The 115343-nt window shown below is 54.1% G+C and carries 102 protein-coding genes, 2 pseudogenes and 2 riboswitches (2 of these 106 only partly in view); of the genes and pseudogenes, 79 read left to right on the top strand and 25 right to left on the bottom strand.

What is annotated here, in order from left to right:
• The 3 genes from FHS19_RS04490 to FHS19_RS04500 all read left to right on the top strand — a co-directional run.
• Nucleotides 1-479, top strand: the 3' portion of a protein-coding gene (locus FHS19_RS04490; protein ID WP_183579177.1) for a carbohydrate ABC transporter permease. 400 nt of this gene lie to the left of the window's left edge; 479 of the gene's 879 nt are visible here — the last part of the coding sequence; the start codon falls outside the window, past its left edge; the stop codon is at nt 477-479.
• 99 nt (nt 480-578) lie between these two features.
• Nucleotides 579-2969 (top strand): helix-turn-helix domain-containing protein, encoded by a 2391-nt coding sequence (locus FHS19_RS04495; RefSeq protein WP_312887145.1) that lies wholly within the window; start codon nt 579-581, stop codon nt 2967-2969.
• 177 nt (nt 2970-3146) lie between these two features.
• On the top strand, nt 3147-5384 hold the full coding sequence (locus FHS19_RS04500; RefSeq protein WP_183579180.1) for a heavy metal translocating P-type ATPase: 2238 nt from the start codon (nt 3147-3149) through the stop codon (nt 5382-5384).
• 86 nt (nt 5385-5470) lie between these two features.
• Here the strand turns inward: FHS19_RS04500 and FHS19_RS04505 are convergent, their stop codons facing one another.
• Together FHS19_RS04505 and FHS19_RS04510 are read right to left on the bottom strand one after the other, a co-directional pair.
• Entirely contained in the window at nt 5471-6346 is an 876-nt protein-coding gene (locus FHS19_RS04505; protein ID WP_183579184.1) for a hypothetical protein, read from the bottom strand.
• Between the two features lie 174 nt (nt 6347-6520).
• Complete coding sequence (locus FHS19_RS04510; RefSeq protein ID WP_183579187.1) at nt 6521-6892, bottom strand: ArsR/SmtB family transcription factor; 372 nt, start codon at nt 6890-6892, stop codon at nt 6521-6523.
• Nucleotides 6893-7122: 230 nt separating this feature from the next.
• On the opposite strand from FHS19_RS04510, the gene FHS19_RS04515 reads away from it, so the two are divergent.
• Nucleotides 7123-7644: a PCYCGC motif-containing (lipo)protein gene (locus tag FHS19_RS04515; RefSeq protein WP_376771817.1), complete on the top strand. Its 522-nt coding sequence runs from the start codon at nt 7123-7125 to the stop codon at nt 7642-7644.
• Nucleotides 7645-7724: 80 nt separating this feature from the next.
• On the opposite strand, the gene FHS19_RS04520 is transcribed toward FHS19_RS04515, so the two are convergent.
• Nucleotides 7725-8714 carry an aldo/keto reductase gene (locus FHS19_RS04520; RefSeq protein WP_183579190.1) on the bottom strand — a complete coding sequence of 330 codons (990 nt, stop codon included), beginning with the start codon at nt 8712-8714 and terminating at the stop codon, nt 7725-7727.
• 159 nt (nt 8715-8873) lie between these two features.
• Between FHS19_RS04520 and FHS19_RS04525 the strand changes: the two genes are divergently transcribed.
• The gene (locus FHS19_RS04525; protein WP_183579193.1) at nt 8874-10316 is read left to right on the top strand and encodes a serine hydrolase domain-containing protein; all 1443 of its coding nucleotides are present in this window, start codon (nt 8874-8876) and stop codon (nt 10314-10316) included.
• Between the two features lie 50 nt (nt 10317-10366).
• Here FHS19_RS04525 and FHS19_RS04530 read toward each other — a convergent pair whose 3' ends face one another.
• Complete coding sequence (locus FHS19_RS04530) at nt 10367-11266, bottom strand: AraC family transcriptional regulator (protein WP_183579196.1); 900 nt, start codon at nt 11264-11266, stop codon at nt 10367-10369.
• A 139-nt stretch (nt 11267-11405) separates the two neighbouring features.
• On the opposite strand from FHS19_RS04530, the gene FHS19_RS04535 reads away from it, so the two are divergent.
• From FHS19_RS04535 to FHS19_RS04650, 24 genes are all read left to right on the top strand, one after another.
• On the top strand, nt 11406-12182 hold the full coding sequence (locus tag FHS19_RS04535; RefSeq protein WP_183579199.1) for a phytanoyl-CoA dioxygenase family protein: 777 nt from the start codon (nt 11406-11408) through the stop codon (nt 12180-12182).
• Between the two features lie 254 nt (nt 12183-12436).
• A complete protein-coding gene (locus FHS19_RS04540) occupies nt 12437-13588 on the top strand; it encodes a GntR family transcriptional regulator (RefSeq protein ID WP_183579202.1) in 1152 nt (383 codons plus the stop codon).
• Nucleotides 13589-13874: 286 nt separating this feature from the next.
• Nucleotides 13875-14786, top strand: coding sequence for an ABC transporter permease (locus tag FHS19_RS04545; RefSeq protein WP_089546755.1), 912 nt, complete (start codon nt 13875-13877; stop codon nt 14784-14786).
• Between the two features lie 13 nt (nt 14787-14799).
• The gene (locus tag FHS19_RS04550) at nt 14800-15696 is read left to right on the top strand and encodes a carbohydrate ABC transporter permease (protein ID WP_076167385.1); all 897 of its coding nucleotides are present in this window, start codon (nt 14800-14802) and stop codon (nt 15694-15696) included.
• A gap of 61 nt (nt 15697-15757) precedes the next feature.
• A complete protein-coding gene (locus FHS19_RS04555) occupies nt 15758-17416 on the top strand; it encodes an extracellular solute-binding protein (protein ID WP_183579206.1) in 1659 nt (552 codons plus the stop codon).
• A gap of 14 nt (nt 17417-17430) precedes the next feature.
• The gene (locus FHS19_RS04560; protein WP_183579209.1) at nt 17431-19629 is read left to right on the top strand and encodes a hypothetical protein; all 2199 of its coding nucleotides are present in this window, start codon (nt 17431-17433) and stop codon (nt 19627-19629) included.
• Between the two features lie 264 nt (nt 19630-19893).
• Nucleotides 19894-20241 carry a hypothetical protein gene (locus FHS19_RS04565; RefSeq protein ID WP_183579212.1) on the top strand — a complete coding sequence of 116 codons (348 nt, stop codon included), beginning with the start codon at nt 19894-19896 and terminating at the stop codon, nt 20239-20241.
• Between the two features lie 431 nt (nt 20242-20672).
• Nucleotides 20673-21167 (top strand): cation:proton antiporter regulatory subunit, encoded by a 495-nt coding sequence (locus FHS19_RS04570; protein WP_183579215.1) that lies wholly within the window; start codon nt 20673-20675, stop codon nt 21165-21167.
• Between the two features lie 4 nt (nt 21168-21171).
• The gene (locus FHS19_RS04575; RefSeq protein WP_183579218.1) at nt 21172-22398 is read left to right on the top strand and encodes a cation:proton antiporter; all 1227 of its coding nucleotides are present in this window, start codon (nt 21172-21174) and stop codon (nt 22396-22398) included.
• Nucleotides 22399-22533: 135 nt separating this feature from the next.
• The gene (locus FHS19_RS04580; protein ID WP_183579221.1) at nt 22534-23451 is read left to right on the top strand and encodes a YitT family protein; all 918 of its coding nucleotides are present in this window, start codon (nt 22534-22536) and stop codon (nt 23449-23451) included.
• A 415-nt stretch (nt 23452-23866) separates the two neighbouring features.
• Nucleotides 23867-24847, top strand: a complete 981-nt coding sequence (locus FHS19_RS04585) for a LacI family DNA-binding transcriptional regulator (RefSeq protein ID WP_183579224.1) — start codon at nt 23867-23869, stop codon at nt 24845-24847.
• Nucleotide 24848: 1 nt separating this feature from the next.
• On the top strand, nt 24849-25727 hold the full coding sequence (gene rbsK, locus FHS19_RS04590; protein ID WP_183579227.1) for a ribokinase: 879 nt from the start codon (nt 24849-24851) through the stop codon (nt 25725-25727).
• Nucleotides 25727-26125, top strand: coding sequence for a D-ribose pyranase (rbsD, locus tag FHS19_RS04595; protein WP_183579230.1), 399 nt, complete (start codon nt 25727-25729; stop codon nt 26123-26125). The genes rbsK and rbsD overlap by 1 nt, the downstream gene beginning before the upstream one ends.
• Nucleotides 26126-26140: 15 nt before the next feature.
• Nucleotides 26141-27622 carry a sugar ABC transporter ATP-binding protein gene (locus tag FHS19_RS04600; protein WP_183579233.1) on the top strand — a complete coding sequence of 494 codons (1482 nt, stop codon included), beginning with the start codon at nt 26141-26143 and terminating at the stop codon, nt 27620-27622.
• Between the two features lies 1 nt (nt 27623).
• The gene (gene rbsC, locus FHS19_RS04605; RefSeq protein WP_076167363.1) at nt 27624-28592 is read left to right on the top strand and encodes a ribose ABC transporter permease RbsC; all 969 of its coding nucleotides are present in this window, start codon (nt 27624-27626) and stop codon (nt 28590-28592) included.
• A gap of 16 nt (nt 28593-28608) precedes the next feature.
• Nucleotides 28609-29532 (top strand): ribose ABC transporter substrate-binding protein RbsB, encoded by a 924-nt coding sequence (gene rbsB / locus FHS19_RS04610; RefSeq protein ID WP_183579235.1) that lies wholly within the window; start codon nt 28609-28611, stop codon nt 29530-29532.
• A gap of 369 nt (nt 29533-29901) precedes the next feature.
• Nucleotides 29902-31152 carry a S8 family peptidase gene (locus FHS19_RS04615; protein WP_183579238.1) on the top strand — a complete coding sequence of 417 codons (1251 nt, stop codon included), beginning with the start codon at nt 29902-29904 and terminating at the stop codon, nt 31150-31152.
• A 250-nt stretch (nt 31153-31402) separates the two neighbouring features.
• Complete coding sequence (locus tag FHS19_RS04620) at nt 31403-31684, top strand: hypothetical protein (protein ID WP_183579241.1); 282 nt, start codon at nt 31403-31405, stop codon at nt 31682-31684.
• Between the two features lie 80 nt (nt 31685-31764).
• Nucleotides 31765-32274 (top strand): DUF4871 domain-containing protein, encoded by a 510-nt coding sequence (locus FHS19_RS04625; RefSeq protein ID WP_183579244.1) that lies wholly within the window; start codon nt 31765-31767, stop codon nt 32272-32274.
• Between the two features lie 191 nt (nt 32275-32465).
• Nucleotides 32466-32948, top strand: coding sequence for a DinB family protein (locus FHS19_RS04630; protein ID WP_183581436.1), 483 nt, complete (start codon nt 32466-32468; stop codon nt 32946-32948).
• Nucleotides 32949-33032: 84 nt separating this feature from the next.
• Nucleotides 33033-33329 (top strand): YciI family protein, encoded by a 297-nt coding sequence (locus FHS19_RS04635; RefSeq protein WP_183579247.1) that lies wholly within the window; start codon nt 33033-33035, stop codon nt 33327-33329.
• Nucleotides 33330-33588: 259 nt separating this feature from the next.
• Nucleotides 33589-34557 (top strand): acetylxylan esterase, encoded by a 969-nt coding sequence (locus FHS19_RS04640; protein ID WP_183579250.1) that lies wholly within the window; start codon nt 33589-33591, stop codon nt 34555-34557.
• 108 nt (nt 34558-34665) lie between these two features.
• Nucleotides 34666-35190: a cysteine hydrolase family protein gene (locus FHS19_RS04645; protein WP_183579253.1), complete on the top strand. Its 525-nt coding sequence runs from the start codon at nt 34666-34668 to the stop codon at nt 35188-35190.
• A 278-nt stretch (nt 35191-35468) separates the two neighbouring features.
• Nucleotides 35469-36287, top strand: coding sequence for a methyltransferase domain-containing protein (locus tag FHS19_RS04650; protein ID WP_183579255.1), 819 nt, complete (start codon nt 35469-35471; stop codon nt 36285-36287).
• On the opposite strand, the gene FHS19_RS04655 is transcribed toward FHS19_RS04650, so the two are convergent.
• A complete protein-coding gene (locus FHS19_RS04655) occupies nt 36277-36897 on the bottom strand; it encodes a TetR/AcrR family transcriptional regulator (protein WP_183579258.1) in 621 nt (206 codons plus the stop codon). The genes FHS19_RS04650 and FHS19_RS04655 overlap by 11 nt on opposite strands.
• Nucleotides 36898-37083: 186 nt before the next feature.
• Here FHS19_RS04655 and FHS19_RS04660 point away from each other — a divergent pair, with 186 nt between their 5' ends.
• The 5 genes from FHS19_RS04660 to FHS19_RS04680 all read left to right on the top strand — a co-directional run bounded on the left by FHS19_RS04660 (nt 37084) and on the right by FHS19_RS04680 (nt 42972).
• The gene (locus FHS19_RS04660; protein ID WP_183581438.1) at nt 37084-38289 is read left to right on the top strand and encodes a YhgE/Pip domain-containing protein; all 1206 of its coding nucleotides are present in this window, start codon (nt 37084-37086) and stop codon (nt 38287-38289) included.
• Between the two features lie 213 nt (nt 38290-38502).
• Nucleotides 38503-39423, top strand: coding sequence for a helix-turn-helix transcriptional regulator (locus tag FHS19_RS04665; RefSeq protein WP_183579261.1), 921 nt, complete (start codon nt 38503-38505; stop codon nt 39421-39423).
• A 143-nt stretch (nt 39424-39566) separates the two neighbouring features.
• Nucleotides 39567-41084: an MDR family MFS transporter gene (locus FHS19_RS04670; protein WP_246426495.1), complete on the top strand. Its 1518-nt coding sequence runs from the start codon at nt 39567-39569 to the stop codon at nt 41082-41084.
• Between the two features lie 176 nt (nt 41085-41260).
• Nucleotides 41261-42106, top strand: a complete 846-nt coding sequence (locus tag FHS19_RS04675) for a MerR family transcriptional regulator (protein ID WP_183579267.1) — start codon at nt 41261-41263, stop codon at nt 42104-42106.
• A 101-nt stretch (nt 42107-42207) separates the two neighbouring features.
• Nucleotides 42208-42972 carry an SDR family oxidoreductase gene (locus FHS19_RS04680; RefSeq protein WP_183579270.1) on the top strand — a complete coding sequence of 255 codons (765 nt, stop codon included), beginning with the start codon at nt 42208-42210 and terminating at the stop codon, nt 42970-42972.
• Nucleotides 42973-43101: 129 nt separating this feature from the next.
• Here FHS19_RS04680 and FHS19_RS04685 read toward each other — a convergent pair.
• From FHS19_RS04685 to FHS19_RS04695, 3 genes and pseudogenes are all read right to left on the bottom strand, one after another.
• Nucleotides 43102-43410: pseudogene (locus FHS19_RS04685) on the bottom strand (luciferase domain-containing protein); the annotation flags it as partial.
• Between the two features lie 42 nt (nt 43411-43452).
• Entirely contained in the window at nt 43453-44337 is an 885-nt protein-coding gene (locus tag FHS19_RS04690) for a haloalkane dehalogenase (protein WP_183579273.1), read from the bottom strand.
• Nucleotides 44338-44558: 221 nt separating this feature from the next.
• Nucleotides 44559-45608, bottom strand: coding sequence for a permease (locus tag FHS19_RS04695; protein WP_183579276.1), 1050 nt, complete (start codon nt 45606-45608; stop codon nt 44559-44561).
• A 293-nt stretch (nt 45609-45901) separates the two neighbouring features.
• Between FHS19_RS04695 and FHS19_RS04700 the strand changes: the two genes are divergently transcribed.
• The 10 genes from FHS19_RS04700 to FHS19_RS04745 all read left to right on the top strand — a co-directional run bounded on the left by FHS19_RS04700 (nt 45902) and on the right by FHS19_RS04745 (nt 61005).
• Nucleotides 45902-47635: a histidine kinase gene (locus FHS19_RS04700; RefSeq protein ID WP_183579279.1), complete on the top strand. Its 1734-nt coding sequence runs from the start codon at nt 45902-45904 to the stop codon at nt 47633-47635.
• A gap of 14 nt (nt 47636-47649) precedes the next feature.
• Nucleotides 47650-48984, top strand: coding sequence for a response regulator transcription factor (locus FHS19_RS04705; RefSeq protein ID WP_183579282.1), 1335 nt, complete (start codon nt 47650-47652; stop codon nt 48982-48984).
• 119 nt (nt 48985-49103) lie between these two features.
• Nucleotides 49104-50834, top strand: coding sequence for an extracellular solute-binding protein (locus tag FHS19_RS04710; RefSeq protein ID WP_183579285.1), 1731 nt, complete (start codon nt 49104-49106; stop codon nt 50832-50834).
• Nucleotides 50835-50944: 110 nt separating this feature from the next.
• A complete protein-coding gene (locus FHS19_RS04715; protein ID WP_183579288.1) occupies nt 50945-51835 on the top strand; it encodes an ABC transporter permease in 891 nt (296 codons plus the stop codon).
• A 14-nt stretch (nt 51836-51849) separates the two neighbouring features.
• The gene (locus tag FHS19_RS04720) at nt 51850-52737 is read left to right on the top strand and encodes a carbohydrate ABC transporter permease (protein WP_183579292.1); all 888 of its coding nucleotides are present in this window, start codon (nt 51850-51852) and stop codon (nt 52735-52737) included.
• 17 nt (nt 52738-52754) lie between these two features.
• Nucleotides 52755-54032: a Gfo/Idh/MocA family protein gene (locus FHS19_RS04725; RefSeq protein WP_183579296.1), complete on the top strand. Its 1278-nt coding sequence runs from the start codon at nt 52755-52757 to the stop codon at nt 54030-54032.
• Nucleotides 54033-54065: 33 nt separating this feature from the next.
• Nucleotides 54066-55814, top strand: coding sequence for a glycoside hydrolase family 35 protein (locus tag FHS19_RS04730; protein ID WP_183579299.1), 1749 nt, complete (start codon nt 54066-54068; stop codon nt 55812-55814).
• A 278-nt stretch (nt 55815-56092) separates the two neighbouring features.
• Complete coding sequence (locus FHS19_RS04735; RefSeq protein ID WP_183579302.1) at nt 56093-56842, top strand: hypothetical protein; 750 nt, start codon at nt 56093-56095, stop codon at nt 56840-56842.
• An 85-nt stretch (nt 56843-56927) separates the two neighbouring features.
• Nucleotides 56928-60113 carry an Ig-like domain-containing protein gene (locus FHS19_RS04740; protein ID WP_183579304.1) on the top strand — a complete coding sequence of 1062 codons (3186 nt, stop codon included), beginning with the start codon at nt 56928-56930 and terminating at the stop codon, nt 60111-60113.
• Nucleotides 60114-60186: 73 nt separating this feature from the next.
• A complete protein-coding gene (locus tag FHS19_RS04745; protein WP_183579308.1) occupies nt 60187-61005 on the top strand; it encodes an endonuclease/exonuclease/phosphatase family protein in 819 nt (272 codons plus the stop codon).
• 153 nt (nt 61006-61158) lie between these two features.
• Here the strand turns inward: FHS19_RS04745 and FHS19_RS04750 are convergent, their stop codons facing one another.
• The 3 genes from FHS19_RS04750 to FHS19_RS04760 all read right to left on the bottom strand — a co-directional run bounded on the left by FHS19_RS04750 (nt 61159) and on the right by FHS19_RS04760 (nt 64256).
• Complete coding sequence (locus tag FHS19_RS04750; RefSeq protein ID WP_183579311.1) at nt 61159-61983, bottom strand: carbohydrate ABC transporter permease; 825 nt, start codon at nt 61981-61983, stop codon at nt 61159-61161.
• 14 nt (nt 61984-61997) lie between these two features.
• Complete coding sequence (locus FHS19_RS04755) at nt 61998-62912, bottom strand: carbohydrate ABC transporter permease (RefSeq protein ID WP_246426496.1); 915 nt, start codon at nt 62910-62912, stop codon at nt 61998-62000.
• 84 nt (nt 62913-62996) lie between these two features.
• Nucleotides 62997-64256, bottom strand: a complete 1260-nt coding sequence (locus FHS19_RS04760) for an ABC transporter substrate-binding protein (protein ID WP_183579314.1) — start codon at nt 64254-64256, stop codon at nt 62997-62999.
• A 259-nt stretch (nt 64257-64515) separates the two neighbouring features.
• On the opposite strand from FHS19_RS04760, the gene FHS19_RS04765 reads away from it, so the two are divergent.
• The gene (locus FHS19_RS04765; RefSeq protein WP_312887167.1) at nt 64516-65358 is read left to right on the top strand and encodes a L,D-transpeptidase family protein; all 843 of its coding nucleotides are present in this window, start codon (nt 64516-64518) and stop codon (nt 65356-65358) included.
• A 149-nt stretch (nt 65359-65507) separates the two neighbouring features.
• On the top strand, nt 65508-66047 hold the full coding sequence (locus tag FHS19_RS04770; RefSeq protein WP_183579321.1) for a GrpB family protein: 540 nt from the start codon (nt 65508-65510) through the stop codon (nt 66045-66047).
• Nucleotides 66048-66059: 12 nt separating this feature from the next.
• Here FHS19_RS04770 and FHS19_RS35235 read toward each other — a convergent pair whose 3' ends face one another.
• Nucleotides 66060-66185 (bottom strand): hypothetical protein, encoded by a 126-nt coding sequence (locus FHS19_RS35235; RefSeq protein ID WP_281382366.1) that lies wholly within the window; start codon nt 66183-66185, stop codon nt 66060-66062.
• Between the two features lie 23 nt (nt 66186-66208).
• Entirely contained in the window at nt 66209-67621 is a 1413-nt protein-coding gene (locus FHS19_RS04775; protein WP_183579324.1) for an MFS transporter, read from the bottom strand.
• Between the two features lie 158 nt (nt 67622-67779).
• Here FHS19_RS04775 and FHS19_RS04780 point away from each other — a divergent pair, with 158 nt between their 5' ends.
• From FHS19_RS04780 to FHS19_RS04805, 6 genes are all read left to right on the top strand, one after another.
• Nucleotides 67780-68610, top strand: coding sequence for a helix-turn-helix transcriptional regulator (locus FHS19_RS04780; RefSeq protein WP_183579326.1), 831 nt, complete (start codon nt 67780-67782; stop codon nt 68608-68610).
• A 235-nt stretch (nt 68611-68845) separates the two neighbouring features.
• Complete coding sequence (locus tag FHS19_RS04785; protein ID WP_183579329.1) at nt 68846-69742, top strand: glycosyltransferase family 4 protein; 897 nt, start codon at nt 68846-68848, stop codon at nt 69740-69742.
• Nucleotides 69743-69757: 15 nt separating this feature from the next.
• The gene (locus FHS19_RS04790; protein WP_183579331.1) at nt 69758-70330 is read left to right on the top strand and encodes a class I SAM-dependent methyltransferase; all 573 of its coding nucleotides are present in this window, start codon (nt 69758-69760) and stop codon (nt 70328-70330) included.
• A 46-nt stretch (nt 70331-70376) separates the two neighbouring features.
• Nucleotides 70377-71492, top strand: a complete 1116-nt coding sequence (locus tag FHS19_RS04795) for a methyltransferase domain-containing protein (RefSeq protein ID WP_183579334.1) — start codon at nt 70377-70379, stop codon at nt 71490-71492.
• Between the two features lie 43 nt (nt 71493-71535).
• A complete protein-coding gene (locus FHS19_RS04800; RefSeq protein WP_183579339.1) occupies nt 71536-72234 on the top strand; it encodes a galactosyltransferase-related protein in 699 nt (232 codons plus the stop codon).
• Nucleotides 72235-72298: 64 nt separating this feature from the next.
• On the top strand, nt 72299-73054 hold the full coding sequence (locus tag FHS19_RS04805; protein WP_183579342.1) for a glycosyltransferase: 756 nt from the start codon (nt 72299-72301) through the stop codon (nt 73052-73054).
• A gap of 127 nt (nt 73055-73181) precedes the next feature.
• Here FHS19_RS04805 and FHS19_RS04810 read toward each other — a convergent pair whose 3' ends face one another.
• Nucleotides 73182-75806, bottom strand: coding sequence for a glycosyltransferase (locus FHS19_RS04810; protein WP_183579345.1), 2625 nt, complete (start codon nt 75804-75806; stop codon nt 73182-73184).
• Between the two features lie 213 nt (nt 75807-76019).
• Between FHS19_RS04810 and FHS19_RS04815 the strand changes: the two genes are divergently transcribed.
• Together FHS19_RS04815 and FHS19_RS04820 are read left to right on the top strand one after the other, a co-directional pair.
• Nucleotides 76020-76550, top strand: coding sequence for a hypothetical protein (locus tag FHS19_RS04815; RefSeq protein ID WP_183579348.1), 531 nt, complete (start codon nt 76020-76022; stop codon nt 76548-76550).
• Between the two features lie 27 nt (nt 76551-76577).
• A complete protein-coding gene (locus FHS19_RS04820) occupies nt 76578-76781 on the top strand; it encodes a hypothetical protein (RefSeq protein WP_183579352.1) in 204 nt (67 codons plus the stop codon).
• Here FHS19_RS04820 and FHS19_RS04825 read toward each other — a convergent pair.
• From FHS19_RS04825 to FHS19_RS04850, 6 genes are all read right to left on the bottom strand, one after another.
• On the bottom strand, nt 76755-78149 hold the full coding sequence (locus FHS19_RS04825) for a glycosyltransferase family 2 protein (protein ID WP_183579355.1): 1395 nt from the start codon (nt 78147-78149) through the stop codon (nt 76755-76757). The two genes, FHS19_RS04820 and FHS19_RS04825, sit on opposite strands and share 27 nt — an antisense overlap.
• A gap of 340 nt (nt 78150-78489) precedes the next feature.
• A complete protein-coding gene (gene queF / locus FHS19_RS04830; RefSeq protein WP_183579358.1) occupies nt 78490-78987 on the bottom strand; it encodes a preQ(1) synthase in 498 nt (165 codons plus the stop codon).
• Nucleotides 78988-79089: 102 nt separating this feature from the next.
• The gene (queE, locus tag FHS19_RS04835) at nt 79090-79815 is read right to left on the bottom strand and encodes a 7-carboxy-7-deazaguanine synthase QueE (protein WP_183581442.1); all 726 of its coding nucleotides are present in this window, start codon (nt 79813-79815) and stop codon (nt 79090-79092) included.
• A complete protein-coding gene (queD, locus tag FHS19_RS04840) occupies nt 79812-80297 on the bottom strand; it encodes a 6-carboxytetrahydropterin synthase QueD (protein WP_183579361.1) in 486 nt (161 codons plus the stop codon). The genes queE and queD overlap by 4 nt, the downstream gene beginning before the upstream one ends.
• The gene (queC, locus tag FHS19_RS04845) at nt 80294-80962 is read right to left on the bottom strand and encodes a 7-cyano-7-deazaguanine synthase QueC (protein ID WP_183579364.1); all 669 of its coding nucleotides are present in this window, start codon (nt 80960-80962) and stop codon (nt 80294-80296) included. Before queC ends, queD begins: the two co-directional genes overlap by 4 nt.
• Nucleotides 80963-81089: 127 nt before the next feature.
• Nucleotides 81090-81133: riboswitch (PreQ1 riboswitch) on the bottom strand.
• A gap of 52 nt (nt 81134-81185) precedes the next feature.
• Entirely contained in the window at nt 81186-82121 is a 936-nt protein-coding gene (locus FHS19_RS04850; protein WP_183579368.1) for an AraC family transcriptional regulator, read from the bottom strand.
• Nucleotides 82122-82238: 117 nt separating this feature from the next.
• Here FHS19_RS04850 and FHS19_RS04855 point away from each other — a divergent pair, with 117 nt between their 5' ends.
• The 10 genes from FHS19_RS04855 to FHS19_RS04900 all read left to right on the top strand — a co-directional run bounded on the left by FHS19_RS04855 (nt 82239) and on the right by FHS19_RS04900 (nt 95724).
• Entirely contained in the window at nt 82239-82985 is a 747-nt protein-coding gene (locus FHS19_RS04855; protein WP_183579372.1) for a sugar phosphate isomerase/epimerase family protein, read from the top strand.
• Nucleotides 82986-83028: 43 nt separating this feature from the next.
• Nucleotides 83029-84150, top strand: a complete 1122-nt coding sequence (locus FHS19_RS04860) for a Gfo/Idh/MocA family protein (RefSeq protein WP_183579375.1) — start codon at nt 83029-83031, stop codon at nt 84148-84150.
• A gap of 460 nt (nt 84151-84610) precedes the next feature.
• On the top strand, nt 84611-85306 hold the full coding sequence (locus FHS19_RS04865) for a 4'-phosphopantetheinyl transferase family protein (protein ID WP_183579377.1): 696 nt from the start codon (nt 84611-84613) through the stop codon (nt 85304-85306).
• Between the two features lie 108 nt (nt 85307-85414).
• Nucleotides 85415-85501: riboswitch (cyclic di-GMP riboswitch) on the top strand.
• A 179-nt stretch (nt 85502-85680) separates the two neighbouring features.
• Nucleotides 85681-87453, top strand: a complete 1773-nt coding sequence (locus tag FHS19_RS04870; protein ID WP_183579380.1) for a methyl-accepting chemotaxis protein — start codon at nt 85681-85683, stop codon at nt 87451-87453.
• Nucleotides 87454-87473: 20 nt separating this feature from the next.
• Complete coding sequence (locus FHS19_RS04875) at nt 87474-91181, top strand: non-ribosomal peptide synthetase family protein (RefSeq protein WP_183579383.1); 3708 nt, start codon at nt 87474-87476, stop codon at nt 91179-91181.
• Between the two features lie 721 nt (nt 91182-91902).
• The gene (locus FHS19_RS04880) at nt 91903-92415 is read left to right on the top strand and encodes a MerR family transcriptional regulator (RefSeq protein ID WP_183581443.1); all 513 of its coding nucleotides are present in this window, start codon (nt 91903-91905) and stop codon (nt 92413-92415) included.
• A 2-nt stretch (nt 92416-92417) separates the two neighbouring features.
• Nucleotides 92418-92858 carry an SRPBCC family protein gene (locus FHS19_RS04885; RefSeq protein WP_183579386.1) on the top strand — a complete coding sequence of 147 codons (441 nt, stop codon included), beginning with the start codon at nt 92418-92420 and terminating at the stop codon, nt 92856-92858.
• Between the two features lie 382 nt (nt 92859-93240).
• Nucleotides 93241-93963 (top strand): 5-oxoprolinase subunit PxpB, encoded by a 723-nt coding sequence (gene pxpB, locus FHS19_RS04890; protein ID WP_183579389.1) that lies wholly within the window; start codon nt 93241-93243, stop codon nt 93961-93963.
• The gene (locus tag FHS19_RS04895) at nt 93960-94976 is read left to right on the top strand and encodes a 5-oxoprolinase subunit C family protein (protein WP_183579392.1); all 1017 of its coding nucleotides are present in this window, start codon (nt 93960-93962) and stop codon (nt 94974-94976) included. Before pxpB ends, FHS19_RS04895 begins: the two co-directional genes overlap by 4 nt.
• A gap of 13 nt (nt 94977-94989) precedes the next feature.
• The gene (locus FHS19_RS04900; RefSeq protein ID WP_183581444.1) at nt 94990-95724 is read left to right on the top strand and encodes a LamB/YcsF family protein; all 735 of its coding nucleotides are present in this window, start codon (nt 94990-94992) and stop codon (nt 95722-95724) included.
• 43 nt (nt 95725-95767) lie between these two features.
• On the opposite strand, the gene FHS19_RS04905 is transcribed toward FHS19_RS04900, so the two are convergent.
• Nucleotides 95768-96691 carry a TetR/AcrR family transcriptional regulator gene (locus FHS19_RS04905; protein ID WP_183579395.1) on the bottom strand — a complete coding sequence of 308 codons (924 nt, stop codon included), beginning with the start codon at nt 96689-96691 and terminating at the stop codon, nt 95768-95770.
• Between the two features lie 156 nt (nt 96692-96847).
• Between FHS19_RS04905 and FHS19_RS04910 the strand changes: the two genes are divergently transcribed.
• From FHS19_RS04910 to FHS19_RS04950, 9 genes and pseudogenes are all read left to right on the top strand, one after another.
• Complete coding sequence (locus tag FHS19_RS04910; protein WP_183579398.1) at nt 96848-97576, top strand: MBL fold metallo-hydrolase; 729 nt, start codon at nt 96848-96850, stop codon at nt 97574-97576.
• Nucleotides 97576-98709: an AbrB family protein gene (locus FHS19_RS04915; protein ID WP_183579402.1), complete on the top strand. Its 1134-nt coding sequence runs from the start codon at nt 97576-97578 to the stop codon at nt 98707-98709. The genes FHS19_RS04910 and FHS19_RS04915 overlap by 1 nt, the downstream gene beginning before the upstream one ends.
• 211 nt (nt 98710-98920) lie before the next feature.
• Nucleotides 98921-99625, top strand: a complete 705-nt coding sequence (locus FHS19_RS04920) for a Crp/Fnr family transcriptional regulator (protein WP_183579405.1) — start codon at nt 98921-98923, stop codon at nt 99623-99625.
• Between the two features lie 49 nt (nt 99626-99674).
• A complete protein-coding gene (locus FHS19_RS04925; RefSeq protein ID WP_183579408.1) occupies nt 99675-100268 on the top strand; it encodes a peroxiredoxin family protein in 594 nt (197 codons plus the stop codon).
• A 171-nt stretch (nt 100269-100439) separates the two neighbouring features.
• Nucleotides 100440-100769, top strand: coding sequence for an ArsR/SmtB family transcription factor (locus FHS19_RS04930; protein WP_376771820.1), 330 nt, complete (start codon nt 100440-100442; stop codon nt 100767-100769).
• A gap of 100 nt (nt 100770-100869) precedes the next feature.
• Nucleotides 100870-101379 (top strand): SRPBCC family protein, encoded by a 510-nt coding sequence (locus FHS19_RS04935; RefSeq protein WP_183579414.1) that lies wholly within the window; start codon nt 100870-100872, stop codon nt 101377-101379.
• A 45-nt stretch (nt 101380-101424) separates the two neighbouring features.
• A complete protein-coding gene (locus tag FHS19_RS04940; protein WP_183579417.1) occupies nt 101425-101766 on the top strand; it encodes a DUF1801 domain-containing protein in 342 nt (113 codons plus the stop codon).
• 445 nt (nt 101767-102211) lie between these two features.
• Nucleotides 102212-102445, top strand: a pseudogene (locus FHS19_RS04945) (SDR family NAD(P)-dependent oxidoreductase); the annotation flags it as partial.
• Nucleotides 102446-102864: 419 nt separating this feature from the next.
• A complete protein-coding gene (locus FHS19_RS04950; RefSeq protein ID WP_183579420.1) occupies nt 102865-103650 on the top strand; it encodes an arylamine N-acetyltransferase family protein in 786 nt (261 codons plus the stop codon).
• A gap of 107 nt (nt 103651-103757) precedes the next feature.
• Here the strand turns inward: FHS19_RS04950 and FHS19_RS04955 are convergent, their stop codons facing one another.
• On the bottom strand, nt 103758-104552 hold the full coding sequence (locus tag FHS19_RS04955; protein WP_183579423.1) for an SDR family NAD(P)-dependent oxidoreductase: 795 nt from the start codon (nt 104550-104552) through the stop codon (nt 103758-103760).
• 340 nt (nt 104553-104892) lie between these two features.
• Between FHS19_RS04955 and FHS19_RS04960 the strand changes: the two genes are divergently transcribed.
• From FHS19_RS04960 to FHS19_RS04970, 3 genes are all read left to right on the top strand, one after another.
• The gene (locus FHS19_RS04960) at nt 104893-105810 is read left to right on the top strand and encodes a CPBP family intramembrane glutamic endopeptidase (RefSeq protein WP_183579426.1); all 918 of its coding nucleotides are present in this window, start codon (nt 104893-104895) and stop codon (nt 105808-105810) included.
• Between the two features lie 239 nt (nt 105811-106049).
• Nucleotides 106050-107444: an MATE family efflux transporter gene (locus FHS19_RS04965; protein ID WP_183579429.1), complete on the top strand. Its 1395-nt coding sequence runs from the start codon at nt 106050-106052 to the stop codon at nt 107442-107444.
• Nucleotides 107445-107499: 55 nt separating this feature from the next.
• On the top strand, nt 107500-108399 hold the full coding sequence (locus FHS19_RS04970; protein WP_183579432.1) for an NAD(P)/FAD-dependent oxidoreductase: 900 nt from the start codon (nt 107500-107502) through the stop codon (nt 108397-108399).
• A 105-nt stretch (nt 108400-108504) separates the two neighbouring features.
• Here FHS19_RS04970 and FHS19_RS04975 read toward each other — a convergent pair whose 3' ends face one another.
• On the bottom strand, nt 108505-108918 hold the full coding sequence (locus FHS19_RS04975) for a hypothetical protein (RefSeq protein WP_183579435.1): 414 nt from the start codon (nt 108916-108918) through the stop codon (nt 108505-108507).
• Nucleotides 108919-109539: 621 nt separating this feature from the next.
• Here FHS19_RS04975 and FHS19_RS04980 point away from each other — a divergent pair.
• The 3 genes from FHS19_RS04980 (at nt 109540) to cysI (ending at nt 114540) form a co-directional block, all read left to right on the top strand.
• The gene (locus FHS19_RS04980) at nt 109540-110688 is read left to right on the top strand and encodes a serine hydrolase domain-containing protein (protein ID WP_246426418.1); all 1149 of its coding nucleotides are present in this window, start codon (nt 109540-109542) and stop codon (nt 110686-110688) included.
• Between the two features lie 239 nt (nt 110689-110927).
• Nucleotides 110928-112778 (top strand): assimilatory sulfite reductase (NADPH) flavoprotein subunit, encoded by a 1851-nt coding sequence (locus tag FHS19_RS04985; protein ID WP_183579438.1) that lies wholly within the window; start codon nt 110928-110930, stop codon nt 112776-112778.
• Nucleotides 112779-112815: 37 nt separating this feature from the next.
• Nucleotides 112816-114540 (top strand): assimilatory sulfite reductase (NADPH) hemoprotein subunit, encoded by a 1725-nt coding sequence (gene cysI, locus FHS19_RS04990; protein WP_183579441.1) that lies wholly within the window; start codon nt 112816-112818, stop codon nt 114538-114540.
• A 107-nt stretch (nt 114541-114647) separates the two neighbouring features.
• Here the strand turns inward: cysI and FHS19_RS04995 are convergent, their stop codons facing one another.
• Complete coding sequence (locus FHS19_RS04995) at nt 114648-115184, bottom strand: phosphatase PAP2 family protein (RefSeq protein WP_246426419.1); 537 nt, start codon at nt 115182-115184, stop codon at nt 114648-114650.
• Nucleotides 115185-115241: 57 nt separating this feature from the next.
• Nucleotides 115242-115343: the 3' end of a DedA family protein gene (locus tag FHS19_RS05000; RefSeq protein ID WP_183579444.1), read on the bottom strand. The gene runs 516 nt beyond the window's last position; 102 of the gene's 618 nt are visible here — the last part of the coding sequence; its start codon lies off the right edge, out of view; its stop codon occupies nt 115242-115244.

A 115343-nucleotide genomic window follows, 5' to 3' on the forward strand; every position in this document is an offset into this window, starting at 1 on the left:
AGCTCGGCATGATGAATACGCCCTGGGCGCTGCTGATCCCGGGAGCGATCTCCACGTTTAACCTGATCATTATGCGGACGGCGTTCCAGGGCGTACCCGTGTCGCTCGAAGAATCGGCCAAAATCGACGGAGCCGGCGAGATGACCATTCTGTTCCGAATCGTCATTCCGCTGTCGATGCCGGTCATCGCGGTCATGATTCTTTGGTATGCGGTTGGGCACTGGAACTCGTATTTTTCGGCGCTGGTGTATTTGCGTGACCGGACCATGTACCCGCTGCAGCTGGTTTTGCGCGAAATTCTCATCGCCAATTCCACCGATTCCATGTCCACCGGCGTCGCTGCGGACGACAAGTATGCGATCGGCGAAACGATCAAATACGCGACCATCATCGTATCAACCCTGCCGATTATCTGCCTGTATCCGTTCCTGCAGAAGTATTTCGTCAAAGGGGTGCTGATCGGCGCCATCAAGGAATAAAAAACTGCCCGGAGCCCTGTCCCTTGCATTATAATGAACATACAAGTTTCATGGATGCGCATGTCGGTCGATACATGAACAAGGTAGGGGGAATGCTTGGTGAAACGGCTGCTTCGTCCGCTTGGAATCGGTCATCTGCGAAGCGTGTGGATGACGATGCTGATTTCCAATCTGGTTCTGCTGCTCATCCCGGTCTCGATGGGAGCCTTCTTGTACACCAAAGTCGAAGCAAGTTTGGAAAGCGGTGCCAACCGTTCCAATCAAGCGATGCTGGAGCAGCTCAAGCTGTCCCTGGACAGCAAATTAAGCGAAGTGGAAAAGCTGGCCCAGCAGATCATTTTCGATCCGAAGCTGGAGTATCTGCTCAAACTGGATCAGGATGCGGACGGTCCCGACCGGTACCAGTTCATCGAATTTATGCGGAACACGATGTCAAGACAGGGGAGCCTGACGAACTTTATCCTGGATTACTATGTCTATTTCCGCAACAGCGATCTGGTGCTGAGGCCCGGGCTTCTCACCGATTCGCACAAATTTTACGATATGTATTACAGCTATCAGGGCATGAGTTACGACCGCTGGCGGGAAAGCATGCTCACAAGCTTCCATACGATGGATTACCTTCCATCCGCCACGCTGCTGCGCACCGCCGAGTATGATCCGATGCAGAGCATTGAGAAAACGCCGCTGAACGTCATTACCTTCGCCCAGTCGCTTCCCGGGCGGGACCGGCGCGATATTACGGGGACCTTCGTCATTCTGATCGACGAGAGTCAGATTAAGGAAATGTTTGCCCAGATTGAATCCGCGAGCGACAGCTCGATCTACATCGTGAATTCGGACGGCCGCACGATCATGGCGACGGACCGCCAGCCGCTGCCGGGCGAATTATTGTCCCGGATCACCGGTACCGGCGGGTTGTTCAACCAAACGATTCATGGCGATCAGAAAATGGTATCGTATACCTCATCGGAAAAAGAAGGTTGGAAATACGTGCTCGTGACGCCCAAAAGCGTCTTCATGCAGCAGATCATTCTGATCAAGCAGTGGGCGCTGATCCTGTTCGCCCTTTATCTGGCCGTGGGGCTGACCGCATCCTTCATCTTCGCTTACCGAAATTACAGTCCGCTGCGCAAAACCGTCAATGCCATTCTCAGGGGCAATGAATGGAACGGCAGGCCGCAGGTCAACGAATACGAGCTGATTTTGCAGTCCATTGAAGGCTCCCTGCATACCGAAAAAAATTTACGCAGCCTGCTCGCCCAGCAGACGCCCGTCATCCGCTCCAACTTCCTGCTCCGCCTGCTCCGCGGGCAGAAGGATGTCGATGCGTCCCGGGAAGGCGGCCAGTCGCTGCGGTTTATGGATATTACGTTCGTCAGTGACGACTTCTCGGTTATTGTCGTCCAACTGGACAGCATTGCAAGGTTCAACGCGGAGCCGAGCGAGGAGCAGTGGGCGCTCGCCCGTTTTATCGTATCCAATATCGGCACGGATCTGATCGAGTACCCGCACAAGGCGTTTGCCGTTGAGCTGGACCGGGACCGGGTGGCGATCGTGTGCAATTTTGCCGCGGAACAAGCCGAGGGCGCCGAGAAGGTGACCCGTGAGCTGGCGACAGCACTCAAAAGCATGATCGAGGAACGCTTCAAGATCGATGTTACGGTGGCGGTGGGCCTGCCTCACAGCGGTGCGAAGAGCATCAGCGAGAGCTATGCGGAAGCGGCGTCCGCCTTGGAGTTCCGGATTGTTAAGGGCGGCGGGACGATCATTTATTTTCAGGATATTACGGATGTGCACTCCCACTATTACTACCCGGTCGATATTGAGGTACAGCTGATTAATTTCGTAAGAAGCGGCGACGCCGACCATGCCCTGCAGCTGCTGGACACGATTTATGCCATGAATTTCGAGTCGGGCAGCATTACGCCGGAATACGGGAAATGCCTGTTCTTTAACATCACCAGTACATATTTAAAAATTATGAACGCCACAGGGATGGACCAAAATGATATTCTCGGACCCGATATCGATCTGGTGAAGGACATCTTCTCGTATGAAACGGCCGAAGGGATGCACAAACGGATGAAACGGTTGTATGAAATCCTGGCGGAAAGCATGGTTGCCGACAAAAGCGGCCACAGCGCGCAGCTTCTGCAGGACATGGATCAGTTCGTGGATGAGCATTTCACCGATTCGAACATGGGGCTTGGCATGGTGGCGGATCACTTCGACATGACGCCGCAGTACGTCTCGACCTTTTACAAAAAACAGAGCGGGACCAATCTCAGCGACCGTATCGCCAAGAAACGGATTGAGCTTGCCAAACGCCATATGGCAGACAAGGAGTTCACAAACGCCCAAATCGCACAATTGGTCGGATATACGAGCGACGTTGTCTTTATCCGGGCTTTTAAAAAGATCGAGGGCGTCACGCCGGGGAAATACCGGGAGCTGATGATGTCCTGCGTCTCGGATGAGACCGGGTGAGCTGCAGGAGAAGGCAGGGGAACAGCCCTGCCTTTTTTTGTTTTGTTCGAAAAACGGGTGGAAAAGCCCAGAAAAGCTGGTTGACATTCTTATCCATCCCTGAATATAATGTGCTTAACAAGTTTATATATGAATATATGCTCATATTATAGACGGGATTGGATCGGAGGCATCTAAATGACTGAAGCCGTCTCTAAAGTAAAGCGCGAGCTGCTGCTCGAGGGCCTGGATTGTGCAAACTGTGCGATGAAGATCGAGGATGGGGTCCGGAAAATGGACGGGATTTCTTCCTGCTCCGTAAATTTCGTCAAGCAGACGCTGACTTTTGAATCCTCCGAAGATCAGGGCCCATTGATATCGGAGATTACGAAGAAAATCAAAAAATTAGAGCCGCATGTCAGTGTGCGTGAGTTGGTTCCGAAAGCGGCAGGAAATCATCATCCCCAAAGTTCTCGCGGCCATCATCATGATGGGCACGTGAATGATCACGTTCATTCCCACGAAGCGGGCGGTCATTCGGATGATCATGCCGACGGCCATAATCATGGACATTCGCATGATCACGGCAGCTCGGGCATTCGGGTCATGTCGATCCGGCTGGCTGCGGGGGCGGTGATCACGGCGGCCGCGATGCTGCTGCCGGTCACGGGGTGGGCAGAGCTCGCCATGTTTCTGGCGGCTTATCTCGTTACCGGAGGAGACATCGTCGTGCAGGCGCTCCGCAACATCGTCAGAGGGCAGGTGTTTGACGAGTACTTCCTGATGTCGGTCGCGACGATCGGGGCGTTCTGCGTAGGGCAGTATCCCGAAGGGGTGGCCGTCATGCTCTTTTACCAGATCGGCGAAATGTTTCAGGGCATTGCGGTCAACCGTTCGCGCAAATCCATCAGCGCCATGATGGATCTCCGGCCGGATTATGCGAATCTGAAGACAGGGGACGGAACGAAACAGGTGACGCCGGAGGAAGTCCGGGTCGGCGATACGATCGTCGTCAAACCGGGAGAGAAGATCCCGCTCGACGGTAAGGTGACCGCGGGCCGGTCGATGGCGGACACTTCAGCGCTGACCGGTGAGTCCGTGCCGCGTGAACTGGAAGCAGGCGATGAGGTGCTGAGCGGCTTCATCAACAAAAACGGCGTCCTTACGATCGAGGTGACCAAGATTTACGGCGAATCCACCGCGGCCAAAATTTTGGACCTCGTTCAAAACGCCAGCAGCAACAAGGCTCCCACCGAAAACTTCATCACGAAGTTCGCCCGTTTGTATACGCCGGTCGTCGTCATCGTCGCCCTGCTGCTTGCGCTCGTTCCACCGCTCGTGGTGAGCGGCGCGACGTTCTCCGACTGGATCTACCGGGCGCTGATCTTTCTCGTCATTTCGTGTCCCTGCGCGCTGGTCGTGTCGATTCCGCTCGGATTTTTCGGGGGGATCGGCGCCGCTTCGAAGGCGGGCATCCTGGTCAAGGGGAGCAATTACCTGGAAGCCTTAAATGATGTGAAATACGTCGTGTTCGACAAGACCGGGACGCTGACCAAAGGGACGTTCAAGGTGACCGAAACCCGCCCGGCCCACGACGGAATCAGCCCTGAACAACTATTGGAATATGCGGCCTTCGCCGAACTTCATTCCAGCCATCCCATTGCCGAATCGATCAGGGAGGCCTACGGGAAAGACATGGATGCGTCACGCATCCAGGACTACAACGAAGCGGCGGGACACGGCGTTCGCGTGAAATTGGACGGCGTGGATGTATTCGCCGGCAATGCAAAGCTGCTGAAAGAGGAAGGCATTGCGGCTCAGCAGCCGGATGCTCCGGGCACCGTCGTGTATGTGGCTGTAGACGGAAAGTACGCCGGATATCTGCTCATCTCGGATGAAGTGAAGGAGGATGCCGCGCAGGCGGTCGGCGCGCTTCAGAAGCGGGGTAAACAGACGGTAATGCTGACTGGCGATGCGCGCCCGGTGGCGGAGAAGGTCGGGAAGCTGCTTGGCGTCAGCGAGGTGCATGCCGAGCTTCTTCCCCAGGATAAGGTGGAGCATATGGAACGGCTGAGCCGGCTGAAGCAGCCCAAGGAGAAAATCGCTTTTGTCGGGGACGGCATGAACGATACGCCGGTGCTGGCGAGAGCCGATGTGGGAATCGCGATGGGCGGGCTTGGATCGGACGCGGCCATCGAGGCGGCGGATATCGTCATTATGACCGATGAGCCGTCCAAGATCGTCACCGCGCTCGGCATAGCAGGACGTACGCGCCAAATCGTATGGCAGAACATCTTTTTTGCGCTGGCGGTCAAAGGGATCTTCCTGCTGCTTGGAGCCTTCGGCATCGCAACGATGTGGGAAGCCGTCTTCTCCGATGTCGGCGTCACCTTGCTGGCTGTATTAAACGCGATGCGGGTGTTAAAGCTGAAATAGCTGAACGAATCCAGTTTCGTGGTATTGGACATAACGGGCGGTCCGCTGAAGTGCGGCACCGCCCGCTGCTGTTTGGGGAGCTCCTGCTAGTCCCCCGATATCCTTGTCACTTCTCCATAGCGCTGCAGCCTTCGCTCCACCTGTTTGGAGACCGCTTCCAGTGAACCTGGAATGTAGATATTTGAACCGCCGTTTCGCTTTTCTAACGCCTGGAGGGTTTCCTTTGGAATGAAGAACCGCTTTACGAAAAGGATGGAGCCCTCGTTTTCTTGCAAAAGGCGGAGTGAAGAGGAGGAGAATGGCTTCTGCTCAAGGGGGAGCATGATCACGGCTCTGCTATATTTACCGGACAGCTGTGCCGTATAAGCGTCCACCGCTCCCGCCAGAGCTTCAGGCTTCGCAGCCTGTATCCGCTCGGTGCGGAAGCCCAGCCTGCGGAGCTGATCGACCACCCGCTGATGGATATCGCCCGCTGCAATCACCTGTACTCCGCCTTGCGAAGCAAGTCCGGAAGGACGAAGCCGGGCAAGCTCGTTTAAAGTGGCCTCCGGTGTTACATATCTGCCTGTAAACAGCATGGTTCCGGACTTTGAAGAAAGCAGGAGGCGGCTTGCCGCAAATACGCCTGGGTTATTCTTGAAATCGGCCAGAATGACGACATCCGGGTTGTTATTTATGCTTCCGTCCGGCCATTGGGTTCTGGAAAACTGCACCGCGGCTTGTACGGGATCTTTTGCCAGCAGCATTGCCGATAAAAGGGATGGATCCAGGGTGGGACTTCGATCCGTTTGACCGTCTTGCCCGTTTACAACGATAGGCTGCAGAAAAAGATCATTGCCGAATAACGTGCCGGCACGTTGTGCATCAGCCGCTCCAGCGGGCGACACAAAGCACCAACCGGAGAAAACGGTTATCGAGAGGAAGAGGGACACGGAAAACAAGTTTCTGTTCATTCTGTTCATAAGGAGCTGCCTCCTGATCAATGGATTACTTGTTATCAGCATTGACCTTTTTCGGGGCCGGCAATCCTTGATTTTTCTCAGGAGGAAAAAGAGGTGGTGCGTCGGAGGTCCCGCATAAGCCAAAAAAAAGAAAAGATCCTTCTGCCTGAGGCAGAGGATCCTGGGTTAGAATGTTTATCCATGCTGGGTATGCTGCAGCGTCTGCAGGAAAATCTGTTCGATGTGGGTATCGTCAAGCGAGTAATAGGCTGTTTTGCCTTCCTTGCGGCGTTTGACGATCCGCAAATTGCGCAAATACCTCAGCTGGTGGGACACCGCGGATTGGCCCATGCCAAGCAGGGTGGTCAGGTCATGCACGCACAGCTCTCTTTGCAGCAGCGCGTCGATCAGCTTGACCCGCGTGGGATCACTGAAGGCTTTAAACCAATCGGCGACCTGCGAGGCAGCTTGATCATCGATCAGCGCTTCTTTGATTCTGCCCAATTCATTGTCTGAGCCCGTGCAGGTTGCGTCGCATTCCTGTGACGGATGGATGGACTGTTCCATGGTAATCACCTTTCTGTGAAAATCCGGAATAAAGGTTAGATACATGTATTATATCAAAACGCCGCCTTAAACGGAATAATTACTGTTAAGAAAATGTCCATGCCCGCAGCACAGGTCTGCCATGATCGGGCAGGCACGCGACCGTCTGCGAAGTTCGTCTGAAATGATATATCCGGCAAGCGGCATGGTATACTATGTAAAATGGACAACACCCAAAGGGGAGATACATAATGATGTACAGTAAAGCAAGGCTGTCTGTGCTCGGGATCGTCCTGGGCGGACTGCTGGTATCCGGCTGCTCGGATAAGGGCAGCCCGGAATCGGCGGAGCAGACGATGCAGCACGAGCACGGAGCGCATCAGCAGATGGCTGCAAACGGCGACCTTCAGGAGACGACCAGCGGGAAGGAGCAGCTTCCTTCATTTCTGCAGCCGGCAAGCGATACCGTCAGAACGGCCTATATGGCGGCAGCCGGTGTCAAAGAAGTGCTCAGCCAAATTCCATGTTACTGCGGCTGCGGGGAAAGTGCCGGACACAAGAGCAATTTGAACTGCTTTATTAAAGAAGTCAACCCGGACGGAAGCGTGGTATGGGACGATCACGGCACCCGCTGCGGCGTGTGTGTCGAGACGGCGCTTACGGCAGCTTCGCTAGCCAAAGAGGGCAAAAGCGTGAAGGAGATTCGCGGCATCATCGACCAGACGTATTCCAACGGGAAATACGCGGCGCCGACGCCAACGCCGGCAGTATAGATAACACCATCCCTTGGCGGGCGAACAGGTGAGCATGACAAAAAACAGTCCCGGCCGTGATATCGGCCGGGACTGTTTTTTTAATGAGGCTGTGATTCATCCGCAGAGCTGTGGATGTCACTTGCTTCCCGCTGCATTTCCGGCGTCCAAGACCAGTCGCTGATCTGCGCGGCATCCGTCACATGATGCACTTTGCTGGCTCCAATGATGGCCGCTGTGACCGCGGGCTGATTGAGCACCCACGACAGTGCGTATTGGGAAAGGCTGACCTCGTATTGATCGGCAAGCACCCCGTATTTTTTGACAAGCTTATAATTCCGCTCGGTAAAATACTGCTGCAGCGGCTTCTCACCGCTGGCGGCACGGCTCTCCGGCGGGGCATCTCCCGGCGCTTTGTATTTGCCGGAGAGCATCCCGCGGGCCATTGGACTGTATACCATGACGCCGACGTCCTCCGTGGCGCAGAACGGCAGAAGCTCCTGTTCGATTTCCCGGGAGAGCAGGTTGTACTGGGGCTGCACGGAAATGAACCTTTCGAGGATCATCCGTTCGCTGATCGCATGAGCTTTGGCAATCTGCCATGCGGCATAGTTGGAGCAGCCAATATACCTTACTTTTCCCTGACGAACGAGGTCGTCCAGAGCCCGCAGCGTTTCTTCCAGCGGCGTGTGCGGGTCGAAAATATGTACCTGGTACAGGTCGATATAATCCGTCTGAAGGCGGCGCAGCGACTTATCGACTTCGCGCAGAATATGGGTCCGCGACAATCCGCTGTCATTTTTCCCGAACCCCGACCGGATGCCCACTTTTGTAGCCAGAACCACCTGATCCCGTCTGCCCTTAAGGGCACGGCCGATAATCTCCTCGCTTTCGCCTGTCCCGTGCGGAACGTCGGCATCCTGCCCCTTGCCGTAATAGTTGGCGGTGTCGATAAAATGGATTCCCTGGTCGATCGCATGATCCAGGATCCGCACCGACGCTTCCTCATCGATCCATCTTCCAAAAGCCATCGTGCCCAGGCAAAGATTAGATACTTCCAAGCCTGTGCCGCCCAATCTGCGGTACTTCATGACGGTCAGCCTCCCATCTTGATTTGGTATCAGGCATTATAACAGCACAGCCGGACAGGGTCAACGCAGGGCTGTGCAGGAATCCGGTGTAAGCGGAAACAAAATGCTTGAAATTGCTATGTCGCTGCGGTACGTTTGTAACGAAAGGGGTGTGAAACCATGGAAAATACAAGCCTGCAATTACCAAGAAGCAGACCGGAAGCGCTGGGGATTCCCGGGGCGGCCATCCTTGATTTTCTGGACGAGGTACAGGCCAATGGCATGGAGCTGCACAGCTTTATGCTGCTTCGCCGCGGACAGGTGGCTGCGGAAGGCTGGTGGGGGCCCTATGCCCCGGAACTGCCGCACATGCTGTTTTCGTTAAGCAAGAGCTTTACTTCCACAGCCATCGGTCTCGCGGTACACGAGGGTCTGCTGTCTTTGGAAGACAAGGTCGTTGCGTTCTTCCCGGACGATCTGCCGGAGGAAGTCAGTCCGAATTTGGCCGCCATGAACATCCGGCACTTGCTGATGATGGGCACAGGAAACGACCAGGATACGATGGGGGCCATTGACCGCTGCACGGACGGGAATTGGGCCAAGGCGTTCCTGGCGGCTCCGGTGGAACATACGCCAGGCACCCATTTTGTGTACAACACGGGTGCAACTTATATGCTGTCGGCCATTCTGCAATCCGTGACCGGGCAGACGCTGCTTCAATTTTTGCAGAAGCGGCTGTTTGAGCCGCTGGGCATTCACAACCCCACCTGGGAGTCCTGTCCGCGGGGGATCAATACCGGGGGTTTCGGACTGAGCATCACGACGGAGGATATCGCCAAGTTCGGCCAGCTGTATTTGCAGCATGGAAAGTGGAACGGGGTACAGCTGATTCCGGAAGCGTGGGTGAAGGAGGCGACCTCCAAGCAGATTTCCAACGGGGACGGCGGGGAGAGCGATTGGGCGCAGGGCTACGGCTACCAATTCTGGCAGTGCCGGCACGGCGCTTACCGTGGAGACGGGGCTTTTGGCCAGTTCTGCATCGTCATGCCGGAACAGGAGGCGGTGCTTGCCGTCACGAGCGGAACGAATCAGATGCAGGAAGTCATGAACGCTGTCTGGGGGCGTCTGCTTCCGGCGATGGCCGGAGAGGCGCTTCCGCTGGACGAAGAAACCCAGAACCGGTTGCAGGAACGGATCCGCAGCCTGCAGCTTGCTCCGCTGGCGCACAGCATTCGACCGGAACTGGAATCCGCCGTCAGCGGCAAAAGCTATGTGCTGGATGACAACGACATGAACTGGAGCCGGATTTCGGTCCGGTTCGAGGCCGATCAGGCGGTAATTGACCTGTATGAGACCGGCGGGAAGCACTTTGCACTGCCTTTGGGACGCGGGAAATGGCTGGAAGGCACGTCCGATCTGATCATGCCCCGGCAGACCTCGACGGTGTCGAGCTTCGCGTGGAAGTCACCGGACACGCTGGAGCTGAGCATCCGCTTCATTGAAACGCCGTTTCATATCACGACGGACATCCGGTTTGAGACGGAAGACGCCGTCGTGCTGGATCATCGGATCAATGTATCCTTTGGTCCCAATGAAGCGCCGCCCATTACCGGGAAAGCTTGAAGTCCAGCTTTGAAATCATACAAAACATACGGCTAAGGAAAGATATGAAATCAGGCATGCTCCTCTTGGAAGGGCATGCCTTTTTGCTGTGGCGCGATCCGGTAGGCGGCCGGGGGGATGCCGGCAGCAGCCGAGAACATCCTTGTAAAATAATGTACGGAGCCGAATCCCGTTAGGTCGGCGATTTCCTTGACGGAGCGGTCTGTTTCGCGTAGAAGGTACGCCGCAAGCCGGATCCTTTCCTGGCGGACGTATGCCGTGAAGGTCATATTGAGCTCCTTCTGGAACAAACGCGCCAGATGTCTTCCCGATATATGAAAATACCGCGCCACATCCTCCAGCTTCAGCGGTGCCTCCAGGTTATCCCGGATGAATTGGAGCGCCTGCCGTAGAGAAGCGGAACGGGGCGGAGGCAGCGTCGGCTTATGCTGCTGGCGGTCCGGCGTAAAGGTCTGCGGCAGCGCAGCCACAAGCGCAATCACCAGCCGGTCCAGCGGAAACCGGGCGGTGTCCAGCTCGGCGGCCGCTTGCAGAATCGCTTTCCAGAGCAGGACGGCCGGGCTGTCTTCAGCCCCATGGAGAATATAGCATTCCGACTGCGCCAGCCGTGCAAACTGACTGTTCCACGACCCGGAACTGCGCCGGTCATCCACATCGAAGGCGAGCCATATGAGCTGCATCCCCACGCTATCAATGCGGTGCACGCGGTAGGGATTGGAAATGAACAGCGTTCCTTTAGTTAGCGGATGGATCCGGCCTTCATCTACATACGTTCCTTCACCGCCCGCGACATAACACATTTCAAAAAAAGAATGTTTATGCTCCAGGTTGCTCCGGTGCTCCGCAAGGGCTCCCCAATAATGGATGCGTATGCATAAATCCTCTTCGGTCAGCTCTCCGACGGTTGAATGCAGTTTAGACAGGGCGGCTCCCCAAACGAGATGATCCATTTCAAGTCCTCCTCATCCATTCGTGTCCGAATCCGACAAAAACAGGTTCCAATCCGGCAAAGACGGCCGATGCCCGTTATCCCTATAATGAAGGCGTATTCATCATTTGTCACTTGAATGTTAGGGAGGGAACGGAAACATGATTAGCAGAGAAGACGTCGAATTTTATAACGAAAACGGTTATTTGCTCGTCCGCGGCGTGTTCAGCACAGACGAAGTCAAGGAAATGCAGAATGCGGTGGAGCGTACGATTGCCAAGGCGGCTGCGGCCAAGCAGGACGCCAACCATACTTGGCAGGGGGATTATATTCCCCAGGACGAATTGAAAAAGCTGGTGCTTAAAGGCTTTCACGATCTGCAGTTTCACGATGCATGCTTCACCCGCGCTGTAGCCCATCCGCGCATGGCCAGCATTCTGACGCAGCTGATCGGTCCCAACGTCCAGCTCCATCATACTAAAATGCTGGTCAAGCCGCCGGAGCAGGGTGCCGCTTTTCCGATGCACCAGGACTATCCATATTTCCCTCATGACCGCCATACGATGCTTGCCGCCAGCGTTCATCTCGACGATGCGGATATGGAAAACGGCTGCTTGTGCGTCGTTCCCGGATCCCATAAGCAGGGACCGCTTCCCCATGTAGGCAGGTACTACCTCGATCACCGCGATTACCCGGTGAGCATGGGCACGCCGTGCCCGGCAAGCGCGGGAGATGTGCTGTTCTTTAACTACCTGACGATTCACGGGTCCGACCGCAACCAGAGCAGCCGGCCGCGCAGAAACGTCCTGTTCCAGTACCGTGATCCGGCCGATCCGCCTAGCCGGGAGACCCATATTGATTGGGGTATGGGTATGATGGTGGCGGGGGAGGACCCGCAGTACCGTCAATATCATGCCAAGCTGGAGCTGAATGTGTAAGCTCGCACTGAACTCGAAAAAGCATGGATCCAAAAAAGGCTGCCGCATTGCGGCTGTCTTTTTTTGAGTTATTGCGACATTTTTGCAAAACCCCGCTATACAAAATACGCTATTCAATATAACATATATAATATATCAAATTTAAGGAATCAGACGAATAGACCATTTTTTTTTGGTCAAGATGAATGTTGCGAACCCATGTTCCAGCCGATAATATATATAACAAAATCTCAAACTAAAGTATGGTGATCCTGTTGAACGTTACCGCACGGACCCCGCTGTATCAAAAAATACAGCAGTACATCCGGGAACTGATCGAATCGGAAGGCCTGAAGTCGGGTGATCGTATCCCGACGGAGAAGGAACTCATGGAACGCTTTGATGTAAGCAAAATCACGGTCGTGAAAGCGCTGACCGGCCTCGCGAACGAAAACGTCATCAGCCGGGTTCCTGGCAAAGGCAGCTTTGTCAGTGAGCTCTCAGCGGCGGAGGAAGCGGAGGTACCGCGTCCGGTCTTTGGCCGGACACCCGAAGAGGTGAAGCCGAAAACGGGCCTCATCGGGCTCGTGATGCCTTCGATTTACGATTATTTTGCCGTTAGGCTGATCGACGGTGTCCGCAGAGGGCTCAGCAGCAAAGGATACCGGACCATGATTCTGCTGTCCGAGGGGGATTTGGAGCACGAAAAGGAAGCGATCAAAACCTTGAAACAGATCGGTGCGGAAGGAATTCTGGTATTCCCGGTGGACGAGGAGCACTACAACGACGAAATATTGAACCTGAAGTTCTCCGGCTATCCATTTGTCTTGATCGACCGGTTCCTGCCGGGAGTCGAAACCAATTACATCGCGGCCGACGGGCGTCTGGGGACGAGGCTTGCCGTAGAACATTTGTGGGAGCTGGGTCATCGTGAAATCGCCATTTGCTCCGATTCTCCACTGCAGACCGTCACCGTCCAGGAGCGCATCGAAGGCTACATGGACGCCTTGAAGGACAAGGGTGCACTGATCAACCCGGCCCATATCATTACGGGCTTTCGGATTCATGCCTCGGATGAGCCGGAGAAGCACCCGCTGTACCGTTACATCCGCAGCGGTCTGGCGACCGCCTATATCACGCTGAACGGCAAGCTTGGCGTGCAGATCCAGCAGATGGCCAAAAGAAACGGGCTGTCCATCCCGGATGATCTCTCGATCGTCAGCTTCGACGACCCGACTTCCGTCGTGGAAGAGCTCAGCGTTTTTACGCATATCAAGCAGTTTGAATATGAAATGGGCTTACGTGCGGCGGAAACGCTGGTGGACATCATTGGGGAGAAGGCGGACCGGAGCGGCGGCTACACGAAGACGCTGCTCGTTCCCGAGCTGGTCGTCGGACGGACGACTGGACCCGTAAAACCGCATTAATATTCCTTCGAAGGCAGCATTCCCGTATAGAAAAAAGACCTTTTCACGACGAAAAGGTCTTTTTTTATTTTATTAACATATTGAATATGTTAAATATTTATATTATATTATGGTTAATCCGAGAGCTTCCATGAATCGACAGCGTTTCTAGGGAGGTCAAGTAGAGAAGAGAACAGCTGAATTCGTCGTGTAATCGCTTACATTTATTTGAGAGGAGGAAGCTGAAAAGCAAGCGCTTTGCCGAAACCTGGAACATTCAAACTATCCGAAAACAGAGGTGGAGCTTATGAGTTCGTCAACGCTGTGGAAGCGGATCTGGAAGCATAAGTTGTTTTACTTGTTCATGCTTCCGGGGATCATCTGGTTTTTTCTGTTCTCCTACGTTCCGCTTTACGGGATTCAGGTCGCTTTCCGCGACTATACGTTCGTCGGCGGTTTTACAGGCAGCCCATGGGCGGGACTGAAATACTTCAAGCAGTTTTTCGATTACTACCAGTCGACAGACATTATCCGCAACACCATCATCATCAGCCTGATGAAACTGATCATCGGATTTCCGATGCCCATCATCCTTGCGATCCTCCTCAATGAAATCCGAAATCTGAAATTCAAGAAAACCGTTCAAACTTTATCTTATTTGCCTTATTTCATTTCCTGGATCGTCGTCGTCACCTTGATGCAGCGCCTCTTCGCTACCTATGGCGGGCCGGTCAACGACCTGCTGTCGTCGATGGGCGTAGAGCCGATCCAATTTCTGTACAACACTTCCTGGTTCTATGAAGTCATTATCGGCTCAGATGTTTGGAAGAACATCGGCTGGAACTCGATCATCTACATGGCGGCCATTGCGGGCATTGACCAGCAGCTGTATGAAGCCGCGAAAATCGACGGCGCCGGCCGGTTCCGCCTGATTTGGCACGTCACCCTGCCGGGCATCCGCAACGTTGCGGTGATCCTGTTCATTCTGGCGACGGGAAGCCTGATGAGCGCGGGCTTCGAACAGCTTCTGCTTCTGAACGGTCCTTCCACCGCAGCCATTGGCAGCGTGCTCGACGTCCATGTCATCACGCAGGGCATCCAGCAGGGCCGGCTAAGCTATGCGGCGGCTGTCGGCTTGTTCCAGAGCCTGATCGCCCTTGTCCTGATCGTCACCGTCAACCGGATTGCGCGGAAGGTCAGCGACGTATCACTGTTCTAAGGAGGGTACCTACGTGGAGAAACGATCGTTTTCCTGGTTTACCGTATTGAATTATTTCCTGCTTACCCTGTTCGCCTTTTCCATGATTTATCCGTTCATCTATGTGCTCGTATACTCGCTTAATGACGGTAAAGATTCCATGATGGGGGCTCTGTATTTCTTCCCGCGGAAGTTCACGCTGGACAACTACGCCCAGGTGTTCGATAATCCGCAGATTTGGCAAGCCTATAAAATTACGATTTTACGGACGCTGCTCGGCACGGTGCTTAGCGTGCTGCTCAGTACGCTGATGGCTTACGCCTTGGCCAAAAAAACGCTGCCAGGCCGCACGTTTTTCACCTTTTATATTTTTCTGCCCACGATTTTCAGCGCCGGCTTTATCCCGTATTTCATTACGCTGCAGAAGCTTCACCTGATCAACAACTTCTGGGTGTATGTCATTCCGTTCCTGTTCAATTTTATGCATATCGTCATCATTCGGACGTTCATTCAAGGCATTCCCGAAGAGCTGGAGGAAGCTGCGCGGATTGACGGCTTGGGCGATTTCCAGATCTTCATGCGCATCATTTTGCCGCTGTCCGGTCCGGTACTGGCCACCATTTCGCTGTTCGTCGGCGTGATGCACTGGAACGACTGGTTCACCGGCACCTACTACGTGTCGAACAAAAGCCTCATTCCGGTGCAGACCCTGCTTCAGCAAATGCTGACCGAAGCGGAAGCGCTGTCGTCATCGATGCAGCGGGCCGCACAGCAGGGTGGACAAACCGTCAATGTCAGCGCGGCGGGGGCTACGCCGGAATCGCTCCGGATGGCACTGCTCGTCATTACTGTGTTTCCGATCCTGTGTATCTACCCGTTCCTGCAGCGCTATTTTGTCAAGGGAACGATGATCGGATCCGTCAAAGGGTAAGGATAGACGTCCTGCATGCGGGGCTATATCATATACATTCATTCAAATTGGGAGGGTTCATATGAGAAAAAAGCGGTTTAAATTGGCAGCTTCTCTGATGGCGTTCACCCTGATATCCGGCATGCTGTACGGCTGCAGCAGCGGCGGCAGCGGCGACAGTGCGGATGGGGGAGACAAAGGCTCGGACTCCAAGACGGTTACGCTCACGGTGCTGAATAACTGGAACGGTTCCTCAGGCTCCGATTCGGAATCGAACCCCGTGCTCAAAGCGATCGAAGAGAAAACCGGCATCAAGGTGAAAATCGACTATACGAAGGGCAGCGAGGCCGAGAAGGTCAACACGATTTTTGCGACGCAGGACCTGCCGGACATTTATACCGGCCCTGCCTGGGGCGGCGAACTGGATGGCATCATCAAGGCTGCTAAAGAAGGCCAGCTTGTGGATTTGACGGACAAAATCGACCAGTATCCGAACCTGGCGAAAGCGGTCTCCAAGGAAAACGTGCCGCCGGCTCTGTACGAAAAAGCGATCGGCGGAATTGACGGCAAGAAGTACATGCTGTACCAAAACCAGCCGGCCACCGACAAGGACGTCAACGACTGGCTGTACGGATTTTACGTGCGGAAGGACATTGCCGATAAGATCGGAGTCGATCCGCAGTCCGTGAAGACCAAGGACGACTTCTACAATTTCCTGAAAAAGATCAAGGATGCCAATCTGAGCGAAAACGGCGCACCAGTCATTCCGCTCGGCGGCTTCCATGACGGATGGGCGGTAGGCATCGGGAATACAATGTTCTATGGGGCCGATTATCAGGACAAAGGCGACGGCACGCTGGAGCATGTGTTCTTCACGAAGGCTTACGAGGATTACACGCTGTATTACCGCAAGCTGATTTCCGAAGGACTGCTCGATCCGGATGCTTTTACGCAGACCGACCCGATCGCGAACGAGAAAATCAAGCAAGGGCGCATCGCGGTACTGTCGGCGCACTACCCAGCCATCCTGGACGCTTCCAAGGAATATGTGAAAGCGCATCCGGGCAGCGACTACGTACCGGTCGGACCTCTTGAGCGGGCCGGGGCCGAACCGAACCGTCCGGTCGACCTGAACATTCAAGGAAATAACGTTACCGTCATCACGAAAAAAGCCAAAAACGTCGACGCCGCGCTGAAACTGCTCGATTTCCTTGCTTCCGACGAAGGCTTTATGCTGGTGCATTACGGCATTCAGGGAACGCACTGGGATCTGGTTGACGGCAAACCGGCCGCCAAGCAGGAATGGTTCGACAAGTTTACGGTGGACACGACGGGCAAGGCCAAGAAGAACGAAGGCATCAGCATCGGTCTGGAAAATATGACCGGCATGGACCGTATTAATTCGGTCGGCGGCGGAGATATTTGGGCAGACCAGGACCGCCTGAAAGCGATGGACAACGCGCGTAAAATTTTGCGTCCGAACGGGATCAGCGTCATTTCCGCCTTCAACCCGGGGGATGTGATCACCAAATCGCCGCAATGGGAAATGCTGAAGCCGTCCATGGACCAAATCAGCGATGTATGGAAGCAGGCGATCTTCGCCAAGTCGGATGATGCGGCCCTGAAGGTCATCAACGACCTTCGCGAGCAAATCAAGAACACCGATTACGATGACGCCATGAAGTATGTAAACGAAGAACTGAAAGGGAAAGAAGTCGTCAAATTGTCAATGCCGAACTAAAGGAGGGTTTACCCTTGAGCAGCCGATTGGGAAGCAAAGGGCCGGAGTGGACGGGATTTCAGGAATCCCGTCCCTACGGGCCGAAGTATGATCTCCGTACGGATTTCGTCATGGTCTACGGCATATCGGATGATTTGCCGGAGCGCATTCAGGGCTGGAAGCAGGCAGGATACACGATTCATCTGATGACCGGCGTATCTTGGGGGGAGTACCAGGATTATTTGTACGGCCGCTTCGACGGACGCAATCACTGGGATGAAGCCCAGGTCAACCGGGCGGGCGATCAGGTAAGCCACGGCAAGGATGTCCCGTACATGGTGCCGACCGTCTCGTTCGCCGAGTATTTGGCGACTCACATCAAGCGGGCAATCGACAGCGGCGTGGAGGCCATCCATATGGAGGAGCCGGAATTCTGGGCGGCTTCGGGTTACTCCGAAGCCTTCAAGCGGGAGTGGCGAAACTATTACGGCGAGGATTGGATTCCTCCGCACTCGTCGCCCGATGCCCAATACCGCGCTTCCAAGCTGAAAGCGTATGTGTACTACCGGACGCTGGATCGGATCTGCAGCCAGATGAAAGAGTATGCGCTTGTTCACTATGGACGCACGGTCCGCTTCTATGTCCCGACGCACAGCCTGATCAACTATACGCAGTGGCGGATCATCAGCCCGGAAGCGCTGCTCGTGAACATGCCGGCCTGTGACGGCTTCATCGCCCAGATCTGGACGGGAACCGCCCGGACCGCAAACGTCTACAAGGGTGTCCGCAAGGAGCGCACCTTTGAAACGGCATTCCTAGAGTATGGCGTCATGCAGGAGCTGACCCGCGGCACGGGCCGCGAAATGTGGTTCCTTCACGACCCGATCGAGGATAATCCGCGCTATACGTGGAAGGATTACGCGTACAATTACCGCTCGACGGTCGTGGCCTCGCTGCTGCATCCGGGAGTTTCCCGATATGAGGTATGTCCTTGGCCTTGGCGGGTGTTCGAACTGGGGTATCCGAAAGAGGGCGGCAGCGGCAAGGAAGTCATTCCGGCAGGCTATAAAACGTCCCTGCTCACCGTCATGAACGTGCTGCGGGACATCCACCGGTATGACGGGGATGTGCAGGAAGGCAAGGCGACGACCGGCATCGGCGTTCTGCTGGCGAACTCCGCGATGTATCAGCGGGGGGACGTCGATCCGGATGAAGAAGGGGGCAAGCAGGAATTTAAGTACGACGGCACCTCCGGCACGGAAAAGCTGAGCGAAGCGCAGCAGGAGCTGCTGGACTGGTCGGCCTTTTACGGGATGGCGCTGCCCCTCGTCAAAGCCGGCATTCCGCTGCGGCCGGTCCAGCTGGACAATATCCTGACCTTTCCCGGATATTTGGCGGACTACCGCGTGCTGCTGCTGAGCTACGAGCTGATGAAGCCGGAGCATCCCGGCATTCATCAGGTTCTCGGGCAGTGGGTCCGCGAGGGCGGGGTATTGATCTATTACGGCGACGGGAGTGATCCATTCCACAACGTGCAGGAATGGTGGAACCGCGACGCCGGCCGTGCCTATGACCGGCCGGAAGAGCATCTGTTCGAGTCGATGGGGCTCGGGCGTAATCCAGGCGAAGGAGAGCACCGGGTCGGCGAGGGGGCCGTGCTGTACTACCGGCAGCATCCCGCCGAATTGTCCCGCTCGGATGCAGGCGCCGAGCAGGTGCGGAGCAGCGTGCGTCAGGCGCTTCAGTTCCGCGGGGAGCAGGAAGCGTACCTTGAGAGCGGCCTGCTTCACATCCGGCGCGGTCCGTATGTGATTGCGCATGCGCTCGACGAGCGAGATGCTGCGGAGCCGGCGGCACAGCTCGAAGGGGCGTTCGTCGATCTCTTTGATCCGGAGCTGCCCGTGCTGGGCCGCGTCGAGCTTCAGCCCGGTGATGACCGCCTGCTGTATGATTTGGACCATCCGGCGGCAGAGGCGCAAGACCGGCCGGTCATTCTTGTCAGCGCATCCCGGATTCGCGAGGAGCAGTACATTGTAGGCAAGCTGACATTCGTCTCCGAGTCTCCTTCGGAAATGACGGTCAGCACGCGCCTTCGCGTTCCGGCTGAACCGTCGGCAGTGACGGCAGGCGGACAGCCGGCGGTTTATGCCTATGATTCTGCTTCGGGCACGGTTCTGATCCAATATCCCGGCGTACCGGAAGGACTTGAGATCGCGGTGATTTGGGCGAAATAAATATATGAAAGTTTTTTTGTTGAAATCTTGATGAAAACCGGCGGAACTCTTTGTTCCGCCGGTTTTTTGGTCCTATTGATGTCTTGCCCTTCACCATCGAAGTTCTGGTATCCCGCGGCTGCTTGCGACAGCCTTTCAAAATCGATTAAATTTTTTTATCGGGATGGTCTCAGCTTGTCCATCGGTTTGAAGACGTCCTCTTACCTGTGTTAGAATAATCATATATGAATTTTTCACAAGAGGGGGGATAGGATGGCAGCATGGATGAATAGACTTCGAATGATGTTCATTGTCTTTCTGGGTGTCATTCAGATGGCAGCCTTTCCCGTTTCCCTGGAAGAAGAAGTGTTTACCTCCCCTGCTAGTTCGACGGAAACCGAGACGGTGTACAGCCGGATCGATCCTCCAAGCAAACCTCTGGTACGGAAAACGCCAACCCTCATGCAGAGACTGATCATGCTGGCGTCAGCCCTTCCGCTGTTTTTTGTGCTGCCGCTGCTGCTGGTGCTGCGTATTCCCAAACCGCGGCTGCCTTTTGTTCCGTGTATTTTTCTCCGTAAAAAGTATTTATTGCTGCTCCCGATTAAATTTACCTCGAGTTATGTGGCTTAATCTCCTTCCTGAATAGACGGTTCCTTATCGGCATGCGCCGGGGCATCCTCGCACCTGGTCTGCAAAAAAAGCCGATAGCGGGACGGTTCGTTTCGTGTACCCAAAATTGATGATTCACCGTAGGATTCTTGAGAGTTAACGAAGAACGTTGAGTTGCCATGCGGCTTCTTTTCAACTCGAGTGTCATGTGTGTTTTTCGTATGAGCAAGATGCTTTTTGAGCTTTGATGCGAAGTGGTGGACTTGTTGCGGATTAGAATGGCAATTGTGCTAATTCGTATACCTTTGTTACGGCGGTAATCGTGTGAGCGTTTTTGTTACGGATGCCTTGCGCTTTTTTTGAAAAAAGTTGCATTTCTGCCATTTGCATCAACCCAGCTATATGTGAAATGTTTCTCAAATATAAACATGTAATTACAGGAGGCTATTCTCATGGATATTCGTGAGTCTGTATTGCCCGGAATCGGGATGAAATATGTAATGGATACCGCCAGCGGCGACCGGATGGTCGTGGTCATTCACGATGACGGCCGGCGTGAGCTGTACCATTTTTCGTACGAGGATTTGGAGCAAAGCATCTCGATGGTGACCCTGGAAGATCCGGAGGCGCGGCAGCTGGCCGCTCTTGTCGGCGGGATGACGTACAAACCGAAGCAGCTCGAACGGGTGGAAATGGCGTTTGACGAGCTGACGATCGAATGGTACCGGATCGAGCCTCATTATGGATGCGCGGGAAAAACGATCGGTGAACTGAACATCCGGCAAAATGCCGGAGTCTCAGTGATCGCTCTGCTGGATAAACGTAACGGCAAACAAGTGAATCCCGGACCGGAAGCCGTGCTGAATGCGGAGGCGACGGTCGTCGCCATTGGAGAACGGGAGCAGCAAAAGCGGTTCAAACAAATTCTTATGAACGGAAGCGGGTGAAAGGATGGAGCATTTGGTATTTGAAATTGGTTTAGCGTTAGTTCTCATTGCACTGGGTGGGCTGATCTCGGCAAAGCTGCGGTTTTCGGTGATCCCGTTCTACATCCTGATCGGCATGGCGGTAGGTCCGCATGCGATGGAGCTGTGGCATTTCGATTTCCGGTTTATCGACAGCGCGCCGTTTATCGATTTTATGGGACGGATCGGCGTTTTGTTCCTGCTGTTCTACCTCGGGCTCGAATTCTCCGTCGGCCGGCTGATCAAGTCGGGACGGTCGATCGCCGTAGGCGGGTCGATATATATCGGCATTAATTTTACGCTGGGGCTGATGCTCGGATTCTTCAGCGGGTTTCCGCTCGCCGAGACGCTGATCATCGCGGGAATTACGACGATTTCGTCCAGCGCGATCGTAGCGAAGGTGCTGGTGGACCTGAAACGGACCGCCAATGCAGAAACCGAAATGATTCTCGGCATCATCATGTTCGAGGATGTCTTCCTTGCCGTGTATATCTCGATTCTGTCCGGGTTTGTGCTCAGCGACTCCAGCTCGATCGGCGGCGTGCTGCTGTCGGCACTCGTGTCGCTCGGGTTTATGCTCGCCGTCATCATTCTCGGGCGCAAAGCGGTACCTTATTTAAACAAATGGCTGCGGATCCGTTCCAACGAGCTGTTTGCCTTGGTCATTTTCGGCGCGCTGTTTCTGGTCGCCGGCTTTTCCGAAACGATCCACGTGGCCGAAGCAATCGGCGCGCTGCTGGTCGGGCTGGTGCTGGCCGAAACGGAACACGCCAAACGGATCGAGCATTTGATTATGCCGTTCCGGGATTTTTTCGGGGCGATCTTTTTCTTCAGCTTCGGTCTGTCCATAGATCCGATGTCCCTGGGCGGAAATGCGATATGGCTTGCGCTGGCGGCGGTCATTGTGACGCTGATCGGCAACTTCAGTGCGGGCATGCTGGCCGGGCGGACGGCTTCGCTGTCTCCCAAAGCTTCCGCCAACATCGGGCTGACGATCGTATCACGCGGCGAATTTTCGATCATTATGGCGAATCTGGGCAAAGACGGCGGCCTGATGGAAATCCTTCAGCCGTTTTCGGCGATCTACGTGCTGATTCTGGCCATCCTGGGTCCGCTGCTGACCAAACAGTCGAAATCGATTTTTACCTTTTTGAACCGCTGGATCAAATTTAAGGACCGAAAACCGGGGATTCAGAAGGAAGAGGCGCTGTAAATACCCGGAAGATGCGTATGGCTGGTTCCCATGTTGAAGAGAATGTTTGGGTAAATGCGATCCCATCCAACGGACTTCCATATCAGTGTAGGGAGGGAAGGTAATGCATGATCCGATCAAGCTGGCCGTACGGTCATGAGAAAAACATTTGGAGCTTCGGGCAGAAACGGCAAACATGCTAATGCTATCTTCAAATCGGTCATCGGTGGCATCGCCGCCTCGGTCGGCGTCGAGCTGTTTCTGCATCCGCACGAGCTGATCGCCGGCGGTGTCACCGGCATTTCCGGCCTGGTGTCGTTTCACACCGATAACCATTTCGGGATGCTGCTGGTGCTGTTCAATTTGCCGCTGCTGTTCTTTTATTCTCTGCTGGGCCGGACAAAAATATGGCTTCAGGTGCTCCCCGGTCTGCTTGCATTTGCCGGGTCGGCGTTCCTGCTGGCGCCGCTGCCGGCCGTCAGCGGCGAGCCAGTCATTGCCGCGCTGGCAGGCGGCCTGTGCCTTGGTTTCGGCGGCGGGCTGGCCGTCAAATCAGGCGGCCTGCTGGACGCACTCGGCCTTGAAAAAACCGACCGCATCCGGTCGGCCGGGATCCAGGCCGGCACCCGCCCGGCCATCTCCGTGGAGCGGCTGCTATTGCTCTGCCACGCCCTGGTGCTGGTCACCGCCGGCGCGGCTTTGGGGTGGGAGCGGACGCTGTACTCCGCGTTCGCCTGCCTGGCGGCTTATGAAACCGCAGGAGTCGTCATTTTCGGGATTCGCCGCCTTGCCGGTGTAACGACGGCGAATCCCCGGCAGGTGGAGGCCGAAATGAAAAGCCGGCTGCGGCTTGAGGGACTTGCGTGGAATGAGGTTGAAATTGGTCATGACCGTGGTCGAGAGGTTGAGAGTGACCGTGACGGCGACTGTAACTGTGGGCGGATTCCCGCTCAGACGCGATTGATGTACAGCGTGCATCTGCTGGATGTGCCGCGCTTCAAAGCGGTGCTTCGCAAAGCCGACCCGCAGGCACAGATCGTATGGGTGGAGCGGTCCGGAATAAAACATGAATGAGACAGGAACGGAGCAGGAATGAGACAGGTATAAAGGGCTTGGTGGTCTCGAAGTATCTGAAAAAACAAACTTATTTTGCAGGACTGGGCGTTAGAAGCAACATAAATGCAAAAGTGCAGTTCATATCCGGTGAAACGGCCGCGAGCCCGATGATCGGAAAATAACTGCACTTTTGCAATTTTCGTATGGATGATTTGGTGTAAAGCGGCGCTCCCCAAATAGCCGATTCTTTCACAACTATACGGTGCTGAGCACGCCATGCATCCTTCGCTTATTTTTCCGCACTGTGCCGGCATTTTATGCCATCTGCAAAAAATATCCAAACAAAAAATATTGAAAGCGCTATTGTCAAACGAAAAGCGATGTGTTATTTTATGTGTGTAACCGGTTCCACATTTCGAGGTGATCATAACAGATGGTAACGATCAAAGATGTAGCACGCCATGCAGGGGTTTCGGTCGCGACCGTATCCCGGTGCATTAATGAAACAGGATACGTACACGCCGATACCCGCAAGAAAGTGGAAGACGCGGTTCGAGCGTTGAATTATGCGCCAAACGAGGTTGCAAGATCATTATACAAACGCAAGTCGAGGCTGATCGGACTTTTGCTGCCTGACATTACGAACCCTTACTTCCCGCAATTGGCGCGGGGCGTGGAGGACGGCATGCAGGCTAATGAATTCCGCATCATTTTCGGCAATAGTGACGAGAACGAGCAGAAGGAACAGGAGTACATCCAGACCTTCATTCAAAATAACGTGGTCGGCGTCATCTCTTCAACCAATCGTCCGGATTCGGATATTTACGCCAAGCTGAACATTCCGGTCGTGTTTCTGGACCGGACGTCCAGCGACAGCCCGTCGGTGTACTCGGACGGACGGAAGGGCGGACGGCTGGCCGCCCAGGAAATGATCGCCCGCGGCAGCAAGCGGATCACGGTCCTGCGCGGACCTGTACATATCCGTCCCGCCCAGGATCGGTTCCAAGGCGCCGTCGAGGTACTTGAGGAAGCGGGGATCGACTACCATATCATTCAGACTTCGTCTTTTTCCTTTGCGGAAGCGGAAAGCTGGGCCAAAGAGCTGTTCGCCAAGCATCTCGACACCGACGGGGTCATCGCCAGCAACGATATCGTGGCGACCGCCGTTCTGCATGAGGCTCAGCGCCTCGGCAAGCGCGTGCCGGAGGATGTGCAGGTGATCGGTTTTGACGATATCCCGCTCAGCAGCCTGCTCTCTCCGTCGCTGTCAACGATCCGGCAGCCGGCTTACGACATGGGCAAGGAAGCGGCACTTCTGCTGATCCGCCTGATCGAGCAGGGAACAGTGGACAATCGAAATATACAAATGCCCGTTTCTTTTATAGAGCGGGATACGACCAGAAAGGTGGATTAAGATGGCTAACATTTGCGTAATCGGAAGCAGCTCGATGGACCTGGTAGTGACATCGTCCAAACGTCCGGGAGCGGGAGAGACCGTTCTCGGAGAGAGCTTTAAAACCGTGCCTGGCGGCAAAGGAGCCAACCAGGCGGTGGCAGCCGCAAGACTCGGGGCGAGTGTCAGCATGATTGGCCGAGTGGGAGATGACCACTTTGGCGAAGCTATTTTGAACAATTTTCGAGCTAATCAAGTTTCTGTAGACTATGTGGAACCGGTTACAGATATGGAAAGCGGAACGGCCCACATTGTGCTCGCCGAAGGGGACAATAGTATCGTTGTTGTCAAAGCAGCCAATGATGAGGTCACACCGGCCTATATCGACAAGGCTGTACAAGCGATCACCACCGCCGATATGGTGCTGATCCAGCAGGAAATTCCCGAAGAAACGGTGGAGCATGTAAGCCGGATCTGTGCTGAGCACAGCGTCCCGCTGCTGCTGAATCCGGCGCCGGCACGTCCAGTCAAGGACGAAGTGATCGAGAACGCGGCGTACATCACGCCGAATCAGCACGAGGCTGCAATCATGTTCGGAGCAGGCCGGGTATCCGAAGCGCTGCGCCGATATCCGAATAAGCTGTTCATTACCGAAGGCAGCAGCGGCGTGCGTTATTTTGACGGACAGGAAGAGGTTGTTATTCCTTCCTATAAAGTCGAAGCGGTTGACACGACCGGCGCCGGAGACACCTTTAATGCTGCCTTTGCCGTGGCGCTGGCCGAAGGCAAGCCGATCGCGGACAGCGTCCGGTTCGCCAACCGTGCCGCTTCGCTGTCGGTCATGAAGTTCGGCGCGCAGGGCGGCATGCCGACGCGTCAAGAAGTGGAGGAGAACCTGTAATGAAAAAACATGGGATGCTGAACAGTCACATTGCCAAAGTCCTCGCCGACCTCGGCCATACCGACACGATCGTCGTGGCCGATGTGGGCCTTCCCATCCCCGAAGGGGTCACGAAAATCGACCTCGCCCTGAAGCTTGGAAATCCGAGCTTTGAGGAGGTCGTGAGTTCCATCGCGGAAGACATGGAAATCGAAAAGGTCATCGTCGCCGCGGAAATGAAAACGGATAACCCAGAGGCGCAAGCTTACATTGACCATACATTTGCGGACCGCCCGATTGAGGACGTGCCTCACGAACAGTTTAAAGCTTTGACCCGCACAGCCAAAGCAGTCATCCGGACCGGAGAAGCCAAGCCGTTCGCCAACTGCATTCTGCAATCCGGCGTCCATTTTGGATAAAGAGGAGGAACCCTTATGCACATACAAATGCAAGGCATATATAAATCCTTTGGCACCAACCACGTGCTGAGCGGTGTGGATTTTGAGCTTCGGGAAGGCGAAGTTCACGCCTTGATGGGGGAGAACGGTGCCGGCAAGTCCACCCTGATGAACATTCTCATCGGTCTGCATCAGCGGGACGAGGGCGTCATCCGGATCGACGGCAAGGAGACGTATTTTCCAAACCCGAAGGAAGCGGAAAAAGCGGGCATCGCTTTTATCCACCAGGAATTGAACATTTGGCCCGACATGACCGTCATTGAAAACCTGTTCATTGGCAAGGAAATGACTACAAAATGGGGGCTGCTGAGTACCAAACAAATGAAAACGCTGGCAAAGGCCCAGTTCGACAAGCTGTCGGTAGACATCCCGTTCCAGCGCGAAGCAGGGGAGTGCTCGGTAGGCCAGCAGCAAATGATCGAGATCGCCAAAGCGCTCATGACCGACGCCAAAGTCATCGTCATGGACGAGCCGACGGCGGCGCTGACCGAGCGGGAGATCCGCAAGCTGTTTGACGTCATGGCCGCCTTGAAAAAGGAAGGCGTTTCCATCGTCTATATTTCGCACCGGATGGAAGAAATTTTTGAAATCTGTGACCGGATCACGGTCATGCGCGACGGCAAAACGGTTGACACGAAAGACATTCCGCATACGAACTTTGACGAGGTTGTGAAAAAAATGGTCGGCCGCGAGCTGACCGAGCGTTACCCGCAGCGGAACCCGTCGCCAGGCGACGTGGTGCTCGAAGTGAAAAACGCCACCCGCAAGGGGCTGTTCGAGAACGTCAGCTTCCAGGTGCGTTCCGGCGAGATCGTCGGCTTTTCCGGCCTGATGGGCTCCGGACGGACCGAGATCATGCGTGCCCTGTTCGGGCTAGATCATCTCGACAGCGGCGAAATATGGGTCAAGGGCAAGAAGGTCCATATCCGCAAGCCTGACGATGCGGTCAAACGCGGCATCGGCTTTATTACCGAGGACCGGAAGGATGAAGGGCTGCTGCTCGATTTTTCGATCCGGGAAAATATGGTGCTGCCAAGCTTGTCCGGCTTTACGTCCAAAGGCTTTATTAACGCGAAACGGGAAAAAGACTTCGTCGACCTGCTGGTCAAACGTCTGCAAATCAAAACGCAGTCTGCGGAAACCGCGGCAGGCGACCTGTCCGGCGGTAACCAGCAAAAGGTCGTTATTGCCAAATGGGTCGGCATCGGTCCGAAAGTGCTTATCCTGGACGAGCCGACGCGCGGGGTCGACGTCGGGGCGAAGCGCGAAATTTACCAACTGATGAACGAATTAACCGAACGCGGCGTTGCGATTATTATGGTTTCCTCCGAGCTGCCCGAGGTGCTGGGCATGAGCGACCGGATTCTGGTTGTCCATGAAGGCGAAATCAGTGGGGAACTGAGCAGCGAAGAAGCCACGCAGGAAAAAATAATGACGTTAGCAACAGGGGGACAGTAACATGACAACCATTCAAGACGCTAAAAAGCCAAAAGGCTTCCAACTATCGCAAGTGACGCAAAAGCTGGGCCCGCTGCTGGGGCTGATCATCCTGATCATCATCGTGTCGGTGCTGAATCCGAGCTTTTTGGAACCGCTTAACATTCTGAACCTGCTCCGCCAGGTGTCGATCAACGCGCTTATCGCGTTTGGCATGACCTTCGTCATCTTGACAGGCGGCATCGATTTGTCCGTCGGATCGATCTTGGCTTTGTCCAGTGCGTTTGTCGCCAATATGCTGGTGTCGGGCTTTGATCCGATCCTGGCGATCATCATCGGCTGTCTTCTCGGCGGCGTGATGGGTATGGTGAACGGCCTGCTCATTACGAAAGGTAAAATGGCACCGTTTATCGCGACACTGGCGACGATGACGGTATTCAGAGGCTTGACGATGGTATATACGGACGGCAACCCGATCACAGGACTTGGCGACAGCCGGCTGTTCCAGCTGTTCGGACGCGGATACGAGCTAGGTATCCCGGTACCGGCCATTACCATGATCATTACGTTTGTCATTCTGTGGGTCATTCTTAATAAAACGCCATTTGGCCGTAAAACCTATGCCATCGGCGGTAACGAAAAAGCATCGATCGTATCCGGTATCAAGGTACCGCGCGTAAAAATCATGATCTATTCCCTGGCAGGACTGCTGTCGGCTCTGGCCGGCGCCATCCTGACCTCCCGTCTGAACTCGGCGCAGCCGACGGCGGGCACATCCTATGAGCTTGACGCCATCGCGGCTGTCGTCCTCGGCGGCACGAGCTTGTCGGGCGGTCGCGGACGCATCGTCGGCACCCTGATCGGCGCGCTCATCATCGGTACACTGAACAACGGTCTGAATTTGCTCGGCGTTTCTTCCTTCTATCAAATGGTCGTCAAAGGGATCGTCATTCTGATCGCCGTTCTGATCGACCGGAAGAAATCCGCATAAGAAGGAGTAGATCATCATGAAAAAAATAACGCTAGTTTTAGCTGCACTCTTGTTGATTCTGACCACGGGCTGTTCGCTGGAACCGCCGGAATGGGCCAAGCCCAAGACGGGCGGCGACATCAAGGAAATGAAAATCGGCTTGTCCGTCTCCACGCTGAATAATCCGTTCTTCGTCTCGCTGAAGGACGGCGTGGTGGCCGAAGCTAAGAAGCAGGGCATGGAAACGATCGTCGTTGACGCCCAGAACGACTCGGCCAAGCAGAGCAACGACGTGGACGACCTGATCCAGAAAGGGGTCAACGTGCTCCTGATCAACCCGACGGATTCCGCCGCGATTTCCACCGTTGTGCAGAACGCCAACGATTTGGGTATTCCGGTCATTACGCTGGACCGTTCCTCGGACAAAGGGGATGTCAAAGCACTGGTAGCATCGGATAACGTCAAAGGCGGTAAAATGGCGGCCGAATACATCGTGAAGATGCTTGGCAAAGGCGCCAAAGTCATCGAGCTGGAAGGCGTGCCTGGAGCATCCGCAACCCGCGAACGCGGCAAAGGCTTCCACGAAGTGGCCGACACGGATCTGAACGTGATTGCAAAACAAGCGGCCGATTTTGACCGGACCAAAGGTCTGAACGTCATGGAAAACCTGCTGCAGGGCAACCCGGACGTGCAAGCCGTCTTCGCCCACAACGACGAGATGGCGCTTGGCGCGATCGAAGCGATCCAAAGCTCCGGCAAAAACATCCCGGTTATCGGGTTTGACGGCAACGAGGACGCGCTGAACTCGATCAAGGCCGGCAAGCTGACCGCCACCGTGGCACAGCAGCCTGAGCTGATCGGCCAGATGGCCGTGCAGGCGGCGAAGGATGTGCTGCAGGGCAAAACGGTCGATAAGTCGATCCCGGCTCCGCTGAAGCTGGTGACGAAGGATCAGCAGTAAGATCACAGTGAAGAGGTAAATAAGTCAGCAAAGAGATAGGTTTTGATAAGAGAATGATAGAATAAGAAGATTTGAGATTGTTAATGCCCCTAGGTCTATCTTACGCCAAAGCTGGCGTACGAAGGACGGGGGCTTTTTTGTGTTCATAGAGAGGCAGGAACCGCCGCCGGCATATACCAAACATGGCGCAGAGTGCACCCCGCGAACCGGACCGGGGATATCCGTATCCGTACCATTTGGGCTTCATGACTCTTCCGGGCGTTTTGGGTAATTCCTAGGCTAACGCTGAGGCAGCATGGCAAAAGCACACCATTGCGGGCGATGTCACATATTCTATCAGGAATACATCCTCCAAATGAGGTGCATACAGTGAAGCAGCTGGAGAAGTTATTGAAAAAATCGGCCGTCAGCCGTCCGAGCAAAACGACAAGCCGTCAGATCGTCGTGTTCAAAACGCAGCAGGATTACCATCAGTGCCTTGATATGCTCAACGCAAACGGAATCAAACCGGTGAAGTCCGTGGACAGCCACCGGCTGATCTGCTGCCATTTTCACCGCTCCACGGATATGGAAAAAATAAAACAGCACCCCCGCGTTGCTTATGTCCAGCGGGACGCCAAAGTGAAGGCGCACGCGATCAAACCTGCTGCCGTCAAACGCGGCGGTGCGAGAAAGGCTGCCAAGAAAAGAGCATTGGTGGACACGGCCAAAATACCCTGGAATGTCAGCAGGGTGAAGTCGCCCGAGCTATGGAACAGGACGATGGGCCAGGGGGTAAAGGTCGCCATCATCGACACGGGCATCGCCAAGCATCCGGATCTGTGTATAGCGGGCGGTGTAAATACGATCACCGGCGGATCGTTTCAGGATGACAACGGTCACGGCACGCACGTGGCCGGAATCGCGGCGGCCACCGGACGGCAAAAAATATTTGGCAATGCGCCCCAAGTAAAGCTGTTCGCCGTCAAGGTGCTGGACCAAAACGGAAACGGCTTTGTTTCCGACATTGTGGAAGGGATCGACTGGTGCCTGAAACGGGGAATCAAAGTGATGAACATGAGCTTCGGGCTGACCGGATCAGGCAATAGCAAGGCACTGCGGGACGCTGTCAAACGGGCAGCCAAGCAGGGGGCCGTCATTTCGGCGTCCGCGGGAAACGAGGGGACGACGTTCAGCCCGCTGATCGACGCCCCCGCCCGTTATCCCGAGACCATCGCTGTTGCGGCGACGGATCGAGCGGACCGGGTCGCCGATTTTTCGAGCCGGGGGAACGGCATTTCCGTCGCCGCGCCTGGCGTCGACATTTTGTCGACCCTGCCCGGAGGCACGTACGGCAGAATGTCGGGGACTTCGATGTCGGCTCCTCATGTGACAGGCGGCGCCGCATTGCTGAGGGCTCTGTCCCCCAGGATGAGGCCGGCCGAAATTAAACGCCGTTTCGAAGCCAGTGCGCTTCAGATACCGGGGGGCCGGCAGGCGGTTGGCGCCGGACTGCTGCAGGTCGCACCCGCGGCGGTAGCTTCAGGGCGCCGGTTCCCAAGCAAGGGGCAGCGCTTGAAGAAGGCGAAGTCTGCGTCCCGGCCGGTGCTGCTGATCCCGTCCGGACGGAGCAAGCGGTGAGAAGGAGCAGGCGTGAAGCCTGCTCCTTTTTAATGGATTGACGCTGGCTGGATGAATGGTTCACCAACCACTGGAGTGCCCGCAGCTGCACGGGTGACTTCAGGGTAGTCTAGAATGGATAGGCTTTTTGGTTTTGTTTATGGCCAAGCCTATAGATGTTTGGGGTGGAATAGTGGGTAAAAGGCAGACTTCACTTGAAAAATATGGTATATAGTAAGGGATGGAGCAGTGAAAGGAGTGGAGTGGTGGAATGGTAACAAGAAAATACCGGATCCTCTATGCCTGTTCCATGATCGCAGGGCTGATCCTCCTTTTCTTGGGACTGGCACTTTGGATACCCAGAACGACGAGATCGGATACGCCCGATACGTATTATATTCTTTGGTACTGCCTGAAACTTCTGCTTCCCACCGCCGGCTTACTGCTTATGGTGACCGGATCCTTCGTTTATTCCGCTTACAAGGACTTATACCGGGAAATCCGGGAACTGAAAGACCATCTCCGATCACTGGAGAAAAAAGTATCCGGTTAAAAAAAGGAGACGGCCGGCAGAAGGTTTATGAAAAAATCCCTTTACCTGACGCCTGACTCAAAAACTAGGAGGAGTGTATTTTGCGATTCATATTGGCGGCATTCCTGTGTGTCTTCCTGCTGTCCGCCTGCAACGAAGTCAAGCAAGAGACAGCAGTGGGATCGGAAGATTGGCAGCAGAGTCCTTCATTTACGATTTCCAAATCCGGACCTGATGGGACTCCGGTGCCGTACGGGCTCAAGGGCAGCAAAGACAAATTTGCCATCGTAGACGGTTTAGTACAGGCGAATTCGGATAACAAGCAGCTCCTCCATTTTTGGGGTGACACGCCGGAAGAGACCGGCCGGCTGCTGGATAAAGAAGTGGAAGTCATCGGAACCAGCCGGGAGACGGGGGAGCAGGTGACGGCTTTTGAAGGGAAGACGCAAATCCAGAATGACGATCCTGTGATGGAACCGCGAGAGTATGTCGAGTCTGTTGGCTATCTGAAACTGCCGGCCAAAGGACTATGGAAGCTGGACGCCTACATCGACGGGAAAGTGAGTGGAAGCATCGTCATCGAGGTACAAGACAAGCCCGGGCAGCAATGACTCGTAGTACCGCACCGCTTCAGCGGGACCGAGCTTCGATTGATTGTTCTACTTGAAAGGAAGCGGTATAAAACGGGTATATTTTTATTTTCCATTGTGCCCCCGCACTTGATATGAGTAAATGAAATAGCCGTTCAGGCATGAAAGACAAAGATAGATTCCGATAAGAAAAGATACGGAGGAGATTGCTCATTAAAACGTTATTCCAATATAATTGGCAGGTTCGTGAAGATTGGTTCCGCTGGTGTGAGAGCGTACCGGAGGAGGAGCTGCTTCGCACCCGCACAGGCGGAGTGGGCGGAATTCTGCACACCCTGTTTCATATCGTCGATGTGGAATGGAGCTGGGTTCGATGCCTGCAGGGAAAGCCGGATTTTCAGGAAAGCTTTGACGGATACCGCAGCCTGGGTAAGGTGCTGAAATTGCAGGAAGCGTTCAAGCCGGAAGTGGAGGAATTTGTTTACTCCTGGAATGACGATTGGGAATATAACGTATTCCGCGATGTCCATCCGGACGGCCACCCCGTTGAAGATAAATGGGGCGAAGTGATCCGGCATATGATCGCTCACGAGATTCACCATGTCGGGCAGCTGTCCGTCTGGTCCAGGGAACTCGGGATCAAGCCCGTCTCCGCCAATTTGATCGGCCGGGGCTTGATGGATCGTAAAGCATAATTGCCGTTTTTTCTACAGAACATTGATCCCTCGCTATTATCCGTTATAATGATATGAGAACATACATTCGGATGGAGGGGCTTAATGAGAAGCTTTTTGGTGCTGTTAGGGAATAAACAAACCGGGAGTCTCGGCGCGGATTTATTAGAGCAGCATGTGCGGCACCTGGCGGCGATGAGCAGCTTAGGCCGTCTGCGGTTATGCGGACCTTTTACAGACGAAGGCGGTGCGGTGATGATGTTCAGCGGAGGCAGCGCCGAAGAGGTTGAGGAATGGGTCATGCAGGATCCGTTTGTCAGAGAGCGGTACTATGGCTCTTACGACATCAAGGAATTTACGGAAGCGAACGAGGCAAACCGCTGGCTGATGGGTAAGCCATAAGCGTGACACGCTCGATGGAGAGTGTGCGGGCAAACCGTGTTTCTATCCGTGTAGTACGGTAGAATTCACGGTTTTTTTGCGTGTTGGGGAATTTGACGTGCCCGCTGACGACTCCAATATATGCGGAGGTGAAGCTGGCTGTCCTTTGGTATAGTCCGGCGGTGCATGATTAGATTTCTTATGGAAGGACCGACGTAAATATCGGTGCAAATACGGGGTATATCCGGTATACTGCTTGGTATGAAGGAGGATGATACCGATGGGCTACACAGATGAGGTGTCGAAGGAGCTGTACAGTTACCTTCCCCCTCTCACCAAGAAAGACGATTTCGACGAGTTTTGGGAGACGACCATCAGGCAGGCCAAGGAGGTTCCGCTGGACCCGGAGCGTACGCTGATCGATTATCCGGCTCGGCATGTGAAGGTATACGACGTTTCGTATTGCGGAATGGATGAGACGAGAATTTACGGCTGGCTGATCGTTCCCGCTTTTGAGTACAAAGAGAAATACCCCTGCCTGATTCATTACCATGGCTTTACCGGCAGCAGGGGCAAGCCTTCCGAGCTGATGCACTGGGTGATGATGGGGATGGCTGTATTGTCGGTAGACTGCCGTGACCAAGGCGGATTGACCGGCAACAGCGCTTCATACTCACACGGGTATGTGGCGAACGTGGCCAGCAAAGGCGTACATAACAAATGGGAATATTATTACCGGTATGCATATATGGATGCGCTGAAGGCGATCGATTTTGCCTGCGCTCAAGAGGATATCGACGCTTCACGAATCGTGATCGAGGGCGGCAGCCAAGGAGGTGCGCTCGGGACGGCGGTATCTGCCCTGGACGACCGTCCTGTGCTGGCGATGGTTGATGTGCCAAGCAACAGCAATCTCGTTTGCCGGATCGAAGGCAATCACGGAGCTTACGCTGCGGTAGCCGAGTATTTGAACCGCCATCCGGAGCAGACGGATCTCGTGATGGACAACCTGAGCTATTTTGACACGATGAATATGGCCGATCGTATCGCATGCCGGGTACTGGCCAGCGTTGGACTCAAGGACGAAACCTGTCCGCCCCAAATGTATTTCGCGACCTATAACCGGATCCAAAGCGACAAGGACATCGTCATCTATCCTTTCAACGGACACGAAGGCGGCGGAGCCGGTCAAACCGAAGTTAAACTAAAATATTTGCAGACGCATTATCCGGACTGGTTCACGGCATAGCTTAAAGTTACGGATTGACCGGGAACGTATGTTCCGGTATGATGGTTTCAAGACAACATGCGGCTATGAACACAGAACCAATGAATACATCCTGGAAGGGGAATGCAAATGAGCAGCGGTACCGCCTTATTGGTCATTGACGTGCAGGAAGGCATGTTTGTACCGGAGTATCCCGTTTTCGACGGCGAAGCTTTGTTGGACAAGATCCAAGGTCTTATCACGGAGGCGCGCTCAAGCGGTGTACCTGTTGTGTACATTCAGCATAACGAAGAACCCGGCGAGCAGTTGGAGCCAAACAGCTTTGCCTGGCAGATCCAGTCCCGAATCGCTCCTGCCAAAGGGGAGATCGTTGTGCAGAAATTTACGCCCGACGGATTTCACGAGACGGACCTTCAGGAGAAGCTGTCGTCGCTTGGCGTACAGAGGCTGATCGTATCCGGAATTCAAACCGACATGTGTGTCGAAGCTACAAGCAAACGCGCAGGACAGCTGGGCTACGAGGTAGTTGTCGTTGAAGACGCCCACACGACGTATGACCAAGGCGGCAAGAGCGCCCGGGAGATCATCGAGGAATATAACGGGATGTTCCGCGATTTTGCGATGGTTCAGCCGGCGGCAGCCATTGCGTTTTAAAGTAAACCGAACCCCGGTTGAAATGAATCAGTTAACACTTAGGGAATAGTTGGGAATAGAGCCTACGTTGATGGCAACGGGGCTCTTTTTTGTTGCAGCTCATGAATGATGGGGGAAGGAAGGCTGCACAGCTTACCTGTTGGGATGTCATTGATCACGTATTATTTATAGGTAATAACTATTAGGACTATACGATTTATATATTAGAGCTATAAGGGTGGATTGTGTAAGCTTAACCTGAACCCAATCATCCGGTTTTGAACAGGAGGAGGCAGCAAATGAACGATGAACCGATTACCCGACGTACGGAATTATCCGGCAAACTTACGGACGTTCTACAGACCAGAACGCTGGTATTATCGCATCCCATCTTGAACGGAATGTTAAAGAAAGGCCTGTCGGTAATGGATGTCGGATGCGGCACGGGCGCCATTACCCGCGGCATCGCGGAAGCCGTTGGCCCAGAAGGCAGAGCCGTTGGGGTTGATCAAAACCCCCATTTGATTAAGCAGGCAAGGCAGACGTATGGAAAGGTTCCCGGGCTATCGTTTACCGAAGGTGATATCTATTCGCTCGAGGAAGCGCTGGTGGATTGTCCTGCGTTTGATATCGTCACCTGCTCAAGGCTCATGGTCTGGCTCCCCGATCCGTTGACGGCGCTCAAGGCAATGGTCAAGGCGGTAAAGCCTGGCGGAAGGATCGTCATTGCCGACTATAATCACGAGAAAATCACCTGGTCGCCGCAGCCGCCTGCCAGCATGCGCGCATTCTATTCCGCGTATTTGCGTTGGCGGGAGGATGCCGGCCTGAACAACCGGATTGCGGACGATCTTCCGGACCTGATGCGCCAAGCAGGATTGGAACAGGTCTCGGCCATTCCCTCACATGAAGCGGTGCGGCGGGATGATCCCGATTACCCGCAGCGGTCAGGCCTGTGGGCAGATACGGCTTCCAGCCGGGGGCCGCAGATGGAGCGCGATGGATTCATAACACGCGGGGAATATGAACTGGCGGAGCGGGAGTACCGCCAATGGGTTCAGTCCGAGGCTGAATCCATAACGATGTACATGCTTACCGTCGTGGGCGTCAAGCCTTAGGATCCGATACGGTTATGCCTGCGGCAAAGAAAGGACCCCGGAACGTGAGCAGCGACAGAATGCGTGCCATCTCCGCCGGCGTTTCCTGTCTTCCGCTCATCAGCCACTGCTGGATAATGCCGAGATGGGCGGAAGACACATAAGACAGGAAGTATTCGGCGGGGACCTGCAGGTTCTCTTTGCGGATCAGCGGCGATAAATTTTTCTCCAGCAGATTTTTCCGGAACATCGTTTTCAGCTGCGATTGAAAAGACACGTCTCCCTTTGGCCCCAATATGGCTTTGAGAAAAGCCGCATGCTCCTCGATATATTCGAAAACGGTAACGATCAGGGAGACCGAAATGCCGGTTTCCCGATACGTTTCCAGATCCTCTGATGTCGCCTTCGTAATGATCGCGATGATCCCCTCAATCACTTCAGCTTCGCTCTGTTCGAGCAGGTCGAATTTGTCGCGGTAATGCAAATAGAACGTTCCCCGATTAATATTCGCCCGAGTCGTAATATCTTTTACAGACACGGCTTCAAAGCCCTTCTCTTCAATCAGCTCCGTCAGCGCATCGCGGATGACCAGCCGCGTCCGCACGATCCTCCGGTCCGTGTTCCCATCCATGTGATCACTCCTTGAATCCGAGGTAGACACTTTAAAACAATGTGTTGAGTAATGCGCACATTCCGGTTTATTGTTCATTGAACCGTCTATGCGATCTTATTATAATGAGTTTGCCTGAGATAATCAACGCGATGTTCATTATCTTGAACAAACTATAAAGGCATAGGAGTGATGCGTGAAATGAATTTGATGAAGCAAAAGCTGGTGTGGGTACTGCCCCTGATCTTGGTTGCCGTTATATTTGTGTTTAGTTTGGCGATGATTCCGACCATCAATCCGACCCCGGTCCGTTTGCCGATCGCATTGGTCAGCGAGGATCGAGGCGTAACGCTGCCGAACGGAACCGCAACGAATATGGGGGAAACGCTGACCGAAATGATAAAACAGCAGACCTCGTCCACGGCTTCAGCAGATGGACCGGCAATTGAATGGGTTTATGTGAACACGGAACAGGAAGCGATGTCCGGTTTGGATGAACAGAAATATTATGCCGCGCTGGTGGTTCCGGCCGATTTCAGTCAGAATCAAGCGACGCTGCTGACGGAAAAACCGGTACAGCCTCAGCTGCGCATTTACGTGAACCAAGGCATGAGCGCTTCCGCTTCCACCATGGCCGGTCAGGTGCTGAACCAAATCGTCGACACGATGAATGCGAAGATCCGCGCTGACCTGCTGGCTGCAGCCGGTAATCAGGGCGGTAAGGTTACGGTACAGCAGGCATCCGTGCTTGCGGCGCCGATTGCGAAGGACGTAAAAAATGTCCATGAGACAGGCACGCATACTGCGAACGGAAACGCACCGGTGTCGTTATTCCAGCCGATCTGGATGGGCAGCATCTTGGGCGGGGTCATTTTCTATCTCGTCATCAGCAAGCTGAACTTCGTTAACCGCAGATCTATGCTCGCTGCCCGAGTCATGCAGACCGTTGCGGGAGCTGTTCTGGCATTCATTGCCGGGTTTGGCCTGACCTGGTTTGCCGGGAGCTGGGGACTTCACATTCCGGACGGAATGGCCACGGCAATATTTCTGTCACTATGCTACTTTGCCTTTTTCCTAATGATCTCCTCGGTGCTGTCCTGGGCAGGGCTCAAGTCGATGGTGCTGTTCGTCCTGCTGCTCTTCTTCGGCGCTCCCCTGCTGAGCCTTCCTGCCGAGATGATGGGATCGTTCTACCGCGACTACGTGTTCCCCTGGCTGCCGATGCGGTTTATGGTGGAAGGGCTGCGCGAAATGTTCTTCTTCGGCCGGGGCCTGGAATGGAATCATTCGGCAGCCGTGCTTACCGGTATTGCCGCGGTTAGTCTGGTTGTCCTGCTCGGCTCGGCTCTGAAGGGCCGGCAAAACCGGCAAGCGGCAAGAGGTAAGGTCGAGACGCAGACCGCAGAGGCATAGAGAAGGCGGCCCATGCCAAAAATCGAAGCAAACAAGTGGAGGGGCTTTTGATGAATGCGGTAATCATGGGTCAAATCAGCAAACGCTTCGGTCGGGCGCGTTCATCCTTCTAAATATTTTTGCGCTGAAGAAGTACCGTAAATTATAATGAAAGCGTAGAAAACTGCTGACCGTTCGTAGGACGGCGGCGAACAGATGCAGGAGGAAAAACCATTGAAGCTCGAACGCATCATATCGATGATTTACATGCTGCTGAATCACGAAATTATTACCGCGTCGGCGCTGGCCGAGAAGTACAACGTTTCGCAGCGGACCATATACCGGGATATCGATGTCATATGCGCGGCTGGGATTCCAGTGGTGTCCTATCAAGGGGTCAAAGGCGGTTTCGGCATCATCAAGGATTATAAAATGGAAAAAAGCCTGCTCGGTTCGTATGACGTCGGGTCGCTCGTGACACTGCTCTCCAGCATGTCGACCGTGTTCGAGGACGAAAAGGCCGCCGAAACCATACAAAAGCTGAAGACCATCCAGCACGAAAAGGATTCGCCGGTCTTGTCGATGAATCTAGCAAGCCGGCAGTTGTATAACGACTCCCTGCGGCTGCTGCGAGCGGCGATCACGGAATGCTGTGTCGTGCGCTTCAAATATATCAATGCCAGAAACGAGAAGACCGAGCGCATCGTGGAGCCGGTGCGGCTGATTTACGAATACGACGTCTGGTACCTGTTCGCTTACTGCCGGGACCGCCAGGATTACCGGAAATTCCGGCTGTCCCGGATGGCCGACCTGCAGGCGATGGGGGAGCATTTTACGAAGCACAAGCATGCGGCTCCCGAGGAAGTGACGTTTAAGCATCTGCACAACCAGGGAAACCCGGTGCATGCGGTGATTCATTTTTCCGCCGACTGCCTGGCGAGAGCCATGGATTATTTCTATGGAGCGGAGAAAACGTATCTCGACGACGGTTCGTTCCTGCTTAGCATTACCCTGGAGCATATGGAGCGAACGCAGTGGCTCATTCCGATGCTGCTCAGCTTCGGCGACGGCGCCGAGGTGAAGGAGCCCCCGGAGCTTCGGGAGGCCGTCCACGCCAAACTAAAAAAAATGATTCGGAAATACTCAGAAGTATGACATACTGTTGTCATACTTTTTTGTTTACACTGAGAATCGGGTTAAAGAGAAATCAGAAATTTAAAGGAGTGTTTGAGAACGTGAAACCTGCACAAAAAAGCAGTCTTCCGGTCGTCATCGCCGGCCTGCTGCTGGGCATCCTGATGGCCTCGATGGATAACACCATCGTCGCCACGGCCATGGGAAATATCGTGGGAGAGCTCGGCGGCATGGATAAGTTTGTATGGGTCACCTCGGCCTACATGGTGGCGGAAATGGCCGGGATGCCGATCTTCGGAAAGCTGTCGGATATGTACGGCCGCAAAAAGTTTTTTGTCTTCGGGATTATCCTGTTCATGCTGGGGTCCGCGCTGTGCGGCACGGCGACCACGATCACGGAACTGGCCTTGTACCGGGCGGTTCAGGGCATTGGCGGCGGAGCGCTGGTCCCGATCGCGTTTACGATCATGTTTGATGCGGTCCCGCTGGAGAAGCGCGGCAGCCTCGGCGGTTTGTTCGGCGCCGTATTCGGAATGTCCAGCATTTTCGGACCGCTTCTCGGGGCGTACATAACGGATCATATCGCCTGGGAGTGGATTTTCTACATCAACCTGCCGCTGGGCGTCATCGCCTTCATCATGGTGGCGTTCTTCTACAAAGAGTCGCATGAGCATTCCAAACAGCCGATCGACTGGTTCGGCGCCTTCACGCTGCTGGGAGCGGTCATCTGCCTCATGTTCGCCCTGGAGCTGGGCGGTAAGGAAATCGCCTGGGATTCCTGGGAGATCCTCTCCTTGTTCGGAGGATTTGCGGTGCTGCTGATCGCCTTCCTGTATGCCGAGACCAAAGCGAAAGAGCCGGTCATTTCGTTCGGATTGTTTAATAACCGGCTGTACGCCACCAGCGTCCTTGTCGGCCTGTTCAGCGGCGCGGCGTTTATCGCGGCTTCGGTGTACATTCCGATCTTTATCCAGGGTGTTCTGGGCGGTTCGGCCACCAATTCGGGCCTGGTGCTGCTCCCGATGATGGTCGGATCGGTCGTCACGGCGACGCTGGGCGGCAGTCTGATGAACAAAATGCCGTACCGGAACATTTTGATTCCGACGCTGCTGTTATTCCTGGTCGGCACGGCCCTGGTCGCTACCTTATCGGTGAACTCGACCCGGCTGATCGTGACGATCTATATGATTCTGATCGGGCTTGGAATCGGCGCTTCGTTCTCGGTGCTCGGCAACGCAGCCATTCATGGCCTGGACTACCGGCAGAGGGGAACGGCCAGCTCTACGCTGAACTTCCTGCGCTCGCTCGGCATGACGATCGGGATCACGACCTTCGGATTGATTCAGAGCCATTCGTTTACCCATGAAATGACGAAAGGGTTCGGCTCTGCGGGGGCTGGTGCAGCAAACGCGGGAGGAGCCGCGGCAATGCCGGCGGGGCTCGATATCAAGGATCCGCATGCGCTGCTGGCTCCGGAGACGCGCTCGCTCATTCCACCTGAAGTGCTGCATAACATTTCCGAGATGCTCGCCTCTTCGATCGTCCAGACGTTTGCATGGGCCTGCGTGCCCGCGATTCTGGCCCTGCTTGCGGCGCTGTTTATGGGCAGCAAGAAGCTGGATCATACGGCGGAGGTTGCTCCAGCAGGCGGCGAAGGGAAGGAGTATTCTCCGGTTCATTAAGTAAAGTTGAGCAAAGCTCACCACGGCTGCAATCTGGATGCATCATGGATGCTCTGGACTGCAGCCTTTTTCTTTGGGAAATCAAGATGCTTTGGTGAAGCAACCCCGAATTGACGCAGCAGCTGTACCTCCATACAATGTAACTGAGATCTTACCTGGGAAGGGAACGGAAGAGCATGTTTAAAATCAGTGCGTTTGCCAAAATGAGCGGGATATCGATCAAAACGCTGCGTTATTACGACGAGCTGGGAATTCTGAAACCGTCCGCCGTGGACGAGAGTTCCGGGTATCGGCATTATTCCGCCGATCAACTGCTGACGGTGGAACGCATCCGCGCTTATAAAGAGCTTGGGCTGACACTGGAACAGATCGCTCCGCTGCTTCAAGATGAGGGGACGCCGGGTACGGCTGCAGGTACGCTCGCCATGAAGCGTGCCGATCTGGAGACCGCCATCCAGGAAGCACAGCGTCAGCTGAAAGAAATCGACAGGAGAATGCAGCGGTTGGAACAAGTCGGGACGGCCCCGGTGGGAGGACCCGAGGCAGTAACGCTCCGCGAGCTGCAGCCGCAATGGGCCGCCTCGGTCAGGGATACGATTCCGCGGCAGGACCTCTGCCTGCTGGTCAATGAGGTCAGGGACTACGTCATGGCTGGCGGCTGCGGAACAACGGACGGACCGCTGATTCTTCTCTGGCATGACGCGGGCGGGGACGGCCAAAGGGAAGTCATTGACGTCGAGGTGGCATTTCCCCTGGAGGAACCGACTCCGGAACGCGGACGCGTCCGTATCGTAGAGCTGCCCGGCTACGATGTCGCCGCATCCCTGATCCATGACTGCAACCCCTATGCAGCGCACTGTCCTGCAGCAGAGCATGTCATGGCATGGGCCGCTTCGCAGGGATATGAACCGTTAACCGGAGAGCCGCTTCGTGAAGTCTATATTGCCGCCGAACAAGACATGTACGGGAAAATCCGCAGGTCGGAAGTATTCCTCCCGCTGCGTGGTACCCGGAGCTCTTGATTGGGTGTTGTTGAACAAAGGCTCACTCCAGGTGTTGACTCTCCCCTTGAGGGGAGGGTGTACAGTGGGTTTACAAACCACAGATGAAGGAGTGAGCAGGAATGAACAGATTGGAAGGAAAAACAGCTCTCGTGACCGGAGGCAGCCGGGGGATAGGAAGGGGCATTGCACTGCGTCTTGCCTCTGAAGGCGCGCTTGTCGCGGTCCACTACGGCAGCCGCAGGGATGCAGCGGACGAGGTCGTACGGATGATTGAGGAACAGGGAGGCCAGGCGTTTGCCATATGCGCCGATCTTCACAACATCCAAGGCGTCCATCGTCTGCTTGAATCACTGGATGCCGAATTGACCCGGCGGACAGACAGCCGCCAGTATGATATTCTGGTGAACAATGCCGGTATCGGCACATCCAAAACGATGGAAGAAACAACGGAGGCAGACTTTGACGAGGTGTTTGCCGTGAATGTGAAAGCGCCGTTCTTTCTCGTGCAGCAGTCGATGGATCGGCTGCGGGACGGAGGACGGATTATCAATATTTCCTCAGGCGTGACCCGAATCGCATTTCCGCATATCATGTCCTACAACATAACCAAAGGGGCGGTGAACACCTTTACGCTGCACCTTGCGAAGCTGCTGGGTCCGCGCAGTATTACCGTCAACGCCGTGCTGCCCGGCATCATCGACACCGATGTGAACGCCTCCTGGCTGAACACGCCGGAAGCCCGACAGGGAGCGGCCGAAATGTCCGCTCTTGGACGGATCGGAGAGGCCGCGGACGTCGCGGACGCCGTCGCTTTCCTGGCTTCGCCGGACGGCCGCTGGGTGACGGGACAAATGCTCGACGCGACAGGCGGTTCGCATTTATAAGTCATCCGCGTTCACGTTTTTCCGTGTGGCACCATGGTTGCCATACACATCGCTGGACCGAAAAAGAAACAAGCGGCTGGATGACTTAGCCGCTTGTTTCTTTTTCAAAGCTGGAACCATGTATCTTTTTTTCATCAGATATTCATACTTGAAGCGCAAAAGTTCGATTGCATGGGTCATATCCCTTTCAGACTTCAAATGAATAGATACCCAACCCGAATGAGGGAACATATGATGCGGATTGGCAAGACCGGTGGCTACCACGTCATCCCGTTTCGATTTTGGCAAGAGCAGATCAACCAGATGATCCCCATGTAAATGACCGATTTCTTTTCCCCCATAAAGAAATTCAATTCCGCCGAATCGGTGGGGGTTAACCGTTACTCCAGTCCATGACAGCAATTCTTCAGATAGGACTTCCCTTCGAGAAATGGTCATCTGATCATGTTCTCCTCTCCACAAGCAGATTTCGTCCAAGTTCTATTTCAGCCTTTTCAACCAGGAGGCAATGGCCTCTCCCACCTCATCCGGGGAATCTTCCATCGGGTAATGAAGCCCCGGCACCGTCACCTCGGTCTGCTCCGGCCAACTGCGGCAAAAATCCAGTTGGGATTGCGAAGCTCTTCCCGGTTCTGCATGGATGAATAATTTGGGGACGGGGCTGTGTGCCAACCAGTGGCCATAAGCCGCGACAATTTCGTTCACTTCCGCCGTCGTTGACTCGTCGTCAAAAGGAAGCTGCCTGGCCCAGGATAACATTGGACGACGTGCTTCACCTGGTTCGGCAAAGGGCCGGTGATACTGCTCCAGCTCTTCCTTCGTTAACTGACGAATGACATTGACGGGAAGATTGACATTCAGGAAGGAGTTTTGTTCCAGGATCATCTTTTCCCCTTCTTCAGACCGCAGCGCTTGAAAGATTTTGCGCCCTTGTTCCGGCATCTCGCTCCAGCTGCTGGATTTGATGATCGCTTCCATATAGACGATGCCGTCGACAGAGTCAGGATGCCGCCGCGCCCAGTCAAAGCCTAAAGCGGAGCCCCAGTCGTGTACGACAAAGGTGATCTTCTCATGAATCCCAAGCTGGTTAAGCAGCTCGTCGAGGTACTTCCGGTGCTGGGCGAAGGTATAGGCGTCCGGACCGCTAACCGGCAGTTTATCGGAATCTCCCATCCCGACTAAATCTGGGGCAATGCAGCGCCCGGCATTTTGTGCGTAAGGAATAATGTTGCGCCATAGATAAGAAGAGGAAGGGTTACCATGCAGGAAAACGATCGGATCGCCACTACCGACATCTACATAAGCCATCTCTAAATCATAAACGTGTTGACGCTTTTTTTCGTAAGGAAATGCTCCGCTAACCATACTTACCTCACCTTTCTGCTCACACCGCTGCCGTTGGGCATCGAGTGTGGTTTTTTAGTTGACTTGTAAACTTAATCCAAGGAAATGATATCGCAATTAAGTTGAATAGTCAACTAAAAATTTACCTAAATTTTACTTGGTCCCTCATTCATCCAGCGCAAAGAAAAAAGCAATCCATCCACGAACATCCTGTGGATGGATTGCTTTGAGTTTCACCGCAATTACAGCAGCCAAGCGCCAAGCAGGCCGCTGATCAGTCCGGTCACGATGACCGCGCCAAACACGAACAACAGCACTTTCCGCGGGAACGACTTGGCCACGATCAGCATGGACGGCAGGCTGACTGCCGGGAGCGTTACGAGGAGCGCGGAGGCCGGACCCGTACCGACGCCCAGAGACAGAAAGGACTGGATGATCGGAATTTCGGCAGCCGTCGGAATGACAAACAGCGTGCCGACGACGGCGAACAGGATAATGGCAGCGATCCCGCCGCCAACCCATACCGGGAATAAGGTGGACTGGAAAGCACCCAGCAGCAGGACGGCAATCAGGTAAGCCGGAACGACGCTCAAAATCATCATGCCCAGGCTCTTGGCCCAGCGGACCAGGAACGGTCCGCGGTCCGTTTCCTTGACGGCCGTCGCTTCCTCCAGAGGCTCTGGCACTTCGGACGAATCGGCAAAGCGGTTCGCGAAGTAGCTGACGCCGAACGTGAGGGCCAGTCCCAGTACAATGCGCAGCAGTGTAAATTTCCAGGACAGCACGAAGGCCATAAAGATGAGCGTTGCCGGATTCAGCAGCGGATTGCCGAGCCAGAAAGCGAGCGCCGCCCCGACGGACACGTTGCGTTTGCGCAGTCCGCTCGCAATCGGGGCGGCACAGCAGGTGCACATCATGCCGGGCAGGGAGGCGACCCCGCCGATCAGAGTGCTTTTAAACGTCGTTTTCCCAAGCAGCTTATACAGCCACTGGACGGGCAACAGCACTTGGACCAGCGAACCAAGCAGAATGCCAAGAACGGCTGCTTTCCACACCGATTTGAAGTATGTCTCCGCGTAGGAAACCGCCGAGTGCCAGGAAGGCGCCGATCCGTCCGCTCCGAGAATGGACGATCCGATGCTGTGCTCGGCTGCGGCTTTGAATGCTTTTTGATAGTACGGCCACCATTTCACATAAGACAAGCCGATGGCGGCGATGAGAATAAACAGAACCACGAGCCAAATCGTTTTTCTGTGATTCAGACGATGAATGTCTGGACTAGTGGGTGACATGGCGATCTATCCTCCAAGCGTATTAAAAATATGGGATGAAGCAATTCCGGCAAATCAACCTAAGTTGCAAGCAATCTATTATATCATAAAACTGGACAAAACGGGGGAGAGGTCCCTGGGTCAGGCCGGCCGAAGGACATTTATCCTTTAGAAGGACAGCCGGAAGAGGATGTGGGCTGTTTTTGCTGAATTATTGTTCCAGGGGCAAAACGAGAATTTTATCGAAAAATGTAAGTTTTACGAGTATGCTGAGGGCATGCTTATCAGCGATATTTGACAAACGGGGGTAGAGCATGAAGCTGCAGTCTGCAGGAAAGGCATCGCGATGGTACGTGTATCAGAAAATCGTCATCGTTTTTATTTTATTTTTGCTTCCTCTCATTTCGATGAATATTTGGCTTAATTATAAAGGGATGTCCATCACCAAGGATGCGATTTTGAAGTCATCTCTGGCGGGTGCGTCCTTCTACAGCAAGCAGCTCGATAAAGAAATGTACTTTATCCGAAACCTGCAGCTCCAGCTGTTAAATGACAAAGATCTGCAGAAGCTCAGCTTCCGGGGCAGTATGCTGGAAAATTATGAAGAGGTGGAGCTGATCGATCAGGTCCGGGACCGGCTTGCGACACTGACCGTTTCCAGTGAATATGTCGTGAATGCGGGCGTGTACGTTGAAGCCGTCGGCAAAACCATTTCCACGGACTCGGGTGTGACCAATACGCCCAATGAGGAAATGAAGCTGATCTCGTCGCTCATGGCCGTTACGCCAAAGCCATCGTTTTATAGGAGCGGAAGCCGGATCTTTTTCATCGAAACGGAAAATAATGGCGCAGTCTGGTCGTATATCGAGATTTCCAGATCCAAGCTGCTGGAGGCTTTGAGGGAAATCGCCAATTTGTATCCGCAATCCGAAGTGCTGCTCGGGGATAAAGAGGCGGGAACCGTTCTGACGACTGCGCAGGAACAGAGTGATTCCGCTGCGGTGTTGGGGTTTTTCGATGATGAAGGCCTGCATAATCCGAATACGCCCGAGATGCGGAAGATGCACGGCGTGAATTATTTTATTACGCCACATGACGTCAGTTCGCTGCATTTATCGCTCGTCATGTATGTGAATCAAAATGAGATCACGCGCCCGTTGAGCCAATTTATCACATGGTTCTACACGCTGTTTATCATCGCGATCATCGTGATGATCCTGTACTCTTTTTCTGTCAATCTGATGATCCACAGGCCCTTATCCAAACTGGTCAAGGCGTTTCATATGATCGAGACCGACAATCTGAACATGATGATCGAATCCAAAACGAAGGATGAGTTCCATTACGTCTTCAACAGCTTTAACAATATGGCACGCAAGCTCAAAAATTCGATCGAGGATAACTATGAGCAAAAAATAGCGCTGCAGCGCTCCCAGCTGAAGCAGCTTCAATCCCAGATCAATCCGCATTTTCTGTACAACAGCTTTTTTAATATTTACATGATGTGCAAAGTAGGCGATTCGGACAGCGCCGCCGAGCTCTCCCAGCGTCTCGGCAGCTATTACCAGTACATTACGAGGAGCGGTGCGGACGAAGTCCCCTTCGATAAAGAATACCGTCATGCGCTCGATTATTGCGATATTCAGTGCATCCGTTTCTCCAACCGGGTACATTTCGAATACGAAGAACAGACGGAAGTCCCCGCCGCAATCACGGTGCCGCGGCTGATCATTCAGCCGATCGTGGAAAATGTGTTTGAGCACGCCTTTGAAGACGGCATGATGGAAGGTAAAGTGTACATCGGTACGAAATACCGGGAAGGGAAGCTGTGCGTTACGGTCGAAGATAACGGGAATTTGGCTACCGATGCCATGATCGAACAGCTCAGCAGCAAGCTCGCCAGGGATTCGAAATCAATCGAGAACACGGGTTTGATCAACGTGAATAATCGATTGAAGCTCAGGTACGGGCCGGAGAGCGGCTTAACGGCGTCAAGAAGCAAACATGGCGGCTTAAAAATCAACCTGACTATTATACCAGAGACATAAAAGGAGGCAGCATCATGTACCGATTGTTGATCGTGGATGACGAGCCGGTTATCGTAAACGGGCTGATTCAGCTTTTTCAGGAAAATACGGAATTCGAACTCGATGTATGTAAAGCCTATTCAGCCGCGCAGGCGCTGAGCATCGCCAAAAAGATGAAGCTCGACATTTTGGTCAGCGATATCCGGATGCCCCAGAAAACCGGTCTGCAGCTGGTCGACGAAATCGCCTACTACTGGCCGCACTGCAGAATTATTTTTCTGACCGGTTACAGCGAATTTGATTATGTGCAGGCTGCGCTGCGGAAGAGTGCGGACAATTACATCTTAAAAACCGAAGGCATCGACCCGATTTTTCGGGCCGTTGGGGAAGCCTGCCATAAGCTTGACGAGGACAACAGCCGCAGAATCCGGGAAGAAAAGGCCAGCATGCATTTTCAAATCGCCGCCCCTGTTTTGAAAAATGAACGCATCAGAAGAATGCTGAAAGGAGAATCTGCGGCTTCGCTTTTGACCGACCCGCGGTACGAAGAGCTGGATTTCCGGCTGAACGCGGAAGAACCGGCATTTTTAGTGCTCAGCAGGATTGACACCCTGGAGGATTTGAAACCGCAGGAAGCGGTGGAATCCGTGCAAAGGGCGTTTACTAATAACCTGCCTGACTCGATCGTCTGTGAGCCCTCCGTATCGGATGAGCAGATCGTTGTGTGGATGCTTCAGCCGCAGGCGGAACTGCTTGGACGTTTCCATCACCCTGATCCGGAAGCCCCTGCTTGGAAAGGATTCACGGCATATATGAAGGGGATCCTGGAGCTGGTGCAAAATGAATGCGAAGGCCTGCTTGGCGCATCGGTGTCATTCGGCGTTTCCGGCGATTTAAGCAGGGGCTGGGAGACGATCCGGGACCAATACAACACGCTGCTCGGAGCACTGGAGTCCAGAGCCTCGCTTGGCCACAAGATGATCGTGATTGATATTAAGCAGGCCCATCAGGAATTTTCGCCGGATCCCGGGCAAATGAAGCAGGAAGACATGAAATCCTGGGTGGTCAACCAGATTCAGAGCTTCATCCAGCACCATTTGTCCGGAGGCGTGTCCCTGACCGCGATTGCAGAGCATGTCCATTTCAATCCGTCCTATCTGTCACGCTACTACAAACAGATGACCGGGCAAAATTTGCAGGATTACATCCAGTCGAAAAAACTGGAATGCGCGCTTCACCTGATGCAACACACCAACCTGAAGTTAATCGAAATTGCCGCCCGGGTAGGCTTCGATTCGCATTCCTATTTTACGACGTTCTTCAAGAAAAAGATGGGGGTTTCTCCCCAGGAATACCGAAACTCCAAATAAGTAAAGAAAGTGAAAGCAAAGTAAAAAACTCAAAATTGATAGCGCTTTCCTTCGGAATCTATAATGATGACGTGAAGCGATCACAAGATGACAGCATACAAAGGGGGAAGGCCATCAATATGAAATTAAATAAGACATGGAAATTGCTTTTGCTCGCCACGGTATCTCTTTCGTTATTCACGGCCTGCTCGAGCCAGGGGAACGACCCGGCGGCAACCTCAGCCGCAGACCCGGCATCCAAAGAAGAAACCAAGAGCACAGACGCGCCGCCCGAACCGCTCGGCAAGTATCCTGATACGGTAACCGTAACGGAGGTGCTGGGTTATAACCCGCCAGAGGACCCGAGGACGCCGAAAGGCATCACGCCTGACCAAAATGCTTACCTCAAAGATCTGAAAGACATGTTAAATATCGAAGTCAAATACAAATGGACCGTTCCATCCAGCCAATTCGAGCAAAAGTTCTCGCTCGCGATGGCTTCGGCCGATCTGCCGGACATGATGGAGCTGGACCAGAAAAACTTCGAAAAGCTGAAAAAGCAGGGCATGCTTACGGATTTGACCGCAGCTTACAACGATTACGCTTCGCCGGAATTGAAGAAATACATGGAGTCCGACGGCGGTTTTGCGATGAAGACGTTCTCCGAAGACGGAAAGCTGCTCGGTATCCCTGCATTCGAAGACCCGTTCCTGTCGACGCAGCTGCTATGGCTCCGTAAGGACTGGCTGGACAACTTGAAACTGCAGCCGCCCGCCACGATGGATGACTTGGACAAGGTCGCAAAGGCATTTGTTGAGAACGACCCGGACCAAAACGGACAAAACGATACATACGGCGTATCGCTGCAAAAAAATCTGTTCTTCTGGGCTTATGATCTGAGAGGTTTCTTTAACGGCTTCGGGGCGTATCCGTCGATTGGCGACAATCAATCGGCCTGGATCAAGGACAGCAGCGGCAAGCTGATTCCCGGCTTGATTCAGCCGGAAGTGAAGAATGCGCTTGGCAAGCTGCAATCCTGGTATAAAGACGGCATTTTGGACAAAGAGTTCGCTTTGAAGGACGAAAACAAGGCTGTCGAAGATATTACGGCAGGCAAAGTCGGCATCGTCTACGGGGAATGGTGGTATCCCAACTATCCGCTGAACCTGAACGTGGACAAGGATCCGAAGGCGGAGTGGATCGCCATTCAAATTCCGGGTCTGGACGGTCCGGGCAAATCGCTGGTGCCTAAGATCCGGAGCGGAAAAGTATATGCTGTCAACAAGAAAATGAAAAATCCGGAAGCCGCTATTAAGATGATCAACTTCTACATCGAAAAAGGCAAAAAGAAATACATGGAACAAAATAAGGCGGAGAACGGATACGTCTACAACTGGTTTAATCCGCGGATCTACAATCCGGCCCAGATCGATACGATCTACACGGAAGTCAACAAGGCACTCGATGCGAAGCAGACCGAAATTACGCTGGATGATGAGAACTACAAAAATGTGGCCGATGTGTTCAAAGCAACCCAGGATTACCTTGCTGGCAATACGGCGAACGCTTCCAAAGGCGTAAACTGGGGCCAATACTTCAGCCGCGCGGCGAAAGACGGCGGTTGGGGGATGACGCGGAAGATCAAGGAAAGCGGAGCCTTCGTGAACAACGAGTTCTTCGGATTGCCGACGGAAACGCAGGTTGAAAAGGGTGCCCAGCTCGATAAGCTGATGCAGGAAGCGTTTACGAAGATCATTTTGGGCGGATCCCTGGACGATTTCGACAAGTTCGTTCAGAGCTGGAAATCCCTAGGCGGCGATCAAATTACCAAAGAGGTTAACGACTGGTACAGTCAAGAGGCTGCGAAATAATTCGATTCGCGATTGCCGCTAGCAATCCTGAAATGAAGTGAAACGGGAGGAGGAGCCTGCTTGAGTACCGGCGATTCCTCCTGTTTACGATTGAACGGGGAGGTCCATCTGTGAGAACGCTGAAAAAGGAATATATCCTTCATCTCATGCTGCTGCCCGGCGTTATCGTGACGCTGATTTATGCCTACGGCCCGATGGCCGGTCTCGTCATGGCTTTCCAGCAGTTTGAGCCGCTGTCCGGCTTTTTTCATTCGAAGTTTGTTGGTTTTGACAATTTCAAATATGTGTTTGCCATGCCTGACTTCAAGCAGGTGCTCTGGAATACGATTGTGATCGCGGTTATTAAAATGGTGTTGTTCCTGCTGGTTCCGCTAATCCTGGCATTGCTGCTGAACGAAGTCACCAAGCGGTGGTTTTCCCGCTTTATTCAGTCGGCCGTATTTCTGCCGTTTTTTCTGTCCTGGACCGTTCTTGGCGGCGTCATTATCGAGCTGTTTTCCCTGAGCGGACCCGTTAACGGACTGGTGACGGCAACGGGACTGAAGCCGATCATGTTTATGCTGGACAACGAGTGGTTCCGCGGCATCGTGATCGGGTCCGACGTCTGGAAAGGAATGGGCTATAACATGATCGTCATGCTCGCCGCCATCACTGGAATCAATGCCACGCTGTACGAAGCGGCTGAGGTGGATGGTGCGGGAAGATGGAAGCAGATGATTCATATTACGCTGCCGGGTATGGCACCGATATTGATCTTACTCGGAGTCCTCAGCCTTGGCGGGATCTTGAACGCCGGATTTGAGCAAATTCTGATCATGTATAACCCGACCGTGTATGAGGGAGCGGATATCATTGATACGTTCGTTTACCGGCTTGGTATGTTCAGCCAGCAATTCGGACCTGCCGCCGCCGTCGGATTGTTTAAATCCGCGATATCTTTGGTTTTGGTGTCGCTAACTTATTACGCGGCTTACAAATACAACAATTATCGCATTTTTTAGCTGGAGGCAGAGAGATGCACAAACCCACTTTGAGCAGAAAAATGTTCGTCATTTTCAATTCGGCGCTGCTGACGGCGATTACGCTTCTTGGCATTATTCCGTTTATCCACCTTCTATCCGTGTCCCTCAGTTCGAATACGGCGGCGATGGCCGGCGAGGTCAAACTGTGGCCGGTCGGCTTCAACTTTGATGCTTACCGGTACCTGGGACAAAAGGTAGAATTCTTTCGTTCGTTTGGGGTTTCGATCGAGCGGGTAGCGCTCGGCACGGCGGTCAACATGTTCCTGTGCTTTATTTCGGCTTATCCGCTATCCAAGTCGATAGACCAGTTTAAGTATCGGACGGTCTATGTCTGGTTCTTTGCAATTACGATGTTTTTCGGCGGAGGTCTTATTCCCACGTATATCATCGTGAAAAATACGGGTTTGATCGATTCCATCTGGGCGCTGATTTTACCGGGCGCGCTGAACGTGTGGAACATGGTGCTGATGCTGAATTTCTTCCGGACCATTCCGCGGGAGCTGGATGAGGCGGCCACGATCGACGGCGCGGGGCATTGGAGAATTTTATGGCGGATCTATTTGCCGGTCTCTTTGCCTTCCATCGCGACCATCGGCTTGTTTACGATCGTCGGCCACTGGAACTCCTGGTTCGACGGCATTTTGTATTTGAATTCACCGGAGAAATACCCGCTTCAGACCTATTTATCCACGCTGATTATGTCGATCAATTCACAAATGACCTCCGTTTCCATTGAACAAATCAAAGCGATGGAAAATTTGAGCGAGAAAACGCTGCAGACGGCGCAGATCTTCATGGGCGCTCTGCCGATCATGGTCGTATATCCGTTCCTGCAGAAATATTTCGTCAAAGGGATGACGGTCGGAAGCGTCAAGGAATAGCGAAAGGGGAAAAAGAAGTGAGAAAAGTGAAAGTTGCCTTGATTGGAGCGGGCCTGCGCGGCATCAACTACTTGGAATATGCGCTGTCGCATCCGCACGAGCTTGAAGTGGTTGCCGTGGCCGAACCGGTCAAGGAACGGAGGGAAAGCTTTCAGGCGAGGCACGGGCTGAAGGATTCGATGTGCTTTGAGCATGGGGACGACTTATTCAAAGCCCCGAAGCTGGCCGACGCCGTGCTGATCTGTACCCAGGACCAACAGCATTTCGGGCCGACCATGCAGGCGCTGCAGGCGGGCTATCACGTGCTGCTGGAAAAACCGATGTCACCCGATCCCGAGGAATGCATTCGGATGGGGGAAATGGCTTCACAAGCCGGCCTTGTGTTTTCCATCTGCCATGTCCTCCGGTATGCGCCGTTTTTCCAGACGCTGAAAAGCTTGCTGGCTGATGGTGCCATCGGGCGGTTGATGTCGATCCAGCATAATGAGAATGTGGGGTACTGGCATCAAGCGCACAGCTTTGTCAGAGGAAATTGGCGCCGTAAGGAGGACTCCAGTCCGATGATTCTGGCCAAGTCCTGCCATGACCTGGATATTCTGCTGTGGCTTGCCGGTGCGGACTGCGTCAAAGTATCTTCCTTCGGCACGCTCAGCCATTTTACGGCATCCGAAGCTCCTGAAGGAGCCCCGCCCCGCTGTCTGGACGGCTGTCCGGTCGCGGATGAATGCCTCTATTATGCGCCCGATCAATATTTGACCGATGATACAAACTGGCCGACATCGGCCATCAGCGATGACCTGAGCTACGAAGCCCGTTACAAAGCGCTGCAGGAAGGGCCGTACGGCAGATGCGTATATCACTGCGATAACGACGTCGTCGACCACCAGGTCGTGAACCTCGAGTTTGAGGGCGGTATCACGGCTGCGTTTACGATGAGCGCATTTACAAGGGACGTCAGCCGCACGATCAAGCTGATGGGCACGACCGGGGAAATCCGCGGAGCGATGGAGAAAAACGAAATCGAAATCATTCACTTCGGCAGCGGCAAAGTCGAACGGATTACGTTCGAGGCCATGGGCGGCCATGTCGGTCATGGCGGCGGCGATATGAAACTGATGAGCGATTTCCTCAAGCTGGTACGGGCGGACGCCAAGGCTCAAGGGCTCACCTCTGCAGACCGTTCCGTCCAGAGCCATTTGATGGCGTTCGCCGCTGAAGAGTCCAGAATCGCGGGCGAGATCATCCATTTGAAGGAGTTCGAACAGCGTTTCGGCGTCCGTGAGCCATCGGTGTAATCCCATACCTTCAACAAACCACAGGAGGAACTTATGTCTACGTTTCGATATTCGGGATCTATCTTTTATATGAATGATGAGCCGGTCCAAATTCTGTCGGGAGCCATACATTACTTCCGTGTCGTACCGGAGTATTGGGAGGACCGGCTCATCAAACTGAAAGCCTGCGGTTTGAATACCGTAGAAACGTATGTGCCATGGAATTTGCATGAACCGCAGAAAGGGGAATTCCAGTTTGAAGGCATCGCTGATTTGGTGAAGTTTATCGAACTGGCCGGCAGCCTCGGACTCTATGTTATCGTTCGGCCATCACCGTACATCTGCGCGGAATGGGAATTCGGAGGACTGCCTTCCTGGCTGCTGGCGGATTCGGATATGCGGCTGCGCTGTTACCATCAGCCGTTCCTCGACCATGTGGATGACTATTATGATGTGCTCCTCCCTAAGCTGAAGCCTCTGCTCTGTACCCAGGGAGGCCCGGTGATTGCGCTGCAAATTGAAAACGAATACGGGAGCTACGGCAACGACAAGCAGTACTTGAACTATTTGAAAAACGCGATGATCAGCCGGGGGATGGACGTGCTTCTATTTACTTCGGATGGTCCGGAAGACGCCATGCTCCAGGGCGGAATGGTGGAGGACGTACTGGCAACGGTCAATTTCGGCTCCCGTGCCAGGGAATCCTTCGAGAAGCTGCGGGAGTATCAGCCGGATGCGCCGGTCATGTGCATGGAATTCTGGGACGGCTGGTTTGACCACTGGCGTGAAGAGCATCATACCCGTCCGCCGGCGGATGCCGCTTTTGTTCTGGATGAAATGCTGAGCCTGGGCGCATCCGTTAACTTCTATATGTTCCATGGGGGCACGAATTTCGGCTTCTGGAGCGGAGCCAACGGGCATACGGAAGACAGCTATGAACCAACGGTCACCAGCTACGACTATGATGCACTGTTAAGTGAGAACGGTGAGCCTACGGACAAATATTTTGCCGTTCGTGATATCATCGCAAAACATTTGCCGCTTCCAGCAGACGAGCTGCCGGACCCCATCGCTAAGAAAGCATACGGTAAAGTGGCAATGACGGAGCTTGCCGCCTTGTCCGCCAATCTGGACCGGATTTCAGCGGCGGTGCGCTCTCCCTACCCCGAACCGATGGAGAAGCTCGGCCAGAACTACGGTTTTATTCAGTACCGTACGTTTATCCCCGGCCCGCGGCCTAAGGAGGAGCTGTTCGTTCAGGACCTGCGCGACCGCGCTCTGGTCTACCTGAACGGGGAACTTGCCGGAACACTGGACCGCAGCGAGCCCGGTACGAAAATCGAGTTCGAGGTTCCGCCGGGCGGCGTCCAGCTCACGCTGCTCGTGGAGAATATGGGCCGGATCAATTATGGCCCGTACATGAAAGACAGGAAGGGGATCACCGAGGGTGTGCGGCACGGAAGGCAGTTTTTATCGGACTGGACGACGTACCCGCTGCCGTTAAACGATTTGTCCGGTCTCGATTTTCATGCGCAGCAGCCGCAGCAAGGCCCCGCCTTTTACCGTGGGGAGCTGCAGGTTCACGAACAGGCAGATACCTTTCTGAGCTTGAACGGCTGGACGAAGGGCGTCGTGTTTATCAACGGCTTCAACCTGGGCCGTTATTGGAACATCGGGCCGCAAAAAACGCTGTATGTGCCAGGGCCGCTTTTGCGGGAGGGTGCCAACGAAATCGTCGTTTTCGAATTGTACGGTACAGAACTGCCGGAAATCCACTTTGGTGAACAGCCGGATTTAGGATAGTCGTTTTACGGATCTGGAACCGGGTTTCATGCAGCTCTAGGCTTGATCATGGATCAGGCTTAGAGTTTTTTTGCGTTGAGCCGAACCTATGCGATGAACTTTAAAACGTAAGATTACCAGAGCATTGACCTGACGAATGAAGTAAAGAAAGTGAAAGGTTTGTAAAGATCGAGAAATGGATGCGCTTTCTTTCGGGCTTTATAATGATAGCACGTCATAGATAAGGGCCATGTTTTTACAACTTTATTCCAAATAAGCTGGCGAGGCGGGGGATGTTTATGATCAAGGTCTTACATCATTTTGGCAGTCCCAAATGGCTGTATATGGCCGGGTTGTTGGTCATTGGTTCCATGATCGTTATAGTCACTGCCGGAACCGGAGTTTCAAAGACGAAGCATCACGCTGATGTGATCGCGACGGTCAATGGTGTACCGATTCAAGTCAACGAATTTCGCAGAGCCATAACGGCCAATAAAGCCGGAGTCATCAGCTATTTTTACGAAAAATATGACGCAGAGCCGTCGCTGGCGTTTTGGACCACGGTTTACGGCGGGGAAACTCCGCTGGAGATGCTCAAAAAAAGAGCGCTGCAAACGAGTGTGAACATCAAAATACAGCAAATCATTGCGCAGGAGCAGGGGGTGCTGCAGGATATCGGTGATGACAGTTTTGTCCAATCCCTCCAGCGAGAAAACAAGAGAAGGCAAACCGCAGTCAACCAACATCAGGTAGTTTTCGGGCCTAAAGAGTACAGTGAGGAAGCTTATTTTGAATACGTCATGACGAACGCGATCGTATCCGTCAAAAACCATCTGATGGAGCAGGATTGGAAGCCCGATGAGCAGCAGTTGAAGCAGTTTTACGAATCCCAAAACAGCGCAGGATCGAAGAATCCGGCATTTGATGCTGTGAAAGACCAGGTAGTCAAGGACTATATCGACAACAAATACGAGGGCTATGTCCACGAACGCGTCTCCGGAGCAAAGGTCGTAGTGAACCCGGAGCAGTACGATTTGTTTCAAATGTAACGTTGTAACGCCGATTTGGCATTACATACATTATACAAGGAAAGGATGATGCTTTTTGAGGAAATGGGGAGGTAAGGGGTTCTGCATGACTTTGATTTTCTCCATGGTTTGTTCTATTTTCATCGTTTTGCCGCAGGCCGCCATGGCATCCGGAACGACTTATTATGTGGACCGTACGGGAGGAGACGACCGGAATAACGGAACAAGCCCAAATGCTGCCTGGAAGTCATTGGACAAAGTCAATGAAACAACCTTTTCTCCGGGGGACAAGATTTTGTTTAAAGCCGGGGAAAGCTGGAATGGCAGGCTGTGGCCCAAAGGCTCAGGCGAACAGGGAAGTCCCATCATCATTGATAAGTATGGGGAAGGCAGCAAGCCGTTAATCGCCGGGGTGACGTCAGAGCTGGAAGCGGTCTTTTTGAAAAATCAGCAGTATTGGGAGATCAGCAACCTAGAAGTAACGAACAGCTCCCCCTTGCCCTTTGACAGGGACTGGCAAAACCCGCGCGGACAACGGCGAGGCGTCTACATCTTAAATGAAGAAGCGGGACTGCTGCACCATATTCATATCAAAAATTTGAACATTCATGATGTAGACGGTTCTTATACGACACGATCCGGCGGGATTATTTTCGACTCGATCGGGTCAACGACCCCCAGCGCTTTTGACGACGTCCTGATTGACGGTAATATGCTGACGGACGTGGATGCCTATGGCATTTACATCGGTTCCAACTGCATTCTGCGTTACGGAATGGGCGATTTATGGCCATGGGTGCCGAAGCCTTACGGGCCTTGGACACCTTCGACCCGTGTGAACATATCCAACAACACCGTCCTCAGAGCCGCAACGGGAGGAATCGCATGGAACGTAACCGATGGAGCGGTTGTCGAGCACAATACGGTAGGGCAGGCTACATATCTGGCAACCAATGCCTCCATCTGGTGGGCCTATTCGGACAACAATCTGGTCCAATTCAACGAATCTTTTGCCAGCGTCAACGGCGCTGAAGACGGTCACGGCTTCGACGTGGACGCGGGAAACATCGGTTCGCTCGTCCAGTACAACTACAGTCATGATAACGCAGGCGGATTTATGCTTTTTGTAAACGATACGTATGACACGATCAATACGGTCGTAAGGTATAACATCAGCCAGAATGACCGAAAAAGCATTTTCCGGTACAGCGGATCGATCGATAACGTGTATAACTACAATAATACGGTTTACGTCGGCAAATCATCCGGCAACCCGGTTATGAGCGATTATTTCACCAAGGCTTCCGGCGCTCCGCGCAACATCAAAAATTATAACAATGTCTATTACAGCTCAGGGGATAAAGGCTGGGATTTAAGGGGGCAAACGTTCGACTACAACGCGTATTATGGAGGGAACACGCTCGTTCAGGCCGATGCCCATGGGGTAACCGGTGATCCGCAATTTACGAATCCAGGCAGCGGAGCGGAAGGGATGAATACTGTCGACGGTTATAAGCTGCTAGCCGATTCTCCTTTGATCGGTGCAGGCATTCGCATCAAAGCAAACGGAGGCAGGGACTACTTCGGCAATCGGTTATACAATGAGGCCCCGGATATCGGCGCACACGAATACGAAGGCAGCGTGCCTCCAGCCGGTTCTATGCCGGACCCTATCGACGTTGTTCAGATCCGGCCGGTCAGCACGCCTGTCGATGACTTGGCTCCACAGGCTGCCGCAAGCACGACATTTCGTTCGTCATCTTCACAGCCGATTGATAACATAAACGATAAGTTTTACGACACCGCCTGGTCTACCGAGGTTTCACCTTCTTTTCCGGGATATATCACGCTTGACTTTGGGGCTCAAACCATTTCTGCCAATCAATTGAAGATCAATACGAGATTTGGGCAGGAATCGGGGATCACGGACTTCGAACTGGAATACGACAACGGGTCAGGATGGGTGCCGGTTCGGACGAATATTCATCTGTCCTGGGATGTGAATAACGGTTCGTATGAGATCAAATCCGTCGAGTTTCCGCTCACCCGGTTTTCCAAAATCCGATTGAAAGTGCATGGAGGAAATGCGCAGTCCGGCAGGATCACGATGAACGAACTAGAAATATATAATAATCCGGATTTTTCCAAAGATATGATCACCACGTCATTCCCTACAGGGGCGGGTACCATTACAAACATTATCGACAACAATTTGAACTCGGCATGGGGAAGCGACGTTAACGTATCTTTTCCGGGCTATATTTCGCTCGATTACGGACATGACCCCGTACCTGTCAACCAGGTCACATTGGTTACCTTTTTCGGCATGGGTCAAGGGATCACCAAGTTTGACGTGGAGTATTACGACGGCAGCGGCTGGAGGACCGCATTACCTGATGCATCGGTCGAATGGAAGCTTAACGACAGCACCCAAGAAAGACAGACCGTTACGTTTCCGACGGTTCATGCTTATAAGCTGCGGCTGAAAGTGAATGATGGGAACCGGGTATGGGGCAATATCGCGCTGAATGAGCTTATCGTTGAGCATGCCCCTGAACATGTTCCCGTCACGGGCATTTCGATCGACCGGCCGAAGTTCGTTTTTAATGCGTCTTCCGATCGCAGTGCGTCACTGCAGGCTGCCGTCAGTCCCAGCAACGCGACCAATAAAAAAGTCATATGGAGTACCGATGATGATCAGGTCGTTGAGGTGGACGGTGAAGGACGTGTGAAGGCAGTAGGGGAGGGAAAGGCTGTTATTACGGCAACGACGGAAGGCGGGAATTTTCAGGCTGCCAGCCAAATAACCGTCGATTGGACAGCCCCCGAGATCAGGCTGGGCCCTGTGACTACATCTGAATTAACCTCAGGTACGTTCCAACCGAGATTTGAACTATCGGACGCCTGGACCGGTGTCGATAACGCGAAAACGGAAGTCCTGCTGGATGGAAAGGTTCTGACGGATTTAAGCGACACACCCATGTACGAGCTGGCACTAGGAGCGCATACGTTCACCGTTAAAGCCAGTGATTTGGCGGGGAATACCAGCGCAAAGTCCGTTGATTTCGAAGTGAAAACAAGCAACGCGGCTCTCGAGGAATTAGTTCAGCGCTTCGCAAAAGTCGGCTGGATTGACAACAATAGGATGACGAACAGCTTGCTGAAAAAGCTGCAGAATCAACATGTAAGCAGCTTTATCCATGAAGTCAACGCTCAAAAGGGAAAACATGTATCCGTCGACGCTGCGGGGTACCTGCTTCGCGATGCGGAATCGCTGCTGAATGAACAGTAGGTCGCTTCTAGGCCATTATGCAAGATTGAAACGCCCAATACAACATTTTCCAACCTTGAAGGGAGAGTCATTCATGAAAAAGCATTTGATTATACCGATCGTCAGCCTGCTGATCGTATCCTTGTTCTCAACGAGCGCCATGGCCGCTGGTCAAGGGAATGGCAAGGAAGTCGGCACGACCGTAATGTCCTACAACATTCATCATGGCGTCGGTCTGGACGATCAGCTGAGTCTGCACAGAATTGCGGATGTGATCCGGGATTCCGGCGCAGAGATCGTTGGTCTGCAGGAGGTGGACCGGTTTTTCGGGGAGCGAAGCGGCTTTCAGGACCAAGCCAAGGAATTAGCAGATCTGCTCGGTTATCACTACGCATATGGTGCCAATCTGGATTTGGAACCGGCGGATGGCCAGACGAACAACCGCCAATATGGAACCGCCATCCTTAGCAAGTATCCGATCCTCCGGTCTGACAATGTACTGCTTAGCAGCTTCGGCGATGAGCAGCGCGGCGTTCTGCATGCGGTCGTCAATTTGCGGGGAATTCATGTGGATGTGTATAATACGCATCTGGGACTCGATGCCGCAAGCCGTAAGGCGCAGGTGCAGGAAATCGTTAATCTGGCTACCACGGCTGATGGACCAAAGCTTCTCATGGGGGATTTTAATGCGGAACCTGACAGTCCGGAGTTTCAGGCTGTGTTAGACAGCGGTTTATTCATTAACAGCTTTCAAGGCGTTGAAGATGCCTATACGTTTCCGGCCGACCAGCCGTCCGAAACGATCGATTACGTCGTAACTTCGCCTGAAGTTCAGCATTCGAATCAACGCGTGATCGCTACGGAAGCTTCGGATCACCGGCCGATCGCCGTCGACGTGGTGTTCAAACGATAATGGCCCCATTAGGACTGCTTATAAACAGCGTGAAAACCCGCCCGGATGGGCGGGTTTTCCTTTTTCCATTTGCCAAGGGTTCTTTTGACAGAAGCCCACAGTTTATGGGGACTGGCATAAGACTTCCCTTTTCGATAAGTACTGGCAAGCCCGTCAGCTTTTGATCGCCCCGGCTGCGATGTCGGAAATAAACTGCTTGCTGACAAACAGGAACAAAATGATGAGCGGAATGACGGCGAGCAGCGTGCCCGCGATAACCATCGCATAATCGGTCACATAAATTCCGTTCAGGGAGGAGAGCGCCACCTGCAGCGTAAATTTACGCTCGTCGTTCAGGATGATCAGCGGCCAGAGATAATCGTTCCAGGAGCCGATGAAGGTGAACGCTCCCAGGAAGGACAACGCCGGGCGAAGGATCGGGATCGCGACGTTCCAATAGAGCCGGAAGAAGCCGCAGCCGTCGATGCGGCCGGCATCCAGCAGTTCGGAAGGAACGGATTCCTCCGCGTACTGGCGGATCCAGAAAATGCCGAAGGCATTGGCCATGCCGGGAATGATCAGCGCCTTGAAGGAGCCCACCCACCCGAACTTCGCCATGATGACGAAAGAAGGAACGAGCGAGAGCTGCGCCGGCGCCATCATCGTGGCGAGCAGCAGGACAAACAGCCACTTTTTGCCGGGAAACTTGAATTTCGCAAACGTAAAGCCTGCCAGGGAATCAAAGAACAGGACCAGCAAGGTACTGCAGCAGGCCACAAACAGGGTATTGAGAAACGCGCCGAAGAAATCGATGTTCTCGAACACCCGCGTCACATTGCTGATAAACTGTGTCCCGAACCAGAACTTGGGCGGGAAGCTGTAGATTTCCGCAGTGGTACGCGTAGCCATGACGGCCAGCCAGTAAAAAGGAAAAATGGAAACGATGAGTCCGACGATCAATCCGAAATACAGCAGGATAGAAGACTTCCTTTTAACCATGCTTATCACCCCGTTTATTCATCTTTGGCACCGCCGCCCTGAACTACCCGCCAGTTGAAGATCGAGAAGAGGGCAATCAATATGAACATGCCCCAGCCGACGGCGGAGCCGTAGCCGAAGTAATTGTTCACGAATGCCTCGCGGTACAGGTAGAGAACGATCGTCAGACCTCCGCCGCTGACGCCGCCGTCGTTGCCGACGAGCACCTGCGATTCGGTGAAGATCTGCATGCCTCCGATGGTCGAAGTAATGACGGTAAAAAGAATAATAGGCCGTAAATTCGGGATCGTGATGCGAAAGAAGGATTGGACGCCGGTGGCTCCGTCAATTTTGGCGGCCTCATAGAGGACGGTAGGGATGCTCTGGAGTCCCGCCAAATAAATGATGGCATTGTATCCAACCCAGCGCCAGATGACCATGATGGATACGGCCAGCTGGATGCCCCAGGTTTTGTTCAGCCATTCCACGGGGGAAATCCCGAACAGGGACAGGAAGTAATTCAGCAGCCCGTAGTTGTTGGAGAATACGGTGCTGAACACAATCGCCACCGCAACGAGTGAAGTAACGTTCGGCAGAAAGTAACCGATCCGGAAAAAGGTACGGAACCTCACAAACGACGCATTCAGCAAAAACGCGATGATGAGCGCGAAGAACAGCATCGGAATGGTCGAATAGATCCAGATCAGGAGCGTGTTGCCGACCGCCTTCCAAAACTCGGGATCGGTAACCATGAACTGATAGTTGTTCAGACCGTTAAAGGTCATGACGCCAATGCCGTCCCATTTTTGGAAAGAAAGATACATCGAGAACAGGATCGGGAACAAGCCGAAGACGGCAAACAAAATATAGAATGGGGAGATGGCCAGGTATTCTTTCCGGTGCTTCCATATTTCAGACCCCAATCCCCGCTTCCGCTCCGGCGACTGCATGGAGCTGCCGGGATCGAATTGAGTTCGCTTCTGTAATGGTTGACCCATAAGACTCTACCTCCATAGTCGGGATGGTATGACCGTTTAACGCAGCAGCTCCTTTTTCACTCTGGATAGTGCATCGTTCCATGCCTTATCCGGGTTTTTGCCCTGAAGGGCGACCGATGACAGCTCACGGCTTACAATGCCGTTCAGGTTGGCATATTTTGTGCCGAAATAGGAGGGCTTCACGTTGCGCGCGGACTCCGTAAAAATTTCACCGGTAGCTTGGCCGCCAAAAAAATCCTCTTTCTGCTTCATAACGTCCGAATCGAGCGCCTTGGAGGCGGAAGGGAACAAGTTGAGTTCCTTGAAGCTGGTTACCTGGTTTTCAGGATTCAGGAGCCAGCTCATCACCTCGAAGGATTCTTTCGGGTATTTGCTCGTTTTCATAATGGCGAGGAAGGAGCCGCCGTTGTTGCCGTCTCCGCCCGGAGCTCGCGCGACGCGCCATTTGCCCGCCGTATCCGGGGCCGCGTCCATCAGGATTTGCTTCGCCCATACGGCGCTCACGAAGGAAGCGATTTTGCCGTTGTTCATCGCGGCGTTCCACTCGGAGGAGAACGTGCTGGCATTGGCGAGCAGCCCCATTTGAGAGGCTTTGACCGCCAGGTCCCACGCCTTCTTCATGGATGAGGAAGGATCCTCGCCGATGAAATTTTCGTTTTTATCAAAATAAATTTTATCCGACTGTGCGTTGACCTGGGAATACACCTGACCGATGTTGTCGAGCAGCTTCACCTTGCCGCCGAGCGCTTTCTGCAGCTTCTCGCCTGCGGCGAAATAGTCCTCCCAAGTGCCCATCATTTGATGAACCTCTTCCGGTTCGGTCGGGAGGCCCGCTTGCTCGAACAGGTCCGCGCGGTAAAACAATGCGGTTGGGCCCGTGTCGATCGGCATGGCGATCATCTCGCCCTTCGGCGTGACCCCAAGCTGCCATTTCCAGTCGAGGTAATCCCCTTCAATGTCCTTCGCTCCGAGATCGTACAGGTTGTAGAAACGGTCGGCGCTTGGGAACAGCTCGGTAACCCAGTCGTTAAAGGCCACGATATCCGGACCGCCGCTGCCGGCAGCCAGCGTCGTTTTCAGCTTGGATTTGAAGTCGCCCCCGATTTTTTGGGCGTTGATGCGGATTCCCGGGAACTGCTTCTGGACCGCGTTGATCAAATTGTCGTCCAGACTCCGGTTCCAGTACCAAAGAGTAAGCGTTTTCGCTTTACTATTAGATGAAGACCCGCTAGAACATCCGCTAACCATGAAAGCAACAAGCAATAAACACGTTAATAAGATTCGGTATTTTGCCATCGTTTTCGGCCTCCCATCGCGGCTTTATGGTACTGCAGCAGCATCATCACTCCTTTAAATCCCTAAAATGTGTCCGTTCTACGAACATTATAAACGCTTACAAAACATTTTGGAACCGCTTGCTTGAAATTCGACGGTCGTAGGACATTGCCCCCGCGCCATATATTGAATATGGGTTTACCATCTGAAGGGAGGGAGTTCGCCACTGTCAGTCCGCAGCCTTTATCGCCGTTATGCCGCGGCAGCACTCGTTCTAGTTCTGTCCTTTTGCTGGATGTTTCCGGCCGGGGCCGAGGCAAAAATTGCCTCGCAAGACCTCATTATCGTCAATAAAAAGACGAATAAATTGGCATATTTTAGCAGTGGGAAGTTGGTCAAGGAGTTCAGGGTAGCGACGGGAAAGTCGCCTGAACTGACGCCGGAAGGAACGTTCGAAATCGTCAACAAGATCAAAAACCGTCCGTATTACAAAGAAAAAATTCCCGGTGGGGATCCCCGCAATCCGCTCGGAGACCGTTGGATCGGCCTCAATGTCAACGGGACGATGGGGACGACGTACGCCATCCACGGCAACAGCAACAAAAACTCGATCGGAAAGTACGTCAGCGCGGGATGCATCCGCATGTACAATGATGAGATTCACTGGCTGTTCGAGCAGGTGCCTCTGCATACGATGGCTATTATTACGACGTCCAGCCTCAGTTTTGAAACGATCGCCCAAAATCACGGCTATGCGGTGGGTGTGCAGTCGTATGACGGAAAGCTGGTGGTGAATGGAAAAGAGGCCCAGCTGAAGCAGGATTTGATCATGGTCGATTCCCGCATTTATATTCCGCTTCGCGCTTGCTTCGAGCTGCTGGGCGGGACGGTTGAATGGAACGCCGGCACCCAAACGGTGACAGTCTACACGGGAATTCGCAAAATTACCCATAAGGCGCTCTCCGGCAAGGCTGTCGTGAATGGCAAAACGGTAAACATCACCGCCTCCCGGTTTCAGGGGAATTCGCTGATGCTTCCGCTTCGCAACATGTCGGAAATATCCGGTTACTCGGTCGTGTGGGACGGAGCTTCCAATACGGTGAACCTAACAACGGGCAAATAAGCCCAGCCGCGCATGCGCGGCTTTTTTTTGTGCCGTGGAAAAACAGGGTTGGAACTGCCGGCAAGGGTGTGTATGATGGAAACAAATAGAAGCGGCCGCGGCTCTGGTCCGGCCGTTGGAGGGCAAAATATACGAAAGAGGTGTGCGTGATGGATAGCGGGATCGAAATTGTGGATTATTCGCCGGAATGGGCGGATGTGTTCGCCCTGGAGAAAGAACGGCTGTCCGGATTAGCGGGCTTGGATGCAGTGGTGATCGAGCATGTCGGCAGCACGGCCATTCCCGGGCAGCAGGCCAAACCCGTGGTGGATATGTTCGTCGGCGTGAAGCCGTTCCGTCCGGCTGCTTATTACAAAGACCTGCTGGATCCGGCCTGCTATACTTACGTACAGACCGGGATGCGGGGAAGGCATTTATTTGCCAAATCGACGGAGGGAGTCTGGACGCATAATGTTCATCTGATGCCTTACGACGAACAGTTCCATACCCGCAACGAAATGCTGCTCCGCGATTACTTGCGCCGCCATCCGGAGCTCGTGGAGGAGTACGGAGCCATTAAATGGCAGGCGGCCCGAAGCGCTGAATCCATGAATGCTTACACCCGGGCCAAAACGGCATTTATTCAATCGGTCGTCGATGCAGCCAGAGCGGAGAAAGGGCTTCCTCTGGAAGACGTATGGGAAGAGTAAGCTGTCAACAAGTTACGCCCGGACGGCTCGATGAATGATACGGACGGGTTCGCTGGTGTAGGTCTCCAGGTCGACCCGTTCCACAATATAGGATGCCGGCTGCTCCGCCAGCAAAAAAAAGCATGCCAGCGGAATCAAACGCTTGGCATGCTTATTGACGATTAACGGTTTCGAGACGATTTGCTTGATGTCCTCCCGATATACCGGAAAACGAGCAAGCTTCCGGCCAGGCACAGGAAACTTGTCAGCAGCAAGGATCTCATGACGCCATGGTTCAAATCTGGACTTGCGGCCATGAGGACGCCGGGCATCGCCACTCCGAGCGTAGCGCCGAGCTGACGGAAGGCATTCAGCGCGCCGGAAGCCGTTCCCGTCTTGCCCTGCGGCGCGGCAGTCATCACCACGGAGACGAGCGGCGGCAAAATAAATGAGATGCCGCAGCCGATCAGCAGCAGCGCAATCCCGGTGGGAATATACCCTGTATCTTCAGAAAGGAGAGCCTGGACAAGCATTCCGGTGCATGCCAGGAGAAATCCTGTACCGATGGTGCGCGGTGCTCCAAACCGGCTGATCAGCCTGCTCATCAGCATGGGATTCACCGCCATAGGGATCGTCAGCGCAAGAAAGGCAAGGCCCGTTCCCATAGCTGAATAACGGTGGAGCTGCTGGAAATACAGCGTCATGACAAACAGCACGCCGGAAAGGCCGAAATTAATAAGCAGCCCGGCCGCTAATCCGGTCACGAGCACCCGGCTTTTGAACAAGGACAGGGGCAGCATCGGCGAACCACTTCGTTTTTCGATCCAGACGAACAGGCCGATAAGCAGGGAGGCGGCAGCGAACAAAATAAGAATGACGGGTGATCCCCATCCGAGGTCCTCGCCTTCCATAAAAGCGCTCGTCAGTGCCGCCACGGCCAGCAGGCCGGCAAGCTGACCGGCAGGATCCATGCCGGAGTGTGCTGGTCCCCGGGCCGAAAAGTCGACGTTCGCCCGCGTCCACCGCCAGCTGAGGATTCCCACGGGGATGTTCAGCAGAAAAATGCTCTGCCACCCAAGGGTGTCGACCAGAATGCCGCCGATGATCGGACCGGCGGCAAGCGCCAAGCCCGACACCGCCGCCCAGATGCCGAGTGCCTTGGCCCGGCGGGCGGGATCTGTAAACGTCTCCGCCATGATCGTCAGAGAAGACGGCAGCAGTGCCGCTCCGCCGACGCCGAGCAGCGCTCTGAAGCCGATCAGCCAGCCGATGGCGGGCGAGACGGCGCATAGGACCGAAGCCAGCATAAACAGGACGATCCCGCTCAAAAAAACGCGGGCCGCCCCTAATCGATCGGCCAGCGCACCCATGCCCATCAGCATGCTGGCAAATACCATCGTATACGCGCCCGTTACCCAGCTCATTCCGCTGAATCCACCGCCCAGCGTATCCCGGATGGCAGGGAGCGCGACGGTGACGACCGTCGTGTCCAGCAGCACGATGAAGTAGCCGAGGGACAGCCCTGCAAGCAGCCAGGAAGACCGGTTTCTTTGGTTGGCCGGCTTGGTCCCTGCTGTAATTGATGTTCCATTCATTCCATAAACCCCTCTCTTGAACTTTTTCAAACCCATCGATGTGTTGTATAGTGTATATTCAGAAGAAACGGGGATGAAGAGAGCGGTTTATCCTAGGAGTGGTACTCCTATGGAGCCGTCATCTTGCCCACTTCGGATAGAAAATGGGGGGGCTTTACATGGAGACGACGCATCAGCGTACGAGCCAGCTTGCCGAATTTTTGCAGACCCGACGGGCCCGTCTGGCTCCGGAACAGGCGGGTCTCCCCGGTGGAGGGAGACGAAGAACGCCCGGCCTTCGGCGGGAGGAGGTGGCGCTGCTTGCCGGCGTGAGTGTCGATTGGTACACGTGGCTTGAGCAGGGAAGGGACATCTCGGTGTCCTCTCAAGTGCTTGAGAGCATCGCCAAAGCGCTGCAGCTGGATGAGAATGAGACGAAGCATCTGTTTTTGCTGGCCTCGAGACTTCTGCCGTTTCATTATCAGCAGCCGGAAATGTCGGTCAGTCCGCTCCTGCAGACATTCCTGGACGAACAGGGGGAACATCCGGCGTTTGTGGCCAATTCCCGCTGGGATATCGTCGGCTGGAACAAAGCGGCGCGCCTCGTATTCGGCGATTATGAGCAGATGACGGTCAGGGAGCGGAACTCGGTTTGGAGAATGTTTGTTTCTCCCTATACGAAGGAGCTTCTGGGCGAGGGATGGGAGAAAAACGCCAGGCTGCGGCTCGCCCAGTTTCGTGCGGGATACGGACTCAATGTGGAGGACCCCTGGTGGAGCGGGATGATTGAAGATTTGAACAAGGAAAGCGAGGAATTCAGGGCATGGTGGCCCCAGCATGATGTGCTGAACGTCAAGGAAGGCCGGAAAAAAATCTACCATCCGCGCGTGGGGCTGCTTGAATTCAGCCATATTACCTTCCAGGTGGAGGACTCTTATGATCTTCGCGCCACGGTGAACCTGCCCTACAATGACGAGACCATACAGAGAATGAAACAGCTGCTGCAGTGAAGAGCAAAAGGCAGAAACCCATGCGGTTTCCGCCTTTTTTGCTGAGGCGGTCCATTATTTTGCCCCCTTCCGTAACTCGCGGCTCTGCGGCGGAATATGATCGTATAAGACGTAATTCAATTGCGGCGGCTGGCGGGCGGGACTTCGCCCAGAAGCCTGACAGGAGGCGAGGACGGTCGATAAGCATCTGCTCATATATGATGTTGACTGGTGGATCCTGGGCAAGACGGCCAAGATGATTCAACAGCATCACCCCTTCCTGGACATCATGTCCGCCAAACAGCTGGAGGAGAGCATCCGAGACAAAGGCAGCGAGGCGCTGAACCGGGAATATTCCCGAATCTCCGCCATGTGCCTGGGCCTGGCGGCATTTGCTATCTTTAAGCATATCCGGATCGATTCATCCGCAGCGGTCTCCTATTATTATTTCAGTAAAAATTACGACACGTTCCGTGAATGGGCTGACAAGCCGGAACCCGATTCCGATTTTTTGCGTTTGGTGATTCCCCGTATCGGATCGATTGGGGCGATGAATCTGAAGCTGACCGAATGCCTCAAAGCGATGGCACCGAGTGCTTCCGTCCGGCATATCGGACACTTTGTCGACCATGCGCTGTTCCATCCCGTTTCTGCGGACGTGGACCTGCAGGAGCGGAAAGACGGACCGCTCGTCATCGGGTGGGCGGGAGATCCGGGAAAGGCGTCCAAAAGGTATGCCGCTCTGTACGAGCCGATCAAAAAGCATTTTTCCAGCCGGCTGGACGTGCTTTTCGTTGAAACGGCCGGAGCGTATGCGCACGAAGACATGCCGCGCTTCTATCGGGATATCGACCTGCTGCTGATCACGTCGGCGAATGAAGGGGGCGGAGCGACGGCGCTTGAGGCCTTTGCCAGCGGCAAACCGGTACTGTCCACCAACGTAGGATACGTAAAGGAAGCGGCCCATCCCAGCGGGCATCATTTGATTTTGGACAGTGACGATCCCGGAGCATTCATCCAGGCCATTGACAGCTGCCTTCAGGAAAGATCGCGTTTAAGGGAAATCGGGCGTCTATGCAGAGCGGAAATCGAAACACACTGGACCATTGAGCTTGGCGTGAAACGCTGGCTTGCCGTCCTGTTCGGAATTTAGGAGGTGACGACTTACATGGGCACATCAAACTGGCAAAACCTGTCATATTGCGTAGAACTCATCCGGCAGGCGGCTCCGGCCCGTGTACTTGATATCGGTGTCGGGTTCGGCCGGTGGGGCATGCTCTGCAGGGAATTTCTCGACGTCTGGCAGGGACGCGTCTTTCGTGAGCAGTGGCAGACAAGGATCGAGGGGGTCGAAGTGTTCCCGAAAAATGTGGACGACTATCATCGCTACTTTTACAACCATATATATATTGGGGATGCTTATGAACTAATGGTGAAGCGGCAGTTTGGTGCCTATGATTTGATCATTCTGGGCGATGTCCTTGAGCATTTTGAGAAGGAGCGCGGAATCCAGCTGCTCGAAGCGTGCCTGAAGCATTGCCGCAGCCTGCTTTTGAACGTTCCGATTGGGTCTGATTGGCCGCAGGGCGCCGAATACGGCAATGAATACGAAACCCATCGCAGCGTTTGGACGGAGGAGGAGTTGGACCGGTATCCGACCGCCACGAAACACATGTTCAAGGATTATATTCATCGTGACTTTGCCACCTACTTGTTCCAGGGCGCACAGCCGCACGGATAAATGTCAGGCTTTGGTCAATATCAACACCGAATGGGGGAAGCGCCATATGACAGGGCATGGTGCTAGCAGAGATTACGTGGTCACTGAAATTCCTGTTGAGATGCTGTTCACCGAATTGGATGTTCGGTCGGCCCGTACCGACCATCTGATCGAATCGTTTACGGACCGTTGGTACGAACACCATCTTCAGTATGCCGACATTTCCATGATGCGGCTTGTGCCGCACCGGGAGCTGTACCGCTATTTTGCGGGAGAGCCTGGCGCTGCGCCCGATGCTTACCTGGATTGGCATGAGCAGATTCACGCGACACGGGGAATAACGCCGCTGATGTCCGGAAAAGAGCTGCTGAATCAAAGACGGCTCGAAAACGACAATATGCGGTCTGAGCTCCACATCGGATCGGACTTTTTTTTCGATCATCCGGTCAAAGCGAGATGGAATCCGGGCGGATACTTTAATATTTTGGATGGACATCACCGGGCTAGTTTTCTGTACTGCCTCGGCTTTCGGAGAATTCCCGTCCGGATCCCGCTTCAGGATTACCCGGTCTGGCTTCATTCTGCGGCAGCGGCTGAGGTCGAGCAAACGATGAAGGATCAGCAGCGAACGCTGATCTACACGCCGATCTTACATCCGCGGTTTTATGGTATGCACAGCGAGCGGGACGAGACGTATCCAACAAGGCTTGATCATATTGCCCGGTTTTTGGGGCCAGGGAAGCTGAAAGGGAAGAAGCTCCTGGACATCGGCTGCAACATTGGTTACTATGCGAGGCATTTCGTCAGGGAAGGGGCGGAAGTCACCGGGTTTGAACCCGATCCGGACCACTATGCCCTCCTTCACAAGCTGAACGCGATGGAACGGACGGCGTTTTCCGTCATGACGGAGCGCTTTGAACAATCCGAAGCCATTCAGCAATATGATATCGGACTGCTGCTGACCGTTTTTTATCATGTTATGAAAGATCCGGAAGCTTGCAGGCGGTTTCTCGCCCAGCTGGACCGGAGCGTCTGCGGCGTGCTCTTCTGGGAATCCGGGGATGCCATTGAAGCGGAGAAGAAGATGCTGATGGAGAATACCGGTTTTAACCATTATGAAAAGCTGGCGGATACGTTCGGTACGGGGAAGTACCGGGAACTCGGTGTTTTTCGAAAAGCATAGACCGGCAGCCTGTAAATCTATCGGAAGCGGAGGTGAAATGCGGATGCATGACGATTTGTCCGTTCTGATTCCATACCAGCCCGACGGCGGGCCGAGGGATGAGGCGCTGTCCTTTGTCCTTCGGTTTTACAAGCACATTCTGCCTTCGGCGGACATTTGCATCGGGGAGATCGGCGCGGATGAACCTTTCAGCAGATCCAGGGCGATTAACCGGGCGGCGTCCCGGGCAAGCGGCGGCATCTTCATCATTGCCGACGGTGATATCATTTACGACCCGCAGCTGGTGGCCGATTCAGTCCGGTGGATCGAGCAGGGGCGGTGGGTGATTCCGTTCAGCCGGATCAACCGGCTGACGCAGCGCGTTTCCCGGTTGGTCATGGAGGGTGAAGCAATCTGGCCCCTGGATACCGAACTGGATACCCGGGAAGAACATGCGGCCTTTTTTGTCGGGGGCTTAAATATTGTCGGCCGGGAGGCATTTGAACGGATAGGCGGTTACGATGAGCGTTTCATCGGCTGGGGCGGGGAGGACGAAGCTTTTGCCTATACGATGGATACACTGGCGGGCGAGCATGTCCGGCTTGACGGACTGATGTTCCATTTCTGGCATCCGTTCGTCGGTCCGCAGGGCAACCCCCATTATGAGCATAATTACAAGCTTTTTGAGCGATATCGAGCTGCTCGCGGAGACAGGGAGTCGATGAACGAGCTGATTCGGGAAAAGCAGGCGGGTAAGCCCTGACTCTAAGACGCTCCGCCGCAACATGGGCAGCATGGGATGAAAAGGAAAGGGAGGAGCAGAATCTATGACATTATCGGTCATTGTCCCGATCTTGAACGAAGAGACCTTTGTCCCTTTGTATCTGGAGAGTGTGGCAGCCTTCGCCGATGAAATCATTATCGTGGATGGGGGAAGCACGGACGGAAGCCTGGAGCATATCGCCCGGCTCATGACGAAGTATCCGATCCGGCTCTTCACGATGCCGCAGACAGGACTTCCCTATACCGAGGACTGGAACGAATCGGAAGTACGGAACTTTCTGATCGGTCAGGCCACCGGGGATTGGATTATGAACCTCGATATTGATGAAATCATGGACGACAGGTTCCGGGACGTGCTGCCTGGGCTGATGGCGAACACCGCCGTTGATGTCTATCAATTTCCGTTTGTGAACTTTTGGAAAGACCCGAACACGATTCGGGTCAACAGTCCGGGAGATGAACGCTGGTCCAATGACATTACCCGGATGTGGAGGGCCGGAAAAGGCATCCGTTACCGTGACGAGAAGCATCACTGCACGTTGGAAACGGCCGGCGGAGCCAGCATCTGGAGCGTTCCGCGCGGCCGGGCAGACGTTAACGTATATCACTACCACTATGCGATCGGCAAGCGGATCAAATATAACGACAACCGCAGAGGAGACGTCAATCTGCTGGACAATGAAGGGGAGCCGGATTGGAATTATATCCATCAGGAGTACCAAATCGCCACGGTCCCTTTTCAAGGGGAGCATCCGGCCGTCATTCAGCGTTATTTGGCGCAGCTCAGCAACAATGGTTAGAGCACTCAAACTTTAAATGATGAAAGAGTGAAAGCCCTCACTTCCGAACCGGGGATGATCCGGGATCCGGGTGAGGGCTTTCTCGTGCCGACAGAACGATTGACTCAGCCATTGAAGGAAGGGCTCATCAAGCAAGTGACAGCTGCACGAGGCGGGCCACCTGATGCTCACCGTAAAGATGAAAATCCGGCAATTTGGCGGCCAGCGGCTCGATCTGTCCTGTCTCGTAGCACATTCCATCCGCCGCATAACGATCGGCATGAATTTCCTCGAACACCTGCTGCGACCCGCAATAAATGGCTAGATCGAAGCTGATCTGGCTGAATAAATCGATACGGTTGGTCAAATACAACCGGGGGCCGGCCTTGCGGATGCCGACGACGGGATGCTGAAGATATGTCATCGTGTAGACAATCACGGTACAGCCGTCCATTTGGGAGAACTGCTTCACCAGCTTCTGCCATCTTGCAGGTTCGTCGCTCCAGGACGATTCTCCAAGCACCAGCACCCACTTTTCTCCAGGATGGAGAGCATCGGCCTGTTCCCGGACTTCTTCAGGGGTTACTGCCAGGTTAAAAGGGTTCAACGGACCTTTAGGCAGCTGCCAAGACTTATTCCACTTTGCTTCGTAATATTGCTTGTTTCGTTCCCACAACGATTGATATTCCTGGTTTTTCAGCTTCTTGATCGTTGCGCTGCCGTGATGATACACAAAGGCGTCTTCGACGATCACCATCCGGTAGCCCGCTCGCTTGACCCGTTCACAGTAATCATCATCCTCGAACATGCCGATGCCGTAGCGGCGGTCCAGCGGCCCTATCTCTTGAAATGCGCCGCGGCGGATGGCCACGCAGAAAAATCCGAGCAGTCCGGTTTCGCGGGTGCGTCCGCGATAACTTTCATAAAACTCCTGCAGCCAGCCGGGATCCGCGCCCTGTACGGCGTCGCCGATAAAAAAATCGAGCGCTTGATCGTTCCCTACGTGATTGGACATGGGTCCGGTCATGGCGATATCGCTGTGTTCCTGCATCGGCCGGATCAGTTTGGGAACCCAGGTCGAGTCGGGAACGATCGTATCGTTATTCAGGAGGATCAGATACTCGCCGGTGGCACAGCTTGCGCCCAGTGAGTTCCCCTCAGCAAAACCCAGATTGATGGGTGAAAATACGGTCTGGACCGGCTTCTGCGCCAATGCCGCAAGCTGCACACGCGTCTGATCCGTCGAGCCGTTATCGACCACGATGATCTCCATGTTCGGATAGGCGTCTTTCCGAAGCAGGCTGTTCAAGCACTGCCGGGTGAACGACCAGTTGTTATGGGTCACAATGACGATGCTAACCTTAGGAAAGATATGCTGTAGAATGGCCCGATGCAGCATTTCGTATCGATGCCCCCACGTATTGCTCATGGCAAATTTACGCCGGCATCGCACGGCTTCCGGCTGCGCCGCCCCGATGCTGAGCGCCCGCTCCACCGCGGCCTCGAAACCTGCGGGGGAATCCGCGATCACGGCCATGTCCGAGGCGATTTCGGTCAGCTCGGGCAGAGGGGTGGAAACGACCGGCTTGCCCGCCGCCAAATATTCATAGAGCTTGACAGGGTTTGTCGCCTGGGTCAAATGGTTCTGGAGAAACGGTATGATCGCGCAGTCAAACCGGTGAAGATAGCCGGGAAGCTCCTCATAGGGCTTTTCCCCGAGCAGCAGTACGTTCGGCAACTGCTCCACCCCGGAAGTGTCGCAGCCGAACGTATGGCCGATTAAGGCGAAGGTCCATTCCGGCCTGTTCCGGGCCATCGTCTCAATCAAGCCGATATCGAACCAGTCCGAGATTGCACCGTAATAGCCGATCACCGGGCCGGTAATGCTGCTGAGTTCTGCGGGGGCGCTGCCCACCCAACCGGCGAAATGGCTGACATCGGCGGCGTTGCGCACCAGAATCGATGAGGGATTCAGCTCACGGACGCGCTGGTGAAGCACTTGAGAGGAAGTGAGCACCACATTTGCGTTTCGGATCAGCAGGTCTTCCTGATGAATAACGTCGGCATGATTAGTCGAAAAACCGGCATGATCGTCCATACAGTCATAAATCATGTTGTGCCGGTTCATTGCCGTAACAAGCGGAGTCCAAAACGGAAGGTCGACGATGGATACATACGAGGTGACCGCAAATTTGGCAAGGACATGTTCCAGTGACCATTTCAAATATTGGATATCCAGATCGTCCATGTGGTCCTGATACAAGTTTAAGCGTCTATGGGCACAGAGGGTCACCAGCCATACGTTCCGGTCCACCTTTTTGAATTTGACAAAGCGGCAGACCTCATCCCTGGCGGCATGCTCCCTCGAAATATAGACGACGTCCGTCGTTATATAAAAAACGCGGTGGCCACGTGCGGCGAACTGCCGGGACAACTGCTGCGGGCGCTGCCAGCGGAAATCCCAGTCAATAACGGGAAACCGGATGACGTCATAGGGTACCGCCGAATCCGGTCCGGGCTTAGCTGTCCGAAGGTCCTGTACGGCCTCCATGACAGGAGGGGCCGTGATGTGGAAGCGAGGGGGCGGATACGCCCCGAGGTGCTCCCCTGGAAAAGGCTCCATCGGCAGAGAATCGCGAGGTGAAGCAAGCGCGGTTATTCGCGGGTCGAGGGCATGTTTTGGCTTAACGGAATGATTGCTTTTCGGTTTCTGGGCCGCGGAGGCAGACAATTGACGGGACGCCTTCCTGGATCGGTTCCTCGGTTTGTTCAAGCGTTATTCTCCTCCCTAAACGATTGTCTATGTACAAAATATGTACCGGGTCAACTTTACGTTTGGGTATAACACTATACGAGAGGATCATTTTTAGGGGAATTGCCCGGGTAAAGGCTTACCGCTGGGCATTTTGATCAACTTGCACTTGGCCTGGTCCCTATCGTTATCTACCTACATATTGTACCAATGACTATAAAGGAGGTAGGTCAAGTGAAATTGGTATTCATGAAAAAACACGCGAAGGATTTCGAAAAGCCCGTACATCACAAAAAGAAGCGGCATCACCATAACAAAAAAACGGGTTCGCTTCAGAAAGTGATCCATGATATCAAGCACCGGCTGATAAAACTGAAGCAGCAGTTCGAGAGCTTGGCGGGCACGGTGACGGAACTTTCGGCTCGGGTCAGCAAGCTGGAGCAGCAGGTTGCCACCCTGAACAGCCGCTTGGGCATTGGTCCAGGCCCGGCACCAGGACCGGCACCAGGCCCGGCACCAGGCCCCGGACCGGGCCCAGCACCTGGACCAGCACCAGGACCGGGTCCAGGCCCAGCGCCGGGTACAGGACCTACAGGCATTGTGGCCCTGCTCACGCCGCGGATCAATACACGCGTCACGTTGGAAACGCCGGTAGGAACCATATTCGGTACCTTGATTCTGATTGGCGAGGACTATGTCCAGATTCTTGAACCGGATGGCAGCAACGTATTGATTCCGTTCCGCAGCTTGTTGGCCGTATCATAACCTAAGTGATCTCAGGAGGGAAAGTTTATGAATTTTGAGGAAGCACTTGCCGTCTTTGTCGGCAGACGCGTCGAAGTACTTCAGCCCAACCAATTTATCCAGGGAATTGAGGCATCCGCATCAGGTGGAATTCTGGCCGTAGATACCGTAAGCTCCAATTATATACCGACGACTCAGAGGGTGAATATAACGATCAATAGTGTGTCACTCGTCCGCATCCTGCCTTTGTAATCGATCATGATTAGGGTGCCGTCCATTGTCTCCGGCGTTCATCCAGCTCAGCCAAGCCGCATAATGATCCGCATGGCGGTGGGTGATGCTGTGCAGCCGGATGCGCCGATGGTACAGCGCTTTATGGACATAATGGAATTCGGCGGACTCCGATATTCTGGCAAGGATTTCGATATCTTCGTACAGGCGGCCGCCGAACAGGGTGGCCGTGTTCCAGCCGGACAGCGATTTGAGCTTGGCTGTATTGAACATCCGCGGGGCAATGGGAACGCCGGCATCGATCACCCTGGCAGTGGAGAATGGATGAATGGATGTCCTGACACCCTGGTAGATCAGCTGCTTATTCATCCGTTCTCCCCACTGGACGTGATCGGCATAAATAACGCTTGCGTCACAGTGCAGGCGGGCCTTACCGTATAACTGGTTCAGGCAGTCGGGGGACAGCCAGTCGTCGGCATCAAGCTCGAGCAGCCAGCTTCCTTTCGCCATGGACAATCCTGAATTTAAAGCATGGGCCTTTCCCGAATTGCGCTCCAGCCGGTATGTGCGGATGCGGCGGTCCGGATACAGCGAATCCAAGATATGTGCCGTATGATCGGTCGAACCGTCGTCGATAATCAAGAGTTCCCAATCGGGCAGCGTTTGTGCCATGACCGATCGGACGGCCCAGGGAATATAATCGGCGTCATTATAAGTACATAACAGGACGGTGACCAGCGGAACTGCGTGTGAGTCGTCCGTCTTCGGCACAACCTGGATCGGTGCGGCGAGCAGCGGTCGAAGCAGTTCCCATTCCTCGCGTTTTTTCTGCCATGGTAACGATGGGGAAACGGCAGGGGCCAATGGAGGATTGGGGATTGAAGCAGCCCAGGTATAAGCTGTGGTGAGCTGGTGCTGTTTTTCTAACAGGACATAGGATTCGAAAGGCAGCAGCGCGTTTTCCGCGAAACCTGGCGAAGGCGGCGCCATGACAGCGTCCTTTCGCCAAATCAGCGGGCCTCTGGGCGGCTGAAACCGGCCGAGCTCGCCCTCTTTGTTAGCAGTAGGGATGATTAGGCAGCCGGCCGACGCTTCACGAAGATTGCAAAGCTCTGAGCGCAGGAAAGCATCCATGCCTGGAAGCACCCGCTCCCCCGCGTGCAGCGTCATAAAGTATGGCTCCTGGTACGAGGCAAGCTCGCGGTTCATCCGGGAACCGAGGCTGCCATGTTCCAGCGTGATAATATTCGAATCAGGGAGCTCCTGCTGTACGGAGCGGGCAGTCGCTTGTGCGTGGCTCAGGTGGTGGGAAGGCAGAATAAAGACGAGCATTGCGGACTCCTTTCCGGTAAAGTTGGCGGCAGCTCCGTCTGAATTTGTATTTTCCATGATCAATCAAGGCTCTAAAAAAGAAGCGGCTAATGCCTTCTTGGCAAATCCGCCGTTAACATAGCGTATGTAGCAAAGGCCCAAGTGACACTCCGAAATTGACAAATCCAGTATGCCACGGTGACTGACGGAATGAAGCTCCGAAGACGGCTGCACCGCTGGGGGTGATCATGACGTAGATTTATGATCAGGGCCTTATCCGCAATTTTTCTTTCTTAGATAACAAAGGGATTCAACCGGAAGTGGGCTGGCCGAAGGAAGAGGCGTAAAGAAGACGCTCAGGAATACGCAAAGCAGCCGCGGGATCACCCGCGGCTGCTGAGTATGTCGGCGTATCGCCTTAACGGTTGTCGATTTTCTCCGGATACAGATCGTGGTTGATCATCCGCTGCTCCGCCCACTGCTCATACTTCGTGCCTGGGCGTCCGTAATTGCAGTACGGATCGATGGAAATGCCGCCCCGCGGCGTGAATTTCCCCCATACCTCGATATAACGCGGATCCATCAGCTTGATCAGATCGTTCATAATAATATTCATGCAGTCTTCATGGAAGTCTCCATGGTTCCGGAAGCTGAACAGGTACAGCTTCAGCGACTTGCTCTCGACCATTTTCTGATCGGGAATGTAGCTGATATGAAGTGTGGCAAAATCCGGCTGTCCCGTGATCGGGCACAGGCTGGTAAACTCGGGAAAATTAAATTTAACGAAATAATCGCGGTAGGCATGCTTGTTATCAAAGCTCTCGAGCACTTCCGGGGCATATTGAAACACGTACTTGGTTCCCTGGTTGCCGAGCAGCGTCAAATCCTGCATTTCGTGCGGCTGTCTTCCTGACATTGGGTCATTCCTCCTGGATCGTTTCAAGATATGTTCAAAGGGATGATGCTTTCAGTGGGCATCGGCCTGCTTCGCCGAGCTTAAAGATGCTGCAGGTTCTGGTCAAACGCCGCGCTTATTTCCCCACACCAGCGCGTGAAGCTGGGGCAGCACGCGGACCGCGTTCAGCTCGGGGGAGGCGACCACGGCGTCGATCAGCCGCTCATAGCGGTCGAGCAGGTCGGCGGCGTGGCCTGCAATATCCATTCGCTTCAGGTCGGGGTTGCCGACCTGAAGATACATCGGCGCCTGCGGGTACCGCGCATGGACTTTGGCGGCATAGGCCAGATCGGCATCGTCAAAGACGACGACTTTGAGGCTGTACGCATAAGCGGCCGGCCTGGCCGCAAGCCGGGACACGATGCTGTCCAGCATCTCCCAGTCGGTCTCCATGCCGGAGCTCGGCGGCTTCGGTGACAGCGTAACCTCGTGAATGTCGCTGAGCCAGTCCTGCCAGCGGGAGCCCTGGGTTTCGACGGCTATCCGGATCCCCTGGCTTTCCAGCAGGCTCACAAGCGAGCCGAGCTGGGGCAGCAGGGCGGGATTGCCGCCGGACAGGGTAACGTGGGAGAAGCGCGCGCCGCCGATCCGCTGAAGCTCATCCCAGATGTCGTCGGCGCTTATTTGGCGGATGTCCGCCTTGGCGCTGCCGTCCCACGTAAAAGCGGAGTCGCACCAGGAGCAGCGGTAATCGCAGCCCGCGGTGCGCACGAACATCGTCTTCTGGCCGATGACCATGCCCTCGCCCTGAACCGTCGGGCCGAAAATTTCAAGCACAGGAATGTTCATTCGTACATCCACTCCCGTCTCGCCTCGGCATAGCTGGTAGGCGTTTCATACAAGCGGACGAATTCGGTCCGGCCGCCTTCGATTCGGTATTCCCCGGATGCAAGTGCCTCCTCCATCCGTTCAAACAGCCACACGACGATGTTCTCGGCGGTCGTATTCATCGAAGGCAGCGTTTCGTTTAAATAGCGGTGATCCAGGGAGGGTTCGATCCGCTCCTTCCAGATTTGCTTGATCAGGCCAAAGTCGGCGGTAATGCCGATTTCATCGGGGTAGGCGCTGATGCCAAAGACGGCTTTATACGTATGGCCGTGCAAGTTTTTGCACTTGCCCTCATAGGCATGCAAGTGATGCGCGGCGTCGAAAGTAAATTCTTTGCTCACGAGGACCCTCTTATGGTGATAGCGCAGGTCGGATGGCTGGATGTCTTCCCCCAGCTTTTGCAGCCGGTCCACGATGCGGAATTCGCCGGGAGTCTTGGTCATGGCTGCAGCGCCTCCGATTTGGATTGAAGGTATTTGTCAAGACCGGCCTTGCGCAGCCGGCAGGCGGGGCATTCACCGCACCCGTCGCCGATGATGCCGTTATAACAGGTCAGCGTGCGCTCGCGGACAAACGGGAAGGCGCCCAGGTCGTCGGCAAGCTTCCAGGTTTCCGCTTTGTCGAGCCACATCAGCGGCGTATGAATAACAAAATCGTAGTCCATGGCCAGGTTCAGAGTCACATTCAGCGACTTGACGAAAGCATCCCTGCAGTCCGGGTATCCGCTGAAGTCTGTTTCGCACACGCCGGTCACCAGATGTCTGGCTCCGGATTGCTTGCCCAGCACGGCGGCGAAGCTGAGGAACAGATGGTTCCGGCCGTCCACGAACGTGCTCGGAAGCTCGCCTTCCTCCTGCGTGATTTCAATGTCGCTGCGCGTCAGCGCGTTCGGAGCGAGCTGATTCAGCAGGCTCATGTCCAGCACGGTGTTCTTCACGCCGAGCTCTGCGGCGATCGACTGTGCACATTCGATTTCGAGCCGATGGCGCTGACCGTAGTCGAACGTAACCGTTTCGACTTCTTTGAACTGCCGGAGCGCCCAGAACAGGCAGGTCGTACTGTCCTGACCGCCGCTGAATACGACGACCGCTTTTTCGTTTTTGAGCATAAAAAAACCTCTCCTTCATGATTTGGTCCGGTAGGCAGGGCTGGAAAGCACCTGATCTCCGGCAGAAGAGAGAGGATTCTTGAACTGATCCGTAAAAAAACAAGCCCGGTCTTTATGGCCAAAGAGGGCAGTCTTAGTTTTTTATAGAGGGAGTTCGCGAACCTCTCCCGCGCGGAAACGCGCGGATTTTCTTCAATTGAGCGCAGAGTGCTGCGCCGCACTATTATATCATATCTTTGCGGATGAGGGAGTTTTGGATTTCAACATTCTCGCTGCTGACCTTTTTCCGGAACTGGCTCGGCGAAATGTTCTTGTACTGCTTGAACTGCTGAATAAAGTAGCTAGAGCTCGAAAATCCCGTTTCCTGGGCGATTTCCGTCATGGTCATCTCGGTGGTCAGGAGCAGCTTCTCCGCCTCGGTAATCCGAATGTAGTTCAAATAATTGGTAAACGTTTTGCCCATGATCGCTTTGAAGCGGCGTGAAAAGTAGCTGTAACTCAGGTTGCAGATCCGTGCGGCGGCCTGGGCGTTGATGTCAAAGCGATAGTTGTCGTCGATGTACTCGAACACTTTCTGCAGCATCTGAATGTCCATCTCCTTCAGGGAATGGGCGACATCCCAATGGAGACCGAGGTTTTTCGATTCGCGCAAAAACCACAGAAACAGCCTGCAGATCAGCGTTCGGACCGCGAGCTCGAAGCCGTAAGACCGGTTCGTGAATTCGTCGTAAATTTCGCGCACCAGACTCGGGACGACCGTATCCTTGATTTCGGATTCGGCGAACATCCGCTGATTGTTCGATTCGGCCATCGTAAACGGCAGCACGTACTTCGATTCGAATACGGTTCTGGACGTCGAGTACAAAATTTCAGGATCGAATTTAATGACGATATAAGAGACCTGCTCCTCATCCAGCGCATAGATGGAGTGGGTTTCATGCGAGTGGATCACGATCAGATCGCCCTTGCTAAGGGTATGCGACTCCCCTCCCAGGAACACCTTGGCTTGTCCCGTGAGAAAATAAAGAATTTCGATATACACGTGCCAATGGGCGTGAACGATCCATCGGCTGCCTGCGCTTTGATGGATCATGCATTCGTACGGATAGTGGATCGTCCCGATGGATGGGCGGTTCGACTCAAAATAAGGCTCGGTCATTTTCGCACGCTCCCGTTATACAATGACAAATATTTAATATATTAGAATAGGTTCATTGTATAACTTATCGAGGGATTTTGGTATCGTTACTTTGTATCAACGGAAGGGGTGCAAAGGATGGATAAGGTGGCATTGCAGTTATATTCAATCAAGGAACTGACAGGAACTGATTTTCTCGGGACGCTCCGGAAGGTTGCGGAGATCGGTTACGACGGCGTCGAATTCGCCGGTTATTTCAATACTTCCGCCTCGGATTTGAAGAAAGCGCTGGACGAGTATGGCCTGCAGGCGGCCGGCAGCCATATCGGCGTATCCGAGCTGACGGATCACCTGGATCGGACGATCGAGTATTCGCAGGAAATTAATAGCGCTTACATCATCTGTCCCGGTCTTCCGGAGGAAATGAGAAACAGCGCTGACAGCTACAAGCGTACCGCAGAGCTGTTCAACCGTATCGGCGAGCGCTGCAAGCAGAGCGGCATCCGCTTCGGCTATCACAATCACGGCATTGAATTTGAGAAATTCGATGGCGAATACGGGCTGGACCTGCTGCTGAACAATACGGATCCTGATCATCTGTTCATCGAGCTGGATACATATTGGGCGGAGCACGCCGGACTGCGCTCGGTGGATTTTATTAACAAATACAAAGAGCGCTGCGCCATTCTGCACATTAAGGATATGAAGAGCCTGGAGGACAAGCGGAATACGGAAATCGGTTCCGGCATCATGGATTTCCGTGCCATTACGGCGGCAGGCAAGCAGTACGGCGTCAACTGGTTTACGGTCGAGCAGGAGGAATATGAAATTCCGCAGCTGGACAGCATCGGCCAGAGCCTGAAGTATTTAAGGGAAATTTTGTAATTCAGGTGCAATTCCATTTTATATATGAAAAGGAGAATGAGTCATGGCGCAAAATACCGATAGAGTATTGAAGGTAGCAATCGTGGGCTGCGGAGGCATCGCCAACGGCAAGCACATTCCGAACCTGGTTAACCAGAAAAACGTAGAGCTGGTGGCGTTCTGCGACATTATCGAAGAGCGTGCCATCGAGTCCGCGCGCAAAATCGGCAAAGAGGATACAATCAAAATTTACACGGATTACAAAGAATTGCTGAAGGACGAAAGCATCGACGTCGTGCATGTGTGCACGCCGAACAAATCGCACTCTTTTATTACGATTGACGCCCTTGAATCGGGCAAGCACGTGATGTGTGAAAAGCCGATGGCCAAGACGGCCAAAGAAGCAAGAGCGATGGTTGAGACCGCCAAGCGGACCGGCAAGAAGCTCACGATCGGCTATGACAACCGCTATCGTCCGGATTCCCTGACCCTCAAGCAAATTTGTGAAAGAGGCGACCTCGGCGACATTTACTTCGCTAAAGCGCATGCCATCCGCAGACGCGCTGTGCCGACATGGGGCGTATTCCTGAACGAAGAAGAGCAGGGAGGCGGTCCGTTGATCGATATCGGTACGCACGCGCTGGACCTGACGCTCTGGCTTCTGGACAACTACAAGGTAAAGAGCGTCAAAGGCAACGTGTACTACAAACTCGGCGACAAGGAAAGCCCTGCCAATGCTTTTGGCCCATGGAAGGCGGAAGAATTTAAGGTGGAGGATTCCGCGTTCGGCTTTATTACGATGGAGAACGGCGCAACCGTCATTCTGGAAGCGAGCTGGGCGCTTAACACGCTTGACGTGGGCGAAGCTCAGGCTTCCCTGTCCGGTACGGAAGGCGGCGCGGACATGAAGGACGGCCTGCGCATTAACGGTGAGGACCTTGGCGCGCTGTATACGAAGAAGCCGGAGCTGAAGACAGGCGGAGTCGCCTACTTCGCAGGCAATTCCGAGAGCCAAGCCGGCAGAGAATGCCGTCTCTGGATCGAGAGCATCCTGAACGATACCGAGCCGTTGGTAAAACCGGAACAGGCGCTGGTCGTCACGGAAGTTCTGGAGGCCATTTACGAGTCGGCCCGTACCGGCAAAACGGTATACTTTGACGATCAGCTCGTCACGGCCGAAGGATAAGCTCAGCTCTGCCAAGATCAATACGTTGCAGTACAATAAAACCGTCCGGCTGCTGCCGGACGGTTTTATTCGGGTGGAAGGCTTTTTGTAGAAGTGCTCTTCCCGCGCAGCTGTCCCCGGATCAGCGGTGATGTACAGGGGAAGGCCGGATTCCTGGTTTCGAGGATCCGGCTTTTTTGTGCCTGAAGGGGATGTTAGCCCTGTCATGGAATCGTCTCCTGGTAGACGGTTATACCTAATTTGTTGATCAAATTGTGTACAAATGCTAGAAGCTATTAAAAAATAGGAAAAATTGGCCGAATAGTATTAATGAACGTTTGTTTTTCGTAGGAGGTTCATCCTAAACGAAATGATGATTTAGGGATAATGTACTAGATTTCACGCTTTTTATTTTGTAGCAGATGCTGTCGTAAGCGGACCTGTTAAATACGAATGGAGCCGCGTGCTCAGGAGGTTTTTGATGATCAGATTGTATATGCTTGCGATCAAGAACGTTTCTGCCGCGCAATTCGATCATTTTATGAAACGGGTCTCTCCCGAACGAATCAGACAAGTACGACGAATCAGAAACAGGAGGGATGCTGTAAGAAGCCTGTTTGGCGAAGTCATGGTGCGCTGGGGGGTGAGCCAGGTAAAGCCCGCTGCCGCTTTTTCCAAGCCATGGATGCGCAGCGAATTCGGCAAACCGGTCTTTGCGGACGAACCGGACATTCATTTTAATCTTTCCCATTCCGGAGATTGGGTGGTAGCCGCCATCGGCCCGTCTGAACTCGGAGTGGATGTCGAGCAGGTGCTCCCTGTGAACCCGGGAATTGCTGAATCATGTTTTTCACCCGCTGAACTCGGGCTGCTTCAATGCTTGCCGGAAGAAGAGCGGCTGGGCCGGTTTTATGACATTTGGACGCTCAAAGAAAGCTATACCAAGTGCATCGGTAAAGGATTAAGTCAGCCGCTGGACTCATTTACGATCACGATTTGCCGGGACGGCAAGATAGAGTACAGCGGCCCTGAAGAGGAAGCACGCAATTATCAGTTTATGCTGATCCCTGTGGAAGGACCATATAAACTCGCGGTCTGTACAAAAGCAAGGAGGCCGATCGAAATATATGAACCGGAAATGGATCAACTTTTAGGCATGGAGATGTTTTCAGGTTAATTTCTGAAATGAATGGAAATACCCATGAAAATTATGGTAGACTAGGTTTGTGATTTGAATATTTTATAGTTACTAATTATTAATTAGTTTCTATAAAAGCGTAATTGAAAATTCCATAGGCAAAACTGCTGAAAAGCAGTGACGCAAAGCTATAGGGACTACTTCCGAACCGGGATATGTCAGCCAGTTGCAAATGAATTGGTGAGCTGTGGTTTGCATTCCCATAGGTTGCTATTTTTTTGCCCTGAACATGCTGTTTTCTGCCGTGGGGAGGTGTTATTCGAGAAAAGCCAAGACCGTTTCTAGTATGGCCGGGTGGATAGGCGCCTGGAAGATTACATAACAGAGAGACAGACCAAAGGAGAGTAACGAGAATGAGCAAGTTTCAGCAATTTACCAAGAAATGGCGGTTTAAAAATTTAAGTATTGTAAGCAGAAGTATGATGCTGACCAGTCTTTATATTTTCATCACCGGGGCGGTCGTGATTGGGGCAAGCTTTTATATTCAGGGCACCGTCCTGACCGAGCAGCTGCAGTCGGATTCCGGTAAAACGATGGATGCCCTGGTGAAGAGCGTATCGGTACAAGACGTTGAGCAGGCGAAGGATGTAAAGGATCCCAACGCCGCTGTCCAGCAAAAGCTCACGGGTATTTTTGACGAGCTGTCCCGTACGCATCCGAATATTGCCCAAGGGTATATTTTCGGGCCTGAGCTTGAAGGGGGTAATCAAACCTCGATTATTTCGATGCCGACGGCTGTGCTGGAAATGTTCGACAAAGATAATTTGCATCTGGGCGACCTGTACGAGCAGCCTAAAATTCATGCCGACGCCGTCCGCGAAATGCTGAAAACGAAAAAGCTGGTGTTTACCAAAGCCTATACAGATAACTATGGTACTTGGATAACGGTCCTGTATCCGTTCCAGGATGCAGGCGGCAATATCTTCGCCTATATGGGCATCGACGTGGATGCCAGCCTGGTCTCCGCCGGGCAAAATGATCTGCTTCGCAACACGCTGTTTGCGCTGCTGTTAACGCTGGTTATCGTACTGGCGCTGCAGTATTACACGAACAGACGGACCTTTGCCCCGATCAAAACGCTGATGACGGCGCTGGACAAGCTCAGCAAGGGGGATTTTACCGTACAGCTGAAGGCCGGCGACGATGAGCTTGGGCAGGTTAACGCCAAATTCAACACGATGGTGAACCAAATCAACGAGCTGGTAGGGACGATTAAAAAAGTATCGGAGCAGTCCGCAGAGCAATCGAAGTTCCTGTTCTCGGCTGTGGAGAACAATAACAAAAATTCGTCGGCCATTACGAAAAATATAGAACAGATGTCCGAGCGGGTTGCATTGCAGAGCACGTCCATCACGGAGAGCGTCGTTTCGCTGGAGGAGATTTCGTCTGGCGTCAACACGATTGCCGGCAATACCTCCGAGCTGTCAGACATTTCGATGCAGATGAAGGATCAGTCGGAAAAAGGAAATGAGAACGTTGAGCAGGTCATCAAGCAGATGAATTCAATCAACCACTCGGTTAAAAATTCCGTGGACATTATTGAGAAGCTGCAGGTCCGTTCCCAGGAAATCGGCCAAATTGTCCAGGTCATTACGGAGATCGCTTCCCAGACGAATCTGCTGTCCTTGAACGCGAGTATCGAGGCGGCCCGGGCCGGCGAGGAAGGCCGGGGATTTGCTGTGGTAGCCGATGAGGTCAAAAAATTGTCCGAAGAGTCCAGAAAATCCGCCACGCAAATTATCGAGCTGATCCGCTTCATTCAGGATGAGACCGCACTGGCCGTCGAGGCCATCAGCGAAGGTGAGCAGAACGTCGCCAAAGGGATTGAGGTCGTCAAGGAAACCGGCTCCCTGTTTAGAGGCATGATGATCGCGACCGATTCGGTCACGAGCCAAATTCAGGAGGTGTCTGCAGCGACGCAGCAAATGGTAGCCGAAACCGAGCAAATTACGGCTTCCATCAAACAACTTGCGGAGCTGGCGGAGAAAAACTCGGCCGTATCCAGCGAGATCAAGACGAGCGCCCAGGAGCAGCAGGCTTCCTTTGACAGAATTTATGATTCCGCCAATCAGATGAACCAGGTGGCTGACCAATTGGAAACCTTAGTTGACAAATTGCGGGTGTAATCATGAAGGAGCTGAACATTTTGAACACAACATCGATAAGCGAGCGCAGCAAGGCATACTGGTCCCAAGAACTCGAGCTTCCTCTGCCCGGACTCAACCTGTACACAGATGAGCCGGTACGTGAATTTCAGCCCGATATGCTGCGGATCACGGAAACGCTGGATGTGGGACCGGAAGAGGCTGCTGAACTGAGCCGGCTGGGCAACCCCCGTGTCTGGTGGCTGGCTAGTTACGCGGTGTTTCTGTACAGGATGAGCGCCGATCAGGATTTGCTGTTTGGCGTGGTGAACCGGCAAGGAGTACTGCTGCCGCTTCGCGCAGCGATCAGCGGACAGGATACGTTCCGGCAGGTCTATGCGCGGATCGAAGCCAAGCTGGAGGCGTTGGACGCTGCGGACCTGAGTCTGCAGGAGCTTGAAGAAATGATCGGCCAGCCGCTTGGCTTTCATGCGGTGTACGGCGAAGCTCATGCGAGCCGTCCATCATGGCTGGGCTGGGATGTTCAGGCAGCATCCGGGGGCTGGACTCTGAGCATCGCCTATGCCCGCCAACTCTTCAGGGAACAGACCGTTCGCAAATTCAGCAGGCATTACGTTCAAATCGTTCGCGGTGCGCTGCAGAACGCGGATCTGGAAATCAGCCGCCTGCCTTTCCTGCTGGAGGAGGACCGCGCCGCCTATACGGCTTTGAATGACACGCAGATGGACCTTCCGGATGAGCCGACGATCGTCCGGATGATGGCTTCCACCGTAGCGAAGTATCCGGACCGGATTGCCGTCACCCAAGATGGGAAGAAGCTGACCTACGAGCAGCTTGACCGGCAGTCCAACCGGATCGCGAACATGCTGCTGTCCAAAGGGCTGCAAAAAGGGCAGTTCGTGCCTATTTTCATGAAACGGAGTCTAGAAACGATTGTTTGCATGCTCGGCGTCATTAAGGCAGGCGGGGCTTACATTCCGCTGGATCCTTCCCATCCGGACGAAAGAAACGCCTATATTATCGCCGACACGCAGACCGGGATGATTCTGACGCAAGCTGAATATGTGAACCGTCTGGAAACGCTGCTTGCCGGTTTTGACAGGAAGCCGGAAATTCTCCCATTGGGAGAACAGGCGGATTCCCATCCGGAAGAAGCATGTCCGGTTGATATTGAGCCGGATGATCTGGCTTATATCATTTATACGTCCGGCTCCACGGGCAAGCCGAAGGGAGCCCTGATCGCACATCAAGGCGTCGTCAATTTGGCGGAGTCCACGCGCAGGGAGATGGATCTGACCGAGGAGGACGTGATCCTTCAGTACTCCACCTTTAGCTTTGACGCGTCGGTCTATGACATTTTCGGCTCGCTGGCCTGCGGCAGCCGGCTCCATCTGCTCACGGATGAAGAGCGGTTTTCCATCGATGCCTTTACCGCGGCGGTGGTGGAGCAGCGGGCGACGCGCGTCGCCATTCTGCCGACCGTTTTCTTCAACCAGCTTGCCGCACATTTGCCTGAAGAGGATGCGCCCAAATACGGGAACATCCAGAGCATCATCGTCGGTGGCGAGGCGCTGTCGGGCGAAGCCGTACGCATGCTGCAGAAAAAGCTGCAGGTTCCGGTCGTCAATCTTTACGGTCCGACCGAAATTACGGCGGTGGCGACCTCCCATATCGTCGATTATCCGGTTCCGGAGGATCTGACGACGGTGTACATCGGAACGCCGCTCAGCAATTACGAATTGTACATTGTCAGCGAGCATGACCAGCTGTGCCCGATCGGAGTCACCGGCGAACTCCTGATCAGCTCCGTCGGCGTGGGCAAGGGGTATTTGAACCAGCCTGAAAAAACGAAGGAAGCCTTCATTACCGATCCGATTACGCCGGAGTCCGGCAAGAAATTTTACCGTTCGGGCGATATGGTCCGCCTTCTTCCGGACGGATTGGTAGAGTACCGGGGGAGAAAGGATGCTCAGGTGAAGATCCGGGGTTTCCGGATCGAAATCGGGGAGATCGAGGACAATCTGGCAAAGTATGAGTCCGTCAAGGACATCGCCGTCATTCCAAGAACCGAAGCGGACGGAACCAAGATCCTCGCCGCCTTTTATACGTCAAATGACGGGCGGCCGGTTCCTTCCAAGGACCTCACCCAATTTTTAAGCCAAAAGGTGCCCGGCTACATGGTTCCCAAATATATGTGCTTCGTGGATCAAATGCCGCTGTCACCGACAGGGAAGATCGACCGCAAAAAGCTGGCCGCATTTGAAATCGTGCCGGAAGAGGATGATTCGCCGTATGAAGCCCCGGTCACGGCCATTCAGAAGGAAGTGGCAGCCGCCTGGGAGAAAGCGCTTGGCCAGACGAGAATCGGCATCCACGACGATTTCTTTGAAATCGGCGGCTACTCCCTGAAAATTTTGGAGATCCTGGTGCTGCTCAAGCCGAACTATCCGCAGCTGAAGATCAACGATTTCTTCGTGTACCCGACAATTGCCGCATTGGCAAGCCGGATCGAAGTGCTGGCCCATTCAGCGGCCGCAGCGGAGGAGGTATTCGGTGAGGATGTTCCGCTGCAGGATTTGGCGGAGTTTCCGCTGAGCTTTTATCCCCAGGATCATGCCGAAGGAAGGGGATACACGCAGGAGAACATTTTGCTGACCGGCGCGACCGGCTACCTCGGATCTCACCTGCTGTACGAGCTGCTTCGCCAATCGAAAGCTTCGATTTATTGCCTTGTTCGACCATCCGGGGAGCGGGAGCCTTACGCTCGGCTGGAACAGACGATGATCGGATACTTTGGGAATGAAATGAAGCGTCTGATGGACGGTCGGGTCATCGCTGTGCAGGGCGATCTGGAGCAGGAGCATTTGGGGATGAACCGGGAAGTTTGGGACATGCTGGCAGATCGCCTGGACTCCATCCTCCATTGCGGTGCGGAAGTCAAGCATTTCGGAGAAGCGGACTATTTTGCCAGGGTCAATGTGGACAGCACGAATCGACTGCTGGCATTAGCCAAGTCCAAACCGGGCGTTCGGTTCCATTTTATCTCGACGCTCGGCATTCCGGAAGATTTGGCGCTAAACGGCCAATGGGCATCAATCACGGCCGGTTCCGGTTATGACGAAGCATATGTCGAAAACGTCTATACCAACAGCAAGCTTGCTGCCGAGAAGCTCGTCGTGCAAGCCGGCCGGGAAGGCCTGGAAGCTTCCGTATATCGAGTAGGCAATTTGTCTTGCAGGTCGGATAACGGCTTATTCCAGAAAAACATCGACAACAATGCGTTTTACCGCATGCTTAAGGCAATGCTGCTGCTGAAGAAGGCGCCGGATGTGTGCTGGGAAGTCGATATGACGCCGATTAATTACGCAGGAGAAGCAATTACCGCCTTGGCGCTCCAGGACGCGACCGTCGGACGGATGTTTCATATCTGCAACCCGGCCACGGTGGCTTATCGGGACATGGTGCGGTTTTTCCAGGCATACGGGTATACGATCGACCTGACGGATTGGAAGGAATACGAGCAGTGGCTGCTCGATCCGAAGCAGGCCAAGGACCAGACGGGGCTGGAGCTGGCTATGGCGCAGCTGGAGGGGGACGGAGCAAAAAACTCCAATTACCGCTACGCATGCCCGCAGACACTCGAGTATCTTGAGGGGACTGGGGTCCAGTGTGCGCAGCCGGATGAGGCTTATTTCCGCAAGCTGATCGCTCATGCCATCAAGGTAGAGTATTTTACGCGGCCCGAATAGTCATTACGTGGTGCGTTGACAAACCTCTCGGGGGAGAGAATGATATCATCCGACATATCCTGGGGCTGCACTGCGGCAAGCGGGATGGTCGTGTACCGGACAAGGAAAGAAAAAGGTTAGAACCGTGTTAGAAAAAGACAGAAACGGACGAGAGCGAATAAAAGAGCCGGAGCCGTGAGGAGCTCGAGTTTCGCAAGGCAGGGTGGGCAGAGTATTGCGAAATCTGCGAACCGCAGGACATCGCAGACAAATGCGGGAACTCGTATCATATAGCGTTACAATCCATTCACCAGCAGTATAACAGCAATACACCAGCAATACACCAGCAATACACCAGCAATAGCCAGCCTTAGCATGACCAAAAGCATGACCGGGTCCGCGGAAATGATGATACGCAATCACGGCAGGACGTTAGCTATACAACGAACTCGGCATTATTAATAGTACAGAAACAGAAAGACAGATGAGGAAAAACAAACTGCGGAACATAGCAATACTAATGGGATTTGCGGAACTTAGCGGGCTCTTACGGCAAACAATATATCCAGCAATATTAGCATTCCTGATCCTACCATTCATCCTAATCAAAGTTTGCTGAATTTTGAAATCGAACGACATGATGCCGTTCGATTTTTTTTTTTGCAATCCCTTGAACCTTACGCTGCGTAATGTTTTATATTAGAGCTACCGGTACAAGTCTTCGCGAAGCAAGGTGATGATGATGAATACGCAGTGGAAGGTCGGGGAACTGGCGGCCATGACGGGGCTGACGATCCGAACGTTAAGGTACTACGATCAAATAGGTTTGTTTTCTCCGTCGGGGCATACCGAATCCGGCCATCGGATCTATAACGGGCATGACTTGGCCAGATTACAGCAAATATTGTCGCTGAAAGAGCTGGGATTGTCGCTGGATGAGGTCAAGGAAATCGTGGACGGGAACGAATTCAGCCCGCTCGACATTGTCCAGATCCAGATGGATCGCCTGAAAAGTACCATCCGATTGCAGCAGCGGCTCCTGCAGGAGCTGGAGAACGTATCGGCTCTTCTGCAGCATGACCAGACGTTGACGGTCAATGAGTTTACCGCGCTGCTCGAGGTGATGAAGAAGAGCAAGGAAAAGTTCTTTTTGGAGAAAAGGACAAGCATGGAGCGCAGCCTCGACCGGCTCGGGGAGGCGCTTGGGGAAAACCAGCCGGATGCGATAAATAAGAACAATCCAGGGAGGCCATAACCATGAATAACGATCGTTCTGTCATTCACGAGACATTTGTCATTGAACGCAATTATCAAGCTGCGCCGGCGAAGGTGTTTTCGGCCTGGTCCGATCCAGAGCTGAAGTCAGCCTGGTTTCCGAAAGCCGACAGCTTCGACTTTAAGGTGGGGGGACGCGAAGTCAATGCCGGTGGTCCTCCGGAAGGGCCGGTGTTTACCTTTGATGCCGTCTACCAGGAGATCGCAGAGAACGAGCGAATTGTCTATACGTATACGTTGGATCAGGGTGACAGCCGGATGTCCATCTCGGTCGTGTCAGTGCAGTTCCAGGCGACAGGGCAGGGAACACGGTTGATATATACCGAGCACGGTGCGTTTCTGGACGGACTGGATACAGCCTCGATGCGGGAGCACGGGACCAAGATTATGCTGGATAAGCTGGGCGAAGTCGTAGCTGAGTAGCCCGGCCAAGACGGTTATTGCAAGAAAGTTAGGGCGGAAGTACAAGACCGAATAATCAACAATGCAAGATTGAAAATGCAAGGTTAAAGAAACGGTATCGCATCAGAAGTTTTAGGAGGCCGCCTCAGGGAATTCTGAGGCGCCTTTTTTGCATAGAGAGGTGGTCAGTCTGAACCGCTGTACCATGCATTCTTTGCTTCTGCGCTGTTTTTCTCGCACCGCAGGTTAGCCATCAACAAGCAGACGATGGGCTGGAATTCTCTTCACAGGTGTGTTCGGTTTGAAAGAAGTGCCATACGTGATAAAAAACCGAATGCATACCACACGGACTCTGCTATCATATAGATTATGAGGATGATGACATACAGAAGGAGGGGATTCCATGAACCGAAGCGAGGCGCGCAGGGTCGTACCCTTAGGGGAATCCGCGGTTGTGGTGCACCTCGGCGGCACGGTCAGCGAAGATTTGCACCATAAAGTTCAGGCGCTGACCCGCCGCATGGAGGCAAATCCCTTTCAAGGGTTTGTGGAATGCGTTCCGGCGTTTACGACCGTGACCGTATTTTATGACCCGTTTGAGCTTGATTTACCGCTGCACGAGACCGGCCGGTTTGATTATGTGCGGTCCCTCCTGGAAACATATATGGCAGACATCCAGGAAATGCCCGATGCGGAGCCGGTGGTGATCGACATCCCCGTATGCTATGGAGGCGGGTTTGGCCCGGACTTAGAAGAAGTCGCCTCTATCAACAACCTGGCCATTGAGGATGTGGTCCGCATCCATTCTGCTCAGACCTATTTGGTCTATGCAGTGGGGTTTGCTCCCGGGTTTCCTTATTTGGGCGGGCTCGACGAACGGATCGCCGCGCCGCGTAAACAATCGCCGCGGCTTGCCATTCCGGCGGGGTCGGTCGGGATCGCGGGGACGCAGACAGGAATCTACCCGGTGGAAACCCCCGGCGGCTGGCAAATCATCGGCCGGACGCCGCTTCCCCTGTTCAGGCCGGATCAGGATCCGCCTGCGCTGCTGCGGGGAGGAGAATATATCCGGTTTCGTCAGATTAACGCGGCGGAATACGAGCGGATCAAGGGGGCGCAGTCATGAGCATCACGGTGATAAAACCCGGTCTGATGGCGACGATCCAGGACTTGGGAAGATCCGGCTACGGCAAGTATGGGATCATCGTCTCCGGCCCCATGGACCGATTTGCGCACCGGACGGCCAATTGGCTGGTGGGCAACGGCGAGGGCGATGCCCTCATCGAGGTGACCTGGTCGGGGATGTCCGTCCACATGGAGCGGGAGATGTGGGTAGCCCTGACCGGAGGGGATTTTTCGCCGCAGCTTGACGGTGTACCGGTTCCGATGTGGAGGCCCGTTTTTGTCCGAAGGGGCAGTACACTCACATTCACCGGGCCGAAGTCAGGCTGCCGGACGTATCTGGCCGTTGCGGGCGGAATCGATGTGCCTGAGGTTCTTGGCAGCCGCAGCACGTATATCCGTGCCGGGATCGGCGGCATGAAGGGAAGGGCGCTTAGGAAAGGGGACATCATTCCCGTAGGGACTGGCAAGGGCCGGTTACGGCATCCATCCCCGAGGGGGACGCAGCCTTTTGATGCGGTGAGGTGGGCGGTCCCGGCTTCGGAAAGGCCCGCTTACCACGAGCACCCGTGCATCCGGATCGTCCGAGGACCGCAATTCGGCGATTTCGACGAAGGGAGCCAGCTCGCGCTGCTTCAACATGATTTCCGGATTACGCCCCAATCCGACCGGATGGGGTATCGGCTGGAAGGCCCGCGCCTGCAGCTTCACCGCCCGCAGGAATATATATCGGAAGGTGTGACGATAGGGACCGTGCAGGTACCGTCCGATGGGCTGCCGATCGTTCTGATGGCCGACCGGCAGACGCTCGGCGGCTATCCGAAGATCGCCCAGGTTGCCGGCGCGGATCTGCCGGTGTTGGCGCAGACACGTCCCGGTTCGACCCTTCGCTTTAAGGAGATCGGCCAGACGGAAGCGGAACAATTATGGATGGAGCAGGGCATACGGTTAAGGCAGCTTGCCCGGATGATTGCCCTTAAATTAAAGGAGGACGGATGGCTTGACAGGATGGATTGACTTGAACTGCGATATGGGGGAGGGATTCGGCGTATACCGGATCGGAGCCGACGAAGAACTGATGGGAGAAATTACATCCGCCAACATCGCTTGCGGATACCACGCCGGCGATCCCTCCGTTATGCGGAAGACGGTGATGCTGGCTTTAAGCCGCGGGGTTGCCATCGGCGCGCATCCCGGTTTGCCGGATCTGGCCGGCTTCGGGAGAAGAAACATGGATATTTCGCCGGCTGACGCCCTGGATTTGGTGACCTACCAAATCGGGGCGCTGCAGGCGATTGCCAAGCAGGAAGGGGGGCGGCTTCACCATGTCAAACCGCATGGCGCGCTGTACAACATGGCCGCGGTCTCCGCTCCCCTGGCGGATGCGATCGCCGAAGCCGTGTGCCGCACAGACGAGTCCCTGATTCTCTACGGCCTGGCGGGCAGCGAGCTGCTGACCGCGGCGGCCAGGTACGGGCTTAGAACGGCCAGCGAAGTGTTCGCCGACCGCACGTATCAGCCGGACGGCACGCTGACGCCCCGCAGGCTGCCCCACGCGCTCATCACGGACAGCGAGCAGGCGGTTCGGCAGGTGATCCGTATGGTGAGGGAAGGCAGGGTAACTTCCGCGGACGGAGCGGAGGTCAGCATCCAGGCCGACACGGTCTGCCTTCATGGCGACGGTGAGCATGCCATCACCTTTGCCAGGGAGCTTCGGGCACGCCTGGAAGCGGAAGGCATCGGAGTCAGGCCTGCAGGGGCATGACCCTGTATTCAGAAGAACCGCAAAAAGACAGTCCGCCAGGCCCTTATGCCTGATCCGGACTGTCTTTTTGCGGTTCCAACGTATGGTTCAGCATGAGACCCAGCTGTCTCACGTAAGGTCGCAGCTCGTCGAGGGAATCCAGGAAGCTGGTATACACCCGGACCAGGGTTCCGTTCGGTTTGTCCTGCTCCAGCTGCTCCCGAAGCAGATCGATCACTTCCAGCAGCTCTTTCTGAATCCGCTCCGGCTGCGGCAGCTCTTGAACCTTTTGGGCAAAATACTGCAGAAACTCACCCAGGTTCGCGCGCCGGGTCGGAAGGTCCACCGGATTGATGTCGTTAAAATAGGCGCTTGATACCTTGAGAATCGGGACCGGCTCCTTATCGATCAAGTCGCGGATGACCGCATCCATCCGGTCTACGCAAAACCGGGCCAGTTCCGCCATCGGGCAGGCGATGGCCGTTTGGACGGCATGGGACAAATATTCCCGTGACATGCCGCGGTAGATCGCCACGATATCCCCAAGATAAGGGGAGATGGAATCGCCGTATGCTTCGTAGAAGCAGTCGCGGTGCCATGTCAGAAACGCTGCGCGCTTTTTTTTCCATTCTACCTGGAAGTTTTCGTTAGCGGTGATCGGCAGCTCTTTGAACTCGCTCGTAAAAAAATGGTTTTCCAGCATGTATTGAAGCTGAAACTCGACCTTGTGCCGCAAAATTTCCTTCGGCGGGTCCCCCTTCAGCCGCAACGAGCGATCCAGCTCCCGGGCCTGCTCAAACATCGTTCGGTGTACCTCCACAAAGACGCCGGTAAACAGGTCCTCCTTGGAGGGAAACACTTTATAAATGCTGCCCTTGGCCATGCCGCATGCTTCCGCTATGTCCTGCATGGAGGCGGCGAAATAGCCTTTTTCTTTAAAAATCCGCATTGCCGTATTGACGATCTGCTGCTTTTTGATTTGCTCCATCCTTACCACCCCTACACATTTTGACATGATGTCCGCTAAGGGTCAACAAAGCAATTGACACAAAAAACTCATGAGTCATATAATGAACTAGCGAGTTTTATGCGGATATTTAAGCTGACAGGAGGTGAGCCAAAGCGAGAAGCTTTGGCGCGAAGCATGAAAATTTCAGATCAGATTGAAATGTTGGAGCTGTCCCTTCCGATGGGCGACCGGGAGATGGTGATTCATCCCGTGGTCATCCGGGATAAGGATTCCTATGTATTGGTGGACACGGGGATGCCGGGCTGCTACGACAAAATCGTGGAGCTTATGTCTCAGGCCGGGATCGACCCCGCCGCCCCTCATTCCATTATTCTTACCCACCAGGATATCGACCATGTGGGCAGCCTGCCTCAATTTAAGGGCGCGGGCGTGGAGGTATACGCTCATGCGGAAGATCAGCCTTACATCGACGGACTCAAACCAATGATTAAATTTAGCGCGGACCGGAAGAAAGGACTGCTGGAGTCGCTGCCGGCCCAACTGGCCGAAGCCTTTGAGGCGACCTTTTCCGGAAAGGTTACCAATGTGACCCGCCTTCTTGCCGACGGGGAGAAGCTGCCTTTTGGCGGGGGACTGACCGTCATTTATACACCGGGCCATACTCCTGGGCATATCAGCTTGTATCACGAGCCTAGCAAAACATTGATTACCGGAGACGCCATGGTCATAAACAACGGCGAGCTGCAGGGACCGAATCCCCCGGTGACACCGAATATGGACGAAGCGATGCAATCAATCACCAAATTCAAAGCTTATCCAATCGAAAACGTCATCTGCTATCATGGCGGTCTGTACCAAGGGGATGCCGGGGCGCGAATTACCGAATTGACTGAGAGTCTGTAATGACAGACACCGCAAGCTTGAACAACAGCAGTTTGAAGAACAACAAATGGCTGCGGTTTTTGGTGACCTGCGTGTTTGCCGTCATCGGCGGATTCGTCTTCCAATGGATCCATATGCCGATTCCGTGGCTGCTGGGCTCCATGGTTTTTGTCATGATCGGCTCCAAGCTGTTTAAAGGCGTTACCTTCTTCTGGCCGGGGCAGGTGCGAAATACGGGGATGATCATCATCGGTTATACGATGGGACTGTCCTTCACCATGTCCACCCTGAAGCAGATCGGGCATCAGCTGCCGACGATGGTGCTGTTTACGGCATTGCTGCTTGTCGTTGCCGCCATCATCGCCTTTATGATCGCATTTCTGTCTGGCATCCCGTTTCCTACGGTGTTGATGGGCAGCATTCCCGGCGGGCTGAGCCAAATGATCACGCTGGCGGAGGAAGTGGAGGGAATCGATTTGACGGTCGTGACCTTCCTTCAAGTGTCGCGGCTGATCATGATCATTTTCTGTGTGCCTCTTTTGATTTTCAGTCCGCTGTTCCATACCTCGGGATCGCGTGCATCAGGAGCCGCCTCTGCGGTGCAAACGGCCGATTGGTCCGCCTTGTTTCCGCATATTTGGCTCTTTGCGGTCGTATGCGTAGTATTTGCGTTGGTTGGCAAGCGAATCAAATTTCCGACAGCCTTTCTGCTGGGGCCGATGATCGGCACCATCCTGCTCAATTTATCGGGATATGAGGGACATTCGCTTCCGCCGGTTGTTCTGAGCCTGTCGCAGCTGATGATGGGCGGGTATATCGGGCTGCTGCTCAAACCGGAAAACTTGAAGCATAAGGTGAAAATCATTTTGCTCGCCATTTTGAGCGGTGTCGTGCTGATCGCATGCTCCCTCGGGCTCAGCGTGCTGCTGACCAAGTTTCACGCGATCACGGAAGTAACGTCATTTCTGAGCCTTTCGCCGGGCGGCATGGATCAGATGGCGCTGATCGCCAAAGAAGTGAACGGGGATCTGTCGGTCGTCACCTGCTACCAGCTGTTCCGGACCCTGTTTATCTTTTTCGCCGTACCGCCGCTGCTCAGGATGATCTTCAGGTCGATGCTCAAAGGGAAACAATTGGCTAACAAGCCAATGTGATCTTGTGATCTATCTTCAGCGCAACCATCATGTTTCTTCAATTCAACCAGCCATTGCATTTCAGCCTTGGCTGGTTTTTTGCGTCTCTACGCCAGCCGTCGCATACGTAAGTTAATTCTGCGAAAACTGCTGTATTATTCTTTTGCTGCTGCCGGATATCTTCTATACTAAAGTCATGATAGGGTTGACCTACTTGGGAGGAACAAAGCGCATGAGCAAATCTCATGAATGGATTGACAGGCCGGTCCAGGTATTTCCATGCCTGACGGCGGTTTCGCCTGAAGAGTGGCGGGAGTCCGAGCCCTTTACCCGGCGTTTTAGCGCCAAATCGCGAATATTCTACCGGGATGATGCTGCGGCTTACGGTATGTTCCTGCTCAGCGGAACCGCGAGGATTACGGTGATCGGCGAAAATGGCTCGGAATCCGTCATCAACCTGCTGACGGCGGGAGAAATTTGCTCACTCTTGGTGCTGAGCGGTCTAAGCGGGCGCGAATATCCCGGCGAGCTGACTGCCGAGACCGAAGTGGAAGTACTGTTTGTGCGGAAAAGCAGCTTTATGCGTTGGGTGCAGGTATACGAGCCCATACGCGCCACGGTGTTCGGCGGTCTGCTTGACGGCATGTTGCGCATGGTGGAACGGACGCAGCAGCGCCATAACCTCCCGCTCGACAACCGACTTGCAGGAGCGTTGCTGCGAATGACGGCCGGGGAAGCGCCGGCGGTTCGCATCACCCATCAAGAGCTGGCCGAAGAGGTCGGGTCGGTTCGCGAGGTCGTGACAAGGGCTCTTGCCCGGTTTCAGCGTAACGGGTGGATTGAAACCAGCCGGGGAACGGTCCGTATTTTGCAGCGCAAGATGCTGGAAGAGAAGTTTGGTGACCTGGTCACAGAGGAATCCGGAGCTTCCTGCTAAAGTGGGCTCATGCATCCCATGCATAGATGATCCATGAGGAGGAATTTCCATGACCAGCCTGCTGATGACCGGGGACAAAGCCCCGCTTTTCCAATCGCTCGACCAGCACGGTAATCCAGTTTCGCTTGACCAATTCCGCGGCCGCAAGGTGCTGCTGTCGTTCTTCCGCAACGCGGCATGCGCCATGTGCAATCTGCGCGTTCATCAAATGATTCTGAGGTACCCTGACTGGCAGCGCCAAGGCCTTCAAGTCATCGCGTTATTTGAATCGCCGGAAGCGAACCTGTACAAGTATGTGGGTACGCAGCAGGCGCCTTTTTCACTGATTGCCGATCCGGGCGCCGATGTCTATAGCCTATATGGCGTGGAATCGTCGGAATCCAAGACGGAAGCTACATTAGCGCTGCCGAATGTACATCAACTGGCAGAAGAAGCGGCGGCGGCGGGTTTTCCGCTCACACCTGAGGAGGGGGCTAATTTTCACCGCATTCCGGCCGAGTTTCTGATCGATGAAGAGGGGATCGTAAGGACCGCATATTATGGAAAGCTGATTACCGATCACCTGCCTTTCGAATGGGTGGATCGGTTCGCAGCGTCCTCCCCTGACGAGGCACAAATGGAGACAGAGAATCGGCAGCGCTAACGGCCTCTGGAAACAAGGCGATCCAATCCCTTAACGGGGGGCAGAATTGCTTGGAACCAACACAGTCAAAGCAGCAGTTTTCTTGCTTTGGCTGTTTTTAATTTTGTTTTCTTAAATTATTCCTTGAAAGGAATATTCCGTCGTGGTAATATTTGGTCAGGAGGCATGAAGATGAACACGACAACTTTGACCGCGCTTGCTGAGCCTAACCGGCTGCATATTATCGAGCTCATTCGCGACCGTGGCCCCCTGACCATCGGAGATATCGCAAATCGGCTGGAACTCAATCAACCCCAGACATCCAAGCATGTCCGGGTTCTTCACGAGGCCGGCCTCGTTGAAGTGCAGCCTGCCGCCAATCGGCGAATCATTAAGCTGCGTACCGAACCATTTCAAGAGCTGGACCATTGGCTTGAGTCTTTCCGATCGATGTGGGATGACCGTTTGGACCGCCTGGATGAATACCTGCGGGATATCCAGGGGCGGGATCACTCGGATTGACCGGTATGCATGCAGAGAGTTGGGCGTTATAGCGCTTCTCTTTGAGCAGATGGACGCTATGAATCCAATACATTTGTCATAAGCGAAGGAGGAAATGAAGATGAGCGATAACCGTGCGACAGACAGTAAGGTGATGATTACCCGGGTATTTGATGCTCCGCGTGAACTGGTGTTTCAAGCGTGGACCGAACCGGAGCGTCTGGCACAGTGGTGGGGACCGAAAGGGTATGAGCTGCACGTCGCCAAGCTGGATCTTCGCCCAGGAGGCATTTTCTTGGGAAGCCAGCGCTCTCCCGAAGGGCATGTGATGTGGGGGAAATTTGTTTACCAGGAAATTATCGCTCCCGAAAGGCTAGTCTTTATCCAGTCGTTTTCGGACGAAGCAGGAAATACCATCCGCGCTCCGTTCAGCGAGCAATGGCCGCTGGAAGTCATTAATGAACTCACGTTGACGGAGAGCGACGGGAAAACCACCATGACGCTGAGCGGCGGGCCGTTTAATGCCACAGAGGAAGAGCGCGCGGCTTTTGAAGGAATGCGTCCTCATGTCCAGGAAGGGTTCGTTGGAACATTCGATCAACTGGACGCCTATTTGTCTCAGAAGAAGTAGTGGATTTGACGAAATCAGACTTAGGATAGGAAGGAAGTGGCATGATTGAATCCGGAAGTTACTGAATTTATTGAGCGACTTCAACTGCCTTGGCAGATCGAAGTATGCACCAAGCTTCGTGACATGGTTCATCAATCGATTCCAGACGTTGAAGAACGGGTGCAGTACAAAAAACCGCATTTTCTGAAAAATGGTCATTATGCTGCGGTCATTTCACCTTCGAAGGATGCGGTCGCATTTATGATCATGAATGCGGAAAGCCTGGATCTTCCCAAAGGGCAATTCGATGGACCACCGGAAAGAAAATGGATGAAAATTCGCGATGGCGAGTCTGCCGACTATGATATGCTCTCAAAGTATCTGATCCAGGCTTCAAGCGGACTATAATATCCGGCGTTCGGTCTTGAGTTATTTGATTAATCCCTCATATGGACCCCAAAAACATCGCGTATGTCGTGATGTTTTTATCTTTTAAACTCTAAGATGAGCTCCTTTAAGTTTGCATGGATGTCTCCAGTTCTTGCAGGTCATGTTTTAGCCACTCCATAAAACGGCGGGAGACGTGTGAATGGGTCTTTTCCTTGCGCTGGATGACGCCCAGGTAGACAGGGCCAGGATCGGGCAGATCGAAGTCCAAAATGGCGATATTGTCCCTGCGGAAGGCCGGCTCGTTCATGAACGAAAAATTGAGGCCGGTAGTCACGGCTCCGTGATTCATGCATGCCCTGAGGATCAGATCCCGATTATTGGTGGTAAAGAGCACGTCTACCGGGCCGTAACGGGACTGAAAGTCGTCCATATACCACTTTACATAATCGTCGTTATAGAGGACGACGGTGCAGCCAAGGGCATCCGGATCAATGCGGTTTGCCCGTGATATATCGACACGCCCCTCATTCAGGGAAGGGACGAAGCGATTACCGCACATCTGACCGCCCTTCATCCAATGGGGCGGTTTGGCAAGCCGGAGGAAGTCGCCAAAGCCGTGCTGTTCCTGGCAAGCGAGGATGCTTCCTTTATCACGGGTGCCAGCTTGCTGGTCGACGGAGAATACACGGCGGTATAAGAAGAGTACCTGCTGGGCATGATAGAGTACTAAGCCGATATAGCGCAGAATACGGAGTAGGGACACCCCTTGAATGCTCCTGTTCTGCGCTTTTTTTGCATCAAGCCATGCCTGAATCACACCATGAAATCCGCCAGGAACGCATATATCTTTTTTACCGCGGCTTTATTGGTCTGGTCGCTCTTCTATCAGATCACAACGGGTAAGACAGGGTAGGAGTTTTCGATTTTGCTGATCGGAAATGCCGTGTTTTGGTGGACTCGCGTTTTTTTTAAAAAGCGGAAAACGGAGTAAACATCGCGAGCAGTAGAAGGTATAGCAACCGTGCTATCGAAATTAGCTGTATGGCTGATATTCCGATGCATGCATGAGGCAGCATGGATAAGCTCAGCACTATAAGAGCAGGGAGGTAGCTCGTTGTGACGAACCATCCATCGCCGACACCGGAGATTCAGGCTTATCTGGACCGGATCGGATTCCAGGGTAAGGTGGACAATGGGGCAGACACGCTGGCGGAACTGCAGCACTGCCATATTTATAGCGTCCCCTATGAAAATTTGGACATTTTAAACGGTGTGCCCTTATCGCTTAACATCCCGGATTTATACGAAAAAATCGTCGTGCGCCGGCGCGGCGGGTACTGCTTTGAGCTCAATGCGCTCTTTGGCTGGCTGCTGGGCGAACTGGGATTTCCCGTGACCCACTATTTCGCCAGATTTTGGCGCGATGAGGATAACCTTCCCCCGAAGCGCAGGCATCATGTGCTTCAGGTCGAAGCGGAAGGCGCCCGGTATTTGTGTGATGTCGGGGTAGGCGGAAATGTTCCGGGGAGGCCCGTGCTGATCAAGGAGCATCTGGAACAGCCGCAGGGAACCGAATGCTACCGCCTGGAACGGGATCCGTTCTTCGGCTGGCAGCTGATGGAACGTAAAGGGGAGGATTGGCGGCTCATCTATTCGTTTGCCGAAGAGCCCCAGCTGCCGCGGGATTATGCGATGGCCTCCTTCTGGTGCGAGCATGCTCCGGAATCAATTTTCAGACAAGGGCCCATGGTGTTTATCCGCACGCCGGAGGGGCGGAACACGGTTGCTGGCGACGAATTCCGGATCTTTGCCGGTACAGAGGTGCGCATTCTGACTCCCCGGACACCGGAAGAGAGGCAGGAGGCGTTCAAGCAGTATTTTGGCATTGTCCTCCCTGAATAAAATGCAGGACTGCTCTTGTCAGGATTGAGACGAGGCAGCCGGATGACAAAAAGTGCCGTCTCCCTTTGGAAGGGGCAACGGCACTTTTTTGCGGTTCGTGGTACACGTTAAAATACGCTCCGGACTAACCCGCCGTCGATCCGCAGCGCGGCCCCGTTGATCGCGGAGGAGAGGGGGCTGCTGATGAACGTGACGAGGTGGGCAATTTCCTCCGGCCGGATCAGCCGCTGAATGATCGAGGTCGGCCGGTTTTCCTGCATGAAACGCTGCTCAGCCTCCCGGATCGTTAACGACTCGCCCGGATACAAGGTATCGAGCATTGTCTTAACCCCCTCCGTCAGCGTAGAGCCGGGCATCACGGTATTGACCGTCACGTTCGTCCCTTTGGTCAGCTCGGCCAGGCTGCGGGAGATCGACAGCTGCATCGTCTTGGTGGCGCTGTAATGCGCCATCTCCTGCGACGGCATGACGGCGGCTTCGCTGGCGATAAAAATAATTCTTCCGCGGTCCTGCTGCAACATGCGTTTCAGGTAATGCCGGCTCAAGCGGACACCGCTCATAATGTTGACCTCAAAGAAGCGGAACCATTCCTCATCCGGGATATCGAAAAATTCAGCCGGTTCAAAAATGCCCAGATTGTTCACCACAATATCGACATCCGGATGCTGCTCCATCAAGGTGCGGCAGCCTTGTTCCGTGCCAAGATCGGCGACTGCGGGAATGAGCTCGGCGCCGGCATGCCGTCCCCGGATTTCTTCGATCGTTTCGTTGACCTTGTCTCCGCGGCGGCCGTTAATCAAAACCTTGGCTCCTTCTGCAGCCAGTGAAGAGGCGATCGCCTTGCCAATGCCGGAAGTGGAACCGGTGACAAGCGCGGTCTGTCCAGATAGCTGAAGCTCCATAATGATACCCTCCTTCATCAGAATCCCCAAATAGGATCCCTACAACTTGTCCTTTTATACCACTATGTTCCAGTTTTTGATTCAACGTGTCAAGCCCGACGCATCGTCGAAAAGATCAAAAGTTTCGAACATCCGTCCCTTCCAGCCGCAGCAGGGGCGGTGTCTTCGCTTGTTCAGATTTATTTCTAGCAAAATGGCTTGCTTGATCTATGAAAAATGGGTCGCGTACCAGGAACACATCATACGTGAGCTTACTATATATATCAATGTCAGATAGAAGCGTTCTGACAGACTACGGTTTACTCAGAAAGGAGAATCCGCCATTTTCAGATTAACCGACATGTCCCGCAGGAACGCATTATTATTGCGGTTCTTCCGCGATCATGAGGGCAGAATCCGGCTGTTCTGGCGTATTGTGCTCGGCTGGCTTGCATTTGTCGCCGGGCTGGGCTTAGCCGTAACCGCTGCGACGGCTGCAGGCGCTTATGGTTTTCCCACCTTGGGCCTGCAGGTCATTCTAGCCGTCGTGACCACAGGCGTAAGCGTGCCCCTGATTTATTTGTTGAGGCGATATGCCGACAGGCGGCCATGGAGCGGCCTGGGACTGAGCTCTCCGCCGTCCGGTCTGCCGTACTTTCTCCTCGGAGCAGGTTTCATGGCGCTCCTTGCCGCAGCCTCCCTGCTGATCGGCAGCGCATTAGGCTGGCTCGAAGTCGTCGCTCTGCATCTTCCTGTACCTACGCTGTTCGTGATGTTGATCAATACGGCCATCGCTTTTTTCTATGAGGCTTTTCCCGAAGAGATTTCCTTCCGCGGCTATTTGTTCCGCAATCTGAACACGCGGTTTCCGCTCTGGCTTGCCCTGCTGCTTCAGGTCGCCCTGTTTGTGCTCGCGCCGGTGGCTCTCACCGCATTCATGGTAGCTGCAGGGATCGCCACATGGGATCAAGTTACAGCCGACTATATCATCAACTTGATTGCCTTCGGCACGCTGCTGCAAATGTGCCGTATTCTATCGGGCAATCTGTGGATGAACATCGGCTTCCACGTGGCATGGCTCGAAATGGTCCGATACGTCGTCGTGCCGTCCTCTTCTGCGCTCATCGAAGTGCAGTACAACTCTCCGCTCGGCGCATACCTGGTCAATATCGGCTCGGTCGTCATTGGCATCATCGTGCTGCTTACTTGGTCGCTCCGCAGGAAAAACCGGGTGGACTGGAACCGGATTGAGCCGGAAGACGTTAAGCAGGCGGGGTAAGAATAAGCATAATCCGATAAAGAAAGATCGAATGAGGCGGGCTCTATGGGAGCCCGCTTTCAACGTCTGCGCAGGGAGGTGTAGACGTGCGGTATTGTGAGCAATCCGGGGGAATGGCGGGCTGGGAGGATTCCGGGCATGGTTTTCCTGTACATTTCCACCGTTTTCCTGCCTTGTGCGCTCCTTTTGGCTGAGAATATAATCAGCTTATTACACGACATATCGAAGAAGGAGAAGTCATGGGAATATGGGTGCGTGAACGGTCGTTTTACAGCATGTTTTTCCGGTTAACCGTACTGATCGGACTGCAGAATATCATTACGCTTGGCGTCAACTTGTCGGATAACCTGCTGCTAGGGGGATACAGTGAATCCGCGCTGTCCGGGGTTGCGCTGGCCAACCAGATCCAGTTTATTTTGCATATGCTGGTCATGGGCGCGGCCGAAGGGCTGGTCATTCTGTCCTCCCGGAATTGGGGCGCCAAAAATATAGACGCCATCAAACGGGCCTCCAGCATCGGGATGCGGATCGCCCTGGCTGTAAGCGTGATCATGTGGGCGGTCGTTTTTTTCTTCCCCCACGGCTGCCTGTCGCTGTTTACGAACGAGCAGAACGTGATAATCGAAGGGGCGAAGTATTTAAAGATCATTTGTTTTTCGTACATATTTTTTGCGGTGACCAACATTTTGCTGGCGGCGCTCCGCAGCGTCGAGGTCGTGCGGATCGGCTTTCTCGTTTCGCTGTCCACCTTGATCATTAATGTGTGCCTGAATTACCTGCTGATTTACGGACACCTGGGCTTCCCGCGCCTTGGGGTGAGCGGTTCGGCCATCGCCACACTGAGCGCAAGGGTGATCGAATGCGTGATCGTCCTCACCTTCGTGAAGAAGTTCGATCAGCGGATCCGCTTTAAGCTGAAAGATTTTTACAGCATCGACATGTCTTTATTCAAGCAGTATCTGCGGATCGGTTCGCCCGTGCTGATGGCCAACCTGCTGTGGGCCGTATCGATGGGCGCCCAGACTGCTATCCTGGGGCATATGGGCGAGGCGGCGATCGCTGCCAACAGCGTGGCGAATACGATTTTTCAGCTGGTCACAGTCATTACTTACGCTTCGGCCAGCGCGACGGCGGTCATCATCGGCAAGACGATCGGGGAAGGGAATACGGGAAAGGTCATTTCCTACAGCAAAACGCTGCAGCTGCTGTACTTGATCATCGGCGTACTGACCGCGGTGCTGCTGTTTGCCGTGAAGGGCGTCGTCCTCGATTTGTACGCGATTTCGGAGAGTGCCAAAACGCTGGCTCTGCAGTTTATGACCATTCTGTCGGTGACGGTCGTCGGTACGGCATACCAGATGCCAGCCTTGACCGGCATTGTGCGCAGCGGAGGAGACACCAAGTTTGTGCTGTATAACGATTTTATTTTCATGTGGCTGATCGTGCTGCCGGCTTCGGCGCTGTGCGCGTTCGTGTTTGACCTGTCGCCGGTCATTACATTCATGTGCCTCAAATGCGATCAAATCCTAAAATGCTTTGTCGCGATCGTAAAAGTGAACAGGTACCGCTGGATCCGGGTGTTCGACGAGCGGGGCGGCAAGTCCCAGGACGCCGGCGGCAATGTCGCGACCTGATGCAGGGTATCACCATCCGTCAGCGGCCCTAATGGGGAAGGAGGATTCGCTTAAGATGATATGGGACTGCGCGATTATCGGCGGAGGACCCGCCGGACTGAATGCCGCTTTGGTGCTGGGGCGCTCCCGCAGGACGGCGGCGCTGATCGATAATGACCAGCCGCGAAACCGGGTCACGCTGGTATCGCATGGCTATCTGACGCGGGACGGCGTCCGCCCCGAACAATTCCGAAACTTGGCTTATGAGGAGATCGGGAGATATTCGACTGTTCGCCGGTTCAGGGCGACGGCACTCGAGGTGAGCCCCTCCCGCGGTGCTTTCCGCGTGATCACTTCGATGCGGGAAGAAGTGTGGGCCAGAACGCTGATTCTGGCTACCGGGCTGCACGAAACGCTGCCCCGGATTCCCGGTGTAGAGCCATTGTATGGAAAAAGCATCTTTAATTGCGTTTACTGCGACGGCTACGAGCTGCAGGACCGGCCGTTGTTTGTGCTGTCGGAGCAGCCGGGACTGTATCACTTCGTCAAGACGGTACATCATTGGAGCCGGGATCTAATCGTACTGACGAACGGCAAGCCTGTTCTGACGTCCGTGGAAAAGGAAAAACTCCGGGTCAAGGGCGTGCCGGTCGTGGAGGAGCCGATTCATTCGTTCCGGGGAGACGAGGGGCGGTTAACTGAAGTTGTCTTTCACAGCGGTGCCTTTGTACAACGGACCGGAGGCTTCATTGTACCCCATTGGTCGCAGAAGGCTCCCTTTGCGGCACAGCTGGGCTGCCAGCCCGACGGGGCGGGCGGCATTGCCGTGGATGAACTAGGCAGAACGAGCGTGAAGGGTGTGTACGCCGCCGGCGATACAGCCCGCTTCGGGCCTTCGCAGCTGATCATTGCTGCAGGACAGGGGAGCAAAGCCGCGATGGCAGTGAATGCGGATCTGATCGATGAGGAGTTTTGATACGAATGATGCTCGCTGTAGAACCAATCACAGCATGTATTAAATCGTATCGTATAAGTACCGCGGGCCATATTTCCGGTTTCTACTTGGGAATATGGCCTTTTTTTAGTAGGGATGTTCCACCCGACCAAGCAATTGATCCGCCACCCTTCGCTCGTCCACTGACAGGTCGCCGGTTTGTTTCAACTGCTCCAATTTCGCCTTGACCTGGGCGGTATCCTGATAGCTCAATCCATACGTCAGATGGGATACTACGGACTCCATTTCGGATGGAGTTTCCAATCCTGCTAGTGCTTCAATGAACTTGGACGGTTCCCGCGTGTACAGTTCAGCCAGGATGGCGTCGTAACTCTCGGTAAGCGCGCCATCCGTGCCGTTCTCCCCCCTGATGATATCAGGATAATCTCCGACTGCGATCATATCTGCGTGGTTATAAAGATACTCAACGGTCTCAAGCGACTGATGGCTGCTGATTTGGTTATACTCATTCCAATCGACACCCGCAATTTGGCGCATCATTTGAGCCACTTTCTCTTCATCGCTGATGCCTATCCGGGAATAGATTTCATACAGCGCTTTTTCCGCGGAGATCTTTCCCCCTCCTTTGGGAGTGACGGCTGCTTGTGAGGAACCGTCCGTCCCGGATGGGCCGGCCGAATCGGCGGTATGCTGCTTCGAAGTGTTTGAGCTTGGCGCAGACCCTTAAGTGACGTCATTTGAATCTGAAGAATCGGTACAGGCGCTGAGCAAGCCGCACAGAATGGCTCCCATGACAAACAACGCAAATATATGCTTCATCAGAAATTTCAACCCTTTCATGTATATCTGGATATATTTCCCAGACGGTTTAAGTAGAAAAAGGCTGCTCAAAGGATATTCCCGATTCTTTATAAAATTTGACTATATTTATTTTTGGCGTTGAGGCACTCGTAATTCTCTGCTACAATTCCAAGCAGAAAGGCGGTCGATCTCGATGGCAAATCAATTTGCCAGTATGCCAAGCGGCTCATGCAAAGCCTATTCATAGGGCGAACCTTTGCATGGGCGGACGATAAGTTGAACAGTTCGCCCTCAGGACGTTTTATTGGATGGGCTTTGCACCTTATTTTTTCATTTTAAATAATAAGGGAGTTGAATGCATTGACCAATCCATTGATAAACAAACGGCAGCATCTCATAAATCTTCAAACCCAGGTCCAGCGGCTGCTGGATGAACTTGCGAAAGACGATATCGGTGCAGGATTCCAAGCAGCAACCTACTGGCACGGTGAACTGGTCGTGAATGCTTTTTCAGGCAGCGCCGATGCCTTAGGACATAACCCCGTCCATCCGGATACGCTCTTCGTGATGCAGTCCTGTTCCAAAGGTGTGATTTCCACTGCGATTCATATTCTCGCCGAGCAGGGCAAGCTGGGGTATGATGAGCGGATTTCTCATTACTGGCCCGAGTTCGGAGCGAATGGGAAGGAAGAGATTACGCTTCGTCAGGTTCTGACTCATACGGCAGGCGTTCCTTTGATGCCTGCGCACGCGGATATGGAGCTGGTGACCAACTGGCAGGCGATGGTATACGAGATGGAACAGTTACAACCCATCTGGGAACCTGGAATCAAGGCGGGTTATCACGGTTTGACCTTTGGATGGATTTTAGGGGAAACGGCTGCCAGAGCGGATGGCCGGGCGATTGGCCAGATCGTTCAGGACGAGATCTGCAAGCCACTAGGAATGGACAGGGAGCTGTACTTAGGGGCCACAGCGGAAACCCGGATCGCCGAAATTAGCGGCGAAGCCGTACCTATTGCTTCCATGCCCGATGAGATGCTGTTCAAGCGGGTGCTGCCTCCGGCCCTGGTTCCGGTTGCCAATCCGGAGTGGAACTCGGCTTGCTTCCATTCAGCAGCCGTACCAGCCGTCAATGCCGTCGCAAATGCTCAGGCTTTAGCGCGCATGTATGCTTCACTGATTGGCGAGGGCGTGGACGGCAGACGCCTGCTCAAGCCGGCCACCATAGCCGAAGCAGCGCGGCTGCAATTTGAAGGGATCGACGAAGTTGCGCTCGCTCCTGTTCGGTTGGGGCTGGGCTACTCGCTTAGCCAAGACGGTGATGTCATGGGCGGCAGCCGGGCGGCTTTCGGTTATGCCGGATTGGGCGGTATGATCGGATACGCCGATCCGTCGAACGGCCTTGCCGTTGCAGTACTGTGCAACAGGATGAAAGTTGGCCGGGGAGACCGTTCACCGGATCGGCTGGTAACGGATCTGATTCGCGAGAAACTGTGTCACAGGTAAATTGAATTTTTGCTACATTCGAAAGGCCCGTCTCAATAGCAGCCGGGCCTGTTTTTTTATTCTCGAACGGCGGTTTCAAGATGAATAAGCGGCCAAAAACACTTTATCAGCAAACCTGATAAAACCTATAAGATCATTCTAATTGACCGTTCCCCCCTGCTGTGATAGGTTCAAGAGAGAAAATATGAGTAATCTACTAGGAATTATCACTAATGCATGCTACGCGAGGTGGATATTTGTTGGAACTTCAAGTAACGAACAGCCCTTTTAACCAAGAGCAGGTCGAGCTGCTCAACCGTCTGCTGCCCACATTAACCGATGCCCAGCGCATCTGGTTGAGCGGATATATCGCAGCTGCCGCCGTAACGGGAAGTGCTGTGCTGGGAACGCCCCCCATTGCGGCTGCCGTAAATGCGCCGGCTGCGTCTCCGGCAAGCACTGCACCGGCTGCACCGAAAGAGGTTACCGTCCTGTACGGATCGCAGACCGGCAATTGCGGATCGCTGGCTAAGAAGGTGACCAAGAGACTGCAGGATCAGGGCTTTGAGGTCAAGGTTTCTTCGATGAGCGATTTTAAACCGAACGGATTGAAAAAGGTGGAGAACCTGCTGATTCTGGTCAGCACGCATGGCGAAGGGGATCCGCCGGACAACGCCATATCCTTTTATGAGTTTCTGCACAGCAAGCGGGCTCCGCAGCTTGAAGGCATGCCGTTCTCTGTCCTGGCGCTGGGAGACACCTCTTATGAGTTCTTCTGCCAGACAGGCAAGGATTTTGACAAGCGGCTGGAAGAGCTTGGCGGCAAGCGGCTCGTTCCGCGCGTCGATTGCGACGTGGATTTCGACGAGCCGGCGGCGGAATGGATCAACAGCGTGGCCAGCGCGCTTGCCGAGCTTACCGGAGCCGGTGCTGCCGCGCAGGCCGTGCCTGTCACGGCAGATACGCTGCTCGAATCCACGGAATCGGAATATTCCAGAACCAATCCGTTCCAGGCCGAAGTTCTGGAGAATATCAACCTGAACGGCCGCGGTTCCGACCGCGAAACCCGGCACTTGGAAATATCGCTGGAGGGCTCGAATCTGGAGTATGAACCCGGGGACAGCCTGGGTATCTACCCGGAAAACCATCCGCGGCTTGTCGACGAATTGATCGAGGCGATGGGATGGTCCGGCGAAGAATCCGTACCGGTAAACAAAAACGGCGATGAGACTACGCTGCGCGAGGCGCTGCTCCACCATTATGAAATCACGGTGCTCACCAAGCCCCTGCTGGAAAAGACAGCCGCGCTCATCTCTAACGGAGCACTGAACGAACTGCTCGCATCGGGTCACGATGAGCTGAGAGCTTACATCGAGGAACGCGATCTGCTTGATCTGGTGCAGGATTATTCCTTGAAGGGCATCCCGGTCAGAGAGTTCGTAGCCATTTTGCGTAAAATTCCGGCACGTCTGTATTCGATCGCCAGCAGCCTGAAGGCGTCGCCGGACGAGGTGCATGTAACGGTCCGGACCGTCCGATACGAGAACCGCGGAAGAGAGCGGTACGGCGTCTGCTCCGTACAGCTGGCTGAACGAAGCGAGTCCGGATCGGCCTTACCGGTCTATATTCAGCATAATCCGAATTTTAAGCTTCCGCAAAATCCGGATACCCCGATCATCATGATCGGCCCGGGTACGGGCGTCGCCCCGTTCCGCGCATTTTTGAGCGAGCGGGAAGAGACGGGAGCCGAAGGCAAGAGCTGGCTGTTCTACGGCGATCAGCACTTCGCAACCGACTTCCTGTACCAGATCGAATGGCAGCGCTGGCTCAAGGACGGCGTCCTGAGCCGCATGGACGTGGCCTTCTCTCGGGATTCTGATCAGAAGGTTTACGTCCAGCACCGCATGCTGGAGAAGAGCCGGGAACTGTATCAGTGGCTGCAGGAAGGCGCCGTGGTATATGTGTGCGGCGACGAGAAACGAATGGCCCATGACGTCCATTCCACGCTGATGACGATCCTTCAACAGGAAGGCGGTCTCAGTCCTGAGGAAGCTGCCGAATATATGATTCGCATGCAGCAGGAGAAACGTTACCAGCGGGATGTCTATTAAGCACATCCTATAGGCAAGCGAGAAGGAGAGAGCAAACATGTCTGAGAACAATTTGATGTCACCAAACAGCGCGCCCCACAGCGATGTGGAGGATATCAAACGCAGAAGCAACTATTTGCGGGGAAGCCTGGTGGAAACGCTGAAGGATCCGATTACCGGGTCGATCCCCGAGGACGATAACCGGCTGATGAAGCATCACGGCAGCTACATGCAGGATGACCGGGACCTGCGCAACGAACGGCAGAAGCAGAAGCTTGAGCCGGCTTACCAGTTTATGCTCCGGGTGCGCGCCTCTGGCGGCGTTGTTACTCCGCAGCAATGGCTGATGATGGACCGGATCTCCCAGAAGTACGGAAACGGGACGATCCGCCTGACGACACGTCAATCGTTTCAGCTGCACGGGGTGCTGAAGTGGAACCTTAAGAACACGATCCGCGAGGTGAACGAATCGCTGCTCAGCACGTTGGCCGCCTGCGGCGACGTGAACCGGAACGTCATGTGCAATCCGAATCCGTACGAGTCGGAGATTCATTCGGAAGTGTACGATTGGGCCACCAAGCTGAGTGCCCATTTGGATCCGCGGAGCCGGGCCTATTACGAGATCTGGCTTGACGAAGAAAAAGTGGTGGACAGCCACGATCATGACGTGGAACAGGAGCCGATTTACGGCCCTGTATACCTGCCGCGTAAGTTCAAGATCGGCATGGCGATCCCGCCGTCCAACGATGTCGACGTATTTTCGCAGGACCTTGGATTGATCGCCATTGTGGAGGACGGACGTCTGGCCGGATTCAACGTTTCGGTCGGCGGCGGCATGGGGATGACCCACGGCGATCCGGCCACGTACCCGCAGGTAGGGCAGGTCATCGGGTTCTGCACGCCGGAGCAGGTGATCGATCTGGCGGAGAAGACCGTGACGATCCAACGCGACTACGGCGATCGTTCCGTGCGGAAACACGCGCGCTTCAAATATACGATCGACGACCGCGGCATCGACTGGTTTATCCAGGAGCTGACTGCGCGTCTCGGGTGGGAGCTGGAGCCGGCAAGGCCGTTCCATTTCGAGAGCAACGGCGACCGGTACGGCTGGGTCAAGGGCAGCAACGGCAAGTGGCATTTGACGCTCTTTATCCAGAACGGGCGAATCAAGGACGAAGAAGGGTATGAGCTGATGACCGGCTTGCGGGAAATCGCCAAAGTTCATACGGGGGATTTCCGGCTGACGCCGAACCAGAACCTGGTCATCGGCAGCGTGAGCAGTCAGAAAAAGAAGAAGATCACCGAATTGGTGCAGCAGTACGGTCTGACCGACGGTATCCATTATTCGGCACTGCGCCGTAACTCGATGGCGTGTGTGGCTCTGCCGACCTGCGGTCTGGCAATGGCTGAATCCGAACGCTATCTGCCTACGCTGCTCGGCAAAATCGAGCCGATGCTGGAAGAAGCGGGCCTGCGCGAGGAGGAAATCGTCATCCGGATGACGGGCTGCCCGAACGGCTGCGCGAGACCGGCGCTGGCGGAAATCGCCTTTATCGGCAAGGCGCCGGGCAAATACAACATGTATCTCGGCGGCGGATTTGCCGGGGAGCGACTGAACAAGCTCTACAAGGAAAATATCGGCGAGGCCGAAATTTTGGACTCCCTGAAGCCGATTATTTTCCACTACGCGAAGGAACGCCGGGACGGCGAGCATTTCGGGGATTTTACCATCCGTGCAGGCTATGTGAAGGAAGTCCGTTCGGGACAATTCTTCCACGCCTGATGGCATGAGCAACCGAATCGACAGTGACTCGGCGGTCAAGACAGCAGCATAAAGAGTGCAGTCCCCAGCGGACTGCACTCTTTATGCTGTATATGAAGGCTGAAAACTCATAGATTGATCACGGCGACGGTGAGCACCGCCGTCATGCTGCCGACGAAGCTGCCGACCAGACAGTCCGAAGGGTAGTGCAGCCCGAGATAGATCCGCGAAATACAGACGATGAGTGCAATAACCAGCAGCAGGGCGGCGACCCAGGAGCCCATAAACAGAAACGGGGTAATGATGGAAAAGATGGCCGTCGAATGCCCGGACGGGAACGAGGGGTCCTTCAGCGGGTTGTTCCCAACCCTAACGCCTTCGAGGGCGAGGTACGGGCGTATCCGCTGGACCTTGCGTTTAATCAAGGTCGTAATTAAAAAGCTGATGGCCAGGGCGGCAAAGCTCTGCAGACTGGTTGTCCGCCACGGATCGGGAGCGAAGAGGGCGACGGACAGCGTCAGGGTAATCGTAAACAGCGCGCCGCCCAAGTGGGTCAGCATGCGCAGCACAGCATGGAGCATGGACGGATTCTGCGTGCGGTTAATCCAGTGGAATACGCGCCGGTCCCAGCCGTGCGCCTGCTCCATATAACGGGTGATGATCATGCATCGGTCCTCCTCAAAATGTGTTTATGCATCAAATAGGGTCTTCAGCTTCCGAAGCTATTGCCTCGAATGAACCTTGGAGCGCCTGCGCCATTTCAAGTAAACGTATACGACCAGGATGGCGAACACGGCGGCCACGACGTATTTCAGAAAATGCTC

Source organism: Paenibacillus rhizosphaerae, from assembly GCF_014192015.1.
In the GTDB taxonomy this organism is placed as follows: Bacteria; Bacillota; Bacilli; order Paenibacillales; family Paenibacillaceae; genus Paenibacillus_AQ; species Paenibacillus_AQ rhizosphaerae.

Excerpts from the sequence above, each read along its gene's own strand:
- FHS19_RS04705 (WP_183579282.1), top strand. The coding sequence starts at position 47,650 with ATGTACCGATTGTTGATCGTGGATGACGAGCCGGTTATCGTAAACGGG.
- FHS19_RS04915 (WP_183579402.1), top strand. The coding sequence starts at position 97,576 with ATGACAGACACCGCAAGCTTGAACAACAGCAGTTTGAAGAACAACAAA.
- FHS19_RS04635 (WP_183579247.1), top strand. The coding sequence starts at position 33,033 with ATGAGAAGCTTTTTGGTGCTGTTAGGGAATAAACAAACCGGGAGTCTC.
- FHS19_RS04555 (WP_183579206.1), top strand. The coding sequence starts at position 15,758 with ATGAGAAAAAAGCGGTTTAAATTGGCAGCTTCTCTGATGGCGTTCACC.
- FHS19_RS04740 (WP_183579304.1), top strand. The coding sequence starts at position 56,928 with ATGACTTTGATTTTCTCCATGGTTTGTTCTATTTTCATCGTTTTGCCG.
- FHS19_RS04680 (WP_183579270.1), top strand. The coding sequence starts at position 42,208 with ATGAACAGATTGGAAGGAAAAACAGCTCTCGTGACCGGAGGCAGCCGG.
- FHS19_RS04850 (WP_183579368.1), bottom strand. The coding sequence starts at position 82,121 with ATGACCGAGCCTTATTTTGAGTCGAACCGCCCATCCATCGGGACGATC.
- FHS19_RS04655 (WP_183579258.1), bottom strand. The coding sequence starts at position 36,897 with ATGGATGGGAACACGGACCGGAGGATCGTGCGGACGCGGCTGGTCATC.
- FHS19_RS04970 (WP_183579432.1), top strand. The coding sequence starts at position 107,500 with ATGATATGGGACTGCGCGATTATCGGCGGAGGACCCGCCGGACTGAAT.
- FHS19_RS04975 (WP_183579435.1), bottom strand. The coding sequence starts at position 108,918 with ATGATGCGCCAAATTGCGGGTGTCGATTGGAATGAGTATAACCAAATC.
- FHS19_RS04920 (WP_183579405.1), top strand. The coding sequence starts at position 98,921 with ATGAGCAAATCTCATGAATGGATTGACAGGCCGGTCCAGGTATTTCCA.
- FHS19_RS04520 (WP_183579190.1), bottom strand. The coding sequence starts at position 8,714 with ATGAAGTACCGCAGATTGGGCGGCACAGGCTTGGAAGTATCTAATCTT.
- FHS19_RS04565 (WP_183579212.1), top strand. The coding sequence starts at position 19,894 with ATGAATAGACTTCGAATGATGTTCATTGTCTTTCTGGGTGTCATTCAG.
- rbsC (WP_076167363.1), top strand. The coding sequence starts at position 27,624 with ATGACAACCATTCAAGACGCTAAAAAGCCAAAAGGCTTCCAACTATCG.
- FHS19_RS04775 (WP_183579324.1), bottom strand. The coding sequence starts at position 67,621 with ATGAATGGAACATCAATTACAGCAGGGACCAAGCCGGCCAACCAAAGA.
- FHS19_RS04855 (WP_183579372.1), top strand. The coding sequence starts at position 82,239 with ATGGATAAGGTGGCATTGCAGTTATATTCAATCAAGGAACTGACAGGA.
- FHS19_RS04785 (WP_183579329.1), top strand. The coding sequence starts at position 68,846 with ATGATTCAACAGCATCACCCCTTCCTGGACATCATGTCCGCCAAACAG.
- FHS19_RS04500 (WP_183579180.1), top strand. The coding sequence starts at position 3,147 with ATGACTGAAGCCGTCTCTAAAGTAAAGCGCGAGCTGCTGCTCGAGGGC.
- FHS19_RS04640 (WP_183579250.1), top strand. The coding sequence starts at position 33,589 with ATGGGCTACACAGATGAGGTGTCGAAGGAGCTGTACAGTTACCTTCCC.
- FHS19_RS04515 (WP_376771817.1), top strand. The coding sequence starts at position 7,123 with ATGATGTACAGTAAAGCAAGGCTGTCTGTGCTCGGGATCGTCCTGGGC.
- rbsD (WP_183579230.1), top strand. The coding sequence starts at position 25,727 with ATGAAAAAACATGGGATGCTGAACAGTCACATTGCCAAAGTCCTCGCC.
- FHS19_RS04645 (WP_183579253.1), top strand. The coding sequence starts at position 34,666 with ATGAGCAGCGGTACCGCCTTATTGGTCATTGACGTGCAGGAAGGCATG.
- rbsB (WP_183579235.1), top strand. The coding sequence starts at position 28,609 with ATGAAAAAAATAACGCTAGTTTTAGCTGCACTCTTGTTGATTCTGACC.
- FHS19_RS04900 (WP_183581444.1), top strand. The coding sequence starts at position 94,990 with ATGGGGGAGGGATTCGGCGTATACCGGATCGGAGCCGACGAAGAACTG.
- FHS19_RS04575 (WP_183579218.1), top strand. The coding sequence starts at position 21,172 with ATGGAGCATTTGGTATTTGAAATTGGTTTAGCGTTAGTTCTCATTGCA.
- queC (WP_183579364.1), bottom strand. The coding sequence starts at position 80,962 with ATGCTCAAAAACGAAAAAGCGGTCGTCGTATTCAGCGGCGGTCAGGAC.
- FHS19_RS04545 (WP_089546755.1), top strand. The coding sequence starts at position 13,875 with ATGAGTTCGTCAACGCTGTGGAAGCGGATCTGGAAGCATAAGTTGTTT.
- queE (WP_183581442.1), bottom strand. The coding sequence starts at position 79,815 with ATGAACATTCCTGTGCTTGAAATTTTCGGCCCGACGGTTCAGGGCGAG.
- FHS19_RS04860 (WP_183579375.1), top strand. The coding sequence starts at position 83,029 with ATGGCGCAAAATACCGATAGAGTATTGAAGGTAGCAATCGTGGGCTGC.
- FHS19_RS04925 (WP_183579408.1), top strand. The coding sequence starts at position 99,675 with ATGACCAGCCTGCTGATGACCGGGGACAAAGCCCCGCTTTTCCAATCG.
- FHS19_RS04870 (WP_183579380.1), top strand. The coding sequence starts at position 85,681 with ATGAGCAAGTTTCAGCAATTTACCAAGAAATGGCGGTTTAAAAATTTA.
- FHS19_RS04790 (WP_183579331.1), top strand. The coding sequence starts at position 69,758 with ATGGGCACATCAAACTGGCAAAACCTGTCATATTGCGTAGAACTCATC.
- FHS19_RS04690 (WP_183579273.1), bottom strand. The coding sequence starts at position 44,337 with ATGGTTAGCGGAGCATTTCCTTACGAAAAAAAGCGTCAACACGTTTAT.
- FHS19_RS04910 (WP_183579398.1), top strand. The coding sequence starts at position 96,848 with ATGAAAATTTCAGATCAGATTGAAATGTTGGAGCTGTCCCTTCCGATG.
- FHS19_RS04905 (WP_183579395.1), bottom strand. The coding sequence starts at position 96,691 with ATGGAGCAAATCAAAAAGCAGCAGATCGTCAATACGGCAATGCGGATT.
- FHS19_RS04585 (WP_183579224.1), top strand. The coding sequence starts at position 23,867 with ATGGTAACGATCAAAGATGTAGCACGCCATGCAGGGGTTTCGGTCGCG.
- FHS19_RS04960 (WP_183579426.1), top strand. The coding sequence starts at position 104,893 with ATGTCCCGCAGGAACGCATTATTATTGCGGTTCTTCCGCGATCATGAG.
- FHS19_RS04620 (WP_183579241.1), top strand. The coding sequence starts at position 31,403 with ATGGTAACAAGAAAATACCGGATCCTCTATGCCTGTTCCATGATCGCA.
- FHS19_RS04995 (WP_246426419.1), bottom strand. The coding sequence starts at position 115,184 with ATGATCATCACCCGTTATATGGAGCAGGCGCACGGCTGGGACCGGCGC.
- FHS19_RS04800 (WP_183579339.1), top strand. The coding sequence starts at position 71,536 with ATGCATGACGATTTGTCCGTTCTGATTCCATACCAGCCCGACGGCGGG.
- FHS19_RS04930 (WP_376771820.1), top strand. The coding sequence starts at position 100,440 with ATGAACACGACAACTTTGACCGCGCTTGCTGAGCCTAACCGGCTGCAT.
- FHS19_RS04730 (WP_183579299.1), top strand. The coding sequence starts at position 54,066 with ATGTCTACGTTTCGATATTCGGGATCTATCTTTTATATGAATGATGAG.
- FHS19_RS04505 (WP_183579184.1), bottom strand. The coding sequence starts at position 6,346 with ATGAACAGAATGAACAGAAACTTGTTTTCCGTGTCCCTCTTCCTCTCG.
- FHS19_RS04955 (WP_183579423.1), bottom strand. The coding sequence starts at position 104,552 with ATGGAGCTTCAGCTATCTGGACAGACCGCGCTTGTCACCGGTTCCACT.
- FHS19_RS04580 (WP_183579221.1), top strand. The coding sequence starts at position 22,534 with ATGAGAAAAACATTTGGAGCTTCGGGCAGAAACGGCAAACATGCTAAT.
- FHS19_RS04600 (WP_183579233.1), top strand. The coding sequence starts at position 26,141 with ATGCACATACAAATGCAAGGCATATATAAATCCTTTGGCACCAACCAC.
- FHS19_RS04510 (WP_183579187.1), bottom strand. The coding sequence starts at position 6,892 with ATGGAACAGTCCATCCATCCGTCACAGGAATGCGACGCAACCTGCACG.
- FHS19_RS04965 (WP_183579429.1), top strand. The coding sequence starts at position 106,050 with ATGGGAATATGGGTGCGTGAACGGTCGTTTTACAGCATGTTTTTCCGG.
- FHS19_RS04700 (WP_183579279.1), top strand. The coding sequence starts at position 45,902 with ATGAAGCTGCAGTCTGCAGGAAAGGCATCGCGATGGTACGTGTATCAG.
- FHS19_RS04895 (WP_183579392.1), top strand. The coding sequence starts at position 93,960 with ATGAGCATCACGGTGATAAAACCCGGTCTGATGGCGACGATCCAGGAC.
- FHS19_RS04865 (WP_183579377.1), top strand. The coding sequence starts at position 84,611 with ATGATCAGATTGTATATGCTTGCGATCAAGAACGTTTCTGCCGCGCAA.
- FHS19_RS04825 (WP_183579355.1), bottom strand. The coding sequence starts at position 78,149 with ATGGAAAATACAAATTCAGACGGAGCTGCCGCCAACTTTACCGGAAAG.
- FHS19_RS04745 (WP_183579308.1), top strand. The coding sequence starts at position 60,187 with ATGAAAAAGCATTTGATTATACCGATCGTCAGCCTGCTGATCGTATCC.
- FHS19_RS04805 (WP_183579342.1), top strand. The coding sequence starts at position 72,299 with ATGACATTATCGGTCATTGTCCCGATCTTGAACGAAGAGACCTTTGTC.
- FHS19_RS04885 (WP_183579386.1), top strand. The coding sequence starts at position 92,418 with ATGAATAACGATCGTTCTGTCATTCACGAGACATTTGTCATTGAACGC.
- FHS19_RS04675 (WP_183579267.1), top strand. The coding sequence starts at position 41,261 with ATGTTTAAAATCAGTGCGTTTGCCAAAATGAGCGGGATATCGATCAAA.
- cysI (WP_183579441.1), top strand. The coding sequence starts at position 112,816 with ATGTCTGAGAACAATTTGATGTCACCAAACAGCGCGCCCCACAGCGAT.
- FHS19_RS04650 (WP_183579255.1), top strand. The coding sequence starts at position 35,469 with ATGAACGATGAACCGATTACCCGACGTACGGAATTATCCGGCAAACTT.
- FHS19_RS04755 (WP_246426496.1), bottom strand. The coding sequence starts at position 62,912 with ATGCAGTCGCCGGAGCGGAAGCGGGGATTGGGGTCTGAAATATGGAAG.
- FHS19_RS04530 (WP_183579196.1), bottom strand. The coding sequence starts at position 11,266 with ATGGATCATCTCGTTTGGGGAGCCGCCCTGTCTAAACTGCATTCAACC.
- FHS19_RS04820 (WP_183579352.1), top strand. The coding sequence starts at position 76,578 with ATGAATTTTGAGGAAGCACTTGCCGTCTTTGTCGGCAGACGCGTCGAA.
- FHS19_RS04750 (WP_183579311.1), bottom strand. The coding sequence starts at position 61,983 with ATGGTTAAAAGGAAGTCTTCTATCCTGCTGTATTTCGGATTGATCGTC.
- FHS19_RS04720 (WP_183579292.1), top strand. The coding sequence starts at position 51,850 with ATGCACAAACCCACTTTGAGCAGAAAAATGTTCGTCATTTTCAATTCG.
- FHS19_RS04760 (WP_183579314.1), bottom strand. The coding sequence starts at position 64,256 with ATGGCAAAATACCGAATCTTATTAACGTGTTTATTGCTTGTTGCTTTC.
- FHS19_RS04880 (WP_183581443.1), top strand. The coding sequence starts at position 91,903 with ATGAATACGCAGTGGAAGGTCGGGGAACTGGCGGCCATGACGGGGCTG.
- FHS19_RS04525 (WP_183579193.1), top strand. The coding sequence starts at position 8,874 with ATGGAAAATACAAGCCTGCAATTACCAAGAAGCAGACCGGAAGCGCTG.
- FHS19_RS04770 (WP_183579321.1), top strand. The coding sequence starts at position 65,508 with ATGGATAGCGGGATCGAAATTGTGGATTATTCGCCGGAATGGGCGGAT.
- FHS19_RS04780 (WP_183579326.1), top strand. The coding sequence starts at position 67,780 with ATGGAGACGACGCATCAGCGTACGAGCCAGCTTGCCGAATTTTTGCAG.
- FHS19_RS04710 (WP_183579285.1), top strand. The coding sequence starts at position 49,104 with ATGAAATTAAATAAGACATGGAAATTGCTTTTGCTCGCCACGGTATCT.
- FHS19_RS04535 (WP_183579199.1), top strand. The coding sequence starts at position 11,406 with ATGATTAGCAGAGAAGACGTCGAATTTTATAACGAAAACGGTTATTTG.
- queD (WP_183579361.1), bottom strand. The coding sequence starts at position 80,297 with ATGACCAAGACTCCCGGCGAATTCCGCATCGTGGACCGGCTGCAAAAG.
- queF (WP_183579358.1), bottom strand. The coding sequence starts at position 78,987 with ATGTCAGGAAGACAGCCGCACGAAATGCAGGATTTGACGCTGCTCGGC.
- rbsK (WP_183579227.1), top strand. The coding sequence starts at position 24,849 with ATGGCTAACATTTGCGTAATCGGAAGCAGCTCGATGGACCTGGTAGTG.
- FHS19_RS04795 (WP_183579334.1), top strand. The coding sequence starts at position 70,377 with ATGACAGGGCATGGTGCTAGCAGAGATTACGTGGTCACTGAAATTCCT.
- FHS19_RS04570 (WP_183579215.1), top strand. The coding sequence starts at position 20,673 with ATGGATATTCGTGAGTCTGTATTGCCCGGAATCGGGATGAAATATGTA.
- FHS19_RS04935 (WP_183579414.1), top strand. The coding sequence starts at position 100,870 with ATGAGCGATAACCGTGCGACAGACAGTAAGGTGATGATTACCCGGGTA.
- FHS19_RS04670 (WP_246426495.1), top strand. The coding sequence starts at position 39,567 with ATGGCCTCGATGGATAACACCATCGTCGCCACGGCCATGGGAAATATC.
- FHS19_RS04695 (WP_183579276.1), bottom strand. The coding sequence starts at position 45,608 with ATGTCACCCACTAGTCCAGACATTCATCGTCTGAATCACAGAAAAACG.
- pxpB (WP_183579389.1), top strand. The coding sequence starts at position 93,241 with ATGAACCGAAGCGAGGCGCGCAGGGTCGTACCCTTAGGGGAATCCGCG.
- FHS19_RS04735 (WP_183579302.1), top strand. The coding sequence starts at position 56,093 with ATGATCAAGGTCTTACATCATTTTGGCAGTCCCAAATGGCTGTATATG.